We start from the raw sequence: 114,325 nt of genomic DNA, 5'->3' as shown, positions 1-114,325 counted from the left end.
CGCGAATTCGACCTGGCGTTCCCCGAGGACTATCACGGCAAGGACGTCGCTGGCAAGACCGCGAAGTTCACGATCACGATGCAGCAGATCGAGTGGCCGCACCTGCCGGAAATCGACGCTGAATTCGCCAAGTCGCTCGGCATCGCTGATGGCGACCTCGTGAAGATGCGCGCTGAAATCAAGGACAACCTTGAGCGCGAAGCCAAGCGTCGCACGCAAGCCATCGTCAAGAACCAGGTGATGGACGCACTGCTGAAGATCGCCGAACTCGAAGTGCCGAACGCACTGGTCGAGCAGGATCAGCAGCGTCTGGTTGAAATGGCGCGTGCGGATCTGGAGCAACGCGGCGTGCCCAACGCCAAGGACGCACCGATTCCGGCTGAAATGTTCAAGGAACAAGCCGAGCGTCGCGTCAAGCTGGGCCTCGTGCTGGCTGAACTCGTGAAGTCGAACAACCTCGAAGCGAAGCCGGAACAGATCCGCGCCGAAGTCGACGAATTCGCGAAAAGCTACGAAGACCCGAAGGAAGTCGTGCGCTGGTATTATTCGAACCAGCAGCGTCTGGCCGAAATGGAAGCGTACGTCGTCGAATCGAACGTCGTTGACTTCGTGATCGGCAAGGCCAAGGTGACGGACAAGCAAGTGAGCTTCGAAGAACTGGCAAGCGCAACGGCGCAGGCTTAAATCTGCCCGCTACGGCGTGCCGGCTGTCGGAGCGACCGACGGCCAGCACGCCGTTTTTGTATCCGCAGAATTTGGCCACACACGCGTCAGGGTTGATTTCTGCGCGGTCCGTCGCCATTCCGGTATTTCAGGTCCAATACGCTTTACCTGTGTTACCAGAACAACTCTTCCAGACAAGGATGCACCGCATGACCATTCGCGCTCAATCGCTGGACACGTTGACCTCCCACGCCTCGCGCGACCTCGAACCGCAGGCGCTCGGCCTCGTGCCGATCGTCGTCGAGACGAGCGGCCGCGGCGAGCGTTCGTATGACATCTACTCGCGTCTGCTGAAAGAGCGTGTGGTGTTCCTGGTCGGCGAAGTGAACGACCAGACCGCGAACCTCGTCGTCGCCCAGCTCCTGTTCCTCGAAAGCGAGAATCCGGACAAGGACATCAGTCTGTACATCAACAGCCCGGGCGGTTCGGTTTCGGCCGGCATGGCGATTTACGACACGATGCAGTTCATCAAGCCCAACGTTTCGACCCTTTGCATGGGCCTCGCGGCCTCGATGGGTGCGTTTCTGCTGGCAGCGGGTGAGAAGGGCAAGCGCTTCGCGCTGCCGAATTCGCGCGTGATGATTCACCAGCCGCTGGGCGGCGCTCGCGGCCAGGCTTCGGACATCGAAATCCAGGCACGCGAAATCCTGTACCTGAAGGAACGTCTGAACCAGCTGCTCTCGCACCATACTGGTCAGCCGGTCGAGCGCATCGCGCGCGACACCGACCGCGACAACTTCATGTCCGGCGACGACGCACAGGCTTACGGCCTCGTCGATCAGGTGCTCCACAAGCGTCCCTGATCCGGCACGCGTTTCCGGCGTCAAAAGGGGCGCCGGGAACGCGTTTGCGGCGTGACTTAACCCCGTGAAAAAAGGGATAGGCACGCCCGTGCGGACCATGTGAAATAATCGGCAAACGCGCTTCGCGGCCTGCGGCCCCAACGCCGTCACAGCAAGCGGTTCACGCACCCCCGGCCGGGCCAGGGGAAACGGCGTATCATGTGTAACAGAGTGTCCGGAGGCTCATCTATCCATGGCGGACAAAAAAGGTTCTAACAGCGAAAAGCTGTTGTATTGCTCGTTTTGCGGCAAAAGCCAGCATGAGGTCAAGAAACTGATCGCTGGTCCGTCGGTATTCATCTGCGATGAATGTATCGACCTGTGCAACGAGATCATTCGCGACGAAGCCGCTGGTGCGGGTATCGATGCGGCCCTGTCGCGCTCGGACCTGCCGAGCCCGCAGGAGATCCGCGACATCCTCGACCAGTACGTGATCGGCCAGGAGCGCGCGAAGAAGATTCTCGCAGTGGCGGTGTACAACCACTACAAGCGCCTGAAGCATCTCGACAAGAAGGACGAGGTCGAACTCTCCAAGAGCAACATCCTCTTGATCGGACCCACGGGTTCGGGCAAGACGCTGCTCGCGCAGACGCTCGCTCGTCTTCTTAACGTTCCGTTCGTGATCGCGGACGCCACCACGCTGACCGAAGCCGGTTACGTGGGCGAGGACGTCGAGAACATCATCCAGAAGCTGCTGCAGAACTGCAATTACGAAGTCGACAAGGCCCAGCGCGGCATCGTCTACATCGACGAAATCGACAAGATCAGCCGCAAGTCGGACAACCCGTCGATCACGCGCGACGTGTCGGGCGAAGGCGTACAGCAGGCGCTGCTCAAGCTCGTCGAAGGCACGATGGCGTCGGTACCCCCGCAGGGCGGCCGCAAGCATCCGAACCAGGATTTCATCCAGGTCGATACGACCAACATCCTGTTCATCTGCGGCGGCGCGTTCGACGGTCTTGAAAAGGTCATCACGGATCGCACGGAAAAAACCGGCATCGGCTTTGGCGCGAGCGTGAAGAGCAAGCAGGAACGCGACACGGGCGAAGTGCTGCGCGAGACGGAACCGGAAGATCTGATCAAGTTCGGCCTGATTCCCGAACTGATCGGCCGTCTGCCGGTGGTCGCCACGCTTGGCAAGCTCGATGAAACGGCGCTTATGAAGATTCTGGTCGAGCCGAAGAATGCGCTCGTCAAGCAGTATCACAAGCTCTTCAACATGGAGCGCGTGGAACTGGAAATCCGCCCGGCCGCGCTGCAGGCTGTCGCCCGCAAGGCGATCCGCCGCAAGACCGGGGCCCGTGGCCTGCGCTCGATCCTGGAACAGGCGTTGCTCGATGTGATGTACGAGCTGCCGGCCATGAAGGGCGTGAGCAAGGTCATCATCGACGACAACGTGATCGATGGCGACGGCAAGCCGCTATTGATCTACGAAGATGCGCCTAAGGTCGCTGGGTCGAACTGATGAGGGTGATCGGCTAAAGAGTTCCGGGAAAAAGCCGTTCATACACTGTGATGAACGGCTTTTTCGTTTATCTTGTGGTCGATGGCGCACCTTTTCTGGAGTCACTGAACTTTTCCCACACGCGCGAGGCTTGTAATCGGTTTTTCAGGCCTCACTTACCGAACAATTGATTCCACTCATGGGGAAATGAAATGTCAGGAACCCAACTCCTCCCGCCGGAACGCACCACGCTCCCGCTGCTGCCGCTGCGAGACGTTGTAGTTTTCCCGCATATGGTGATTCCCCTTTTCGTGGGCCGGCCTAAGTCGATCAAGGCCCTCGAAGCGGCAATGGAAGGCGGCAAGCACATCATGCTCGTCGCGCAGAAGACTGCCGCAAAGGATGAGCCGACCGAAAAAGACATGTACGAAGTGGGATGTATCGCCAACATCCTGCAGATGCTCAAGCTGCCCGACGGCACCGTGAAGGTGCTCGTGGAAGGCTTGCAGCGTGCGAAGACGCTCTCGATCGAAGAGCAGGAAACGCAATTCTCGTGCGAAGTGATGCCGCTAGAACCGGACCACGCCGATGGCGCGGAGACCGAAGCGCTGCGCCGTGCGATCGTTTCGCAGTTCGATCAGTACGTGAAGCTCAACAAGAAGATCCCGCCGGAGATCCTGACCTCGCTGTCGGGCATCGACGAAGCCGGTCGTCTTGCTGACACCATCGCCGCACACCTGCCGCTCAAACTCGACCAGAAGCAGCATATCCTGGAGATGTTCCCGGTCGTGGAGCGTCTGGAGCATCTGCTCGCCCAGCTCGAAGCCGAAATCGACATCCTTCAGGTCGAAAAGCGCATCCGTGGCCGCGTCAAGCGCCAGATGGAGAAGAGCCAGCGCGAGTACTACCTGAACGAACAGGTCAAGGCGATCCAGAAGGAACTGGGCGAAGGCGAAGAGGGTGCCGATCTCGAAGAACTCGAGAAGCGCATCAACGCCGCGCGCATGCCGAAGGAAGCCAAGAAGAAGGCCGACGCCGAGCTCAAGAAGCTCAAGCTGATGTCGCCGATGTCGGCGGAAGCCACCGTCGTGCGCAACTACATCGATACGCTGATCGGCCTGCCGTGGCGCAAGAAGAGCAAGGTCAACAACGACCTCTCGAATGCAGAAGCCGTGCTGGACGAAGACCACTTCGGTCTTGAGAAAGTGAAGGAACGCATTCTTGAGTATCTCGCGGTGCAACAGCGTGTGGACAAGGTCAAGGCGCCTATCCTCTGCCTCGTTGGGCCTCCGGGTGTCGGCAAGACCTCGCTCGGCCAGTCGATTGCGCGCGCAACGAACCGCAAGTTCGTGCGCATGGCGCTGGGCGGCGTGCGTGACGAGGCCGAAATCCGCGGCCACCGTCGTACGTACATCGGCTCGATGCCGGGCAAGATCCTGCAAAGCCTGACCAAGGTCGGCGTGCGCAATCCGCTCTTCCTGCTCGACGAAGTCGACAAGATGGGCATGGATTTCCGCGGCGATCCGTCGTCCGCGCTGCTCGAAGTGCTCGATCCGGAACAGAACCACACGTTCGCCGACCACTACATCGAAGTCGATTTCGATCTCTCCGATGTGATGTTCGTCGCTACGTCGAATTCGCTGAACATTCCGCCGCCGCTGCTCGACCGGATGGAAGTCATCCGTTTGTCGGGTTACACGGAAGACGAGAAGGTCAGCATCGCCCAGCGTTATCTCCTGCCCAAGCAGAAGAAGAACAACGGGCTGAAGCCGGGCGAGATCGAAGTGACCGAAGGCGCGATCCGCGACATCATTCGCTACTACACGCGTGAAGCGGGCGTGCGTTCGCTCGAACGCGAAGTGTCGAAGATCTGCCGCAAGGTCGTGAAGATGCTGCTGCTGAAGAAGGCCGACAAGGCCGTCACGGTGGACAGCGCGAATCTGGACACCTTCCTTGGCGTGCGCAAGTACGACTTCGGTCTGGCCGCGAAGGAAAACCAGATCGGTCAGGTCACGGGCCTCGCGTGGACGGAAGTTGGCGGCGATCTGCTGACGATCGAAGCGGCGGTCATGCCCGGCAAGGGCAATGTGATCCGCACGGGTTCGCTCGGCGACGTCATGAAGGAATCGGTCGAAGCGGCCCGCTCGGTGGTGCGTTCGCGTTCGCGCCGTCTGGGGATCAAGGACGAAGCGTTCGAGAAGCAGGACATCCACATCCACGTGCCGGAAGGCGCAACGCCGAAGGACGGTCCGTCCGCAGGCGGTGCGATGACGACGGCGCTGGTGTCGGTGCTCACCGGCATTCCGGTGCGTGCCGACGTGGCGATGACCGGCGAAATCACGCTGCGCGGCGAAGTGCTGCCGATCGGCGGGCTGAAGGAAAAACTGCTTGCAGCGCATCGCGGCGGTATCAAGCTCGTGCTGATTCCTGAAGAGAACGTCAAGGATCTCACCGAGATCCCCGACAACGTGAAGAACGCGATCGAGATCGTGCCGGTCCGCTGGATCGACAAGGTGCTGGAACTCGCGCTCGAACGTGTGCCGCAGCCGCTGCCGGAAGAAGAAGTGAAGGCTGAGGACGCGAAAGCGCCCGTGGTCGAATCGAAGGAACCGGCTGGTGCGACTGAAGTTGTGAAGCACTAAGTTCTCTTCAAACAGTAGTACCCCAAAAACCCGCGGCATGGTCCGCGGGTTTTTGTTTATGTGCGCGAGATTCGTTGACGTTGTACCAATCCGAAGACTTCCTCGAAAGCCCCGCCGAATCAGGCTGAACCCCGCTTGACACCGCTTATTCGGCTTCGTTAAATGAGCGGGCTCCGGCTTCTGGCCGTGGCTGCAACATCCGCATCATCCATAGCGTTACCACCACGATTGCCCAAAACACATTCTCGGGGGCTGGAATGAATAAAACGGATTTGATCGATCACATCGCGCAGCAGGCCGATATCTCAAAAGCAGCGGCCGGTCGCGCGCTCGACGCGGTGCTCAACGGCGTCAAAGGCACGCTGAAGAAGGGCGGTTCTGTCACGCTGGTGGGGTTCGGCACCTTTGCGGTTGGCAAGCGCGCGGCGCGCACGGGACGCAATCCGCGCACCGGTGACGCCATCAAAATCAAGGCTGCAAAAATTCCTAAATTCAGGCCTGGCAAAGCGCTCAAAGATGCGTTAAACTAGCGGGCTCGCTACCTGATGAGGGTGGCGCAGAAGTCTGAAGCTGGGTGCTTAGCTCAGTTGGTAGAGCGGCGCCCTTACAAGGCGTAGGTCGGGAGTTCGAGCCTCTCAGCACCCACCACAGTTTCAGATCGCCAGGTCGCGCGAAACATCGCCGCGATGGCTCCGGTAGCACAAAAGCAGCACACCGCACGGAGCGGTAGTTCAGTTGGTTAGAATACCGGCCTGTCACGCCGGGGGTCGCGGGTTCGAGTCCCGTCCGCTCCGCCAGGAATACTCCAGCAGCAAAGCAAGAAGGCGAACTCCGGTTCGCCTTTTTTGTTGTCTGCTGATGTAAGATCGGGCGTTCTGTTTTTTGGCGCCCCTCAACGCTCGGTCCCGCATGCTCGATTTTTTCCGCAATCACAAACGACTGATGATGCTGATGCTGATGCTGGTGATTCTGCCAGGTCTCGGCTTCGTCGGCATTCAAGGTTTCCGCGGCTTCTTTGACGAAAGCGCGAACGTCGCCAGCGTCAATGGTCACAAGATCACTCGCGTCGATTACGACGGCGCCGCGCGTCAGCAGATGGATCAGGCGCGCCAGATGATGGGTGCGCAGTTCGATGTCAGCATGTTCGACACGCCGCAGCATCGCAAGGACATCCTTGACGGTCTGATCCAGCAACGCGTGCTGGCCGATGAAGTGCAACGTCTGCATCTGACCGCTTCGGACGAAGCCGTGCGTCGCACGCTGCTCGCCGATCCGATTATCTCGTCGCTGAAGAACCCCGACGGCTCGATCGATCTCGACAAATACAAGCAGTTGCTCGCGATGCAGGGCATGACACCCGAGCAGTACGACGAGCGTGTGCGTTACAGCCTCGCGATGCAGCAGTTGCCCGCGGCGCTCGTGAACAGCGCGTTCACCTCGAAGTCGCTCGCGCAGCAACTCACTGGTCTGTCGGAGCAGACGCGTGAAGTGCAGGGCCTCGCATTCCGCGCCAGCGACTACGCGACGAAGGTCCAGCCGACTGACGCGCAACTGCAAGCCTATTACGACGCGCACAAGAACGAGTTCGCCACCCCCGCCACGGCGCAGATCCAGTATCTGGTGCTGTCGGCCGCGACGGTCGCCGCGACGGTCAACCCCAGCGATGCCGATCTCAAGAAGTACTACTACGACAACATCGCCCATTTCAAGTCGCAGGAAGAAGTGCGTGCGAGCCACATTCTGATCACGGTAGCGAAGGACGCGAGCGCGGCCGATCGTGCAGCCGCGAAGCAGAAGGCCGAGCAGATCCTCGCCGAAGTGAAGGCGCATCCGGATCAGTTCGCGCAACTCGCGCAGAAGGACTCGCAGGATCCGGGCTCGGCGGCAAAGGGCGGCGATCTCGGTTACTTCGGTCCCGGCATGATCGCAGGCGGTCAGGCGTTCGACGACGCGGTCTTCAAGCTGAAGAAGGACGAGATTAGCGACGTGATCCAGTCGGACTTTGGTTATCACATCGTCAAGGTCACGGACATCAAGCCGTCGGTCACGAAGCCGTTCGACGACGTGAAGGGCCAAATCCTCAACGACGTGAAGACGCAGCAAGCGGCCAAGGTGCTTGCCGATGCAACCGAAGGCTTTACCTCGACGGTCTACGAACAGGCCAAGACCCTGCAGCCGGCCGCCGACAAGTACAAGCTGACGATCCAGAGCGCCACGGTCACGCCGAAGCCGAACCCCGCGCTGCCGCCGGATAGCCCGCTTAACAACCAGAAGTTCCTGGACGCCGTGTTTGCGAACGACTCGGTTACGAGCCACAACAACACGCAGGCGATCGATGTCGGCAACAGCACGCTGATTTCAGCGCACGTGACGAGCTTCCAGCCGGCTACCGTGCCCGCGTTCGCTTCGGTCAAGGACGCGGTGCATCAGAAGGTGGTGACGCAACTGGCTGCCGATATGGCGCGCAAGGATGGCGAAGCGAAGCTCGCCGACCTGCAGAAGTCGAAGTCGACCGATGGTTTCTCGTCGGCGCTCAAGGTGTCGCGCAACGATGCACAGGGCCTGCCGCCGGGCGCGCTGTCCGCCGTGTTCAAGGCCGACGCGCAAAAGCTGCCCGCATACGTGGGCGTCGATCTCGGCAAGGACGGTTATGCGATCTACCGCGTAAACAGCGTGACGAACGGCCCGGCAGCCGACGGCGCGCGCCTCGCGCAGGCGCAGCAGCAGCTTGCCGGCGTGGCTGGCCAGTCGCAGACGCAGGCGTACCTGGATGCGCTGCGCGATCGCTCGAAGGTGAAGTATTACGGCACGCTTGGCGCGTCGAACCAGCAAGGCGACGGCGACGGCCAGTAAAGGCCGTTAAGCAAGGCCACCCGGCCGGAGTCAGGCCTGAAACGAAAACGCCCCGCTTGTAGCGGGGCGTTTTGCATTTGCGCGCTGCTTTGCATGTCGATCATGCGATGCAGCGCGTCAAATTCACTTCACATCACAGACAGGCGCTGATATCGCTCGTGGCATCGGCGCCGGCACCGCCGCCCGAGCGGAAGCCCACCCAGGTCTTCGCGTTGGCGTCCCAGGCTGGACGCACGGTCGCCGCAGCGCCGTTAGGCGGTTGCTGGCCCGGCACGTAGACGTCCACGGCCTGGTCGTTGGCCATTACGCTCTGCGAGACGACTTGTTGCTGCGACTTGTCGGCCCACTTCTTGGCGATGCACTGGGCAACGGCCGTCGGCGGTTGCTGGCTGGTGCCGACCGATTGAGCTCCGCTCGGCATCGGCTGATTGGCGCAGGCAGCGAGCGCTGCCGTTACGACAATAAGAGGTAAATATTTCACGTTTTATCCCTCCAGTCAGGGTCAATCTGAGATTGGGCGAAGCTTCTCGCCCGGCGCAAAAAAATGTGACCTGATGCACGACGCTCCCACACCAGACGCGCCGCCCGAACAGCAGGCAAGCGCCCCTGACAGCGGCAGGATACGCGCCAGCGCGCCGTAGCGCCTCTCGCGTGTCCTCGCGTTATCCGCTAGCGCTGCGCGCTGCCGCCAAGCAGGGGCTTGAGCGTCGGCCACACGTTGTCAAGGAGCAAAGGCTGTGCCTGCTGGGTGGGATGCATCTGGTCGGCCTGGAAGAGATCGGGCTTGTTTTCAAGTCCGGCGAGCAGAAACGGCACGAGCGGCACGTGCAGTTCTTTCGAGAGCTGGCCGTAGAGGCCGTGGAATTTCTGGGTGTAGTCGGGGCCGTAGTTGGGCGGCACGTACATGCCGACCAGCACCGGCTGCGCGTGAGCCTGGCGGATCTGGGCGACGATGGCGCGCAGATTGCTCTCGGTCGTGGCGAGCGGCACGCCGCGCAGGGCGTCGTTGGCGCCCAGTTCGACGATCACGACCGACGGCTTCATGCGCTGCATGACGAGCGGCAGACGCGCCAGGCCGCCGCTCGTGGTGTCGCCGCTGATGCTGGCATTCGCGACGCTATAATCGATTCGCTGGCTGGCAAGGCGCTGGCGCAGCAAGGCCACCCAGCCCGTGTCGCGCGGCAGGCCGTATTCGGCGGACAAACTGTCGCCCAGCACCGCGATGACGGGCTTTGCCGTCACCGCTGGAGCGGCAGGCGGCGTGGCCGCGGAAGCGGCATCGGGCGCCGCGCAGGACAAAGCGATCGCGCCCAGTAGCGCGAAAGCGGTTACGGCGGTCACGCTGCGCATGCGGCGTCCGGGAGCGTGGTTCCTGTCGGCTAATCTTTGCTTCATCATGTGCGAATGAATAGCGATCCAGTCATCGAAGTACGGGGTTTGAGCAAGCGCGTCACCGACGCGGCCGGCGAACTGACGATCCTCGACGGTATCGACATGAGCGTGCACGCGGGCAGCAGCGTGGCGATCGTCGGAGCGTCGGGTTCGGGCAAGTCGACCTTGCTGGGCCTGCTGGCCGGTTTGGACAGTGCGAGCGCCGGCTCGGTTCGTCTGCTTGGACATGAGCTTACCGGCATGGCGGAAGATCGTCGCGCTGCGTTGCGCAATGGTGCGGTGGGCTTCGTATTCCAGTCGTTCCAGTTGATGCCGCATCTGACGGCGCTGGAGAACGTCGCGCTGCCGCTTGAATTGCAGGGCGGCCTGAGTACGCGCGAGGCCTTCACGCGCGCCCGTGCGCTGCTGGAGCGCGTCGGTCTGGGGCAGCGCACCGGCCACTACCCCAAACTGCTGTCGGGCGGCGAGCAGCAGCGCGTGGCGCTCGCGCGCGCCTTCGTCACCCATCCATCTGTTCTGTTCGCCGACGAACCCACCGGCAGCCTCGACGCCGCCACGGGCCGCGCCGTCATCGACCTGATGTTCGAACTCAATCGCGCGAACGGCGCGACGCTCGTGCTCGTCACGCATGACATCGATCTCGCACGCCGTTGCGATACCGTGGTGACGATCGAAGCAGGCCGCCGCGTGCCGAATGCGCTTCATGTCGACGGCCCCGAAGACGCAAGCGACCGTATCGAAACGGCGCGCTAGACGTTTCGGCCAACGCTGCGCTGCAGGTAAAAACAAAGGCGTGTACGGCAAGCACCGTCCACGCCTTCGCACCATCAGCGCCTCGTCAAACGCGCACTAGCCCATCAACGCTTGAGCGCCGCCCGCGCCCGCGCGATCAGTGCGCTGGTGGACGAATCGTGCGCCTTGACGTCGCCGCTCGCCGCGGTGAGATCGGCTTCCACCACCTTGCCGAGGATCTTGCCCAGTTCCACGCCCCACTGGTCGAAAGGATTGATGTTCCACACCGACGCCTGCACCAGCACCTTGTGCTCGTAGAGCGCGATCAGCGCGCCCAGCGAACGCGCCGTGAGCGCATCGACCAGCAGCGTGGTGGTGGGGCGATTGCCGGGGAACATGATGTGCGGCACGAGTTCGGGCTTGTCCGGACCGGCGATTTTCTTCGCTTCTTCCTCGGTGCGGCCCAGCATCATCGCCTCGCTTTGCGCGAAACAGTTCGCGAGCAATTTCGGATGATGATCGGCGAGCGGATGTTCGGGCGTGAGCACGGCGATAAAGTCGATCGGCACGATCGTCGTGCCTTGGTGCAGCATCTGGAAGAACGCGTGCTGGCCGTTGGTGCCGGGCTCGCCCCAGGTGATCGCCGAAGTCGCGTAATCGACGAACTTGCCGTCCAGACGCGCCTGCTTGCCGTTGCTCTCCATTTCGAGCTGCTGCAGGTACGAGGGCAGGTAGTGCAATGCTTCGGAGTACGGTGCAACCAGATAGCTTTGCGAGCCGAAGAAGTTGCGATACCAGATGCCGATCATGCCGAGCAGCACCGGCAGGTTCTTCTCCAGCGGCGCGGTGCGGAAGTGCTCGTCCATATCGTGCGCACCCGCGAGCAGTTCGTCGAACTGCTGCGGCCCGATCGCGATCATGATCGACAGACCCACGGCCGACCACAACGAATAACGGCCGCCCACCCAGTCCCACATCTCGAACACGTTTTCTTTGGCGATGCCGAACTTGACCACTTCGGCCGGATTCGCCGATACGCCGACGAAGTGCTTCGCGAGCGCGTCTTCGGGGCAGCCGGCCTTGACGAACCAGTCGCGCATCGAGCGCGCGTTCGTCATGGTTTCCAGCGTGGTGAAGGTCTTGGAGACGATGATCGCGAGCGTTTCTTCGGGATCGATGTCTTCGATCACGCGCCACAGATCCGCGCCATCGACGTTCGATACGAAGTGTGAATCGAGTTCGGGCGTTTCCAGATGCTTGAGCGCATGCACGACCATCTTGGGCCCGAGATCCGAGCCGCCGATGCCGATGTTCACCACATGGCGGATGCGCTTGCCGGTGTAGCCGGTCCATGCGCCGCTGCGTACGGCGTCGGCGAATTTCGCCATTTTGGCTTTTTCGGCGAGGACCTGGGCGTGAAACGGCGCGTTCGGCTCGGTGGCGCGCAGCGCGGTGTGCAGGGCGGCGCGGCCTTCGGTCGGGTTGACGACTTCGCCCGCGAACATCGCGTCGCGGCGCTGTTCGACGCCGGCCTCGCGCGCGAGCTGCACGAGCAGCTTGAGCGTGGTGTCGTTGATGCGGTTCTTCGAGAAGTCGGCTGCAATACCGCCGCCGGCGTAGGTGTAGCGTTCGGCGCGGGTCGGTGCGGGATCGTTGGCGGGGGCGAACCAGTCGCGCATCTGTTCGTTGCGGATCTGTTCGTAATGCGTCTGTAGCGCGGACCAGGCAGGGAGCGGATTCGTCATGTTCGTCTAGCGAGGGAAAACGAATGAAGGGCGGCGGAGGGCGCCGGCCGGTCAGGCCAGCGCGCGCGTCACGCGCTGCGGGGGAACGCGCCGCCGGTGGGCGGCGCGCGAAAGATCAGTATAGCGGGCCTGGGCGAGGCTGCGCACGGGGTCGGCCAAGCTAACGGAACCGATTACACGTTAGCAAACGTCATGGCGCGATTTCTCTCACTATCTGGAGGATTGTGGTCGATTGCCGGGCCGCGATCAGGGTTTCGGCGCGTAAAACAGCCGGTTCATGAGACGTCGGACCATCGGCGCGAGTTCGCCTGCGGCGAGCCCGGCAGGACCATCGCCCTGGGCGACGAGCGTATCGGCGGCGAGGCCGTGCAGGTAGACGCCTGCGAGTGCCGCCTCGAAGGGCGGCAAGCGCTGGGCGAGCAGTGCGCCGATGATGCCGCCGAGCACATCGCCTGTGCCGCCGGTGGCGAGCGCCGCGTTGCCGGTCGGGTTGATCGCGAGGCGTGCGTCGGGCGCGGCGATCACCGTGCCGCTGCCCTTGAGTACCACCACTGCCTCGAAGCGGGAGGCGAGCGCTCGCGCCGAGGCCAGGCGGTCGCGCTGCAGCTCAGCCGTATCGACGCCAAGAAGACGCGCGGCTTCGAGCGGATGGGGCGTCAGCACGCAAGGCGCGCGGCGCGTGCGCGCATGTTCGCTGACGTGTGCGGCGAGAGCCGCGTCGCGCGCGACGAGATTGAGCGCATCGGCATCGAGCAGCACGGCGGCGTCGAGCCGCAGGATGCGCTCGACCAGTTGCCGCGCCGAGGCGCTGCTGCCCATGCCGCAGCCCGCCGCAACGGCGTCCATCGCATCGAGCGGGAGCTTGGCGGCGTCATGCAGCATCAGTTCGGGATGCGGCGCGTCATAGGGCGGCGCGTCGCTGCCCAGAAAGCCCACGTTGACCTTGCCCGCGCCCGACAGCAGCGCGGCGCGCGCCGCGAGGATCGGTGCGCCGCACATGCCGGTATCGCCGCCAATCACGGCCAGCGTGCCGAAGCTGCCCTTGTGGGTCGCGAAGTCGCGCGCGGGGAGGAACGGTGCGAACAACGCCGGTGCGTTAAGCCAGGCGATCTCCGCGCTATCGAGCGAGACCGCTGTATCGATACCGATCGGCGCCACGCTCACCGCGCCCGCGTAATCGCGTCCCACGCCCGTATAGAGACCGGGCTTCGCGCCGATGAAGGTGAGCGTGTGGCTCGCGCGCACGGCCGGGCCGCCGCCGACCACGTTGCCGGTATCGCTGTCCAGACCGCTGGGCACATCGAGCGCCAGCACGTGAGCGTCGCTGCGCCTGCGTGTCGAGAGGAGCCGGGCCAGTTCGGCAAACACCCCGTCGAGCGCACGCGCGAGTCCGATGCCGAACAGGCCGTCCACCAGCCAGCCGTATGCGTCGAACGACGCGGGTGGCGTCTGGGTGATCGGCACGCCGGCGGCGCGGGCTTCGGCGAGCGCCCAGCGCGCATCAGCGGGTTTCACTTCGACGGGCATGCAGACTTCGCAGGCGATGCCCGCGCGCTTTAGCGCGGCCGCGGCCACCAGCGCGTCGCCGCCGTTGTTGCCAGGACCGGCCGCGAACCACACGGGCTTGGTGCTGAGCGCAGAGGGCGCGTGCACGATCTGCTCGCGCAGAAAGTGGGCAGCGGCGGCCCCGGCGCGCGCCATCAGCGTATGGGCGGGCAGCGACGCCTGCGCGGCGTGTTCACGTTCGCGGAGCTGGGCGACCGTGAGCAAGGCCACTGCACGGTCATGTGGATTGACGAGGGTAGGGTGGGCGGGCGTGGCGTGGGTCATGGCGGCGGAGCGTGGCGACCTGCGGATAAACCGACAGCATAACCATACCCCGCAATCGCCATGAACTAGCCTGGCCACTAGCCTGGCGCCATGCAAACAACGGCGACAGCCTTTAGCTGCGCCCCGGCCAGAGGGCCTCGACCGTTTCGGCGGGCAATTCCGGCGCGGTGCCGGACACCTGGGCGGCGATCAGGCGCGCCGAGCCGAGCGCCAGCGCCCAGCCCGCCGGGCCGTGTCCCGCGTTGACGAACAAACGCGGACTGCCGACGTTGCCCACGGCGGGCAGCCCATCGGCGGACAGCAGCTTCATGCCTTCCCACGCCAGCGCCGCCGAGATGCGTGCGGCGCCCGGCGCCCAGTCGCGCGACGCTTCGCCGAGCAGGGCGAGCGCTTCTTCGGTGAGCGCCTCGGGCAGCGCCTGGTCGAGTTGCCCGGCGCGCTGGAGCACCGCGCCGCCCGCGATGCGCAGACGGTGATTCGTGCGCGTGACGACGATGCGCCGCGCCGCATCGACGAGCGTGGAGTTGGGCACGCATTCCTCGTGCGCGACCGGCGCGTTGAGCGTATGCATACGCACCGGGTAAAACGGCAGCTTGATGCCCAGCGGCGCGAGCAGCTTCGGCGTTTGCGCGCCCGCCGCGACCACCACGGCATCGGCGGAAATCACTTCGACGTCGCGGCGCTTGCCCGCTTCCTCGGGGCGCGGCGCAAGCTCGACGGCCGCGCGCTGGCTTTCAACGCGGATCGCGCTCACCGTGCGCCCGGTTTCGAACTGCACGCCGCCGAGCGTATCGAGCGTCTGCTTGAGCTGCTTGACGAACAGCGGGCAGTTGGCGACGCGCGCGTGATCGAAGCGCACCGCGCCCGCGAACGGCGGATCGGCGGGAATGGTGTGTTCGGCGGCCACGCACTCGTGGGGCGTCAGTACGTGATGCGGTGTTTCGAAGCGGCGCAGCAGTTCCAGCGCGGGCTGGTTGAGCGACCACTCGTCGGTGGCGCGCACCAGATAGAGCAGGCCTTCGCGCTGCTCGTATTCGAGCTGGAAACGGTTTTCGATATCGTCGAGTCCCGCCTGGGCCGATTCGATCAGCGGGCGCAGCAGCGCATAGCGCGCCTCGAACGCTTCGGAGCCGTGCAGCGTGGCGAGGCGCTTGACGAAGGCGCGCGCCTGGCCCGTGAAGCCGGTTCTGGAGATCACGCCGCCCGAGGACTGCCGGCCGTTGCGCAGGAAGGTGGGGCCGAACCAGACGTCGAGCGGCGTCGGCAACACGACGCCGCTATGGCCGTAGGTCGCGCCCTGCGCGACGGTGGCGTGGCGCTCGACCACGCAGACGCGATGGCCCGCCGCGCGCAACTGGTAGGCGGTGGCGACGCCGGCAATTCCGCCGCCAATGACGATGACATCCATGATGATTCGATCTGCAGGCAGGTGTCGCGCCGTTGGCCGAGGTGGCTGGGCGCCCTGCCGAAGAGGGTGAGACGTGCGGCGCGCGATGCGCTGCGCCGATCGGGTGAAACGCGCAATCATAGCAGCCATTCGCGCGTCGTAGCCATGCGGGCGGCAGCGCCGGCGCGCCTGCGAGCCGGCTTCCCGCGCCCTTTCGATTCGCTTCCCCGTTCTGGGTCAATCGCGAAAAAACGCCCGATGCAGCATGCATGACGGCCGCGTCCTTTTCTCGTATCGCGAAAAGACGTGCGCAGAGGCTGCGCGCGGTGTTGTCGAAGCGACCCCAAGGGCAGTCGGAGGGGGGCTTCCGGGTTATAATCGCGGTCTCCCTTCGCCTGACCGTCGCCATAGCCCCGCGCGACGCATCGCCACCTTGCGACGCAACCGCGCGAGGCGAAGCCGCGATGTAACTTCGACGCAACGCCCCAGTCCATGGCCCACTTCTCGTGTTTCCCCGGTGCTTCGGCCCTTTCCGACTTCCGTCAGACCCGCCTGCTCGACACGCTCCAGCGTATCGACGCCAATATCGTCGGCGTGCATGGCCAGTTTCTGCACTTCGTCAACTCGGCCACGCCGCTCAGCGCTGAAGACAGCGCAAAGATCGAGGCGCTGATGCACTACGGCGCACCGTTCGAGGCTCCCCAGGAGCGCGGCAGCGCGGTGACCTTCATGGTGGTGCCGCGCTTTGGCACGGTGTCGCCGTGGGCCTCCAAGGCCACCGACATCGCTCATCACTGCGGCCTCGACCAGGTGCGCCGCATCGAGCGCGGCGTCGAGTACACGGTGATCCTCAAGAGCGGCCTGCTCGGCGGCAAGAAGACGCTGTCCGACGACGCACACGGGCAGGTTGCCGCCGCGCTGCACGACCGCATGACGGAAAACGTCGCGCCCTCGCGCGACGCGGCGCTGCATCTGTTCGACGAACTGCCCGCGCGCCCGATGCAGACGGTGGACGTGCTGGGCCACGGCCGTGCCGCGCTGGAAACGGCCAACGGCGAACTGGGCCTCGCGCTCGCCGACGACGAAATCGATTACCTCGTCGAGAACTTTACGAAGCTGGGCCGCAATCCGACCGACGTCGAACTGATGATGTTCGCGCAGGCCAACAGCGAACACTGCCGCCACAAGATCTTCAACGCGAGCTGGACGATCGACGGTCAGGAGCAGGATCTGTCGCTGTTCGCGATGATCCGCAATACCGAAAAGATCAGTCCCCAAGGCACCATCGTCGCGTATTCGGACAACTCGTCGATCATGGCAGGGGCGGTCGCGGAGCGCTGGTTCCCGCGCAAGAGCAACGCCGACGGCACGCCGGGCGAAAAATATGGTCGCCACACCGAACTCACGCACACGCTGATGAAGGTGGAGACGCACAACCACCCGACCGCGATCTCGCCGTTCGCCGGCGCGGCCACGGGCTCGGGCGGCGAAATCCGCGACGAAGGCGCAACGGGCCGCGGCGCGCGTCCGAAGGCGGGTCTCACGGGCTTCACGGTGTCGAACCTCGATCTGCCCGAAGCGCGTGAAACGTGGGAAAACGCCCGCGACGCCGCCGTGCCGCTCGCGCACCGCAATCCCGCCGACCAGCACGGCACCTATGGCCGTCCGGACCGCATCGCTTCGCCGCTGCAGATCATGATCGACGGGCCGCTGGGCGGCGCCGCGTTCAACAACGAATTCGGCCGTCCGAACCTGGGCGGCTACTTCCGCGTCTACGAGCAGAACGTCGCGGGCACCGTGCGCGGCTACCACAAGCCGATCATGATCGCGGGGGGCCTGGGCAACATCAGCGACCAGCACACCCACAAGCACGACCTGCCCGCAGGCTCGCTGCTGATCCAGATCGGCGGCCCCGGCATGCGCATCGGCATGGGCGGCGGCGCGGCCAGTTCGATGGCGACCGGCACCAACACCGCTGAACTCGACTTCGACTCGGTCCAGCGCGGCAACCCGGAAATCGAGCGTCGCGCGCAGGAAGTCATCAACTCGTGCTGGCAGCTTGGCGAAGGCAATCCGATCCTGTCCATTCACGACGTGGGCGCGGGCGGTCTGTCGAACGCGTTCCCGGAACTCGTCGACGGCGCAAACAAGGGCGCGCGTTTCGAGCTGCGCAAGGTCCAGCTCGAAGAATCGGGCCTGTCGCCGCGTGAAATCTGGTCGAACGAATCGCAGGAACGTTACGTTCTGGCGATCGCTCCGGCCGATCTGCCCGCCTTCGAAGCGATCTGCGCACGCGAGCGCTGCCCGTTCGCGGTCGTGGGCGTGGCGACCGAAGAGCGCGAGCTCAAGCTGATCGACACCGACGAAAAGGCGCTCGCCGCCAACGGCGGCCACCAGCCCGTCGATATGCCGATGGACATCCTGCTCGGCAAGCCGCCGCGCATGCACCGCAACGTCGAACACGTCAGCACGGCGCTCGTGCCGGTCGACGTCACGGGCATCACGCTCGACGAAGTCACGAAGAGCGTGCTGCGTCATCCGACGGTCGGCAGCAAGTCGTTCCTGATCACCATCGGCGACCGCTCGGTGGGCGGCATGAACGTGCGCGACCAGATGGTCGGCCCGTGGCAGGTGCCGGTGGCCGACTGCGCGATCACCGCGCTCGACTACGCCGGTTTCAAGGGCGAAGCGATGACGATGGGCGAGCGCACGCCGCTGGCCGTCATCAACGCGCCCGCATCGGGCCGCATGGCCGTGGGCGAGGCGATCACCAACATCGCATCGGCGCCCATCGCTTCGCTCGACAAGCTCAAGCTGTCGGCGAACTGGATGGCCGCGTGCGGCGCACCGGGCGAAGACGCCGCGCTTTACGACACCGTGAAGGCGATCGGTATGGAACTGTGCCCGGCGCTGGGCATCGGCATTCCGGTCGGCAAGGATTCGCTGTCGATGCGCACGAAATGGAACGAAGAAGGCGTCGCGAAGGAAGTGGTCGCGCCGGTTTCACTGATCATTTCCGCGTTCGCGCCGGTCGAAGACGTGCGCCGTCACCTCACGCCGCAACTGCGTCGTATCGACGAAGCGGGCGAGAGCGTGCTGATCTCGATCGACCTGGGCCGTGGCAAGAACCGCATGGGCGGCTCGATCTTCGCCCAGGTTACCCAGCAGGTTGGCGATGAGGCGCCTGACGTCGACAGCGCCGAAGACCTCAAGCAGTTCTTCAACGCGATCCAGAAGCTCAATGCGAACGAGCAGGTGCTGGCGTACCACGACCGCTCGGACGGCGGCCTGTGGGCGACGGTCTGCGAAATGGCCTTCGCGGGTCACACCGGCGTGTCGCTGAACGTGGACATGCTCACGCTCGACGGCGAGCACGGCACGGATTTCGGCGACGCCAAGGACTGGGCGAAGCAGACCAGCGGCCGCCGCGACGACCGCACGCTGCGCGCACTGTTCTCGGAAGAACTGGGCGCCGTGATCCAGGTGCCGGCAACCCAGCGCGACGCCGTGATGGCCGTGCTGCGCGAGCACAACCTGTCGGTCTGCTCACATGTGATCGGCACGCTCAACAACCGCGACGCAATCGAAATCTATCGCGACGCCAAGCGCATCTATGAAGCGCCGCGCGCCGAACTGCAGCGCGTGTGGAGCGAAGTGAGCTGGCGCATCGCGCGTTTGCGCGACAACCCGGCCTGCGCCGACGCCGAATACGACGCGCTGCTCGACGCCGCCGATCCGGGCATGCAGCCGAAGTTGACGTTCGACCCGGCCGAAGACATCGCTGCACCGTTCGTGAGCACCGGCGCGCGTCCGCGCGTGGCGATCCTGCGCGAGCAGGGCGTGAACTCGCACCTCGAAACCGCCTACGCGTTCGATCGCGCCGGTTTCGACGCGCACGACGTCCACATGAGCGACCTGCTGGAAGGCCGCGTCACGCTGGCCGATTTCGCGGGCGGGGTGGCCTGCGGCGGCTTCTCGTATGGCGATGTGCTGGGCGCGGGCGAAGGCTGGGCCAAGACGATCCGCTTCAACGCGCAGCTCGCGGACATGTTCGCGGCGTTCTTCGCGCGTCAGGACACGTTTGCACTCGGCATCTGCAATGGCTGCCAGATGCTGTCGAGCCTCTCGTCGATGATTCCAGGCGCTGAGGCCTGGCCGAAGTTCACGCGCAACAAGTCGGAGCAGTTCGAAGCGCGCTTCTCGCTCGCCGAAGTGCAAAGCTCGCCGTCGATCTTCTTCGCTGGCATGGAAGGCTCGCGCATTCCGGTGGCGGTCGCGCACGGCGAAGGTTTCGCGGACTTCTCGCAGCAGGGCGATATCTCGAAGGTCGCGGTGGCGATGCGTTACGTCGATCACCGCGGTCAGGCGACCGAAAGCTATCCGTTCAACCCGAACGGCTCGCCGCAAGGCATCACCTCGGTCACGACCGCCGATGGCCGCTTCACCGTCCTGATGCCGCACATGGAGCGCGTGCACCGCACCGTGACGATGAGCTGGCACCCGGAAAGCTGGGGCGAAGCCAGCCCGTGGCTGCGCGCGTTCCAGAACGCACGCAAGTGGGTGGGCTAAGTACTGTCGGCGTCGCCTGAGAGGGCGGCGTGAGGCTGCATCCGGAAACCCCCGTCGGGTTCGCTACAGCGGACGTGACTGGGGTTTTTCTTTGGGCGTACGGCGAATAGCGGCTTTATTCGCCGCAGAATATGCGGTGAATAAATTGCACCTGCGGAGAATACAGGCCATAATCGCCGCATGAATAGCGGCGATTATCTCTACATCTGGCAAGCTGGCGACTGGCCGCAATGGCGCTTTGACATGACGGCGCTCGCGCAGCCTCTGGCGGAGGCCAGCCGTGCCCAGGGCTTGCTGCTGGGCCGGCTGTCCGATGTCGGCATGCGCCTGCGCGATCAGGCAAGCCTCGCGGCATTGACCGAGGACGTCCTTAAGACCAGCGAAATCGAGGGCGAACGCCTGAACGTGGCGTCGGTGCGCTCATCGATCGCGCGGCGATTGGGTGTGGATATCGGCGCATTGGCGCCGGTGGACCGCCACGTGGAAGGCGTGGTCGCGATGGTGCTGGACGCAACGGCCAACAATCGCCTTCCGGTCACGCGCGAGCGGCTCTTCGGCTGGCACGCGGCGCTGTTTCCGACCGGTTACGCAGGGCTTTCGCGCATCAACGTCGCCGCGTGGCGCGACGATGCCACCGGGCCAATGCAGGTGGTGTCGGGGCCGATCGGGCGGCAGCGCGTGCATTTCGAGGCGCCTCCTGCGCCAGTGCTCGAACCGCAGTTGCAGCGCTTTCTTGAATGGCTCAACCAGCCCGCGGCGATGCCGCCGCTTATCAAGGCAGGTCTCGGGCATTTGTGGTTCGTCACCCTGCATCCGTTCGACGACGGCAACGGCCGTATCGCACGGGCGATCGGCGATCTGCTGCTCGCGCGCGCCGACGGCAGCACGCAGCGCTTCTACAGCCTGTCGGCGCAGATCCAGCGCGAGCGCGAGGCCTACTATGAAATTCTCGAATGCACGCAGAAAGGCTCGATGGACGTGACGCTGTGGCTGGCGTGGTTTCTCGATACGCTGCATCGGGCCGTCGATCAGGCGCAGCTCACCCTCGACTCGGTTCTCGTCAAAGCGCGCTTCTGGCACCGGTGGGCCGACACGCCATTCAACGAACGGCAGGCGAAATTGCTCAACAAACTGCTCGATGGTTTCGACGGCAAGCTCACGAGCGGCAAATGGGCCGCTATCGCCAAATGCTCGTCCGACACCGCGTTGCGAGACATCAACGATCTCGTCGTGCGCGGCATGTTGCGCAAGGCCGAGGGGGGCGGGCGCAGCACGAGCTATGAACTGATGCCGCCAGAATGACAAAACCCCGCGCCTTTGCAGGCCGCGGGGTTTTGGCGAAGCGTGAAGCCTGGAGCGTGAAAAAAACCGCTTACTGGATCTTCGCTTGCGCGCGCAGCTGCTTTTCGAACGCGAGCAGCTTTTCCTGCTGGAGTTGCTGGACGATCTGCGGACGCACCTGCTCAAGCGGAGGCGGAGCGATCGCGCGGATGTCGTCGACGCGGATGATGTGCCAGCCGAACTGCGTGTGCACCGGCGTGTCGGTGATCTGGCCTTTTTGCAGCGAGGTGGCCGCCGCCGCGAATTCCGGCACATAAGCCTTCGGATCCGACCAGTCGAGGTCGCCGCCGTTCTTCGCCGAACCCGGGTCCTTCGAGTACTGCTTCGCGAGGTCTTCGAAGCTTGCGCCACCCTTGATCTTCGCGATCAGGTCCTTGGCCTGCTGCTCGTCGGCGACGAGGATGTGGTGCAGGTGGTATTCCTTGCCGCCGCCTGCGCCTTGCGTGACCTTGTCGTACATCGCCTTGACTTCGGCGTCGCTCGGCTGGTTGTTCTTGAGGAAGTCCTCGATCCACGCGTGCAGGATGACCTGCTGTTGCGCCATCGCCAGTTGCGCCTTCACGTCCGGACGATTCGGGATGCCCCGGCGCGCCGCTTCCTGCATCAGCACTTCGCGGTTGATCAGTTCCTCACGCACGGCCTTTTGCAGATCCGGCGTGTCTTGCTGGCCCTGGGCCACGACCTGGGCGACGAGCGCGTTGGCGCGCGACGTCGGAATCGGCGTGCCGTTCACCACGGCGACATTCTGCGCGAAGGCGGGAGTCGCCGCACACGCAGCCAGCAACACCCAGAGACGGGTTTTCTTCAAGGTCATCGACAAATCCTGACAGAACGAATCAAAAGTGGGGCGAATCAGTGGGGCTGGTGAGGCTTGCCAGCGAGGCTCACTTCGGCGGCAGCGCCGCGGCCTCTTCGGGCGTGAGCGCCGTGATCGCGAGCGCGTGAATGCCGCGCTGCATGGCCTCGGCCAGCGCATCATACACTAAGCGATGCCTTGCCACGCGGGCTTTCCCCATGAATGCGGCCGCAACGATCGTGACATGAAAGTGACCGCCCGCGGACGCTCCGGCGTGGCCCGCGTGCAGCGCGCTGTCGTCGCGCACGACGATCGAATCGACGGGTGCAAGTGCGGCCGTGAGGCGCGTTTCGATCAGCGCGAGACGTTCCGCTGCGCTGGCGTTGAGAAATACATCGCTCATTCTTCTTCCTTCATGTGACGCGACAGCCAGAGGCTCTGGCCGACGATGAACACGACCAGGATGCCGGTCGCGCCAAACAGCTTGAAGTCGACCCACGCATCCGTGGAGAAGTGGAAGGCGACGAACAGATTGAGAATGCCGAGCAGCGCGAAGAACACCGACCACACCAGGTTCAGTTGCGTCCACACGCGCTGGGGCAAGGAGATCTGCTTGCCCATCATCGCTTCGATGAGGTTCTTGCCGAACGCCACCTGCGAGACCAGCAGGACGACCGAGAACGCCCAGTAGAGTACCGTGGGCTTCCACTTGATGAAGGTTTCGTCGTGCAGGATCAGCGTCGCGCCGCCGAACACGACGACGATGCCGAGCGACAGCCACAGCATCGGATCGACCTTGCGGTGGCGAAAGGCCACCCAGGCGATCTGCACGAGCGTCGCGACGATGGCCACGGTCGTGGCCGTGTAGATGCCCCACACCTTGAAGGCGACGAAGAACAGGATGATCGGGAACAGATCAAACAGAAATTTCATTATCGGCCTGGAGTCCGCAAAAAGAGCCCTGAAAACGGGCGCGACGCGGTGATTCGGCATGCGCTCCCTCTTTTTTCCGAGGGGGAGCGCGGGCCTGCCCGCGTTACTTGGGCTCGAATTGTAGCGCAGCCGAATTGATGCAATACCGAAGGCCCGTCGGGGCCGGACCGTCTTCGAACACATGGCCCAGATGCGCGCCGCAATTCTTGCAGCGCACTTCGATGCGCAGCATGCCGTGCGAGCGGTCGGTGCGCTCCTCGATCACTTCGCCGTCGATCGGGCGGAAGTAGCTCGGCCAGCCGCAGCCGGAGTCGAATTTGGTATCCGATTCGAACAGCTTGGTGCCGCAACAGACGCAATCGTAGATGCCGCGTTCGTGGTGGTCCCAGTACTTGCCCGTAAAGGCGCGCTCGGTGGCGGCGTGGCGCGTGACCTGGTATTGCGTAGGATCGAGCTTCGCGCGCCATTCGGCGTCGCTCTTGTGGCCGGGGTAGGCGTCGGAGTTGTGGTCGTCCTGGCTCATGGCGGGTTCCTCGGGGTGGAAGGTCGTCTATATGGGGCCGTGCTTACGAAGAACAACTGACTTCGAGCGAACTGGCCCACGAGGGCGGCAGCGCCGCGTAACTTTCGTTTTCCGGCTGCTCGTCGAACGGGCGCTTGAGCACGTTCGCGAGGCGCTCGACTTCGCCGAAGTCCTTCTGCGCCGCGCGTTCGATCGCCGTCTGCGCGAGGTGATTGCGCAGCACGAACTTCGGGTTCACGCGGTTCATCGCGGCGGCGCGGGCGGCGTCGTCGCGCGTTTCATGCGCGAGGCGGGCGCGGTAATCCATGGCCCAGGCGTCGAACGCGGGGCGATCGAGGAACAGATCGCGCACCGTGGTGTCGCCTTGCGCATCGAGCTTCGAGACGCGCGCGAGGTTGCGGAAGGTTAGCGTGAAGTCGGCGCGGTTCGTGTTCATGATGTCGAACAGGCGATTGGCGAGCTGATCGTCGCCTTCGCGCGCCTGTTCGAGGCCCAGCTTCGCGCGCATGCGCGCTTCCAGCGCGGGCGCGAAATGCGACTTGAAGCGTTCGAGCACGGCTTGCGCGTCTGCCACGCAGCGCTCGCCGCGCACTTTTTCATCGGCGATCCCGTAGTGCGCGCCGAACAGCGGCAGCAGCGCTTGCGCCAGGCAGAACAGATTCCAGTAGCCGATCTGCGGCTGCATGCGGTACGCGTAACGGCCCTGCGAATCCGAATGGTTGCAGATGTGGTTCGCGTCGAATCCGTCGATAAAACCGAACGGGCCGTAGTCGATCGTAAGGCCGAGGATCGACATGTTGTCGGTGTTCATCACGCCGTGGCAGAAACCCACGGCCTGCCATTCCACCATCAGCGCCGCCGTGCTGCGCACCGCTTCGTCGAGCAGGGCGAGATACGGATCGTCTGCTTCGCGCAGTTGCGGATAAAAGCGGCCAATCACGTGATCAGCGAGCGCGCGCAGCGCCTCCACGTTGTCGTTCGAATAGAAGTGCTCGAAGTGGCCGAAGCGCACGAAACTGGGCGACACGCGCGTGACTACCGCGGCGGTTTCCAGCTCCTCGCGGCGCACCGGCTGGTCGGAGCCGGTCACGGCGAGCGCGCGCGTGGTCGGAATGCCGAGGTGATGCATCGCTTCCGAACACAGGAATTCGCGGATCGACGAGCGCAGCACCGCACGGCCGTCGCCCATGCGCGAATAGGGCGTGCGCCCCGCGCCCTTGAGCTGCACTTCGAGGCGCTTGCCCGCGTGTTCGACTTCGCCGAGCATCAGCGCGCGGCCGTCGCCAAGCTGGCCTGCCCACACGCCGAACTGATGCCCCGAATAGACCGCCGCGTACGACATGGCGGCAGGCGAGCGCTCACGCGTGAAGTTGCCGCTGAAAAACGCGGCGAATGCCGGATCCTTCACCGCCGTCGGATCGAGGCCGAGCAGCGCCGCCGTTTCCGGCGAATAACCGACCGTGCAGGGCGCGGGCAGCGGCGCGCCGGGCAGCTTCGTGTAGAAGGTCGCGCCGAGCCCGGCAAAGCTGGCGTCGCGCGAGGCGGTCAGCGCGCGTTCGAAATCGGCGAGCGGGCCGCTGGCCGGCAGGTTCGTGGCGGTCTGGGTCACTTGGGAATCGCTGGGGGAGGAATTCGGGCCTGGTGAAAACGACATGTTGAGCGCCTGTTGAATAGCCGATATTGTAAGTCCGCGCCCGCTGGCGTGCAGGAAGCCGCCGCGAGCAAAGTAAGACATTGCCTGGAACCTGAGACACAGGCGGTCGACGACCGCAGCACACAACACAACGAGCTTTCCAGACATCCGAGTCGAGGAGACCGCCGTCCATGACCACGCCGATCAAGCCCGCCGCATCGCTCATGGGCCAGATGATGGACGTGCCGCTGCTGGTGTCGTCGCTGATCGCGCATGCGGCGCGCCATCATGGCAATACCCAGATCGTGTCGCGGCGCATCGAGGGCGATATCCATCGCTATACGTATCGCGACTGCGAGGCGCGCTCGAAGCAACTCGCGCAGGCGCTGATCGCGCTGGGCGTCGAGCCCGGCGAGCGCGTGGCGACGCTGGCCTGGAACGGTTACCGGCACATGGAGGCGTATTTCGGCGTCACGGGTTTCGGCGCGGTGTGCCACACCATCAATCCGCGCCTGTTTCCCGAGCAGATCGCCTGGATCGTCAATCACGCCGAAGATCGCTACATCCTCTTCGATACCACTTTCGCCGCGCTGGTCGATACGCTCGCGCCGCAATGTCCGCAGGTGCGCGGCTGGATCGCACTGTGCGACGAGGCGCATCTACCGGCCATGCGCACGCCGGTGCTCAGTTACGAAACGCTGCTTGCGGCGCAGGACGGCGTCTACGAATGGCCGCTGCTCGACGAGCGCAGCGCCTCGAACCTCTGCTACACCTCCGGCACCACGGGGAATCCCAAGGGCGCGCTCTATACGCATCGCTCGTCCGTGCTGCATGCGTATGCGGCCTCGCTGCCCGATTCGATCGGTTTATCCGCGCGTGACGCCTTGCTGCCCGTCGTGCCGATGTTCCACGTCAACGCCTGGGGCATTCCGCACGCCGCGCCGCTCAACGGCACCAAGCTCGTGCTGCCCGGCAAGGATCTCGACGGCAAGTCGCTCTACGAACTGATGGAAGCCGAAGGCGTGACCTGTTCGGCGGGCGTGCCGACGGTCTGGCTCGGCCTGCTCACGTATATGCGCGACGCGGGCGTGAAGTTTTCGACGCTCAATCGCACGGTGATTGGCGGCTCGGCCTGTCCGCCGGCGATGATCCGCACGTATGAGGACGACTACGGCGTGCAGGTGATTCATGCGTGGGGCATGACGGAGATGTCGCCGCTCGGCACGCTTGCCAAGCTCAACTGGGAGCAGGCGCAGAGACCGCCGCAGGCGCAGCGCGCGCTGCTGGAAAAGCAGGGGCGCGTGATCTTTGGCGTCGATATGAAAATCGTCGGCGACGATGGGCGCGAGCTGCCGTGGGACGGCGTGGCGTTCGGCGATCTGCATGTGCGCGGGCTGTGGGTCATCGACCGGTATTTTCGCCAGGAAGGCGGTACACCTCTGGTCGACGGCTGGTTCCCGACGGGCGACGTCGCCACCATCGATCCGGACGGCTTCCTGCACATCACCGACCGCAGCAAGGACGTGATCAAGTCGGGCGGCGAATGGATCAGTTCGATCGACCTGGAAAACATCGCGGTGGCGCATCCGGCGATTGCCGAGGCCGCCTGCATCGCCTGCGCGCATCCGCGCTGGACCGAGCGGCCGCTGATCGTCGCCGTTAAAAAACCGGGCGCGCAAGTCACGCGCGAAGAACTGCTGGCCTTTTTCGACGGCAAGGTCGTGAAGTGGTGGCTGCCCGACGATGTGGTCTTTGTCGACGAACTGCCGCACACGGCCACGGGCAAGCTGCAAAAGCTCAAGCTGCGCGAGCAGTTCCGCGATCACATCCTGCCGACGGCGCTGGCCGCCGCTCAGGACTGCCCGATGGACCCGCTCGATGTGCCCAGGGGCGCGGGCGGCGGCGTGGCCGATCACAGCACCTCCGCCGTGATCCGCGACTGATTTCACGCGTGAACCCTTTCTCCGGCGCGGCCTTCGGGCTGCGTTTTTTTTGCCTATTTTTCGCCAGACGCGCCGCCTCGGTACAAACCCCGACGTCCCACCACAAGAAAAAAATGGAACGAGCGTGCGTTTTTCGGTATTCTGCCTGCTGACCGGGAATGTCGGACAATCAAGCCGGCGACGCACAACGCGGCCCGCATGTATGGAGGCAGGCAAATGGTAGTGGACAACGCGGCAGTGAATTACACGATTCGCGACGGCGTCGCCGTCATCACGCTCAACAATCCGCCCGTCAACGGCCTGGGTCTGTCGACCCGCACCGGCATCGTCGAGGGCCTGGCGCGCGCCAACAGCGATGCGGCGGTAACGGCCATCGTCATCACGGGTGCGGGCAAGGCCTTCTCGGGCGGCGCCGACATCACCGAATTCAACACGCCGAAGGCGACCCAGGAGCCCACGCTCCACACCGTCATCAAGGAAGTGGAAAAGAGCGTCAAGCCGGTCGTGGCCGCGATCCACAGCGTGGCGATGGGCGGCGGCCTGGAACTGGCGCTCGGCGCGCATTACCGTGTGGCGGCACCGGGCGCGCAGATCGCGCTGCCGGAAGTCAAGCTCGGCATCCTGCCGGGCGCGGGCGGCACGCAGCGTCTGCCGCGCGCCATCGGCCTCGAACCCGCGCTCAACATGATCGTGAGCGGCGCACCGGTGCCGAGCGAAAAGCTCGCCAAATCGGGCCTGTTCGACGCGATGATCGAGGGCGATCTGCTCACCGAAGCCGTCGCGTTCGCGCGCAAGGCCGCCGACAAGCAAGGCCCGCATCCGCTGGTGCGCAACCGCAAGATCGAGCATGCGAACGCCGAAGGTTTCCTGCAGTTCTCGCGCAACACCGTGGGCGCGATGTCGAAGAACTATCCCGCGCCGGTGAAGTGCATCGACGCCATCGCAGCGGGCGTGAAGGAGGGTTTCGAGAAGGGCCTCGCCTTTGAGCGCGACTGCTTCGTCGAACTGGTGCAGACGCCGGAATCGCGTGCACTGCGCCACGCGTTCTTCGGCGAGCGCGCCGCCAGCAAGATTCCCGATGTGCCGTCGAGCACGCCGGTGCGCGATATCCAGAAGGTCGCGGTGATCGGCGCGGGCACGATGGGCGGCGGCATCACCATGAACTTCCTCAACGCGGGCGTGCCGGTCACGCTGCTGGAAACGAAGCAGGAAGCGCTCGACCGCGGCCTCGCGACGATCCGCAAGAACTACGAAGCGCAGGTCAAGAAGGGCAAGCTCACGCAGGAGAAGGCGGAAGCGCGCATGGCGCTGATCAGCCCGACGCTCTCCTATGACGATCTCAAACAAGCCGATCTGATCATCGAAGCCGTGTTCGAAGAACTCGGCGTGAAGGAGCAGGTGTTCAAGCGTCTCGATGAAGTGGCGAAACAAGGCGCGATTCTGGCCTCGAACACCTCGACGCTCGACGTCGACAAGATCGCCGCTTTCACGAAGCGTCCGCAGGATGTGGTCGGGCTGCACTTCTTCAGCCCGGCCAACGTGATGAAGCTGCTCGAAGTCGTGCGCGGCAAGGACACGGCCAAGGACGTATTGGCCACGGTCATGCAGGTGGCGAAGAAGATCCGCAAGACGGCGGTGGTCTCGGGCGTGTGCGATGGCTTTATTGGCAACCGCATGATCGAACAGTACGTGCGCCAGGCGCTCTACATGCTCGAAGAAGGCGCGCTGCCCGCGCAGGTCGATCGGGCGATCGAGAAGTTTGGTTTTGCGATGGGACCGTTCCGCATGAGCGATCTCGCGGGCAACGACATCGGCTGGGCGATCCGCAAGCGCCGTTACCAGGAGAAGCCGGACCTCAAGTACTCGAAGATCGCCGATCGCCTCTGCGAGACGGGCCGCTTCGGCCAGAAGACCGGCGCGGGCTGGTACGACTACAAGGCGGGCGAGCGCAACGCGCTGCCGTCGAAGCTCGTCGACGACATGATCGTCGCGTACTCGAAGGAAGCGGGCGTGGAGCGCCGCAAGATCAGCGACGACGAAATCGTCGAACGCCTGGTGTTCGCGCTGGTGAACGAAGGCGCGAAGATCCTCGAAGAAGGCATTGCGTCGAAGGCTTCGGACATCGACATGGTCTATCTCACGGGCTACGGCTTCCCGCTGTGGCGCGGCGGCCCGATGCTCTACGCGGATACCGTGGGCCTGTACAACGTGGCGCGCTCGATTCGCCGCTACGCCGCGCAGCCGAACGGCGACGCGTGGGAGATCGCGCAGTCGCTGGCCGACAAGGCCGACAACGGCGGCACGTTCAACTAAGCGCTCAACTACGCATTCAACCAGGCGCACACACGAGCGCAAACATCGGACGGACATCATGAGAAGCGCAGACGACGTGCTCCTGTTGATCGACCTGCAATACGACTTCATGCCGGGCGGGGCGCTGGCCGTCGCGCAGGGCGATGAAGTCGTGCCGGTCGCCAACCGGCTTGCGCGGGGCTTCACGCATGTGGTGCTGACGCAGGACTGGCACCCGGCGCAGCACGTTTCGTTTGCCGCCAATCACGCGGGCCGCGCGCCTTTCGAGATGACCACGCTGCCGTACGGCGAGCAGGTGTTGTGGCCGACGCATTGCGTGCAGGACACGCACGGCGCGGCGCTGCACGGCGACCTCGACGTGCCGCATGCGCGCGCGCTGATCCGCAAGGGCCATCACGCGAACGTGGACAGCTATTCCGCGTTTCTCGAAGCCGACCGCACGACGCCCACGGGCCTCGCGGGCTATCTGCGCGAGACCGGCGCGAAGCGCGTCTATTGCTGCGGACTCGCGACCGATTATTGCGTCGCGTGGTCCGCGCTCGATGCGCGCGCCGCCGGTTTCGAGACCGTGCTGATCGACGACGCCTCGCGCGCCATCGATCTGAACGGCTCGCTCGCTGCCGCGTGGGCGCAACTGGAGGCTGCGGGCGTCAAGCGCGCGCAGTCCGCCGATGTGCTCGCGGGCCGGGTTTGACCGGGCCTGACCTGACCGGGTCTGATCGCTCACCGATAACCGTCCGAAACACCGTACCCCATTCGCAGCATCCATAAATTTGCTGGAGACACGCATGACTGACGCCGTAATCGTTTCGACCGCCCGCACGGGCCTCGCCAAATCGTGGAAGGGCGCTTTCAACATGACGCATGGCGCCACGCTGGGCGGCCATGTCACGCAGGCCGCCGTCGAGCGCGCGAAGATCGACCCCGCACGCGTCGAGGACGTGATCATGGGCTGCGCGAACCCCGAAGGCGCAACGGGCGCCAACATCGCGCGCCAGATCGCGCTGCGCGCGGGCCTGCCGGTTTCGGTGCCGGGCATGACCGTGAACCGCTTCTGTTCTTCTGGACTGCAAACCATTGCGCTGGCCGCGCAACGCGTGATCGCCGGTGAAGGCGACGTGTTCGTGGCAGGCGGCGTGGAATCGATCTCGTGCGTGCAGAACGAGATGAACCGCCACATGATGGCCGAAGGCTGGCTCAACCAGCACAAGCCGGAAATCTACTGGAGCATGCTGCAAACGGCCGAAACCGTCGCCAGGCGCTACGAGATTTCGAAGGAGCGCCAGGACGAGTACGGCGTGCAGTCGCAACTGCGCGCAGCGGCGGCGCAGGCCGCAGGACTGTTCAACGATGAAATCGTGCCGATGACCGTGCTTGCCGGTGTCGGCGACAAGGCCACGGGCCAGCTCATCACTAAGGAAGTGACGATTTCTGCCGACGAGGGCATTCGCGCCGATACCACGCTTGAAGGCGTGTCGAAGATCCGCACGGCGATTCCAGGCGGCGTCATCACCGCGGGCAACGCCAGCCAGTTCTCGGACGGCGCCAGCGCCTGCGTGGTGATGAACGCCAAGGTGGCGGAGCGCGAAGGGTTGCAGCCGCTGGGCATCTTCCGCGGCTTCGCGGTGGCCGGTTGCGAGCCCGATGAAATGGGCATCGGCCCGGTGTTCGCGGTGCCGAAGCTGCTCAAGCAGGCGGGCCTCAAAGTCGAGGATATCGACCTGTGGGAACTGAACGAAGCGTTCGCCGTGCAGGTGCTTTACTGCCGCGACAAGCTGGGCATTCCCGCCGATCGCCTCAACGTCAACGGCGGCGCGATTGCGGTAGGCCACCCGTATGGCGTGTCGGGCGCGCGTCTGACCGGTCACGCGCTGATCGAAGGCAAGCGCCGTGGCGCGAAACTTGTGGTCGTCACGATGTGTATCGGCGGCGGCCAGGGCGCGGCGGGGCTGTTCGAGGTCGTTTGAGCGCGGATCAGGCGGTGTCTGACTGTTGCGGGCGGGCGCGCAGCCACGCGAGCGCCCGCGACAGACGTCTCTTCAGCGTGATCCATGCGGCGCGCGCGGGCTTGGGCGGCTCCTGCAGCAGGAAGCGCGCGCCGGGTGTTTGCGCAGCGCTCACCGCGTAGCCATTTCGCTCATGTGCAACGTATTGCTCGCCTTCGTGCAGATGCAGCGTCTGTTCGGGCGCAAGCTGGCCGAGCGAGGCGAGCGCCGCATTGCGATACCTGATCAGCAGTTCGCCCTCCACCGCGACGATCGCCGCGCCACGGCGCAGTTCGAGCGTATGGATTGCGCCGCGCACGAGTGCGACGGTGCGTAAGGTGCCCATTTCGGAGCGTGTCGAGTCGTGCATGGTCGAGATCCGGTCGATGAAGCGAAGTCAGGCAGCCAGCTTAAAAGTGCGCGCTCGCCTGCAACAGCCGCAGGACGGCGGCAATCGTTGCGCTACAGCGCCCGCGCTGCGCGCGCTGTACCGGTGCAATCGGCCTTTGCGTGTATCTGTTGCGGTAGCGCGCGCGTCTGGCATCATCGATCGATGAACGACCGCTCCCAGCCCAATCAGCAGCCTCTTTACCGGCAACTGGCCGGCCAATACCGGCGAAGTATCGAAAGTGGCGTGCTGCGTGCGGGCGACCGCATGCCGTCGATGCGCGCTTTCATGCGCCAGCATGAGGTCAGTCTTGCCACCGCCACCGAAAGCTACCGCGTGCTCGAACGCGAGGCGCTGATCGAAGCGCGTCCGCGCGAAGGCTATTTCGTGCGCGCCGTCGCCAGCACATTGCCGGCGGCGCGCGAGCCTGAGTGGCAGTCTGACTGGCAGCCTGAGTGGCAGGAAGCACGACTGGCTCAAGCACAGTTCGTCGGCATCCACGCGAATATATCGGCGCTCGTCGCGCGCTGGCAGCAGGTGCCCGACGCGCTCAACCTGGGCGGCGTGACCGCCGCCGATGCGCTCTTTCCTGGCGAAGCACTGCAGAAGATCGCTGTGCGCACGTTGCGCCACCGCCCCGATCTGCTCACCGCGCCCGGCCACGAACGCGGCGATCCGCGCCTGCGCGCCGTGATCGCGCGCCGTGCGCTGACCGCCGGTTTTACCGTCCATCCGGACGAAATCGTCATGACCCACGGCGGCACCGAAGCCGTCAATCTCGCGCTGCGCGCGGTGACCCAGCCGGGCGACACCGTCGCGGTCGAATCGCCGTGTTTTTATGGCTTGCTGCAGGTGCTCGAAAGCCTGGGCCTGCGCGCGCTCGAAATTCCCGCGAGCCCCACGACGGGCCTGTCGGTCGAGGCGCTTGAATTCGCGTTGCGCCAGCAGGCGGGTGAGTCGCAAGTCAAGGCACTGGTGGTCGTGCCGCATATCCAGAATCCGCTTGGCTGCGTAATGCAGGATGCGCACAAGCAGCGCATCGTCGAGCTGTGCAGCGAAGCGGGCGTTGCCGTGATCGAGGACGATCCCTATCGCGAACTGGTGGAAAGCGACGCGCCGCCGCGCGCGCTCAAGTCCTGGGACACGCAGGGTGATGTGATCCATTGCACCTCGTTCAACAAGACGCTCGCGCCCGGCATGCGGGTGGGCTGGATGGCGGGCGGGCGCTGGCATTCGCGCATTGCGATGCTCAAGTTCGCGCAATCGCGCCTGAACGAGCCGCTTTCGCAGGCGGTGCTCGCCGAGTTTTTGCAGAGCCAGGCGCACGAGCGGCATCTGCGCCGCCTGCGCGAACGACTGGCGTTGCAGCGCGCGCGCATGGCGCAGGGGATCAGCGCATCATTCCCTGCAGGCACGCGCTTCACGCCGCCCCGTGGCGGCATGGCGTTCTGGATCGAGTTGCCGCCGGGCGTCGATTCGATGGCGCTGTTCGATGCCGCGCTGTCTGAGCGCATCCGCATCATGCCCGGCACGGTGTTCTCGAATTCAAACCGTTTCGACCGGTTTATCCGCGTGAGTTGTCCGGGGCCCGACCCGCAGAGCGCCGATGCCGCGCTCGCGCGTCTCGGCGCGATCGCACACCGATTAGCCGCGCAGAAGGGCTGAAGGCGTGGCTCTCGTGACGCATGACGCGCGGTTATCATGACGGCAGTTTCGCGCCAGCATGGCGCGCTCTGCGTTCAAGACAGAAAAGGTGATCAAGGTGATTCGTCATATCGTGATGTGGAAGCTCAAGGAATCGGCCGAAGGGGCAACGCGCGCCGAGAATGTCGCGAAGTTCCGCGCGCTGCTCGAAGGCTGCCGCGATCTGGTGCCGGGCACCCTGCATCTCGAAGTGGGCATCGCGGGCGCGGGCCTGGAGTCGACTTACGACCTCGTGCTGGTGTCCGATTTCGCCGATAAGACCGCGCTCGACGCCTACCAGGTGCATCCGGAACACCAGAAGGTGAAGGACTTCGCGAAGCTCGTGGTGGAGACGCGCCAGTGCGTCGATTACGTCGCGTGATTTGAGCCATGACTGTCGATACGAAACAAAGCGGCACGCGAGAGGCCACACAGCAGGCCACACAGCAGCCCACGATCGAAAGCCCGTTCGTCGATGAACTGGGCGCGAAGCTCGTGAGCGCGCGCGACGGCGCCAGCGAAGTGCTGCTGCCGCTCGCGCAGCGCCACATGAATACGTGGCAGGTCGCGCACGGCGGCGTGACCATGACGCTCGCCGATATCGCGCTGGCGATGGCCGCGCGCAGCGTGGCCGCCGATGGCGTGGGCGTCGTCACCGTCGAAATAAAGGTGAATTTCATGCAGCCTGGTCGCGGCGAGTTGCGTGCCTACGGCCGCGTGCTGCATCGCTCGACCACGATGGCCTATTGCGAAGGCGAGATCCGCGACAGCGAAGGCCATTTCGTCGCCAAGGCGCTCGGCACCTTCAAGTACATGCGGCGTCTCGCCGTGGGTCGCGATGTGGTGCGTCAGCGCCTGCGCAGCGACCCGGACGCGACGCCGGGCCCCAGCGACGGCTGAAGCTCGCCGCCGTTGCTTTTCTGATGTTTTCCCTCCGCGCGGTGCAAGCCGCGCTTTCATATAGTCAACCCGAACGCCATGACCCAGACCAATCGTCAGATCCTGCTCGCGTCGCGCCCTGAAGGCGTCGCCAGCGTCGATAACTTCCGTCTCGTCGAAACGCCGCTCGCGCCGCTCGCGCAGGGTCAGGTGCGCGTGCGCAATCACTGGCTCTCGCTCGACCCGTATATGCGCGGGCGCATGAACGACAGCAAGTCGTACGCGGTGCCGCAGCCGCTCGATTCGGTGATGATCGGCGGCACCACGGGCGAAGTGGTCGAGTCGCTCAATCCGAAGTTCAAGGTGGGCGACAAGGTGGTCGGCATGGCCGGCTGGCAGGAATTCGGCACCTCGGACGGCAGCGATCTGCATGTCGTCGATACGACGCATGTGCCGCTGTCCGCGTATCTCGGCCCGGTGGGCATGCCGGGCGTGACGGGCTGGTACGGCCTGAACCGCATCATCGCGCCGAAGGCGGGCGAGACGGTGGTGGTGAGCGCGGCGAGCGGCGCGGTGGGCAGCGTCGTCGGGCAACTAGCGAAGCGCGCCGGCTGCCGCGCCGTGGGTATCGCAGGCGGCGCGGAAAAATGCCGCTACGTGGTGGAGGAACTGGGCTTTGACGCCTGCGTCGACTACAAGGGCGGCAACCTCTATCAGGACCTCAAGGCCGCGACGCCCGACGGCGTGGACGGTTACTTCGAGAACGTGGGCGGCGCGGTGCTCGACGCCACGCTGGCGCGCATGAACGCATTCGGGCGCATCGCGTTGTGCGGCATGATCGCGGGTTATGACGGCGAGCCGGTGCCGCTCAAGTATCCGCAACTGATCCTCACGCAACGCTTGCTGGTGCAGGGCTTTATCGTCAGCGAGCATCTGGATGTGTGGCCGCAGGCGTTGACGGAGCTCGGCGCTCTGGTTGCGCAAAAGAAGCTGGCCTATCGCGAGACCGTGGCCGAAGGCCTCGAAAACGCGCCTGCCGCATTCCTCGGCATGCTCAAGGGGCAGAACTTCGGCAAGCAACTCGTCAAGCTGATCTGACGACAGAGGTAGAGAACCGGCCAGCCATGAGGTGCTGGCCTGTTTTTTGATGTGTGTGCAGTACTAACGAATTCAAAAGGAGACGCGATGTCCGATCCGTTCCAGTTCGAAGGCCGCGTGGCCGTCATCACCGGCGCCGCCAGCGGCTTTGGCCGCGCTTTCGCGCAGCAGGCCGCGGCGCTTGGCATGAAGCTCGTGCTCGCCGATGTCGATGCCGACGCGCTCGAAGGCGCGGTCGCGGCGATGCGCGAGCAGGGTGCGCAAGCCATTGGCGTACGCACCGATGTGCGCGACCCGGCGCAGGTCGACGCGCTCGCGAAGGCCACGCTCGACGCCTGGGGCAAGGTGCATCTGCTCTTCAACAATGCGGGTGTGGGCACCGGCGGCTTCGCTTGGGAAAGCAGCGCGAAGGACTGGGACTGGGTGTTCGGCGTCAACGTGATGGGCGTGGCCAACGGCGTGCGCAGTTTCACGCCTGCCATGCTCGCCCAGGGCGAGCGCGCGCATATCGTCAATACGGCGTCGGTGGCGGGGCTGCTGTCGCCGACCGCGATGGCCGTCTACAACGCGTCCAAGCACGCGGTGGTGTCGCTCACCGAAACGCTTTACCACGACCTCAAGAACGTCAGCGACAAGGTCGGCTGTTCGCTGCTGTGCCCGGCCTTCGTGCCGACCGGCATCGCCAACGCCGAGCGCAGCCGTCCCGATGATCTGCGCAACGACGCGCCGCCCACGCGCTCGCAGCAGGCCGCCGATCTGCAATTGCAGCGGGCCGTGCGCTCGGGCCGCCTGACGCCTGACGACGTGGCGAAGGCCACCTTCGACGCCGTGCGCGATGGTCGCTTTTATATCCTCACGCATCCGGGCATACTCGCGTCGGTCAAGCTGCGTCACGAGGACATCGAGACGCAGCGCAATCCCACCGATCCGCTCTCGCTCAAGCCCGAAGTCAAGGAGGCGCGCGCGCAGTAGCGCCCACGCAGTCCAGTCCAGACCGGAAGTCTCGCCGATGCCGCTCAACGCAAAGATCGCACTCGTGCTCGACCTGGTGGCCCGCGCGGGCCGCAAGCCGTATTACGAACTCACGCCGCAGGCGGCGCGCGCGGCCTATGAAAAGAGCGCATCGGTGCTGGAGATTCCCGCTGTGCCGATGCATTCGGTCGAGGATATCGAGGTGCCGGTGCGCGACGGTGCGAAGATCCGTGTGCGGATGTATCTGCCCGTCGAGCCGAATTGGGCGCGGCCGCTGCCCGCGCTGGTGTATTTTCATGGCGGCGGCTTCACGGTCGGCAGCGTGCAGACGCACGACGCGCTGTGCCGCGCCTTCGCGCACGAAGCGCGCTGCGCGGTCTTTTCCGTCGATTACCGGCTGGCGCCCGAGCACAAATTCCCGACTGCCGTAGAAGACGCTTTCGACGCCTATGCGTGGCTGCACGCGCATGCGTCGCAGTTCGCCATCGATCCGGCGCGCCTTGCGGTGGGCGGCGACAGCGCGGGCGGCACGCTCGCGACCGTGTGCGCCGTGCTCGCGCGCGATGCGGTTATCGCGCCGGTGTTCCAGCTGTTGATCTATCCCGGCACGGGCAGTCACCAGCAGACCGATTCGCACCAGCGTCTCGCCGAGGGTTATCTGCTGGATGCGCCAACGATACAGTGGTTCTTCAATCACTATGTGCGCGATGCTTCCGATCGCGACGACTGGCGTTTCTCGCCGCTCGACGGCACGCGTGGCGCGCCCGACTTTCATGGCGTCGCGCCCGCGTGGATTGCGGTGGCGGAGTTCGATCCGCTAGTGGATGAGGGCGTGGCGTATGCGCAGAAATTGCGCGCAGCGGGCAACGCCGTCACGCTGGTGCGCTATGACGGCATGATCCACGAGTTCTTCAAGCTGGGGGCTTTTGTCGAGGAAGCGCGGCAGGCGCACTCGCAGGCCGCGCGGGCGCTACGCGCGGCGTTTGATGCCGTGAAGTGATCGCGCGAAGTGATTGTGTGGCGACTGCTCAGGCGCGATCGAAGCTGCCCACCGTCGCGCTCACCGTGTAGTGTTCGCGACGCTCGAAGCCGCCCGGACGCTTGATGCGGTGCGAGCCGTCGTCGTCGCTGCGTTCGCAGACTTGCACGTCCAGTTGCTCGCCGCTCACGCGCACGCGTAACGCGGTCGTGCCGCGCGTGCCGTAGTCGGGCGTATCGATAAAAGCCGCCGACAACGCGCGCTCGCGTTCCAGCGGGATGCCGGTGGCGGGCAGTTGCGCATCCGGCGCGACGCGCGGATCGCGCATGATCTCGATCAGCGTATCGAGCGGCACGTCCGGGCCGTTCGCCACTTGCTGCGCGAGTTCGGCGCGCTTGTGCACGAGCTTGGGCCACGGCGTATCGAGGACCGCGTTCGAAATGCCGTGCGTGCCGTCGGGCAGCAGGGCGGGTGCTCGATCGGCGCGATTGCCTCGGTTGCAATACCACGCCAGTTCGCGCCGGGTCCAGTCACCGATGATCAGATTAAAGCCGTTATACAGATCGCCTGCGCGCGCCACTTCGTCGAGATAGGCGAGCGGCGTATCGGGCAGATCGGGCGCGCCCGTGAGCCAGCGCGACACCAGCGTGCCGCGCGTGGGCGCATCGGGGCGCATCTCATGCGGCGCGCGGTAGTTGGTGAGCGCGGCGAAGCGTCCGCCGCGCGTCATGCCGAGCCACGTGCCGCCGCCCACCAGATCGCGGCCCGCCAGCACCTCGGGCGCGTCCTTCCACCATTGCAGCGGTGCGGCGTTGCGGCGCAGGAATTCGTCGCGGTTGGCCGCGAGCGTGGAGAGCGCGCCATCGCTCGCGCGTGGCCGCCAGTCGAAAACGATCAGGCACATGGCGCGCGGTCTCGTTCGGGCGCAGCGTTGATTTGTGTCAAGGCTTCAGCGCCTCAAACCTCGGTGGGCAATGCGTAGGGCAGCGGCAGGATGCGCAGCGCGGGGCCGTCGGCGGCGCCCAAGTGCACGCTGCCCGATTCGAGCGCGGCAAGCTTGATCTCGGCCAGCAGATCGACGCCGCCTTCGGGCGAAGCCGCCGCGTTCACGACCATGCCGCAGGGCTGGCCCGGATCGTCGGAATGGAACAGTTCCGCGCCCGCGTGCGCCGCGTCCAGACCGGCCGCGACGCTTGCCAGCGCCGTGCGGCGCTTGATGGTGCCGCGATACTGGCTGCGCGCGACGATTTCCTGGCCCGGATAGCAACCTTTCTTGAAGTTCACGCCGCCCAGCACGTCGTAGTTGACCATTTGCGGCACGAACTGCTCGCTCACCGGCTGGGTGATGCGCGGCTCGCCCGCGCGGATGTCGAGCCAGTCCCACACGGCGGGCGACACCGCCTTGAGTTCGCCTTCGAGCGTGGCGAGCTTCGCTTCGACGGCTTCCTTCGGGCCGACCCACAGATAACGCAGGCGGCCTGCCGCATCGGGCATGCGGATCAGCGTGCCGGCGGGATCGTCCACCTTGACGTGCACGCCGTCGGGCAGGGCGTCGAACACGCGTGCGAGCGCACCGCGCACATCGCCGGCCAGGCCGACCACGAGGAGCCTGTCGGTGTCGTCGGTGAGTTTGGCCTTGGCGCGCAGCACGAACATCGACAGGCGCTTTTGCACGGCAGCCTGCACGTCCTTCGAAAGCAGCAGGCGGATCGTCTCGCCGGTTTTCCAGGTGAGGAACGAGGCGAGCAGGCGGCCCTTGGCCGAGCAGTAGCCGGCGAGGCGTGCGCCCGCGACGTCGAGATGCTGCACGTCGTTGGTCAGCTGGCCGTGCAGGAAGCTGGCTGCGTCGTCGCCGTTGGCGTCGATCACGCCGAACTGCGGCAGTTTCGCGTAGGCGCCGCCGTTGAGGACCGCATCGAAATCGGCCGTGGAAGGGGTGTCGGGGGTCGGTTGTGCTGCGAGCGGTGCGTTCATGGATTCGGGGAACAGTCAATCCTGACTTTAGCGAGGGCAAGCGGTTATTATATGAGGTCCCCCAAAGTCATGTTTCCATGTCCCTCCTTAACAAATGCCTTGCAGCGGGCGCAGCGCTCGTCGTGCTGGGCGCAGCCGCCGCGGGCGGCGTTGCATATTGGGCCACGCAGCCCATTTCGCTTGCCGTCCAGCAGCTCGACGTCACCATCAAACCGCACAGCACGGTGCGCAGCGTCACCACGCAGTTGCGGCGCGGCGGCGTGCCGGTCCAGCCCCAGCTATTCGAGCTGATGACGCGCGTGCTCGGCCTGCAAAGCCAGCTCAAATCCGGCAACTACGAGTTCAAGGCGGGCATCACGCCCTATCAAGTGCTGCAGAAGATGGCGCTTGGGGACGTCAACGAATATGTGGCGACCATCATCGAAGGCTGGACCTTCAAGCACATGCGCCAGGAACTCGACGCCAATCCGGCGCTGAGCCACGACACCGCCGCCATGACCGACGCGCAGCTGCTGGCCGCGATCGGTGCGCCGCCCGCGCCGCAGGGCAGCGGCGAAGGCCTGTTCTTCCCCGATACCTATCTGTTCGACAAGGGTTCGAGCGATCTGGACGTGTACCGCCGCGCCTACAAGCTGATGCAGACGCATCTGAACGAGGTGTGGGCCGCGCGCGCGCCGGGCCTGCCGCTGAAAACGCCTTACGAGGCGCTCACGCTGGCCTCGCTGGTCGAAAAGGAAACTGGCAAGGCGGGCGACCGCGCCCAGGTGGCGGCCGTGTTCACGAACCGGCTCAAGGTGGGCATGCCCTTGCAGACCGATCCTGCGGTGATCTACGGGATGGGCGAAAGCTATCTGGGGCGTCTGCACAAGCGCGATCTGCAGGTCGACACTCTTTACAATACGTACCTGCGCCTCGGGCTGCCGCCGACTCCAATCGCGCTGCCCGGCGCCGCCTCGCTGCAGGCGGCGCTCAATCCCGCCGCGACCGCCGCGCTGTATTTCGTGGCGCGCGGCGACGGCAGCAGCGTTTTTTCTGACAATCTCGTCGACCATAACAAGGCCGTCGACAAGTACATCCGGGGTAACTAAATGGCGCGGGGCCGATTCATCACCTTCGAGGGCATCGACGGCGCGGGCAAGACCACGCATCTGGCGTGGTTTCGCGAGCAGCTCGAACAGAAGCTCGCCGCCGCCGGCCGCACCGTGGTCATGACGCGCGAACCGGGCGGCACGCCAATGGGCGAGAAGCTGCGCGAGATCCTCCTCAACGAGCCGATGGACCTCGAAACCGAAGCGCTGCTGATGTTCGCCGCGCGCCGCGAGCACCTCGCGCGCGTGATCGAGCCGGCGCTCGTACGCGGCGACTGGGTGCTCTCCGACCGCTTCACCGACGCGACCTTCGCCTATCAGGGCGGCGGGCGCGGTTTGCCGCGCGACAAGCTCGAAACGCTGGAGCGCTGGGTGCAGGGCGGTTTTCAGCCGGATCTGACCGTGCTGTTCGATATCGACCCCGATACCGCGAGCGAGCGCCGCGGCGCGGCACGCGCGCCGGACCGCTTCGAGAGCGAAACCGACGCCTTCTTCACGCGCACGCGCGCTGAGTACCTGCGCCGCGCCGAAGAAGCGCCGTACCGCTTCGCGATCGTCGATTCGTCGCAGAGCATCGAAGAGATCCGTCGCAAGCTCGAACAGGTCATCGCCGCCTTCTGAGGTGCGATCCTAACTGGTTGAATGGACACATGATTTATCCCTGGCAAAGCGGAGATTGGGAACGCCTGCAGCAGTTGCGCAGCCACTGGCCGCACGCGCTGCTGCTGCACGGGCAGGCCGGCATCGGCAAGCTTGAATTCGCCCAGCATCTGGCGAAGGGGCTGCTGTGCGAGTCGCCGCAAGCCGACGGCCAGCCATGTGGCACCTGCCCGGCCTGCCACTGGTTCGCGCAGGGCAATCACCCCGATTACCGGGTGGTGGTGCCCGAAGCGCTGGCCAGTCTCGTCGGCCCCTCGGGCGGCGATGACGACGCCAAAGCCGATAAGGGCGATGGCGAGGAAGGCAAGAAGACGCGCACGCCCAGCAAGGAAATCCGCATCGAACAGGTGCGCGCGCTGCTGGACTTCACCAGCGTGGGTTCGCACCGTGGCGGCTCGCGCGTGGTGGTGCTCTATCCGGCCGAGGCGCTTAACGTCGCGGCGGCCAATGCGCTGCTGAAAACGTTAGAAGAGCCGCCCGCGAGCGTGGTGTTCGTGCTGGTTTCGGCGCGCATCGACCGCCTGTTGCCGACCATCATCAGCCGCTGCCGCCAATGGCCGATGGGCACGCCGTCGCCGCAACAAGCCCAGACGTGGCTGGCGCAGCAGGGCGTGGCCGATCCGGCGGGACTGCTGGCCGAAGCGGGCGGCGCGCCGCTTGCGGCGCTGGCGCTCGCGAGCGACGAAAACCGTACGCTGCGCGACTGGACGCTCGCCCAGCTCGCGGCCGGGCCGAACTGCGACGCCTTCGCCTGCGGCGAGACCTTGCAGAAGCTGCCGGTGCCGCTCGTGCTCGGCTGGTTGCAGCGCTGGGCCTACGATCTGCTCGCTGAACGCACGGCAGGACGTCCGCGCTACTACCCGCAGGCGGCGGATGCGCTGTCCCATTGCGCGGGCAAGGTCGACGCGCCCGCGCTGGCGCGCTATCTCAAGACCGTGACGCGCCAGCGCGCCGTCGAGAACCATCCGCTAAATGCGCGCCTCGTGTTCGAGGAGCTTTTTCTCGGCTATCGTGAAATGTTCGCCTGAGCCAGGGCTTCAGGCGCTCACTCCCGTTTTTCTACGCAGGACCGCTCATGTTTGTCGATTCGCATTGCCACATCAACTTCGAGGGCCTGGCCGAGCGCTTGCCCCAGGTGCTCGAAAACATGCGCGCGCAGGACGTGACGCACGCGCTGTGTGTCTCGGTCGATCTGGAGACGCTGCCTTCGGTGCTCGATATCGCGAGCCGCTTTGAGAACGTCTACGCATCGGTTGGCGTGCATCCGGACCACGAAGACGTGCAGGAGCCATCGGTGGCCGATCTCGTCGAACTGGCGAAGCATCCCAAGGTGGTGGCGATCGGCGAAACGGGGCTCGATTACTATCGCCTCGGCGAACGCACGATCGAAGACATGGAGTGGCAGCGCGAGCGCTTTCGCAATCACATCCGCGCCGCGCACGCGACAGGCAAGCCGCTCATCATCCACACGCGCGCCTCGTCCGAAGACACGCTGCGCATCATGGAAGAGGAGCGCGCCGGCGAGCCGGGCGGCGTGATGCACTGCTTCACAGAGCCGTGGGCCATCGCAGAACGCGCTATCGCGCAGAATTTTTACATTTCGCTGTCAGGAATTGTCACGTTCAAGAGCGCGACCGAAGTGCAGGACGTCGCGCGCCGCGTGCCGCTGGAGCGTTTGCTGATCGAAACGGATTCGCCTTATCTCGCGCCTGTGCCATTTCGGGGCAAACCGAATGAACCTGCGTACGTCAGCCATGTCGGAAGATTCATTGCCCAGCAACGCGGATTGCCGGACGCCGAACTCGGCGCTGTCACCACGCAGAACTTTTTCCGGCTGTTCAAGATTCCGGTTCCGGCCTGAGGCTTTCTCGCTCACCGGTTAAAACGCCGTCTGCCTGCTGGCAAATCCGTTTGTGATCAACTAGATATCGAATAACGTTAAGGCCTGACATGAATCTGAAACCGCTGAAGTCTTCCGTCGCAGCCGCACTCGTCGTCGCCATGGGCACCGCCTTCTTCGCGAGCGCACCGGCCTTTGCCGCGCCGATCGACTCGCTCGTGAAGGGCGTGAAGTTCGACGACGACAAGGGCGTCGCCAAGGACATCGCGAACGGCCAGGACCCCAACGCCACCGACGATCAAGGCATGCCGCTGCTGGTGCTGGCCGCGCGCGAAAAATCGGACAAGGTCGCGGCGCTGCTGCTCGACAACCCCAACACGAAGATCGACGCCGAAGACAAGGCCGGCGAGAACGCGCTGATGCTGGCTGCGCTCAACGGCGACGTCGACCTCGTCAAGCTGCTCATCACCAAGGGCGCGAACGTCAACAAGCAGGGCTGGACGCCGCTGCACTACGCCGCCGCGAACGGCAACGACGACGTGGCCAAACTGTTGATCGGCTATTCGGCCGATGTGAATGCACCGTCGCCCAACGGCACCACGCCGCTGATGATGGCCGCGCGCGGCGATCACATGAGCACCGCAAAGCTGCTGCTCGATCACGGCGCGAACCTGCAGGCCAAAAACCAGATCGGCATGACCGCGCTCGATTTCGCCAGGCAGTACAAGGCGCCGGACGCGATCAAGGATCTGTCGGCGCGCATGGGCCAGGCGGCGCAGTAACACCGCAAGAACTTGCCATAGATGGATCAGGCGGACGTGGGCTCGGGCTCACGGCCCGCGTATGAAAAGGACGACGCCAGCGGTTCGCCGCGCGGCAGTCCGGAAAAACAGTGCACAATAGCGGAATTGCCCGTCGCAGCCGAGGCCTCCACCGGCTCGCGCCAGTGACCGGCACGCGGCGCGGGGGCGCCGCCCCACACGACGAATCAAGGAGAACCATGCTGCGGGCTCTGTTCTGCGCCGGCGCGCTCATGTTGCCGCTCTCGGCTTTCGCATTCACCGCCAGCGACCTCAACCGCCTTTGCTCGAAAACCGACGTAGCCTCGCGTAGCGCCTGTGCGGCCTACATCGAAGGGGCAGCCGATGGCATTTTCAACACCATCGACGCAATCGGCGGCACAACCGGGCCGCGCGTCGGCCAGTATTTCTGTTTGCCGCCGGATGCACGCTCCGCGCAACTCACCGACGCGGTGCGCAAATACATCGCCGACAATCCCAACGTGGCCGGCTACAACGCCAGCACGGCGATTTCACTGGGTCTGGGCAAGGCGTTTCCCTGCAAGACGGGTAGCGGTAGCTAAAGCGGTTCTGATTCAACATTTCTCAACCGGCTGCGTACACGTGTGCGCAGCCGCGTCTCAATGCCGTTGAACCTACGGCCAATTCTTTAGTCGATTCCCAGGCGGTGCGCTTTAGCCGCCGCTGCATTCTGTAGCGTTTTTTACGCGTCTTCGCGTAGCGTGGCTTCGCTGCGTCCGATCTTTGCCGTCTACCGTCCGATGCCGCCCCATGGAGGAACTGGCCGCCGATGCCTGATCTCGATTCCGTTGCCGTTTCCGTTTCCGATTTTGTTTCGCGCCTGGCCGACGCGCCGTTGCAGAACTGGCTCGGCACGCTGATCGCGAGCGCGCTTGCGCTGGCCTTCGCGTTTTCGCTTCACTGGCTGGGCGCGCGCGTCGTGCGCCGCATCGCGCGGCCCTATCCGCACCTGAGCGTGTTCGTGCGCTATGTGCATCAGCCCGCGCGCGTGGTGCTCGGCGTTCTCGCGCTGGAGTTCGTCTGGTGGCAGGTTCCCGACACGCTGCGCTTTGTCTCGACCCTGCGCGAGTTGTGCGCCTTCGCGCTGGTCGGCGCCATCACCTGGCTGTCCGTGCGCTGCGCGGCGGCCATCGGCGAGGCCATCGTGGCCGCGCATCCGCTCGATATCGCCGATAACCTCCACGCACGCCGCATCCACACCCAGGCGCGCGTGCTGGCGCGCACGGTGATGGTGGTCATCGTCATCTTCGGCGTCGGCGCGGCGCTGATGACCTTCCCGAATGTGCGCCAGATAGGCGCGAGTCTGCTGGCTTCGGCCGGCGTGGCCGGACTGGTTGCCGGTATCGCGGCACGCCCCGTGCTAGGCAATCTGATCGCGGGCTTGCAGATTGCGATTTCGCAGCCCATCCGTCTGGACGATGTAGTCGTGATCCAGGGCGAGTGGGGGCGTATCGAAGAAATTACCGGCACTTATGTGTCGGTGCGCATCTGGGATCAGCGTCGTCTGATCGTGCCGTTGCAATGGTTTATCGAGAATCCGTTCACGAACTGGACACGCAGCAGTTCGCAGATCATTGGATCGGTGTTTTTGTGGCTCGACTTCCGCATGCCTCTTGCGCCGCTGCGCGAGGAACTGGCGCGCATTGTCGAGCACGCGCCCGAGTGGGACAGGCGCGTGCAGGTGTTGCAGGTCACCGATGCCAACGAGCGTGCGATGCAGTTGCGCGTGCTGGTGAGTTCGCTGGATTCGGGGCTGAACTGGGATCTGCGCTGCCGGGTGCGCGAAGGGCTGCTCGATTTCGTCAATGCGCGCTATCCGCAGTACTTGCCGAAGGCGCGTGCCGAGGTGGCGGCGCAGATCGACGGCGGCGTGTTCGAGCCATCCGCCGATGCGACGCAGGCAGCGCAGCGCCCGATGCCGCCATGGCGGCCGCCCGCGCAGCCTGCAGCGAGCACGGCGGCGCACACCGAAGCCGATCCCGTCGCGGGCAGCAGCCTGCGTGCGGGACAGGACCGCGCAACGGTAGAGACGGCAGAGGCTGCGCAGGAGGCACAGGCGGCGCGCTGGAGCACCGTCGGGCGCGCCCAGAACCTATAACAGAGGAAGCAGGCTAGATGAGACGAAAAGGAGTGCAACGATGGCCAGGCTGATAGTCGTCTCGAACCGTGTGGCGACGCCCACGGAGACCAAAGGCTCGGCAGGCGGGCTTGCCGTTGGCGTGTTTGGCGCGCTCAAGGACGCGGGCGGCGTGTGGTTTGGCTGGAGCGGCGACGTGGTGAGCGAAACCGTGGCGAACGCCGGTCCCACGCTCGTGCAGGAAGGCGCGGTCACCTTCGCGACGGCCGGCCTCACGAAGAAGGATTACGACCAGTACTACCGCGGCTTTTCGAACGCTACGCTGTGGCCGGTTTTCCACTACCGCAACGATCTCGCGCGCTACGAGCGCGACGAATACGCGGGTTACCGGCGGGTCAATGCCTGGCTCGCGCACAAGCTCATCAAGCTGATCGAGCCCGACGACATCATCTGGGTCCACGACTACCATCTGATCCCGTTCGCGGAAGCACTGCGCGCCGAAGGCGTGCGCAACCGCATCGGCTTCTTTCTGCATATTCCGTTTCCGTCGCCGCAGGTGTTGCAGACGATTCCGCCGCACGATGAGCTGGTGAAGTCGCTGTGCTGCTATGACCTGCTCGGGTTTCAGACGCGCAACGATCAGCAGGCGTTTCACGATTACATAGCGCGCGAGGCGCACGGCGTCGTGCGTGAGTTGGGCGAGAAGGGCAAGCAAGCCGAGCACGAAGGAGAAATCGAAGCCTACGGGCGCAAGCTGCGCACGGGCGTCTATCGGATCGGTGTGTTTCCCGACGAGATCGCCGAGCAGGCAGCGCGTTACGAAAGCCGCCAGCATGTGCTCGATCTCAAGCAGAGCCTCGAAGGGCGCAAGCTCATCATGAGCGTGGATCGCCTCGATTATTCGAAGGGGCTGGTCGAGCGCTTTCATGCCTTTGAGCAGTTGCTCGAACATTCGCCCGAATGGCGCGGCAAGGTCACGCTTGTCCAGATCGCACCGCCCACGCGTTCGGACGTGGCCAGCTACAAGGTGATCCGCGAAGAGCTGGAGCGCGAAGCGGGGCGCATCAACGGCCGCTACTCGGGACTCGACTACACGCCTATCCGCTATCTGAGTCAGCAGTACGACCGCTGGAAGCTGATGTCGCTGTTCCGCGAATCGCAGGTGGGCTATGTCACGCCGCTGCACGATGGCATGAACCTGGTCGCCAAGGAATACGTCGCCGCGCAGAATCCGGACGATCCGGGCGTGCTGGTGCTGTCGATTTTCGCGGGCGCGGCGGCTGAGCTCAGCGGCGCGCTGCTGGTCAATCCGCACGATGCGGCGGGTATGTCGGAGGCGCTGGAGCGCGCGCTGTCGATGCCGCTCGCCGAGCGCCAGGCGCGCTACGAAACCAATATGGAAGCGCTGCGGCACAACGATCTGGGCGTGTGGCGCGACCGCTTCCTGAGCGATCTGGCGAAGGTGCCACAGCAGCGCTGACGCACTCCGTCAGGCTCAAGCGGCGTCGCATTCGCGGGCGATCCAGAGACGATTGCGTATGATCCGGCGTTGATCCTCGCCTCTTCGACGCTTCATGCTGACCACGCTCGCCATCGCCAACTATCGCTCGCTGCGCGAGCTCATCGTGCCGCTCGGGCCGCTCAACGTCATCACCGGTCCGAACGGCAGCGGCAAGTCCAATCTCTATCGAGCATTGCGACTGCTCGCGCTCACCGCGCGCGGCGGCGTGATTCCGTCGCTGGCGCGCGAGGGCGGCCTGCAATCGACGCTGTGGGCCGGCCCCGAACGTTTCGCACGCGCGGTCGCGGCAGGCGAGCATGAAGTGCAGGGCACCGTGCGCAAGGACGCAGTGAGTCTCAAGCTCGGCTTCGCGGGCGAGACCTTTGGCTATGCGATTGATCTGGGCTTGCCGCCGCCCGCGTCCACTTCGCAGTTCTCGCGCGATCCCGTCATCAAGCGCGAGTGCATCTGGAGCGGGCCGGTGCTGCGTCCCTCTGCGCTGCTCGTCGATCGTCAGGGGCCGACGATCCGCATCCGCGACGACAAGGATTGGTCGACGCTTGCGCAGCCCGTGGCGAGTTTCGACAGCATGATGACCGAGTACGCCGACCCGCGTAGCGCGCCCGAGATGATCGCCGTGCGCGAGCAGATCCGCTCGTGGCGCTTCTACGATCATTTCCGCACCGATCAGCACGCGGGCGCGCGCCAGGTGCAGATCGGCACGCATTCGCCGGTGCTCGCCGACGACGGCGCGAATCTCGCCGCGGCGTTGCAGACGATACGCGAGATCGGCGACGGGGCGGCGCTGGATGCGGCGATCGGCGATGCGTTTCCCGGCGCGCGCGTCGAAATCGTCAATCACGAAGGGCGTTTCGAAGTGGCGCTACGCCAGGAAGGGCTGTTGCGAGCGTTGCGCGGCGCGGAACTGTCGGACGGCACCTTGCGCTATCTGCTGCTGGCCGCGGCGCTGCTCAGCCCGCGCCCGCCCGCGCTGCTGGTGCTCGACGAACCGGAAACCAGCCTGCATCCCGACTTGCTGCCGTCGCTCGCGCGTTTGATTGCGCGGGCCTCGACGCAATCGCAGGTGCTGGTGGTCTCGCACGCGGCGCGGCTGGTGGCGGCGCTCGAACGCGAGGCGGGTAGCCAGTCCATTATGCTGGAGCGGCGCCTGGGCGCGACGACTTTTGCCGATCCCGACGCGCTCGATATCCCGGCGTGGAAATGGCCGGCGCGCTGAAGCTGTATCCGCATGTAAGCCGATATGAAAAATTGCAAGAGCGGGGGCGTGCCGCGGGCGATTGCCGAATAATGGGTCTTTGCAACTTGCCGGAGCGGTCCTGCGCGGTCCTAAGCGATCCGGCGCGATCCGTCCCCGACGTCGCTCAGCCGCGGGTTTGCGCCATGTCTGATCGGTGACGGCGCGCTTACAATGATCTGAGTTTTCCCGCAGTGAACAGGCGCGCAATGTGCGCAAGCCCTGTGCGAAAGACTGGCTTGAAGCCGGTGTGCTTGACCCGTGGTTAACCCCGTGGCTGACCCGATCGCCAGACACGCCTGGCCGAACTCTGGAGACACCCGATGAGAATTGCGCAGATCGCTCCGCTGACCGAATCGGTTCCGCCCAAGCTCTATGGCGGCACGGAACGCGCCGTGTCGTACATCACCGAGGCGCTGGTCGATCTCGGCCACGACGTCACGCTGTTCGCGAGCGGGGATTCCGTGACGAGCGCGAAGCTCGAACCGGTCTGGCCGCGTGCGCTGCGGCTCGATCCCGCGATTCGCGACCGGGTCGCGCCGCATATGCTGCTGATGGAGATGGTGCGCCGCCAGGCCGATCAGTTCGACGTTCTGCACTTCCATATGGACTACTACTCGTTTTCGGTGTTCAAGCGCCAGGAAACGCCGTTTGTGACAACGCTGCATGGGCGCCTCGATCTGCCCGAGCAGCAGCCGGTGTTCGACACCTTCAACACCGCGCCCGTCATCTCGATCTCCAATGCGCAGCGCCAGCCAATCCCTCAGGCACGCTGGCTCAGCACGGTGTACCACGGCCTGCCGGAGAATCTCTACACGCCGCAGCCCGTCGAGCAACGCTATCTGGCCTTTCTTGGCCGCATTTCGCCGGAAAAACGCGTCGATACCGCGATCCGCATTGCGCAGCGCTGCGGCCTGCCGATCCGCATCGCCGCCAAGGTCGACGAAGCCGACCGGGAATATTTCGAACGCCAGATCAAGCCGCTGTTCTCGCTGCCGAACGTGGAATTCGTCGGCGAAATCAACGATAGCCAGAAGGCCGAATTCCTCTCCGGCGCGCATGCGCTGCTATTTCCGATCGACTGGCCCGAACCGTTCGGCCTCGTCATGATCGAGGCGATGGCCTGCGGCACGCCGGTGATCGCCTTCAATCGCGGCGCGGTGCCTGAAGTGGTGGACGACGGCGTGTCGGGTTTTATCGTCGAGGATGAGGTGGGCGCGCTGGCAGCCGTGAACCGGCTTGCACGTGTGCCGCGTGCGGGCGTGCGTCGCCGCTTCGAGGAGCGCTTCACGTCGCATCGCATGGCGCAGCAGTACGTGGAGGCCTATCAGGCGGTGATTCGCGCGAATAAACGCTCGCGCTTCAAGGTGATCGATACGTCCGCGACCTGAGCGCCAAAAGGGACGGGGTACAGGTGGCGCGGACGTAAGCGAACAGGAATCAGAGCTTCAGCTGCGTGATCTTGGTGGTGCCCAGCGAGAGATCGCCGATCAGGCCGCTGTTGGTGAGCACGAAGACTTCGACGGGCTTGACGGCGGTCGTGGTATCGATCGTGCCATTGGCGCCGACCTTCACAAGCGCGACCGAGGCGTCGCCGCCCACCGACCAGCCTTCCGACGTATGCAGCCGGTTGAGGGCGTCTTCGGTCATGAAGAGGTAGACCACGGCCTTCGACTGCATGCCGAGCGTGGCGCCCACCGACGCGCCGGTCGTGCTGTAGTAGCCCACCGTGCTGCCGCCCACGCGCAATGCACCGTCGCCGTGTTCGCCGCCAATGCCGATGCCGGCCTGAATCACATTCGGGAAGACGAGGATACCGTGAGCCTTGCCCACCAGTTCCCGCGCGCCGGGCACGGTCTGGTAGAGGCGCGACAGCGTGCCGTCGACACTGGCGTCGATCGCCTGGCGTCGCGACGCGTCGGTTTGCCCATTCGGTGGTGTGCTGCCGGTTGTGGAGCAGCCTGCGAGTGTCGCGCCGGCCAGCGCGATGGCGATAGAAGCCCTCAGGATGAAACGACGTCCTTGCATGTTGTTCTCCGTTCTGTGTTCCGGAAAGCCGAACCGCTGCGGCGCTGCCGATCACGGATCAGCCTCGTCGTTATAGCACAGCGATTCAAACGAGCTTTCGGAATGGGCACGGAATTCGCGCGGAGCCGCCGCGCCATGCCGGGCGCCGTATGGCCGGATTCAAGGTTCCGTAACGGCCTTGGGCGCGGGCGGGCGGCGCAGCGCCCGCCGCACCGCGCCGAGCAGCATGCCGAGCGCGAGCAGCGCCACCGCCGGCACCACCCAATAACCGACGAAGGCATGCCAGAGATAGCGCACGAGCGTCGCGCGGCGCTGTGCGTATTCGTCGCGGGCTTCCTGTTGGGCGGGGGCGTTTTCGGCGAGCACGGCGGCGGGACATCCCGCCGCGCGCGCCTGATCGGCTGTGCCCTGGCAATGCTGCGGCGCGCCGGCACTGCGCTCGGCATCAGTGAAACTCCACGAACTGAGCGCGCGCTGCAGATCCGCGCGGTTATAGGCCATCTCGTCCTGGGTCTCGCGCACCACGACGATCATCACAGGCACCAGCCAGAACACCATCACGAGCATCCAGCGGCGAAACCAGCGATTCTTGTGTCTCCATGCCATCTGCGCCTCCGTTCGATGCCAATGGCATCAACCAGGACCAGCCTGTCTGGGTTCTTTTGTGTCGGCCCGATGGCGATAGACGTTTGATGTAAGGAATGGGGCCGTTGGAGCCATCATAGGAGAAAAACCGCGTGTCGGCGCAGGCGCGCCTGGCCTATGCGGCGCCACAAAGCTGCGTCAGAAAAAACGACGCGCCGCAGCATAGGCCGGGGCGCGTCGTCTGGCGGCGATCTTCCAGTCTCGAACCGGCCAGGTTAATCAGGAATGCCTGGCGGCTGGGGAAGCGTGAAATCAGCTCTTGGTCGACAGGCAGGTCTTCATGAAAGCCTTGCGATCGTCGCCTTTCTTGTCGGCGGCTTGCGCGTTGCAGGCCTTCATGCGGTCTTGCTGTGACATCTTCGGAGCGGGTGCGCCGGCAGCGGACAGACATTGCTTCATGAAGGCCTTGCGGTCGTCGCCTTTCTTGTCGGCGGCCTGCGTGTTGCAGGTCTTCATCTTCGACTGCTGGCTATTCATGGCGGCGCCGGAAGCGGCGGCCGGAGCAGCGGTTTGGGCGAAAGCCGGTGCGGCGAATACACCGCCCAGTACGATTGCAGCAATGACGGATTGGATCTTCATCGTTCACTCCCATGGGATTTTCGACGTTGTCGGTAGTCGTGTGCGCAGGCCGCTTTTCAATCCAGACTTGCCCATCGCCGCAACCAATTATGGCAAAGCCACCCTCAAAACGGACCGGCGATGTCTTCGGTTGACGTAGGCTACGGCACAATGCGCTTCAACGGCGCGCCATGCGCAAGGAGACACACCATGCATTACCTCCTGATGTACGAACTCGCCGACGATTACCTCGATCGCCGCGCCGAACATCGCAGCGCGCATCTGGCGCTGGCGTGGGCCGCGGCGCAGCGCGGCGAACTGCTGCTCGCCGGTGCGATCGCGGATCCCGTCGACCATGCGCTGCTGCTATTCCAGGGCGACAGCCCGAACGCCGCAGAAGCCTTCGCGCGCGCCGATCCCTATGTCCAGGCGGGCCTCGTGAGGTCATGGCGCGTGCGGCCATGGCAGACCGTCGTGGGCGAGCACGCGTCGAATCCGGTGCGCTGAGTCAGGCGCGCGGCATCGCGTGCGCGTGCAACGGTTGGAACTGCGAATCTTGGTGAAACTCCTGGGACAACCCCTGGTGGGATCCCGGGTGCGAATCCAGGTGCGATCCCCTATGGCGATTCGCCTGAAGAGCCGCCATCGCTCGCGGCGCGATGCAGCAGGTCGCGCACGGTCTCATCGTCGACCTGATCGAAATCGGCGTAGAACTGACCGACGCTCATGAACGACAGGGGCATCTTCACGCAGACCAGATCGTCGACGATGCCCGCTAGCCGCTCGCGCGCGCCCGCCGGCGCCACCGGCAGCGCCGCGACGATGCGCGCGGGGCCGAGCGAGGCAAGCGCCAGAGCCGCCGCCTTGAGCGACGCGCCGGTGGCCATGCCGTCGTCGATCAGCAGCGCCACGCGGCCGGCCACCGGAATCGGCGCGCGCTCGCCGCGATAGCGCGCCTCGCGGCGTCCCAGTTCGATGCGCGCGAGGGCGAGGGCGCTCTGCAACTGCGGCTCGCTTACGCCTGCCTCGCGGATCAGCGCTTCATCGACATACTGCGCGCCGTTCGAGGACAGCGCGCCCATCGCCAGTTCGGGCTGCCAGGGTACGCCCAGCTTGCACACGGGCAGGACGTCGAGCGGGGCGCCCAGCGCCCGCGCCACTTCGAAGGCTACCGGCACGCCGCCGCGCGGCAGCGCCAGCACGGCCACGTCGCGGCGTGCGCCATAAGGCGCAACGAGCTGCGCGGCGAGCAGGCGTCCCGCATCGCGTCGGTCGGTGAAGGAGCGTTCCATGACGGTGTGGTCGTGATCCGGAGCGGCGTTTTCGGCGGCCCGCTGCAAACACGGGCGCGAAAATGATGCGCCCAGTGTGCCACGCACGGCCTGGGCGCGGCGCAAATATGGGATAAAAACGGCATTCGTGAATGACTGTCATTCAGGCCGGAGATCGCTCAGGTGCGGTGGCCAGATCGATTGCCGGTTGCATTAGCGCAAAGGCCGCAAACATCTTCCGCCTCGCCTTCATTTGCATACGCGGATTTCTCGTTTGGCGCGGCCCACGCGCGTGGTTAGCATGTTCCCCGTGCCTTTCACCGACGAGGTCCATGCCATGTCCGACACCGCCTGTTTCTCCCCCCGCGTCGTTGAACCCGCCGAAGCCGACGCCCCCGAAGGGCTCGGTCTTGCACTGGAGTTGCGCCTTGCGCGACCCATCGACGGCATTGCGGGGCAGGCGTTGCGCATTCATTTACGGCGCGGCGCGCGCATGGATCAGGCGGAGACGCTGCGCGACCTGCTGCACGAATTCGGCGTGGATATCGTCGTTGCCCCGACCGCCTGAGTTTTAGTCGAGCGAAGTCGCGAACAGCGCGTCGAGCAGATTGGACGACGAATCAGCCAGGCGCGTGAGCGACTCGACCATGCGCACCTGGCAATCCACCAGCGCAATCGCGCGAATGCGGCGCGATTCGCCGAATTCCGCGCCTGCGATCACGCCCGCGCCCACGCCTTGCGCGATGGCGGTCTGCAGCGCCTCGCGGCCATCCACGTAAAGCACGGGCTGCACCTGCAGCCCTTTGCGCACCAGTTCGGCTTCGAGCAACTGCTGCGTGACAGAGTGCGCCTCGCGGAAGATCATCGGTTCGCGCACCAGTTCCTCGTAGGTCATGCGGCGCTTTTTGGCCGCCGGACTGTCGGCGGGCACCACTGCCACCAGCGGCTCCTCGCGCAGCACGCGCGTCTGCAGGCGGCTATGCACCTGATGCGCCGCCGTGATCGCCGCATCCACCTCGCTCGACAGCACGCGCCGCATGCATTCGGTCGCATTGGCGATGCCGAGCTTCACCACCACGCCCGGAAAACGGCGCCGGAACGCGCCGACCAGCTTGATCGCCAGATCGGGCGCATCGGCCACCAGCGCCAGTTCGCCCGACTCCAGCGCGCCCGCCGACTCCAGCAGGCGCCGCGCATCGCGCTCGCAACCCACCATCTGGCGCGTCACCGCATAAAGCCTGCGGCCCAGTTCCGTCAGCTCGACGCCGCGTGGCGCGCGCTCGAACAGCTTGACGCCGAAATCGCTTTCCAGCCGCCGCACGTGATCGGACACCGCCGGCTGGGTAAGGGAGAGCGCCTGTGCGGCACGCGAAAAGCCGCCATGTTCGGCGACCGCGTGAAAGGCGCGCAACTGGGCATATTGCATGATGGGGATGCCTATAAGTTCAGCTGATATCGACATAGATTATATCGATTTTACCGATGATCGCTGTTCCAGTACCGTAGCGCCATCACGCTGAACACCGACTGGAGCAGCCGCATGACCCCGACCGCCGCACCCGCCGCAGATCCTTATCTGCTGACTCCTGGCCCGCTGACCACGGCCGCTTCGACGAAAGCCGCCATGCAGCGCGACTGGGGATCGTGGGACGCCGATTTCCGCGCCATGACGGCACGCCTGCGCGCCGCGCTGCTGGAGATCGCCGGCGCCACCGATCTCAATTACGACTGCGTGCCGCTGCAGGGCAGCGGCAGCTACTGCGTCGAAGCGATGCTGGGCAGCTTCGTGCCGCGCGACGGCCACGCCCTCGTGCTGGCCAACGGCGCGTACGGCAAGCGCATCGCCACCACGCTGCGCTATCTGGGCCGCGACCATACCGTGCACGACACGGGCGACTACCTGCCGCCACGCGCCGCCGATGTCGAACGCCTGCTGGCCGCGAACGCCGCCATCACGCACGTGGTCGTCGTCCACTGCGAAACCAGCTCGGGCATTCTCAATCCGGTTGGCGAAATCGCCGAGGTGGTGGCGCGCTCTGGCCGCCGTCTGCTGATCGATTCGATGAGCGCCTTCGGCGCGGTGCCGCTCGATATGCGCACGCTGCCGTGCGAAGCCTTCGTGTCGTCGGCGAACAAGTGCATTGAGGGCGTGCCGGGCTTTGGTTTCGTGATCGCGAAAAAGCGCGCGCTCGAAGCCGCCAGGGGGAACAGCCACTCGCTGGCGCTGGACCTGCACGATCAGTGGGACGTGATGAACCGCACCGGCCAATGGCGCTTCACGCCGCCCACGCACGCCGTGGCGGCTTTCCTGGAAGCGCTGCGCCTCTACGCCGAACAGGGCGGCCAGCCGGGGCGGCTGGCGCGCTACACGCGCAATCGCGATGTGATGGTGGCGGGCATGCAAACGCTCGGTTTCGAGCCGCTGCTAACCGATGTCTGGCGCTCGCCGATCATTGTCACGTTCTTTTCGCCTGCGCATGCGAACTTCAGCTTTACGCGCTTCTACGAACTGATGAAGGAGCAGGGTTTCATCATTTATCCGGGCAAGCTCACGAACGTCGAGAGCTTCCGCATCGGCTGCATCGGCGCACTCGACGAAGCGGTGATGCGTCGTGTGGTGGCGGCCTGCGCCACCGCCCTGCGCACCATGGGCGTGCCCGACGGCGCGCCGGAACACGCCTCGCTCGACGCCCGCGAGGCGCTTGCGGCCTGATGGTTTAACCCGGCTCAAGCCGATTCACGCGATCTACGCATCTCACGCATAACGCAGCGCAATTCGAAGGAAATACGCAAATGAAACACGTCAAGGCAGTGATCTTCGACTGGGCCGGCACGGTGGTGGACTTCGGCTCGCGTGCGCCGATGGGCGCCTTCGTCGAAACCTTCGAGGAGTTCGGCGTGCCGATCACGATCGACGAAGCGCGCGGCCCGATGGGTATGGCCAAGCGTCCGCATATCGCCGCGCTGATGGCCCTGCCGCGCGTGGCGCAAGCCTGGGAAGCGCGTCACGGCCACCTGCCGGGCGACGCCGATATCGACGCGGTCTACGACGTGTTCGTGCCGAAGAATGTCGCCGTGGCCGCGCAGTACAGCGACGTGATTCCGGGCGTCGCGGCCGTGACGAAGCAACTGCGCGCCGACGGCGTGCGCATCGGTTCCACCACGGGCTACACGCGCGAAATCATTGACCAGATCGTGCCGGGCGCGGCCGCGCAGGGCTTCGAGGCGGACAGCATCGTTTGCACCGGCGACACGCCCGAGGGTCGTCCGTCGCCGTACATGATCTATCGCACGCTGCCGCAGCTGGGCGTGTGGCGCGCCCGCGACGCAATCAAGGTGGACGACACCGAGGTCGGCATCGAAGAAGGCCTCAACGGCGGCACCTGGGCCGTGGGCGTTGCGGTGAGCGGCAACGCGTTCGGCATGTCGGAGGACGAAGTGCACGCGCTCGCGCCCGACGAATTCGCGCTGCGCCGCGCTGCGGCGGTCGAGCGGCTGCGCGCCGCCGGTGCGCACTACGTGATCGACAGCGTGGCCGACCTGCTGCCGGTGGTCACCGAGATCGAAACGCGTCTGGCACGCGGCGAGCGCCCCTGATGTAGCGCTGCTTGCGCGCTAATGGCTGGGTTCTGATGGACGGGCGGCGTGTGCCGCCCGTTCGTCGTTTGCGCCGTCTGCGTTACCATGAGCGCCCGCCAGATCCAGTCCGCTCATGAAGACGTTCCTGCTTTTCGCCGTTACCGCACTCGCCGAAATCGTCGGCTGCTATCTGCCGTACCGCTGGCTGCGCGAGGGCGCGAGCGCCTGGTGGCTGGTCCCGGCTGCGGCGTCGCTGGCGCTGTTCGCCTGGCTGCTGACGCTGCATCCGAGCGCGGCCGGGCGTACCTATGCCGCTTACGGCGGCGTCTACGTGTGCGTGGCGATCCTGTGGCTGTGGGGCGTCGAGGCGATCCGCCCGAGTCCCTGGGATTGGGCCGGCATCGCGTTCACGCTCGCCGGCATGGCGTTGATCGCGTTTCAGCCGCGCTGAGGCGGCCTGAAGTTGCCCCTAGCCGCCCCTAAGCCGCCCGAACCCCCGCCTTGTTCCGTCAACCGACCGTGTTGACGCCCGGAAATTTCGCGCGGAACGCGTGCGGCATCGGCACGACCTTCTTTGCCTCGTAATCGAAAAACACGAAACCCGATTTCGCCATGGCGATCAGCGCGCCGTCCGTGGGCCGCGTGATGCGGAAGATGATGTCGCCGCCGTACTTGTTGAAATCCATGATGCCGACTTCGAAGCACAACTGGTCGCGCGCGTAGGCTTCGGCACGGTAGGTGGTCGCCAGGTCCGTCACGATGATGCTGGTGTGCTCGTCCTTCATGTCCTCGATGCCGGCATCGAACAGAAAACGCGCGCGCGCTTCCGAGATCATCGAGATCATCGAATCGTTCGCGAGGTGGTTCGCCGAGTTGATGTCGGTGACGCGCACCGTGAGGTGGGTCGAGTAGTAATACTGGTCTTCGGGGAAGTGGAGCTCGATGCGGGCCATGGGGAATGCGGGGTTTTTGAGGCTGTCTCGGGTTTCGATGTGGTTGCTGCGGCGCGCATTCTGGTATTCGGGCGAATCGGCGGCTGATTCCGATCCCGCGCGTGCATGTGCGCATTTGCCGCAGGCAGTGCGCGATTGTAGCGGCTCGCGCATTTCCTGGCGTCCCCGTTCGCAGACCTGTTCGTCAGACTGATTGTCCGATCAGCGCATGCGCGGAGCCGTCGTTGACAGTTCGCGCGGGCAGGGCGCACGCTCGCCAGGAGCGTTGATCAGGCCCGCAACACGGGCTTCGGCAGCAGGCGCAAAAAATGCTGATCAGCCCTCGACCGCAACGCGCGCGATTGCGGCTAGCTCAATTCCAGCCCACGCGGGAGACCATATGTCAGGTGAAGAGGAGCGCGACGTCGGCAGCGCGGCAAGGCAGCACGCCATCCGCGCAGTCGTGGACGAGGCCGTCGCCGCGGTCGGGCAGAGCGTGCAGCAGCGCGCTCAGGAAGCCCAGGACGCCCAGGACGCTCATGATGCCGGCGCCGCGCGCAGCATGGCCGACCTCGTCAGCGCCTTCGACTGGTCCTCGACGCCGCTGGGCGCTTACGATAGCTGGCCCAACAGCCTCAAGAGCGTGGTGCGCCTGATGCTGGCCTCGCGCTACGCCATGTGGATGGCGTGGGGGCCGGATCTCACCTTCCTGTGCAACGACGCCTACCGCCCGACTCTTGGCGCGAAGCAGCAATTCCTCGGCTTGCCCTCGCGCGATGTGTGGACGGAAGTGTGGACGGAGGCGGATCCGCGCATCCAGCACGTCCTTAGCACCGGCGCGGCCACCTGGGACGAAAACCTGCTGCTTTTTTTGGAGCGCAACGGGTTCAAGGAAGAGACGTATCACACCTTTTCCTACGGCCCGTTGCACGGCGATAGCGGCGCGGTCGAAGGCATGCTGTGCGTGGTGACCGAAGATACGCGGCGCATTCTCTCCGATCGGTGGCTGGCGAGCGTCGCCCGGCTGTCCGGCGCGGCCCGCAGCGTACAGTCGGTGGCGGCCGCCTGTGACGAGATTGTCGCCGCGCTCGATAGCAACCGTCACGACCTGCCGTTCGTCTCGCTGTATCTGCTGGGCGCGGACGGCGCCTCCGCGCGCAAGGTCGCGTCCAGTCATCCCGACGCTGCACGGCATGCGAGCGCGATCGCGCTGCATGGATCGCACGCCGATCCTCTCGCCGCGGCATTCGCCGAGGCCGCCCGCACCGGCGCCACACTCGATGCGTACAGCGTCGAGGGCGTGCTGCCCGCTGCGTCGGTCTGGCCCGAGCCGACAACGCGCGCGGCGATCGTACCGCTGATGCGCGCCGGGGCCGCGGGCACGTCCGGCGAGTGCATCGGCTTTCTGGTCGCGGGCGTGAGTCCGCGCCTTGTCTTCGACGACGATTACCGTCGTTTCATCGACCTCGTCGCGGCGCAGGCCAGCAGTATCGTCGAAGCCGCGCGCGCTGCTGAAACCGAACGCCGGCGCGTCGAACAGCTTGCCGCGCTCGACCGCGCCAAGACCACCTTCTTCTCCAACGTCAGCCACGAACTGCGCACGCCGCTCATGCTGATGCTCTCGCCGCTCGACGACCTGGTTGCGGCCGACCGCGACCCCGCACGCCTGGCCTTGCTGCGTCTGGCGCGGCGCAGCGGTCATCGCCTGCTGCGGCTGGTGAATTCGCTGCTCGATTTCGCGCGCATCGAAGCCGGGCGCATCGAGGCCTGCTATGAGCCGACCGATCTCGCGCGCCTGACCCAGGACGTGGCCAGCACCTTCAGATCGGCGATCGAGCGCGGCGGCCTGACGTTTTATGTGCAGTGCCGCATGGACGAGCCGGTCTACGTCGACCGGCAGATGTGGGAAAAAATCGTCCTGAATCTGCTCTCGAATGCGTTCAAGTTCACGCTGAACGGGCGCATCGCCGTGCGTCTCGCGCGGCACGGCGCGCACGCGCAGTTGAGCGTCGAGGACAGCGGCGCAGGCATTCCGGAGCAGGCGATGCCGCGCCTGTTCGAGCGTTTTCATCGCGTAGAGGGAACGCACGGGCGCACGCAGGAGGGTTCGGGCATTGGCCTCGCGCTTGTGCACGAACTGGTCAAGCTGCATGGCGGAACGATCGAGGCCTGGAGCGTGCCGGGGCAAGGGTCGCGCTTCACGGTCAGTCTGCCGCTTGGCAGCGCGCATCTGGATGCGGCGCATCTGCGCCAGGGCGTGACGCGCAATGGCGGGATGCAGGTGGCCGCGGCCTTCGCCGCGGAGGCCGCGGGCTGGCTGGGCACGGAGCGCACCGCGCAGGCGCAGGGCCAGGTGCAAGCGCAGAGCCAGGCGCAGGGCCAAATGCTGCCCGCGCAAAAAGCCGCCAGCAGCGAAGCCGACGGCCTGCGCATGGAGCCCGCGGCGGGCGCGTTGGCGGCGGGCCTGCGCGATCGGCGTTTCGCTTCGACCTTCGGTGCACGCGTGCTGCTGGTCGATGACAACGCCGACATGCGCGCCTATGTCGGCACGCTGCTGGCGAGTGCCTATCAGGTCGATCTCGCCGCCGACGGCGTGCAGGCGCTCGACGTCGCGCGCCGCGAGCGGCCCGATCTGATCGTCTCCGATGTGATGATGCCGCGGCTCGACGGCTTCGGCCTGCTCGCCGAGGTGCGGGGCGATCCGGCCTTGCGCAACGTGCCGGTGATTTTGCTGTCGGCGCGGGCGGGCGAGGAAGCGCGCCTCGAAGGTCTCGATGCGGGCGCCGACGACTATCTCGTCAAGCCTTTTTCGGCGCGCGAACTCGCGGCGCGGGTGGGTGCGCTGCTCGAACGCATGCAGATCCGCCGCGCCAACGAGCAATTGCTCGAACTGGCGCTTTCGAGCATCCAGGATCAGTTTTTCCTGCTCGATCAGGATGCGCGTCTGACGCTGGTGAATCCGCGTTTTCTCGAACTGGCCGGCATGACGGGGGCTCAGGCGCTGGGCCGGCGTTTTGTCGATGTCTGCCCGCAGAGCGCCGCGAACGGCTTCGCCGCCGCCCTGAGCGAAGCGCTTGCGGCGCGCGAGGCGCGTCAGTTCGAGACGCGTTGCGCGGCCACGGGGCGCTGGTTCGACACGCGCATCTACCCGGCCGCCGAAGGCGCGGCGGTGCTGATGACCGACGTGACCGAGCGCAAGCAGGCCCAGGAAGCGATCCGCCTGCGCACCGCGCAATTCGAAACGCTCATGAACGAAGCGCCGCTGGGCGTTTATCTGGTCGATCGCGATCTACGCATCCGCGAGGTGAATCCAGCGGCGCGGCCGTTTTTTGGCGATGCGCCTGAACTGATCGGCGAGGATGTGGGTGTGGTGATGCATCGCGTCTGGAATGCGGCGTACGCGCAGGAAATCGTCGATATCTTCCGCCGCACGCTTGAAACCGGGCAGCCGTATCACACGCCGGAACGCATCGAGGCGCGGCGCGACCGCGAGGCGAGCGAATGCTACGAGTGGGAAGTGCATCGCACGCCGCTGCCCGACGATACGTTAGGTCTTGTCTGCTATTTCCGCGATATCTCGGCGCATGTGCGCGTGCGGCAGCAACTCGAAGAAGCCGATCATCAGAAGGACGCATTTCTGGCCACGCTCTCGCATGAGCTGCGCAACCCGCTTGCGCCGATTCGCAGTGCGGCGGCGATCCTCGCTTCGGCGTCGCTCACGCCCGGACAGCTTCAGTGGGCTGCGGACGTGATCCGGCGTCAGGTCACGCATATGTCGGGACTCCTTGACGATTTGCTCGACCTCGCGCGCATCACCTGCGGAAAACTCGAACTGCGGCGCGACGTGGTGAGTCTCGCGGGCGTGATCCAGACCGCGGTGGAGGCGTCGCGGCCTTTGCTGGAGCGCAAGCATCACGCGCTGATCGTGCATGCGCCGCTGCCCGACGTGCTGATCGACGCCGATGCGCTGCGCCTCGCTCAGGTCGTGTCGAACCTGCTCAACAACGCGGGCAAATACACCGATCCGGGCGGTCATATCGAGCTGACGGTTTCCGTCGACGGCGACACGATCGAGCTTGCGGTGAAAGACGATGGTATCGGCTTGCCGCCCGATGCCCACGAGCGCCTCTTTGCGATGTTCTCGCAGATCGACGCGCGCTCGCCGCGAGCGGAGGGTGGGCTGGGCATTGGTCTCGCGCTCTCGAAGGGCTTGGTGAGGCTGCACGGCGGCACGATTCACGCGCGCTCGGCTGGCGTCAATCTTGGCAGCGAGTTCCGCGTGAGTCTGCCGATCGTGGTGCCCACTCAACGTGCGCCGGATTCGGGCAACGCCGACGCTATCGCGGCGCCAGGCGCGCGCCGCGTGCTGGTGGTCGACGATAACCGCGATGCCGCCGAAAGCCTCGCGCTGCTGCTATCGATTTCCGGCCACGAGGTGCGCGTCGCCCATGCGGGCGAAGAAGCGCTCGCGCTTGCGGCGGTGTTCCGGCCGCAGACCGTGCTGCTCGACCTGGGCATGCCGGGCTTGAGCGGCTACGACGTGGCGCGCGCGCTGCGCGCCATGCCCGAATCGTCCGAGATGGTGGTGGTGGCGCTGACCGGTTGGGGGCAGGACGAGGACCGCAGGAAGACCATCGCGGCGGGCTTCGACTGGCACATCACCAAGCCCGCCGATCCCGAGCAGATCATCTCGCTGCTTACGCGCTCGCGCCGCGAGTTGCTGGGTGAGCGGGGTGAAGCGTTGGCCGCGGCGCGACGCGGCACTTGACGTGCATGTGGCGGGTATCTGACGCGCATTTAGCGCGCACCTAACGTATCGGCTGTGCGCACCGACTGGCGCGTTCAGGCGGCGCGTCCGAGGGCGGATCGCCTAGCGGCGCAGGCGGCGGCATTTCGCCATCGGGCACGGGCGGCGGCTGTTTGGGCTTGGGACTGCCGGGGTCTTCTTCCGTAGGCAGATGCGCGCGAATCACGGCGTGCGCGCCAACATTCCTGAGCGAGGCCAGCGGCATAAGCGTCTCCTGAGGTGAATGACGGCCAATGAGGGTGAGTGATGGCGAATAAGCATTCGTCCCTCAGCCGCAAGACGCGTGCCGCGCCAGCGCTTCGCTGCGAGGAACGCCGGTTGCGCCGTTCCTCGCGCATCAAGGCATGAACCCGCCGCCGTAAAACCACAAGCCGCGCACGTCGATGCATTTCTCCTTGCGCCGCACGCGTGGGTGCCGAACAACCGGTGTCTGCCTGTCATCGTGTACAGCTGCGCTTTCGTTCCTGCCGTGGGGAATCTGGGAGATCACATCGACTACTGTTTCGCGCAGCACGACTGGCCGGTGCAATGGCACGACGGTGTATTCGACTATCACCACTTTCATTCGACGGCGCACGAGGTGCTGGGCGTGATCGCGGGGGCGGCGGAGTTGATCGTCGGCGGACCGGGCGGGCGCACGCTGCGCATCGCGGCTGGCGACGTCTTGTTGCTGCCGGCGGGCACGGGGCACTGCCTCGTCTCGCGCGAGGACGCGTTTCAGGTGGCCGGCGCCTATCCCAAGGGCAGCAATGGGACATCCGGCGCGATGCGCTCACGGCTGACGAATTGCGCGCAATGGATGCCTTGCCGTTCCCGGCATGCGATCCGGTTTATGGCAAAAACGGGCCACTGATTGAGCGGTGGACGTCTCGGGCGTAGCTCGAAGTGTCGATCCGTCGATGGGAATGTGGCTTGCCGCAGCCTCTCAAAGCCATGCACATCGTCGATATCGGGGGGATACCGTCATGAACACTCGCGCTGAGTGTCAATCGTCTTGATCGTTACAGCGATCGGCGACCAGTTGCGCGATCTGGCGCTCGCCGATCACGCCGCTCCACGCGTTCACCCAGCGCATGGCGACTCGCTGTTCATCCGGCGCGTGGGCGTCGATCAAGCGGCTCATGGCCTTGTTGAGCCGATACATCGGGTAAGTCTTGCGTCGTGCTTCGGCCTGTGGCGCTGGATTCATGATGCGTCTCCCAGTATTGGAATGATCAGACGAATCTAACTTATCAGGCACATTTGCATCGCTCGACTTCGCAAATGGCCGCAGGAGATCAGGGGCTATTTCTTGACAGAACCGCAGTAATGCTACTCGCGATCAGCCTGCGTCGTCATGCGCTGTGCCGTATGGCGAATGGTGAAAGCCATTCCGCTACTAATGGACAATCGTCAGCCCACACGCACCGCGAGCCATGCCGCCGATTTCCATCGGCAAATGCGCAAGAGTCTCGAAGACGTGAAGACGCTGATGGGCGATACGCTAGTGCCACCCGACTATCACACGGCTTTTTTCAACAAGACGAACGAGCTGTTGCGCGAACTGGAGCGCAGGTTCATGCCGGACGTTTGAGGCAAACGGGCGCTTGTTTTCCAGCTTATTTTCCGGGCTCGCCGGCAGACTCGTCACAGCGCAGGCTCGCCACCGCTTCGCCGAACATCAGCCGCACCTGCGATCCCGCTCCCGCAGCGCTCTCGATATGGAACTGCGCGCCGATCATCCGCGCGCGCTCCTTCATGCCCTGCACGCCATAGGAGCCGCCGCGCGTGGCGAGCGCCGCGTCGAAGCCCACGCCGTTATCGCGCACCTCCAGTTCGAACCGGTCGACGGTGTGAAGGATCACGTCCACTCGCGAGGCGCGCGCGTGGCGGCTCACATTCGTCAGGGCCTCCTGGACGATGCGGAACACCGCGGTGGCGCGATCGTCGCTCAATAATGGCTCGGCGCCTTCCAGCCGGAACGTGCAGCGGATGCCGTTGTGTTTCGCGAAGTCCTGCACCAGCCACTCCAGCGCGGAAATCAGCCCGAAATTCAGCGCCGCCGGGCGCAGATGGCTCGCGACATTGCGCACGATATCGATGGTCCGCTCCACCAGATCGCCGATGTCGTGGCACTTGGGCGACCCGTCGCCGCCCTGGCTCAGACGCATCTTGAGCAGCGACACGTTGATCTTGATCGCGGTGAGCAACTGGCCCAGTTCGTCATGGATCGTCATGGCGATCTGCCGGCGTTCTTCCTCGCGGATCGATTCCTGGTGCGCCGAAAGCTGGCGCAACTGCTCGCGCGAATCGCGCAGCGCTCGCTCCGTTCGCATGCGTTCGCGCACTTCCTGTTCGAGCTGGTCGCGATGGCGCGTGAGGTCTTCCATGGCCTGCTTGCGCGAGGAGATATCGGTGAGCTGGCCTTCCAGCGCAGGCAGGCTCGACGACTCGCAATAGGTGCCGCGCGCGTTCAGCAGGCACCAGACCGTGGTGCCGTCGGCGCGCGTGAGCGGAATTTCCATCCCTGCGATTTCGCCATTCAGGCCCACCAGCGCGAACAACTGCTCGACCTGACTGGCGGAAAAGGGCGCGACGGCAGCGGTGACCATCGAGCGCCCATGCGCGGCGAGCGCAGCGTTGAGCGCCGCCACATCGGGAAAACCGAACAGCCGCGCCATCGCCGGATTCGCTTCGTGCAGTACGCCGTCGCGATCGAGCACGAAGATGCCTTCGAGTGCGTTCTCGACGATGCTGCGATATTTGCGCTCGCTTTCCTTGAGCGAGGCGGTGGAGTCGTGCAACCGCCCGGCCATCAGATTCACGCGCGCGGCCAGACGCCCGAGTTCGGCGCTCGATTCAATCACGCAGCGGCTCTCCAGATCGCCGCCGGCAATGCGGTCGACCATTTCTTCGAGTCGGCGGATCGGCTCGCGCACGAGATGGCGAATCAACAGGAAGGTGACGATATAGACGACCAGCAAGGCCAGCGCCAGCGCGCCCAGCACGACGGCGCGCGCGGCAGAAAAGCCGCTTTCCTCGACCGCGCGGGTGAACACCACGCGCACCTCGCCGATGCGCTCGCGGGGCGCGTTGCCAGGCGGCGTGAACTCGATCGGCTGCACGCGCACCACTTCCTCGTTGGGGCCTGGCGCGCTCGCGTTGCGCACATCGGCCAGCACGCCGTAATGGGTGGCCTTAACCGTGAGGCGCACGACTTCGGGGTTGGGCCTGAGCGTGTTCAACTGCCGGTCAATGGCGTCGCGATCGATATTCCAGAGCGGCTGGGCGAGCGACTGGCCCAGCAGATCGGCGATGCGGTTGGCGCGTTCATCGAGCTCCACGATGCGCCGCTCGCGCGCGTGCTGGAGCACGATGAGGGCGCTGCTGCTGGCTACCAGCGCGCCGAGCACCACGAGAGACAGCATCAGCTGCGCATGCAGGGTGCGCGGAAAGGCGCGACGCAACCACGTTCGCCACATCATGCGTTCCCGGCGGCAGCGCTGGGCGCTGCGTATATTGCGACGTTTTTTGCAGGGCTCATTACGGGCTTCACCGCAGTGTTCAGCGAGGTGTTCAACATCGACTGGAGATTGAAGTCATAAGCGCGCGAGCTTCCATGCCGTAGACGGGCTATGCGCGAAAACGCGCTGAAATCCGGCGTTTCGTGCCGCTCGAACACGATCTCGTTGTAGCGCGCCGCATCCTTGTCATGCAGCACCTTCAGGTAATCGAGGCGTTGGCGAGCGCCGCCGGCGAGCGCGAAATCCGCACCGTGGTGATAGTCGTGAATCAGCACCATCGCGCAGGCGCCGATGAACTGATCGCCCGCGACGATGGCCGCCAGATCGCCGCGCATCACCGATTCGACCGCTTCGGGCAACGCGCCGAAACCGCCCACGATTGCGCTCGAATGCCGATCGCGCACGGCGCTCAACGCACCGAGAGTCATCGAATCGTTGGCAGCCCAAAGGATATTGGCCTGCGGATAGCGAGCGAGCAGGACCAGCGCCTTGTCGCGGCCATCGGCGTAACTCCAGTCGCCATAGACGAGCTGGCAGGTTTGATCATGCGGCCGCCGCGCGAGGGCAGCCTGTGCTCCCGCCGCGCGTTCGTGCGAGACGGGCGTGGCCGGGTCGCCGGTGATGCCGATCACGCGTGCGGGCGCCTCGCCGCTGTGCTGGCCGAGATACTCCATGAGGCGGAAGCTGCCGCGCTGCGCATCGGCGGTAATCGTGCCGATCCAGTTGGGGATCGCGCCGCGTTCGTGGCCGGTGACGGCGCGCTGGGCATCGGTCAGATCATTGTGGATCAGCAGCACTTTGGCGGGCGAGCGCGCCAGCGTCTGCAGCATTGAAGGCGCGGTCATCTTTTCGTTGACGATCACGACGTAGTCGGGCGCGACGCGGCGCGCGACGATCGATTCGGCCTGGCGCAGCATCAGCAGGTGGTCGCGTTCCGCGTAGAGCACTTCGAGCTGCATGCCGAAGCGCTGCGCCGTCGCCGCCATGAAGCGCGAGACGTATTGCCAGTGCGGGCCGCTGGTTCCCTGCACGCTTTCGCCGGGGTTAAGAAAAACGATATGAGGCGCAGCGCGGCCAGCCGGCATGGCCCAGGCCGACAGCGAGGGCGCACACGTCGCGGCCAGACCTGCGCCCGCAGCGAGGCAGCGCGCCATCATCTGTCTTCTGTTCATGACCATTTCGGGCGAACCGGTTCGTTCATTTGCATTGCCCGCAAACGTGGCGACGGCGGCAGTGGCGGTATTGCGACCAGCAAGCCAGGCAGGCCGACGGATAGTCACGCAGCATACCGTGCCGTAAATCTGCACACAATGCGCATAGACCTGAGGGACGCAGTGGGCACCGGTTCGTTCGTTATCGCTAGAAACAGGAAGGAAACTGGAAGAAACAGAAAGAAGCAGAAAGAAATGGCGAGCGAAGAAGGGCGGGAAATCCGCCAATCGGCAACTGCAATAAGTGCCTTAACCTCGGCAGTCTGCCATTAAGGATTTCCTGACGCCGAATTCAGGAAGCTTCTACCCCGATTGCAGCAGGGGACGACTGTACTGCCATGCGCTCAAGCGCCATATTTCGCACCATGAACGGCGAGCAGCAGCAAGGTCGAGGGGAGAGGCAACGCGCGATGAGTCTATCGATGCAGGATCGCAAGGCGCAGGTCGAGCAGGCGGATACGCTCTGCCTGCGCCTCTTTGATACGTGGTGCGAATCACGCAGCCTCACGCCGCTGGCGTATCTGATGCACGGCTGGCCGCTGCGCAATACCAGCATGGAGCGGCTGCGGCGTTTGCAGGAAACACTCAAAGATTTGCGGGCGTATCACGAGGATCAACTGGATTGTGAAGCGCTGTCGATGCTCGACGCGCTGTTCGTCTGCCTCGATGCCGTGATCGACCGCTCGCAACCGCCGGTCGCGATGCGCCTGGCGGGTTGAAAGGCCATCAAGGCCTGAGAAAGCCAAAGACTGAATGTCGATCCGGATGGGCCAGGGCCGGCCACTTCCGGACGCAGAAGGCTGAGGTGTTGCCCGCCAGGGCGGCGTGGCAAGCCGTGCGTTATACGGCGAACGAGAGCGCAAACAAGAAAGCAATCACCATGGCGGGCACTCACGCGCATGACTCATACACTTCCGCGCACGATCGTGCTCGGCGGCGGCAAGACCGCCGATTTTTCTGCGATTACAGAAGCGCTTACACAACCTGGAGTGCGCCTGCTGAATGCCCGCGACGACGATGCGCAGGTGCTGGCGCTCGCCCGGGCGGCTCTGCCCGATCTGATCCTGCTGGATGCCAGCGCGACTGACGCCGCGCTCGGCCTGTGCCGTCGGCTCAAGAGCGACGATCTCACGCGCGAAATCCCGGTCATCGTCATCCTTTCGAGGCACACGCACGCGGGCTTGCGCGCAGCCTACGCAGCAGGGGCCGCCGATTATCTCCTGCAGCCCGTCTGCGCCGAAGAATTGAAGGCGCGCGTGCGCACGCAACTTGCACTGGGCGCGCTGCGGCGCGAGCACCTGGCCCAGCATGGCAAAGCCTCGATCGACGAGTCCAGCCCCGTCGCGCTCTGCGTGACCGCGATGCCGGGCGGCGAGCTGCTCTACGCGAATGCACCGCTGCGCCAGTTGCTTCGTCTCGACGAAGGGGCGGGCGCGCACGTGAACATCGTCGAGTTTTATGTCGACAGGAAGGTTCGTGAGCGACTGATCCGGCACCTCGCCTCGGAGGGCACGCTGCTCGACGCCGAAGTCGAAATGCGCCGCAGCGACGGCACGCAGTTCTGGGCGCTGGCCAATGCTCGCATCGCGACCTACGACGATGTGCCGGCAGCGTATGTCGGCCTCTACGATATTTCAACGCGCAAGCGCATCGAGCAGGACCTCGTGCGGGCGCGCGACCAGCAACGCGAATTGCTCGGCTATTTCGATTGCGTGGGCGAGGACGAACGCAAGCGCAGCGCGTTCCAGATTCAGGACGAAGTAGGGCAATTGCTCACTGCGCTGAAGATGGATGTCTCGCTGCTGCGCATGCGGCTGAGCGACGACCGCGACGCCATCAGCAAGACCGAGGATATGCGCGCGCTGGTCGAAAGCTCGATCCGCATGGTCCGCAGCGTGGCGAGTCATCTGCGGCCCGCTGCGCTAAACTTCGGCATCGTTTCCGCGCTCGAATGGCTCGCGGAAGATTTCAGCCGCCGTCACTCGATTACGTGCGCGCTGCAGGTCGAAGGCGATGAGCCCGACCTGTCCGACATGCGTGCAACGGCGCTGTACCGGATCGTCGAATCCGCACTGGACAACGTGGCGCGCCACGCGAGCGCGCAACGCGTGCGCATGCAACTCGCCACGCGCCACGATGCGCTCGACTTGTGCGTGCGCGACGATGGCCGCGGTTTCGATCCATCCGCCGCGACGGCCGCGAGCGCAAAGCACGCCTACGGTTTGCTCGGCATGACCGAGCGTGCGAAGCTGATCGACGGCACGCTGCAGATCGACAGCCGGCCGGGCGAGGGCACCACCATATCGATCCACATTCCGCTCGAAGGCGCGACTCACACATGATCAGGATTCTCATCGCGGATGACCACGCCATCGTGCGCGGCGGCCTCAAGCAGATCATCGCGACCACGCACGATATGGCCGTCACGGCCGAGGCAGCGCAAGGCTCGGAAGTCGTCGACAAACTGCGTAGCTGCGAAATCGATCTGTTGCTGCTGGACATGACCATGCCGGGCATCAGCGGCGTCGATCTGATCCGCCGCGTGCGCGCCGACCGGCCCACGCTGCCCGTGCTGGTGCTGAGCATCCACAATGAAGCTCAGGTGGCCTCGCGCGCCTTGCGCGCCGGCGCGACGGGCTATGTCACGAAAGACAGTGATCCGGATGTATTGCTGGCCGCCATCCGCAAGCTGGCTGAAGGAGGGCGGTTTATCGACCCCAAGCTTGTGGATGCGCTGGTGTTCGACAAGCACGCGGGCGACGAGCCACCGCACGAAGTGCTGTCCGATCGCGAGTTCCAGGTGCTTCAGATGCTGGCTGCGGGCCGCAGCATCAACGATATCGCCGATGCCTGCGCGCTGAGTGCCAAGACCATCAGCACGCACAAGATGCGGCTGATGCAGAAGCTCGGCCTGACCAATAATGCCGAAGTCATCCGTTACGCCATTCGCCACGGGCTGATTGCGGAGTAGACTGGTTCGCACGGTGCGCATGCGGTGAAAGCGCTGAAGGAAATCCTGACGCCTTAACCAGACTTTCCTGCGGGAACTATCCGCTGCCGCCGATAGAGAGGAACCTGACGCTTGCCTACGATGCTTTCAACGGCACGCACGGCAGGAGATCAGGGATGATGGTGCAGCAGTCGCTTCGAACAGCAGTCGGCAAATGGCTGGACCCGAAAGAAGGTCACACGGTGCGCGTCCTGACCGTGCGGCGTTGCCCGTTGGGCAGGATCGTGAGCGTATGCGTCGAAATTGACGCGCTGCACGGCAGCGGTCCGCGCGCTTTGTTCTTCTTTCGTCATGCCGACCGCGTATGGCGGGTGTTTCCACCGGAACGTGCAAGACCCGCCATGCGTGTCGACCGCCTGGAGACGTGAGCGGCGCGCAGGTCCCATCGTCGCAGGGATTCGAACAACACACCCAACAAGGAGCGACCCATGCGAGTTCAGCAAGTGGAGGCAGCGCAGGAAGGTCAAGAGGTCTTGTCGGTGTACGAAACCGAATTACGCGCCTGGATGAGTCAGTGGTTCGACCAGGCGATCTCGCGGGGCTATGTGCGCCCGCCGTTCATCCTGGACGATGCAAAGGCTCAGCGGCTCGAAGGTTTGTTTATTGCCGGGCTAACGCCTGGCGAGGGTGCGCAGGCGTTTTTCTGCACGGCGCATTGAAATGCGCTTTTTACGCCGGGTGTTCAACGCCAATCCGGCAACGCTTTGGAAAATGGCCGGCAAGTTTTGGGAGCTTGCCGGCCATTGATCGTTGCATAAAAGAGTCGCACCAGGTTCAGGCTGATTTTGGATTAAGGATTTTCTGAGGGGCTGTGCGACATCTGTAAGTGGCCAGCAAATTTAACTTCGATAATTTATGTTATGTAAAATAACAAATGGGCAGTTCGAGGGTGGCCCCTCGTCCAGCCGCCCCCTGCATCAACGGCTCCCAGAACGCCGTTTGCGCCTCGATCAGCCTTATTCCACCCGCTGGATCGCGGTGCGCAACGCAGCGCGCCGTCCACCGGCCTCCAGCGCCGCCGCGCACTGCGAGCAGCGCCCGAAGATCACCAGACTCGCACTCGTATAGCTGAACTCGCGCGCTGCCGCGATGGCCGCGTGCTGCGTTTCGAGTTCGCCGTCGTCGATGTCGCGGATCGCGCCGCAGTCGTTACAGACCAGATGCGAATGGCGCGTGCCGCGATTGAGTTCATAGACGACGCGCTGCTCGCCAATCCACGCATTGCTGATCAAGCCGGCCTCCAGCAACTGCGCCAGCGCGCGATACACGCTCGCCAGGCTGCATTGCTCGGTGTCCGGCGGCACGCGTCGGAACACCTGATCGGCGGTCATGTGTTCGGTCGGGAATTCGTGAAAAAGCTGCAGCACGGCCACGCGGCTAGACGTCGGACGCATGCGGGCTCGTTTCAGATCGGCGTAAATCGCTCTCATTACATCGGATACAGTTTCGGATTTAGACGACAGTCTCGTCGGCGCTTGCTTAAGGCTTGCTTAAGTCCCCGCGTCGCGCTGCGATTTGGCCGCCCCCGAACCTTTGAGCGAGATTTCCTTGCGATTAGCCTACGCGATGGTCGATCAGTCCGCGCCCGTCGCCGGTGCGCGCGGCGCGCAACGGGTCGTTATTGCGGCGCGGTCACGACCACGTACTGCACCTGCGCGCCGACGTACTGCGGCTGATACCAGGTTCCGCCGCACTGCTCATACGTTACGCCGCCGACGATGACCGTCGCGCATGCGGGCGGCAGCGTCGCGACCATCGACCCGACCACGGCCGCCGTCACGCCGACGCTCACGGCTGCCGCCACCGGATCGACATACCAGCCGCCGCCCCAGTAGCCAGGCGGTGGCGGCGGCGGTCCCGGAGGATGCGGGCCAGGGCCAGGCGGATGCGGTTGAGGATCCGGATTCGGCGGGTTGGGTCCAGGAGGATGCGGCTGCGGCCCCGGCTGAGGGACATGGTGCTGTTCGCCGCCGCCGTTGAAGCCCGGCCTCGTCAGCCCCTGGCCACCGCTGATATTCCCGCCCATCGGATGGATGCTCGTGCGCGCCATGCCGCGAAACGCGAACGCCTCGGCCGAGGCCAGCGTCACCGACACCGAGAGCGCCGCCGCAATCATCTTTTGCGCAGATAGTCCGGTCATCATTCGGCCTCCTCGAAGGGCGAACGATCAGCGGGTTTCAGGTCGATTTGCCGGGCCCCGGCGCGCGCGCGAAACACGAACGTCGAAGGCGCAAACACCGGGTTCAGTTTCCAGTGATACGTGACTTCGTGGCGCGGCCGCGAGGTCTGGCTCGTATCCGTGATGATCATCTTGCACGGTAGCGGGCGGCGTCCCGTTGCGATCCACAGCTCCCAGTCCGCGCCGCTTTGCCGGTATGCGTAGTGCGTGCAAGTGCGCGTATCGACCTTTTCCACGCCGATTACCTGCGCCGCGCTGATCGCCTGATCGTCCGGCTTGCCGTTGCCCCAGTAAAACAGGTCGGCGAGCGGCGTTTCGATGTGCCAGTTATCGGCCAGATCGTGGACCAGGCCGTCGAGCGTCGGCGGTGCGTCTTTGCGCGCGTAGAAGCCCTTTTGCTGGTTGTAAATCGTGAAGCGACGGCCGTCGTAAAGGATGCCGCGCACATTGCCGTTGCCGGTGATATCGGCGCGCAGACGATTGGGCCGCTTCACCTTGAGCACGGTATGGCGCAGCAGCGCCGCATTCTGGCCATTGTCGAGGACGACGTCGGTGGCGGTATCGGCGTCGACTTCAAACGCGCGCAGCGTGCGCAGATACGCCCCCATCGCGTCGAGCGCGTCGGTTGCGTGCGCATCGATCGCGCTCGACGCGCCGCCGTTGCCGCTACCGTTCGCGACGTCGGTGCCCAGATCGTTGAGCGGCGACGGCACGTTCGATTGCGCCGGCACATGCTCGCCGGACGCCACCTGATGCGCGCAGCCCGTGAGTACCAAAGCGCCAAGCAGCGCGGTGGAAAGCAAAACAGCGAGCTTCGTGCCGACGCATGCCGGCAACGTGGGCGCGGTGATTCCAGGGAAGACTTTTTTGTTCACGACGTCTCCTGACTGAAAGTTCGCCTGGTCCGGCCGTCGATCCTCGGTTGATGCCACCGCCCTGCACTTTGCCCATGAGCGATGGTGACGGCCGGCGTTGCGCGCGACGCTTCAGAAAGATAACGCGGTGCTCACGCGCACTTCGTAACTTCGAGCTTAGCAGCGTCCCGGCCGCTTCGCCGTACGAATGCGTTCATCGGGCCGGCCAGTCTTCCTCGCGGCGCGCGCAGCAACGATCTTTGCCGCACCGCTCCGTGAAACCCCTGGTCGGTTGGCGGATCTCCCCGCGTTACTATCGGCTCAAGAATTATAGAACGAAGTTCTATTAGATAGAACACGAAGAAAAACCCGAGACAGCGGATGCACTCGCGCGCCGCCACACCGTAGTTCGTGCTCAGGAGGAGCCACCATGTCCAGTTTGCCGTTCGGCGCGACCCACGCTTCGCCCCGCGACGATGCCGCGCGCGGCACCGCCGCGCAGATCAATGCGCGCATCGACCGTCTGCCCGCCACCCGTGCGGTCTGGGCGCTCGTGCTGCTGCTGTCGTTCGGCGGCTGGTTTGAGTTCTACGACCTCTTTTTCACGGCTTACGTGGGTCCGGGCCTCGTCAAAAGCGGGCTTTACTCGACCACCACGGCATCGTTCTTCGGCTTTTCGGGCTTGGGCGCGTTCGTGGCGGCGTCGTTCGCGGGCCTCTTTATCGGCACCTTCTGTTTCACGGGCCTCGCCGACCGTTATGGGCGGCGCACGATGTTCACGGCTTCGCTGCTGTGGTATTCGGCGGCCACCTTCATCATGGCGATGCAGGGTTCCGCACCGGCGATCAATCTGTGGCGTCTCATTGCCGGTATCGGCGTGGGGATCGAGCTCGTCACCATCGACACCTATGTGAGCGAACTCGTGCCCCGGCACATGCGGGGGCGTGCCTTCGCCTTCGTGCATCTGGTGCAGTACACCGCGGTGCCGTCGGTGGCGCTGCTGGCGTGGTGGTTCGTGCCGCGTACGCCGCTCGGTCTGGACGGCTGGCGCTGGGTGGTGATGTTCGGCGCATGCGGTGCGCTGATCGCCTGGGCGATTCGCCGCCGCGTGCCCGAAAGCCCGCGCTGGCTCGCGCAGCGCGGCCGCCACGAGGAAGCCGCCCGCATCCTCGACAAGCTCGAAGCCAAGGTTGCGGCGCAGTATGGCCGCGCGCTGCCCGCACCTTCACCCGAAGCAGCAAGCGCGGCTACGCAGCCGCAGGCCAAAGCCCGTTTTGCTGAGATCTGGCAGCCGCCTTACCGACGCCGCACGATCACCCTGCTCGTCTTCAACCTGTTCCAGGCGATCGGCTTCTACGGTTTCGCTTCGTGGGTGCCGACGCTGCTGGTCTCCAAGGGCGTGACGGTCACGCACGGGCTGTTCTATTCCTTCGTGATCGCCGCGTCGAACCCGTTCGGCCCGCTGATCGGCATGGCGATCGCCGACCGCATCGAGCGCAAGACGCTCATCGTGCTCGCGGCGCTCGGCATCGCGGTGTTCGGCACGCTGTTCGCTTTCCAGTCGTCGCCCGCGATGCTGATGGTGCTGGGCGTGCTCATCACGCTCTGCGGCACGCTGCTGTCGGTCGGCTACCACGCCTATCAGGTGGAGTTGTTTCCCACTCGCATGCGCGCCACGGCGGTGGGCTTCGTCTATTCGATGTCGCGGCTGTCCGCGATGTTCTCGGGCTTCATGATCGCGTTCGCGCTGCGCCACTTCGGTGTCCCAGGCGTTTTCGCGCTAATTACGGGCGCGATGGTGATGGTGATGGCGGCGATCGGCCTGTTCGGGCCGCGCACCAGAAACCGCTCGCTCGAATCCATTTCACAGTGATCTGGATCAGAGGAACAAGGGCGACGCCGTCATGACCTCGTCCGCGTGTGCCATTTGATTTCGATCCAGGACACCCCCTGCGAGCGGACAACCACGAACCGCGCTTCCTTTTCGCCCAGTACGATGGCGGTTTCATGAATGCGGCTGCAGACGCCGCTTCTTTTCACATCACATCAGATGGGAGTGACCGCCATGTCCGAATCGAAAACGAAGAAGGCATCGAAGCGTGCGCTGGCGCAGCCGGAAGAAAGGCTCGGCGACAAGGCGTACGAGAAGACGCTGCGCCACCTGCACGAGGAACTCGTGAAGATGCAGGAATGGGTCGTGAGGAGCGGCGCGAAGGTCTGCATCCTGTTCGAGGGGCGCGACGGCGCCGGCAAAGGCGGCACCATCAAGGCGATCACCGAGCGCGTGAATCCGCGCGTGTTTCGCGTGGTCACCACGCCTGCGCCCACCGAACGCGAAAAGAGCCAGATGTACTTTCAGCGCTACCTGCCGCATCTGCCCGCTGCGGGCGAAATCGTGATCTTCGACCGTAGCTGGTACAACCGCGCGGGCGTCGAGCGCGTCATGGGCTTTTGCACGCCGGAGCAGGTGCAGGAATTTCTGGCGACGGTGCCGCTGATCGAGCGCGCCATCGTGCACTCGGGGATCATCCTGCTGAAATACTGGCTCGACGTCAGTCCCGAAGAGCAGACCCGCCGCCTCGAAGCGCGCATCAGCGACGAACGCAAGATCTGGAAGCTCTCGCCGATGGATCTGGAGTCCTACCATCGCTGGTACGACTACTCGCGCGCCCGCGACGAGATGTTCGAGAAAACCGATACGAATTTCGCACCGTGGTTCTTCCTGCACTCGGACGACAAGCAGCGCGCGCGCCTGAATGTCATCGCTCACCTGCTAAGCCGCGTGCCCTACGAAGAAGTGCCGCGCGAGACCGTCAAGCTGCCGCGCCGCCAGAAGGCCGACGGCTATCGGGACCCCGACTACGCCTACAACCGCGTACCGCAGGTTTATTGAACCTTACCCCGTGAGCCTTACCCCGTTCGCGCCGGGTTGGCCTGCGCGACCGACGCGCGCATCGTCACGCTCACGTCGAAGCGGCGCTGGATTTCCCAGTCGGCGCCGTAGCACTGGTTGATGAGCCAGCGCACGGCATTGCGCGTGAGTTCGGCCGTGGGGATATGGACCGAAGTCAGCGCGGGCGCCATATAGGCCGCCGAATAATCATCGTCGTAGCCGATCACGGAGACATCGCGCGGCACCGAGATCCCCGCGTGCTGCAACCGCGCGAGCGCCGACATCGCCATCGTGTCGTTGGCGCAGAAGAGGCCCGTGAAGCGACGTTTCGAATCGAGCAGTTTGCCCGCCGCCGCATAGCCGCCTTCAGGCGAGAAGTCCGACATGACGAGCGGCACCTGCTCGCGCGCTATGCCGCGTCGCTCCAGTTCGGCGAAAAAACCATCGAGGCGCGCCCGGTTATCGGAAGAACTGGCCGTGCCGCCGATGACCGCGATCTCGCGATGGCCATGCTCGATGAGCGTGCGTGCCGCGAGTTCGCCGCCGTGAAAGTGATCGGCGCAAAAGGACGCTTCGGGCATCTGGTCGAAGGCGCGGTTCAGGAACGCCATGCGAGGATGCAGCGCGTGCAGCATGCGCAGATCGTCGTCGTGCAGGTCGTGGCTGATGACCACCACGCCGTCGCAGTCGCGGCCAATCAGAAAGCGCACCGCCTCGATGGCCTGCTCGCGCGGCGAGGCCTCGCCGCAACCCGTCGCCACCACGACGTGACGGCGCACAGCGCGAAGTTCGGTATCGGTTTCCTTGAGGATCGTGCCGTAGTACGAGCCGAAAAACGTCGGCACGAAGATGCCGATGATGCCGAGCGACTGCGTCGCCATCGCGCGGCCGATCGACGAAGGCCGGAAGTTCAGCTGTTCGATGGCGGCCTGCACGCGCGCGGCCGCCGCGGCCGATACCGGCCCCTTGCCCGAAATCGCCCGCGAGGCCGTGGACAGGCCCACGCCGGCGAGAGTTGCCACGTCTTTCAGGGTTGCCACGTCTGGTTCTTCCCTTGGTCTCGGTCTTGATTTTTTGGTGTATTGCGGTGACTTCAGAGCCGCTCGCCGCTCGCTTCGTCGAACAGCGACACATGCTGCGCATCGATCTCGATCGACACTGGCGCCCCGCTGGCGAGCGGCGCCTTGTCCTGATCGATCGACGCGATCTGGACGCCATGATAATCGAGCCAGAGCACCCGATGGTTGCCCATCGGCTCGACCAGCGTTACCGAGCCTGACAGGCGATCGTCCTGCGCCCCGCCCCGCCCGCGCGCGTGCACATCCTCGGGCCGTACGCCCAGCACGCAGGGCCGCGTGAGATCGGGCGCGCCCTTGAACGCGTAGTGCGTCACGTCGATGGCAAGGTCCAGCCCGCGGAACCACAGCTTGCCTTCGTCGGCGGCCAGCGTGCCGCGCAGCAGGTTCATGGGCGGCGTGCCGAGGAAGGTGGCCACGAACAGGTTGTCGGGCCGCGCATAGACTTCGGCGGGCGTGCCGAACTGCTGGATCACGCCGCCCTTCATGACGGCCATGCGGGTGGCGAGCGTCATCGCCTCCACCTGATCGTGCGTCACGTAGATCATCGTCGCGCCCAGTTGCTGATGCAGTTGCTTGAGCTCGCGGCGCAGCTCGGTGCGCAGCTTGGCGTCGAGGTTCGAGAGCGGTTCGTCGAACAGGAACACGTCGGCTTCGCGCACCAGCGCCCGGCCAATCGCCACGCGCTGACGCTGGCCGCCCGAGAGCTGCGCGGGCTTGCGTGCGAGCAGCGGGCCGAGTTGCAGCATGTCCGCCGCACGCTTCACGCGCCGCTCGATTTCCGGCTTGGGGGTGCCGTTGATGCGCAGCGCGAACGACATATTGCGCTCCACGTTCATGGTCGGGTAGAGCGCATAGGACTGGAACACCAGCGCCACGCCGCGATCCTTCGGGTCGGCCCAGGTCATGTCCTCGCCGCCGATCTCGATGCTGCCATCGGTCACGTCGATCAGGCCCGCGATGCTGTGCAACAAGGTGGACTTGCCGCAGCCCGAGGGGCCGAGCAGCACCACGAATTCACCGGCGCGCACGTCGAGGTCGAGGTCCTTGATCACGGTGTTCGCGCCAAGCTCGATACGCAGATTGCGCACCGCCACGTTTGCCAGCTTCGTCATCGTTCGTCTCTCGTTAAGCCTTGCATTTATCCCTTCACCGCGCCCGACGCGATGCCGCGCACGAACCAGCGCCCCGACACGAAATAGATCGCGAGCGGCACGAGCGAAGTGAGGATGGTCGCCGCCATGTTGACGTTGTAGAGCCGCTCGCCGGTGGTGGTATTGATGATGTTGTTGAGCTGCACGGTCATGGGCAGATTGCGGGTACCCGCGAACACGAGGCCGAGGATGTAGTCGTTCCAGATGCCCGTGACCTGCATGATGATCGCGACGACGATGATGGGCACCGACATCGGCAGCATCAGCTGCGCGAAGATGCGCCAGAAGCCGCCGCCGTCGATGCGCGCCGCCTTGAACAGCTCCTGCGGCAGCGACGCATAGTAGTTGCGAAACAGCAGCGTCATCACCGGCATGCCGAAGATCGTGTGGATCACCACGATGCCGGGCAGCGAGCTAAAGAGATGCACGCTCGCCAGCACGCGTACCAGCGGATAGACCATCACCTGCACCGGAATGAATGCGCCCATCAGCAGCACCGCGAACAGCACGCCCGCGCCGCGCGGCTTCCAGAACGACAGCGCATAGCCGTTCACCGCGCCCACCGCAATCGAAATGATCGTACTGGGCACGACGATGCGCACCGAATTCCAGAAGCCCACGCGGATGCCCGCGCATTCGAGCCCCGTGCACGCCGACGCCCAGGCGTCCTGCCACGGCGCGAGCGTGAAATGACGCGGCAGCGCCAGCAGATGGCCAAGGCGGATCTCCTCCATAGGCTTGACCGAGGTGACCAGCATCACGTAAAGCGGCAGCAGGAAAAACAGTGCGGCAATCATCAGGAATCCGTAGATACCGAGGCGCGCTGGTGTGAAGCGCGTGCGTCCGGGTTTCCCCTTCGCGCCGGGCGTTCGGTGCGCCTTGCGCGCAATGGCCTCTGATGAATCGGTCAATGGCGCGCTCATGCGCGTTCTCCTTTGCTGGCCATGCGGCTTCTCGCATAGAGCACAGGCGCAAGAATCGCCAGCACGGTAGCGAGCAACACGATCGAGGCGGCCGAAGCCAGCCCGATGTTCGCGCGATTGAACAGATAGTCCATGATGAATTTTCCGGGCACTTCGCTCGCGGTGCCGGGGCCGCCCTGGGTCATGGCGACAACGGCGTCGTAGAGCTTCACCACCATCACGAACAACAGCACGAAGGCCGTGGAGATCGACGTCTTGAGCATCGGCACGACGATACTGACGTAGACGCGCCAGCGCGGAATGCCATCGAGGCGCGCGGCCTTCCAGATTTCCTCGTCGATGCCGCGCAGGCCAGCGAGCAGCAGCGCCATGACGAGCCCGCCCGCCTGCCAGACCGTCGCGATCACGAGCGTGTAGATCGCGAAGCGTTGCGAAACGATCCAGTCGAAGCGCGCGTGTTCGAAACCCAGGTGACGTAGAACCGCCTGCACGCCCAGCTCCGGATTCAGGATCCATTGCCACACGAGGCCGGTCGCCACGAAAGACATCGCATAGGGATAGAGGAAGATCGTGCGCAGCGCGCCTTCCGCGCCCACGCGCTGATCGATGAAGATCGCCAGCAACAGGCCGATCACGAGACACGCAACGATAAAGCAGATGCCGTAGATCGCGAGGTTCTCCAGCGACACGATCCAGCGTTCGGTGTTGAAGAGGCGCACGTACTGCGTGGCGCCCGCGAACGTGTTGGTCGGCAGCGAGCGCGAATAGCTCATCGACACGCGGGCGGTCCACAGCATCGTGCCCAGATAGGCGAATACGACCGTGACAGCCATCGGCAGCAGTGCGATCCACGCGGCGAGCGAGATGCGCCGCCGCATGGGGCGCGTTGTACGCGCTTGCCGTTTAGACCGTTGTTTGGCTTCGTCCAGCTTGAGCGCGTACATGAGCCATCAACTCTTGATCGCGGAAGCGAACGCCTTTTGCGCGTCCTCCACCGACTGGTTCTTGTTCCAGAAGTTGGTGATGACGTCCTGGAGCGAGCCCTGCACATCGGGCGCAATGAGCATTTCCGGGTTCGGCAACTGGCGCGCCTTGTCCTTCATGATGTTCATGCCCTCCTTCGCGCAGATATCGAAGCCTGAGTTATCCACGTCGAGGCGAATCGGAATCGAGCCTTTTTTCTCGCTGAACGCGGCCTGCGGCTTGGGCGAGGTCATCACGGTCGCCAGCAGCTGCTGCGCTTTCACGGCCTGCGCATTGTCGGTCTTCGGGAAGACGAAAACGTCGCCCGCCACCATGTAAGGCGAATTCGCGAAACCCGGGAAGCAGCCGAAGTCCTTGCCCGCGACCTGCTTCGCGTTGGAAAACTCGCCCTTGGCCCAGTCGCCCATGATCTGCATGCCCGCCTTGCCCGAAATCACCAGCGCCGTCGCGTCGTTCCAGTTGCGCCCGGGCGAGCCCGCATCCACATAGTTGTGCAGGCGCTTGAAGGTCGCGAGCACATTCTTGAAGGCGGGCGAGTTGACGGCGTTGGCGTCGCGGTCGCGGTAGACCTTCATGTAGAGATTGCGGTCCATGTCGGCGAAGATCGCGTCGAAGGTGATCTTCTCCTGCCACGGCTGGCCGCCCAGCGCGAGCGGAATCACGCCGGCCGCCTTGAGCTTGTCGAGATCGGCGAACAGTTCGTTCATGTCCTTCGGTTCGGCGGTGATGCCCGCTTTCGCGAATACCGGCTTCGAATAGAAGAACCAGTCCTGCATGTGGATATCGACCGGTGCGGCGTAGAAGTGGCCGTTGACCTTGATCTGGCTGAGCACCGATTCGGGCAGGATGCCGTTCCAGTTTTCCTTCGCCGCGACCGCATCGACGTTATTCAGGAGTCCCTGGTCGATGAGATCGTGAAACTGCTTCGAGGTATTGAACTGCGCAGCGGTGGGCGGATCGCCGCCGACGATGCGGTTGATCGCCGTGGCGCGCGCCTGGTCAGCGCCCGCGATTGCGTTGTCGACCCACTGGCCGCCCGCCTGATCGTAGGCTTGCGCGAACTGCTTGATGGCGGCCGATTCGCCGCCCGAGGTCCACCAGTGAATCACGTTGGCCTTGAGCGGCGCGTCGGCGGCCTGCGTGACGTGGGCGGCGAGCGCTGCGGCCAATGCCAGCGCGGCGGCGATGCCGCGCAGGACAGGTGCGTTTTGCTTCATTACGTCTCCTCCGGTTGTGCCGGCTTTCTTTACAGGTAGATGAAGTCAAACAATCGCGCTGTAACGGGTGGCTGTGCGCGCGCGGTCCTGCGGTTTTTTACTTCCCCTGTTGACGCATTCTCGCGGCGCGCAGCCGGTGCAGCTAGTCGATTTCGTGGCCGGCGTTGCGGGCCTGGCGCTCGGCGATAAAGCGCGCGATCAGCTCGGCGCTGCGTTTTTTGGTGCGCTTTTGCGTGTCGTAGTCCACATGCACGACGCCAAAGCGCCGTTCGTAGCCAAACGCCCATTCGAAGTTGTCGAGCAGCGACCACACGAAATAGCCGCGCACATCGACGCCCTCCTTGATGGCCGCGTCGACGGCGGCCAGATGGCGCTTGAGAAACGCGATACGCTGCGTGTCCACGACTTCGCCGTCTTTCACACTGTCGTCCGACGCCATGCCGTTCTCGGTGATGTAGATCGGCGGCAGCTTGTCGTAGGTGTCATGGAAGCCCAGCAGCAGATCGCGCAGGCCGTCCGGATGGACTTCCCAACCCATCTGGGTGCGCTCGACGCCCGGCAGCGGCACTTCGGTATAGCCGTGCGCGCCATCGCTTTTCACATTGGTGCGGAAATAGTAGTTGATGCCGAGGAAGTCGAGCGGTGCGGCGATCGTCTCCATGTCGCCTTCGAGCACCAGCGGCTCGGTGCCTGGCCAGAGTTCGAACAGCTCGGCCGGATACTCGCCCTTGAGCAGCGGGTCGAGAACCCATGCGTTGTGCTGCACTTCGAAGCGGCGCGCGGCGGTGATATCGGCAGGCGTTTGCGAATGGGGCGTGCCCCGCCCGACATTCGCGACGATGCCCTTGGCCGACTTCGCGTCGTTGGCGCGCAAGACCTGCGTCGTCAAGCCATGGCCGAGCAGCAGATGATGCATCGCCTGGGTCGGATAGCGCGGGTGCGACAGGCCTGGTGCGTGATGGCCGTTGCCGTAACCCAGATACGCGGAGCACCACGGTTCGTTGAGCGTCATCCATGCATCGACGAGGCCGGGGAGCTCGCGGCTCATCAGATCGGCGTAATCGGCGAAACGGTAGGCCGTGTCGCGGTTGAGCCAGCCGCCGCGGTCTTCGAGGTGCTGCGGAAGATCCCAGTGATAGAGCGTCGCAAAGGTTTGAATGCCCTGCTCTTTCAGGCGTTCGAGCAGACGCTTGTAGAACGAGATGCCCTTTGGATTGGGGCGGCCCGACTTGTCCATCACGCGCGGCCAGGCGATCGAGAAGCGATAAGCCTCGAAATTGAGCTCCTTGAGCAGATCGAGGTCGGCAGACCAGCGATGGTAGTGATCGCAGGCCACCGCGCCCGTGTCGCCGGCCAGCACCTTGCCGGGCGTGGCGCTGAAGGTGTCCCAGATCGACGGCAGGCGGTCGTCCTCGGTCGCTGCGCCTTCGATCTGGTATGACGCAGTGGCCGCGCCCATCAGGAAGTCGCTGCGCCAGAGCGCGGAATCGGGCGACGGTGTGAAGGCGTCGTCTTCGATAATGGCCGTCGAGGCGGATTGCGGCGAAGCGGCTGGATCGTGTGTCAAGAAAGCTCCTGCGCGAGGTCTGGCCGGTTGGCGGCCGGTTGGCGGCCCGTCGCCACGTCTGTGCGGCGATGAAGTGGAAGCGCTTCCACAGCGCTTGAGCGCACGATATCAGCCGCGAATTCTCACCGGCAATCGGGGTTTTTCTGGAGCGTCCCTGTGCGGTTTGCGTGTAGTTTGCGGTCAAGTGAAAACGCCCGGCGCAGGAGCTTTCCTGCGCCGGGCGTTCGAATCGATGCGCAGGGGATTATGCGTCGGCGTGCGCGTCGAGTTCGGGATGCACGGCGGCAAGCGCCTCATGCAAGGTCGTGTAGATATTTTCCGCTCCCACCACGGGCGTGATGCCGTGGCGGTCCATATCCGCGCGCAGGTAGCGGTTGACGCGCCCGAAAATCACCTTCACGCCGCTGTTGCGTAGCGATTCACACAATTCGTTAACCGAACGACCTGCCGAATAATCGACATCGGTAATCGCCGCGGCGTCGATGACCAGCCAGCGTACCGGCGTCGGCGCGCCGTCGATCAGACGGCGGATATCATCGACAAAAAAGTGGTCGTTCGCGTAGAAAAGGTCTGCGCCAAAGCGGTAAACGATCAGCCCCGGCGACGTCATCTGACCGGGCTGTGCGGGCACCGGCATCCATCGGCCCTCTTCGTTTGGCATCAGCACCATCGTATGCGGGCGATAGCTGTGACGTACGTGGCGCAGCAACGACAGCGCAATGGCGATCAAAATGCCGTTTTCCACCCCGATCACGACCACGGAAATCGCCGTGGTCATTGCCAGACGGAATTCTCCGCGACTTTCGGCGCGAATATCGATCAGTTGTCCGATATGAACGAGGCCGACCGCAATCGTAAAGACGATCGCGGCCAGCACGCAGCGCGGCAGATACTGAAGCCAGTTGCTCAGGAACAGCAGCACGATCACCACCACAGCGGCGAAAATCAGCTGCGCGAACTGGCTTCGCGCGCCGGCCTGTTCGCCCATTGCGGTTTGCGTGGGACTGCCGTTGACGACGAACGCGCCGCTGAACGCCGCGGTTGCATTCGCCGCCGCCAGGCCCAGCAGATTGCGGTCTTCGTCCACGCGCTCGCCGTATTTTTCCGCGAAGGCGCGGCTCGTTGCGGCGCTCTGCGCGACGATGATGACGAAGCACGACGCCGCCACCTGCAGCAGGTCGATCATCTGAAACCAGCCCACCGCGGGAAACGCGATATGCGGCAGGCCACCCGCGACGGGCCCGGTAATCGCAATGCCATGACCCGCGAAATCGAAGCATGCGCTCGCCACGATGCCGCCCACCACCGCAAGCAGCGGCACCGGCCAGCCAGGGCGCAGACGCTTGAAAACAAGGATCGTCGCAACCACCACGGCCGCAATCGTCAGCGTCTGCCAGTGGATCGCATTGAACTGCAGCACGATCTGCTTGATCTGCAACACGGTGCGCCGCGAAGTGAACGGAATGCCCAGCATGTCGCCGAGCATCGCCACGCCCACCTGCACGCCCACGCCGGTCAGAAACCCCACCAGCACCGTGCGCGAGAGAAAGTCGGCAAGAAAGCCCAGCCTGAAGATGCGCGCGAGTATCAGCAGCACCGCGGTGAGCAGCGCCGTCATGCCGGCCAGCGCGACGTATTCCGCGCTGGAGGGCGACGCCATCGTCGAGAGCTTGCTGGCGAAGATCGTGGCTGTCGCCGAATCAGCGGCGACGACGAGGTGGCGTGAAGCGCCGAACAGAGCAAACGCAATCAGCGGCAAGAAACCCGTGTAAATCCCGGTGACGGCGGGCATGCCCGCAATGCGCGCATAGCCCAGCAACTGCGGGATATTCATCGAGGCGAGCATGACGCCCGCCTTCGCATCGCGCAACGCCCCTGCGCGGGTCAATGGCCGCACGCCCCGGAACAGATCAAGCGCCATGGTCGCGTCCTTTCGATTCTTGCATCCGCATCGACTCCCCTGTGAATCCTCGATGAAATTCGTCTATCCGAATAGCGTCGTATCTTAGCGCGGCCTCTTGCCACAGCGCCGCTGCGAAGGCCGGTGAAAGCTCGCAAAGCTCTGCGCGCCGACAATGAAAAAGGCCAGCACTCTGGCTGGCCTTGGACTGAAGCAGCGAGAACGTAAGCGCTACACCCTCACCGGCGGCGGCACGTAACGGCATTCATAACGCTTCCTGACCGTGCCGTTTTCATCGACGCTTTCGAGGTAGACGTCGAACTGCCAGAGCCGCGCCATGTGCCGCAGCACTTCGTCCGTGTCGCCTGAAAGATGGCGATTGTCGCTCATGAAGTGGCGCAGCGTGAGACTGCGGTCGCCGCGCGTATTCACCGACCAGACCTGGATGTTCGGCTCGCGATGATGCATGTCGTACTGACGCGAAAGCGCCTGGCGCACGTACTGATAGCCGCTGTCGTCGTGGATCGCCGAGACTTCGAGCGCATCGCGCATATCGTCGTCGAGCACCGAGAACAGACGCATTTCGCGGATCAGATGCGGCGACAAATACTGCGCGACGAAGCTCTCGTCCTTGAAGTTGCGCATCGCGTAATGCAGCGCCTTCAGCCACGGACTGCCGGCGAGCTCCGGGAACCACTTGCGGTCTTCGTCGGTGGGGTTTTCGCAGATGCGGCGAATGTCGCTCATCATCGAAAAGCCCAGCGCATACGGGTTGATGCCGCTGTAGTAGTGCTTGGTGACGGGCGGCTGATAGACCACATTGCTGTGCGAGTGCAGGAACTCCATCATGAAGCCGTCTTCGAGCTTGCCCTGCGCGTACAGCGTATTGAGGAGTGTGTAATGCCAGAACGTGGCCCAGCCCTCGTTCATCACCTGGGTCTGGCGCTGCGGATAGAAATACTGCCCCACCTTGCGCACGATGCGAATGACCTCGCGCTCCCACGGTTCGAGCAGCGGCGAGTTCTTTTCCGCGAAATACAGCAGGTTTTCCTGCGGCTCGGGCGGGAAACGCTCGTCGTATTCCTCGGCGATGGGCTGTTGCGCCTTCGGCAACGTGCGCCACAGTTCATTGACCTGCGATTGCAGATACGCCTCGCGTTCGCGGCGCATGGCGGCCTCGCGTTCGAGCGAGAGCTTTTGCGGCCGCTTGTAGCGATCGACGCCGTAATTCATGAGCGCATGGCACGAATCGAGCAACTCTTCCACACGGTCGAGCCCGAAGCGCTCCTCACACTCCGCGATGTAGTTCTTCGCGTAGACGAGGTAGTCGACGATCGCGTGGGCGTCCGTCCAGAGGCGGAACAGGTAGTTGCCCTTGAAAAACGAGTTATGGCCATAGGCCGCGTGCGCGATCACCAGCGCCTGCATCGTCATGGTGTTCTCTTCCATGAGATACGCGATGCAGGGATTGGAGTTGATGACGATTTCGTAAGCGAGACCCATCTGGCCCCGGCGATAGCTTTTCTCGGTGGAGAGAAAATGCTTGCCGAACGACCAATGGCGATAGTTGACCGGCATGCCCACGGAGGCATACGCGTCCATCATCTGCTCGGCGCTGATCAATTCGAGCTGGATCGGATATGTGTCCAGTTCGTATTGCTCTGCAACATGCGAGATGTGCGTGTCGTATTCCTCGATCAGATCGAAGGTCCAGTCGGACGGACACGGCAACGGCCGTCTGTCGGCTACGTTCATATGCACTTCCCTCTTCTCGGCAACTGGCTGGGCATCGCGGCCGGACAATGTCCGCTCGCCAGGGAGGGTGTGCGCCTCGGACCCCGGCGCCTGCGGGCGCGCAGATCCAGCGACATGTCCCCCCACTTCCGCAGCGGCTTCGTGACCGGTTTGCCGATCCGCCTGTTGCCCGGTCCCATCGCCGCCCTTTTTTCTGCGCTCCGGCTCGTAGCCGCGCGCCTCGTTGTGCAGGTGGCGTGTCGTCATGAATGCTCCACCTGCTTTTCGAACAGCTCCCGGAAAACCGGGTAGATATCCGCCGCGGTGTCGACCTTCTTCATCGCCAGCGCGGGCTCGGTGAGCGCAAGTTGAGCGTATTCCAGCCAGAGGTTCTGCTCTTCCGGCGTCACCTGAATATACGCAAAATAGCGCACCTTAGGCAGGATGTCATCCGCGAGCAGCTTGCGGCACTTCGGCGAATCGTCGGTCCAGTTGTCGCCGTCCGAAGCCTGCGCGCCATAAATGTTCCACTCGCTCGGCGAATATCGGTCCTCGATCACTTTCTTCATCAGTTCCAGCGCGCTCGACACGACCGTGCCGCCGCTTTCCGTCGAATGGAAGAAGGTGTCCTCGTCCACTTCCTCGGCGCGCGTATGGTGTCGGATGAAGACCACCTCGATCTTCTCGTAGTTGCGCTTGAGGAACAGATACAGAAGGATGAAGAAACGCTTGGACAGATCCTTGCGCTGCTCGTCCATCGACCCCGATACATCCATCAGACAGAACATCACCGCCTGACTGGATGGCTGCGGCTGCTTCACGCGATTCACGTAACGCAGGTCGAACGGGTCAATGAAGGGAATGCGCCAGATGCGGCCACGCAGGTGATGGATCTCTTCTTCGAGCGTCTTGATCTCGTCGCGACGATCCGAAGTATCGGACATCAGCGCTTCGAGCTGCTCTTCGAGCGCGTGCAGTTCGTTGACGAGCGGTGCGCCCAGTGCGATACGGCGGCCCAAGGCGCTGCGCAGCGAACGCACCACGTCGATGTTGTTCGGCGTGCCTTCGGCAGCCCAGCCCGCACGGATGCTCTTCCACGTGGGAACGGCCATCAGATGGGTTTTAACGAGGCGCGGCAGTTCGAGGTCGTCGAAGAAGTACTGCATGAACTCTTCGCGCGAGAGCTCGAACACGAAGTCGTCCTGACCTTCGCCCTCGTTGCTCGCCTGACTGCCGCCACCGCCCCCGCCGCCTTGCGGGCGCGGAATACGGTCGCCGCGAATGTAGTCCTCGTTGCCGGGATGGACCATTTCGCGCCGCCCGCCGGGCCCATGCCGGAATGAGGGCTCGGCAATGTCCTTGCGCGGAATGGTGATGCTCTGATTGCTTTGAATGTCCTTGATGCTGCGGTCACGCACCGCTTCCGAGACGGCGTGACGAATATAGTTCTTCACACGGCGCAGAAAGCGCTCGCGGTTTGCAATGCTCTTGTTCTTGCCGGCCAGCCTGCGGTCGATGATTTGATGAAGCACATCCAGTCTCCCGCTCCAGTTTCGATTGGGCGAGGTGCGCAGTCTGGGATGCCTTGCCTGCCGCGTTCACCCGCTCGCGGCTGCGTGGCCTGCGCCCTGCCGGAGCTTCCTTTTGCGCCGCCGCAACACGGGTGCGGCGGCGCAGCAGGAAGGTAAAGCCTCTGCGCTCATGACGACTTGCGCACACGCAGATACCAGTCGCAGAGCAACCGGACCTGTTTCGGCGTATAGCCCTTCGCCACCATGCGGTTGACGAAGTCTTCATGCTTGCGCTGCTCTTCCGCCGATCCTTTTGCATTGAACGAAATGACCGGCAAAAGTTCTTCCGTGTTCGAGAACATTTTCTTCTCGATCACCACGCGCAGCTTTTCGTAGCTGATCCACGCCGGGTTTTTACCAGCATTCGCAGCACGCGCACGCAGCACGAAGTTCACGATCTCGTTGCGGAAATCCTTCGGGTTGCTGATGCCCGCGGGCTTTTCGATCTTCTCAAGCTCGGCGTTCAAGGCCGCGCGGTCGAAGCTCTCGCCCGTGTCGTGATCGCGGAACTCCTGGTCCTGAATCCAGAAGTCGGCGTAGGTGACATAGCGATCGAAGATGTTCTGACCGTATTCCGAATACGATTCGAGGTAAGCGGTCTGGATCTCCTTGCCGATGAATTCGGCGTAACGCGACGCCAGCACATCCTTCACGAAGGACAGGTACTTCTGCTCGGTTTCCGGCGGGAACTGCTCGCGCTCGATCTGCTGTTCGAGCACGTACATCAGGTGCACCGGATTGGCCGCCACTTCAGTCGAATCGAAGTTGAACACGCGCGAGAGAATCTTGAAGGCAAAACGCGTGGACACGCCGTTCATGCCTTCGTCCACACCGGCGAAGTCGCGATACTCCTGATACGACTTGGCCTTTGGATCGGTGTCCTTGAGATTCTCGCCGTCGTAGACCTGCATCTTCGAAAAGAGGCTGGAATTCTCGGGTTCCTGCAGGCGCGTGAGCACCGACATCTGCGCCATCATCTTCAGCGTGCCCGGCGCGCAGACCGCATCGGCCAGCGACGAATTGCGCAGCAGCTTCTCGTAGATCTTCATCTCTTCCGAGTAGCGCAGGCAGTACGGCACCTTGACCACGAAAATACGGTCGAGCAGTGCTTCGTTGTTGCGGTTGTTGCGGAAGGCCTTCCATTCCGACTCGTTCGAGTGCGCCAGAATGATGCCGTTGAACGGAATCGCGCCGAAGCCTTCGGTGCCCTTGAAGTTGCCTTCCTGGGTTGCCGTGAGCAGAGGGTGCAAGACCTTGATCGGCGCCTTGAACATTTCGACGAATTCAAGCAGACCCTGATTCGCGAGACACAGGCCGCCGGAATAGCTGTAGGCGTCCGCGTCGTCCTGCGCATATTGCTCAAGCTTGCGGATATCGACCTTGCCGACCAGCGAGGAGATGTCCTGATTGTTCTCGTCGCCCGGTTCCGTCTTGGCGATACCGATCTGACGCAGAATCGAAGGATAGCGGCGCACCACGCGGAACTTGCGGATGTCACCGTTGTACTCGTGCAGACGCTTGACCGCCCACGGGCTCAGGATGCTCTTCAGGTAACGGCGTGGAATGCCGTATTGCTCTTCGAGGATGGGGCCGTCTTCGTCGTAGTCGAACAGACCCAGCGGCGACTCGTTCACGGGCGAGCCCTTGATCGAGTAGAACGGCACGCGTTCCATGAGCTGTTTGAGACGCTCGGCGATGGACGATTTACCGCCGCCCACAGGGCCGAGCAAGTAGAGAATCTGCTTCTTTTCTTCGAGCCCTTGCGCCGCATGGCGGAAGTACGCGACGACCTGCTCGATCACGTCCTCCATGCCATAGAACTCGCGGAAAGCGGGATACACCTTGATGACCTTGTTCGCAAAGATGCGCGAGGTGCGCGGATCGTTGCGGGTATCGATCTGTTCTGGTTCCCCGATTGCCGTCAGCATGCGTTCGCCAGCCGTGGCGTACGCGCTGGGATCTTCTTTGCAGAGCGCGAGATACTCCTCAAGCGAGAGTTCCTCTTCTCGCGTTTTTTCGAAGCGGGTCGCGAAGCTGCTGTAGATATCCATGCTACCTCCTCGCCAAGATCTGCGACCGATGTCGTGCGCGGCGCGCTAATCGGAAACGACATCGCTCGAATTCATCCTAAACCCTTTTGAATTTTTTTTCACACATAAATCGCGCCTGATTCAAGGGCCGATTTGAGTGCTTGGAGCTTACGACAACTACGTCTTACAATGATTTTCCCTGCCCCCGCAAGTTTCACGCCGCACGCTGTAACACATCGCGAACGACTTCGACGTTCCAGCAGCACCACCGCAGTGAAATCGCGTGCCGCCCCTCGCCGCCCACCCTCCTGCGTACTGCGCACGGCTTCTTTCCATCTTCATTCCAACAACGCATGGCCGCCCAAGCCGTGTACATGCCGCAACGATTTTTGCCGCCGCATTTGTAACAAGCTGGTTGCATCGTTCGTACAACCGCACATCGTCGAACCCGCGAGCATCGCAGTCTCATCGCCTGCGCATTTTTTCTCGTTTTACGCGTCGTATTTGCGCGCGTCGGTGACCTGCCGCGCATTTAATCCTGCATCTGCACAGACCTCCGCGATGCGTTGTTACACCCGCTTGTGCCCCTATCGGCAGTAGTGGCTTTCGCGTATGCCCCGGCTGCGTGCATGCGCAAAAAATGACGCGCATGACAGCTTCGTTGGATCCCGCAGACAAACAATCAGGCCAACGAAAAGCCCGCCAACGAAAAACGGCCATCGCACGATATGCGCGATGGCCGTTGGCAGGAGGTCGACGCATGCAAAGCCTGCGTCGCGCATCGTGTTACACGAACTCGATTTCGACTTCGCCGAAGCCGTCGATATGTCCGCGCAGCAGACCCGGGCCTTCGATGCGGTGAGCCCCTACGTAGGAACCCGTGGTGATGGTCCACTCGGGCTCGATGGTGATGCCCATCGCCGCGCAATGATTGACGAACCACACCAGCAGCTCGCGCGGATCGCCTGCGGGGTTCCCCGGCGCTTCCGGCACGAGAGAGACGCCATCGAAGCTCAGTTCGAGCTCGGGGGCGACGAAGTCGAGCGCGCGTGCGAGCGTGCCATAGGGCTGGGCGTGGCCGGTCACCAGTGCGCCGTTGTTCTGCGCGTCGGCGAGCTGCGCCAGCGGCGCGATATTGGGCCATTCGGCATAGCGGCTATCGACGATTTCGATGGCGGGCAACACCTGCCCCACCAGTGCCAGCACTTCGTCGCGCGCATAGGCGTCGGGACGAGGCGCGACGGGCTCGGCGAAGCGAAAGGCGATTTCCAGTTCCACCAGCACGCGGAAGAAATGCTGACGCTCGATGCGTGCGGGCGAGGCATGCACCAGCGTGGCCGGAATCGGCGCACCGGAAGCCGCGCCGCCAGGCGAGCGCGCGCCGATCTTCCAGGCGCCCGTGGCGGTGCCCAGGCCCGCGATCACGGCCTGCTGGATCGCATAGGCTGTGGCCGCGTCGGGCGGCAGGCTCTCGGGCGGCAGCGTCTCGATCAGGTGATGGTGGCGGCGCGCCGTCACGAGGCGTTGCACGAGATCGTCACGTGTCATGTCTGGGTCCTTGTTGTACGTTCGCATGCCGCCCGCCTGCTCGCGATCGGGCGAGGCGTGGCCGGCATGTTGTCGTCATGTCGCGTCGCGACGCTGCACCGCTGCGCCGCCCGATTACTGTCACGGCAAGGCGGCGCGCCCTCCCTGGCGCCCGTTCGTGACCGCATTGCCGCCCCTGTGAATCCTGCTTGCCCTGCGCCGTTGTGCCTTCGCGCCAGCGGTTTGCGCAGCCGCGCAGTCTGCCGCCACGGTGCTTGTGCGGCACCGGCGTCGCTCTCTCATACCCCGCAGGGCCGCATGTGCAGCGCAGTGTACCTTGCGTGCGTGGCCGCGCGCGTGACACGAACCACAATGTACCGTAACCCGTCGGCCACGGGGCGTGCGGGGTCCCGACGCGCTCCGCGCGAGCAAAAAAAAACCGCTGCAGTGCAGCGGCCTGCAGCGGCCTTCATTCGTGCGGCATGAAACGCCGGCATTCGTCTTAGGTTCCGGGGCCATGCGCCCGAATGATGAATCGATCGTCCATCCGGGCACCGATCTCGCAACGACCGATCAGAACGTTTCCCAGTCGTCGTTCGAGCCGGCGCCGACCGTAGCGGCAGCCGGGGCTGCCGCACGCGCCGCAGCCGGTGCCGGCGCCATTGCACGCGGCGCGCTGGACGCGGCGGCGGCTGGCGCAGGGCTGAGCGCAACCGGCTTCACGCCAGCGCGGACCAGCGGCTTTGCGCTGGCCTTGATGGGCGCGGCCGATGCCGTCGGCGCGAACGTCATGGCCGACGCGCCCTGGTCGTCCAGGTTGAACACCGCCACGGCGGCGCGCAGACGGCCCGCCTGGTCTTCCAGCGACTGCGCCGCGGCCGCAGCCTCTTCCACCAGCGCCGCATTCTGCTGCGTGACTTCGTCCATCTGCGTGACGGCGCGCGCGACTTGATCGATACCGCTCGACTGTTCCTGCGAAGCCGCCGCGATCTCGCCCATGATGTCGGTGACGCGCTGCACCGCGCCGATGATCTCCGTCATCGTGCGGCCCGCCTCGTCCACCAGCGCCGAACCCGCCTGCACGCGCTCGACCGACGTATCGATCAGCGCCTTGATCTCCTTCGCCGCCGCCGACGAACGCTGTGCGAGGCTGCGCACCTCGCCCGCCACCACGGCGAAACCACGCCCCTCTTCGCCCGCGCGGGCCGCTTCCACGGCCGCGTTGAGCGCCAGGATGTTGGTCTGGAACGCGATGCCTTCGATGATCGTGATGATGTCCGAGATCTTCGCCGAGCTCTGGTTGATGTCGCCCATGGTGCCGACAACCTGGCTCACCACGCTGCTCCCCTTGTTGGCGATTTCCGAGGCGTTGGCCGCAAGCTGGCTGGCCTGGCGAGCGTTTTCGGCGTTCTGCTTCACGGTGCCGGTGAGCTCTTCCATGCTCGACGCGGTTTGCTGGAGGGCCGAAGCCTGTTCTTCCGTACGCGAGGACAAATCGATATTGCCCGCCGCGATCTGGCGCGTGGCCGTGGCGATCGATTCGGCGCCTTCGCGCACCGAGCGGACCGTATCGGTCAGGCTGCGCTGCATGCGCGACACGCCGCCAAGCAGTTCGCCCATTTCGTCACGCGTACGCACCACAACGGGGCGGCGCAGATCGCCCGCGGCGATCGCCGTGAACGCGCCCAGCGCCTCGTTGAGCGGCTCCGAGATCGCGCGGCGCAGCGCGAGGAACGAGAACACCGAAGCGCCGATGCCGATCAACAGCGCCGCGAACACCGCGATGCGCAATTCGCTGAATGCCGATTGCGCCGAATCGAAGCCGTCCTGCGCCAGCGAGGTCTGCAGCTTGTCGAGCGCGAGATCGGCCTTCGAGAGCTGGTCGTAGGCGGCCTGCAGCGCTTTGGCGCCGTCGAGCACCTTGCTCTGGTCGCCAGCCGTGACGATGGCGGCGAAGTTGTCGGCGACCTGATGCAACGCGTCGCGACGGGCCGCGACGTCCTGCGCCAGTCGATCCTCTTCCTGACCGCGCGGCAGATCGCTGTACTTCTTCCAGTAGCCGTCGGAGATGCCGCGCATTTCGTGCGCGCGCGACAGCGTGGTCGCGGCGTCGGGCGTACCGATCTGGAAGGCCGCACGGTCGAGCGCGAGACGCTCGCGCGCGGCGTAGATTTCGGCCATGTTCACGGCGTGGCTGCTAGGCATCTGATTGGTGTAGGTATCGCGGTAGGCGTCGTTGGAGCGCGTGAGCCCCATCAGCCCCATCACGCTGATCACGACGATCAACGCCGCCAGAAAACCCATCGTGAGGCCGATGCGCGCCTTGATGCTGATGCCCTTGTTCATGACTCTCCCGTACATGCCGAAAGCGGTGGCTGCCGCTTCTAAAAAACGAATAACTGCGTTTAACCTGCTCTGAATTCGTTTACGGCAAACGTTTGAGCGACTTGAAATTGTTATATGGTATGAAGAAATCGGCGAGATGCACGCTGCAACAATTACAAATAGCTGTCTGTTACTTTCGATTGTTCGAGAACGTAGCAGACGCTTAACTGCGCAGCTCGGCGAGCGTCGGGATGGAGGGCTGCGCGCCCGCCCGCGTGACCGAGATCGACGCCGCGCGCAGTGCAAACGGGATCGCGGTTTCGGGCGCTTCGCCGGCGGCCAGTTGCGCGGCCAGCGCGCCGACGAAAGTGTCGCCTGCGGCGGTCGTGTCGATCGCCGCGACTTTGGGCGCCGGCCAATGGCGCGTTGCATCCGGCGCCTCGTCGAGCAACGCGCACACGCCCTGCGCCCCCAGCGTGATCAGCACATTGCGCGCGCCTGCCTCACGCAAGGCGCGAGCAGCGCGTGCGGCTTCAGCGGGCGTCGTTACGGGCAAGCCGGTCAGCGCGGCCGCTTCGAGCTCATTCGGCACGAGGTAATCGACGAGCGGCAACCACGCTTGCGGCAGCGGCCCGGTTGCCGGTGCGGGATTGAGGATCGTGATCTTGCCGGACTGGTGCGCCGTGGCGAGCGCTGCGTGAACGGCGTCGGGCGGCGTCTCCAGCTGACATACAACGACTTGCGCCGCTGCGAGCACCGCTTCGTGACGCGCCAGCGTGGCGGGCGTCACTTCGCCGTTGCTGCCCGCGACGATAACGATCGCGTTCTGGCTTGCATCGTCCACCACGATCAGCGCGACGCCGGTGGGCGCTGCGGGCGAGGTGTCGAGTGCGCCGCAGTCGATGCCTTCGGCCAGCAACCCGGCGCGCAGGCGCTCGCCATTGGCATCGTTGCCGACGCAGCCGATCATCGCCACCTGCGCGCCCAGTCGCGCTGCCGCCACGGCCTGGTTGCCGCCCTTGCCGCCCGCCACCTGCACGAACGCGCTGCCCGCGAGCGTTTCGCCCGCACGCGGCAGACGCGGCGCGCGGGCCACCAGATCCATGTTGAGACTGCCGACTACGGCGACGCGCGCTGGCGCCGCCGCATCCGGGTGATGAGCCGGCGTCGGGGCGCCGCCACGCTTCGCTTCGTTCGTCGCCACCTTGTGATCTCCTCTACGGTGTTGCGCCGACAAGCCGCGCGGCGGGCGCTGGCGGACTTCGAGGCGAAGCCCGTTGTCAGGCAGCCAGCGAGGCAGGCTCCGGTTCGGCGTCCTGCTCGGACTCTGCCTCAGTGTTGCCGCTCCACGGCGCAGTCGATTCGCGTTGCAGAAGCTGCGGCGTCATCACACGCCGTTGCACCTTCACGCTGGAGCGCTCGCGCTCCGCCGCGCCGATACGCTCGATCAGCGTGAGCGCCGCCATCTCGCCGAGCGCGCGCGCCGGCTGGCCGACGGTCGAGAGCGCGGGCCACGTGAAATGCCCCAGCTCGATATCGTCGAAGCCGATGATCGACACATCCGCGGGCACGCGCAGGCCGCGTTCGGCGGCGGCGCGCAGCGCGCCGATGCCCATCATGTCGTTGCCCGCGAAAATCGCGCTCGGGCGCACGGTGTCGAACAGCTGCGCCGCCGCGCGGTAACCGCCCGCGCCCGAAAAATCCGCCTCCACGATCGCGCCCGGCGCGATCGCGATGCCGCGTTCGGCCATCGCGCGCAGGAAGCCGTGCATCCGCATCGCACTCACCGCCGTCGTGACGGGTCCCGTGATGCAGCCGATATTCGAATGGCCCAGTTCGATCAGGTGGCGCGTCGCGAGCCACGCGCCGCGCTCGTGATCGATCTGCACGAGATCGGCGTCGAGGCCTTCGATGTTGCGGTCCACCACCACGATCGGCTCGCGCGTGGCGCCAAGCGTCGCGGCGAGCACGGCATCATCGCCGGCCGAGGCCACGATCAGCCCGTCGATACGCTTTTCCTGCAGCACGCGCAGATAGTTGCGCTGCTTGACGGGATCGTCGTCCGAATTGCAGAAGAAAACGCAGTAGCCTTTCTGCGCGCAGCCGTCCTCGACGCCGCGCGCGAGTTCGGCGAAATACGGGTTCGTGCCGTTGGGCACGACGAGCCCGATGGTCGCGGTCGAGCGCGCCTTGAGCGAGCGCGCCACGGCCGAGGGCACGTAGTTGAGGTCGCGGATCGCCTGCTCGACCTTGGCCCTCACCTCCGCGGAAACGGGCCGCGAATTGTTCACCACATGCGACACCGTCGTGAAAGACACCCCCGCCACGGCGGCCACATCTTTGATCGTCGCCATTTTTCTGTTGCTCCTGCTTCGTCCTGCACGTTTTTTACTGCTGCCGCCGTACACACGGCGATTGCTCCCGGCGTCCACGCTGGTGCTGCTGGTCTGCTCCGCGGACGCGCCCTCGTTACGTTCTTATTGCTGTGATTCCCGCGATGTTCGCGACGATCTGCCCGCTGCCGGTCCGCAAGCCTGCCATCGTCTGCTACGTCGCATTTACCGCTTTCCTGATGCGCTATTTCTAATGCGTTTGTTGCTCTTGTTCCTGCGCGTTCATCATTTGCCGGCGCTTCTGCGCTTGCTGCGCCGGTTGCTACGATACGTGTCGAGCACCACCGCCACCACGATCACCGCGCCGGTGATGATGCGTTTGGTCGGCTCGTTCGCGCCGATCTGCGCCAGCCCCGCCGCCAATACCGAAATAATCAACACGCCGAAGAACGTGCTGATCACCGATCCTCTGCCGCCCATCAGGCTGGTGCCTCCGATCACCACCGCCGCGATCACCTGCAGTTCGAGGCCGACGCCCGCGTTCGGATCGGCGGCTTCGAGACGCGACACCTGGAACAGCGCCGCCAGTCCCGACAGGGCGCCCATCAGCGCGAACACCAGAATCTTGTACGGGCGCGGATCGACGCCCGCGAGCCGCACGGCTTCCTCGTTGGTACCGATACCAATCAGGTAGCGGCCGAACACCGTGCGGGTGAGCACCAGCTGCGCGATCACCATGACCACGACGGCGATCAGGAACGCGGGCGAGATGCCGAACGCGATCGGATTCGACAGGAAGTCGAACGCATCGCCGATATAGGCGGTGCGCGAATTCGTCATCTGGTACGCGAGACCGCGCGCGGCCTCCAGCACACCCAGCGAAACGATGAACGACGGAATGCGCCAGCCCACCGTCACCGCGCCCGTGAGCGTGCCCGTCAGGGCCGCGGCCAGCAGGCCGAGCAGCGCCGAAGGCAACGGCCCGAGGCCCCACTTGAGCGCGGCCACGCTCACCACCGAAGCGCCGAGCGCAAGTACCGAGCCCACCGACAGATCGATGCCCGCGATGATCAGCACGAAGGTCATGCCCACCGACATCACAACGAGATCGGGAATCTGGTTCGCGATCGTGCTGAACGTATCGTAGGTCAGAAAGTGCGAACTCAGCAGCGAAAACAGGACGATCATCGCCACCAGCGCGAGCGCCAGCCCGAGATAGTTCGACAGGCCGAAACGCGTGCCCGCCGGCTTGCCGCTCGCGAGGCGCGCCACACCTGGCGCTTCGTTGGCGGGCGTCGGCGGCGTTGGTTGTTCGCGCAACGGTTGATTCGTCATGAAGCGCTTCCTCCTGGTCCTGCATGGGGTCCTGCCTGGGGTCCTGCTTCCAGTCCCTGCTCGCTACGCTGCCCGGCATTCTGTTGTAGATCGCCTGCCACCACGGTTTGCGGATCGGGCAGATCGGCGGCGTCGGCCAGCAGCGCGTCGTCGGCGCGATAGCCCGCGAACGCTGCACCGAGCAGCTTGTCCTGGGTCCACTCGCCGCGCGCGAATACCGCCGTCATCTTCCCCGCCGACATCACGCCGATGCGGTCGCAGATCAGCATCAGCTCGCGCAGATCGCTCGACACCACCACCAACGCGCGGCCTTCGCGGGCGAGCGCTCCCATGAGCGCGTAGATGTCGAACTTCGCACCCACGTCGATGCCGCGCGTGGGCTCGTCGAACAGCAGCACGCGCACGTCGTTCGACTCGCGACGCGCAAGCCAGCGTCCGATCACGACCTTCTGCTGGTTGCCGCCCGAGAGCTCGCCCACCGCCTGCCCCGGTCCCGCCGTGCGAATACGCATCGCGTCGATCTGTGCGCGAGCCAGCGCGTTTTCGCGCGCCGAATCCACCACGCCGTAGCGCGACACCGCGCCGATATTACCTAGCGACACGTTCGCGGCGATCGGCTGCGGCAGCAACAAGCCTTCGCCCTTGCGGTCCTCGGTGATCAGCGCAATGCCCAGCCGGACCGCATCCACTGGCGAGCCGATCTGCACAGGCTCGGGCGCCTCGCCCGGCACGCCCGCAAGCGAGACCGTGCCGCGATCCTTTACATCGGCGCCGTAAATCAGGCGCATCAACTCCGTGCGTCCCGCGCCTATCAGGCCCGAGACGCCAAAAATCTCACCCGCGCGCACCTCGAAGGAGACGTCGCGTACGACATTCGCGCGCCCGAGTCCATCGACCTTCAGCAGCGGCGCGCCGATGCGCCGCTCGCCCAGGTCGATCTGCTCGCCCAGTTCGCGTCCCACCATCAGCGCGACGATGCGATCGGGCGTGAGGTTCGCCATCGCGTCTTCGCGCACGAGGCGGCCGTCGCGCAGCACGGCCACGCGCTGGGCAATCCGCTCCAGCTCTTCGAGCCGGTGCGAGATGTAGACCAGCGCCACGCCGCGCGCCTTGAGCCGCGCGATCTGCTCGAACAGCAGCTCGACTTCGCGGCCCGTGAGCATTGCGGTCGGCTCGTCGAGGATCAGCACGCGCAGCGGCGCGCCCTCGGTGCCGATCAGGTTGCGGGCGATCTCCACCAGTTGCTGATGGCCGATGCCCAGCTCGCCGACCGGCGTGTCCGGGTCGATCGCGTCGAGCCCCACCTGCGCCATCGCCGCGCGCGCATCCTCGCGCAGACGCGTGCGATCGATCCAGCCGGTCCAGCCGAGCGCCCTGGCGCGCGGCAGATGATTCAGATACAGGTTCTCGGCGACCGAAAGCGTAGGCAGGAGGTTGAGCTCCTGCATGACCATGCGCACACCCAGCGCTTCTGCTTCCTTGCGGCTCGCAGGCGTGTAGGGGCGTCCCATCAGCGTCATGCTGCCGTGCGTGGGCAAGACCAGCCCGCCGACGATCTTCGACAGCGTGCTCTTGCCCGCGCCGTTCTCGCCCGTGAGCGCAAGCACCTCTCCCGCGCGCAGCGCGAGGCTCACGTCGGCGAGCACCGGCTGCTCGTAGGTCTTGCCGACGCCCGTCACCGTGAGCACCACGCCTTCGGCGGATGCGGGTGACTGTGCTTCGGGGGCAATTGCTTCCATCACGATCCTGTAGTCGCGCTGCCAGGGCCGCCTTCGGCGCTGTTGTACGATCCGCACAAAAAGGGCGCTGCCGGCGCGCGGTACGCGCTGGCCCGCCCTATTCACAAGCCGGCGCACGTCGTTCGGACGGTCCGCCGTTGGCGGCGCGGTCGTTCAACCTTGCTCACGCAGCCATCACGCTACGAATAACGGCGGCCCATCGCTTTTCTTGAGCGGTTTATTACACAAGTCTCACCCGAGTTCTGCGCGACTGACCTGCGCGAGCCCGTCCGCAAGGCGCCGGGCCAGCCAGCCCGGTTTGACGGTCCAGTGAAAACGAAGGCCGGAAGGCGTGCCGAACGATTCGGCATGCATACTTTGTGCCTTCCCGGCCTTTCACCATGCCCGCACGCGGGCTTGCTCCGCCGGCTTACTTCGTGACCAGCACGACCGGGGTTTCGACCACGCCCGAGAGATCGGCCTGCTTCTTGTGCTCCTTGATCGCCTTGAGCGCCGTGTCGATGCCGAACACGGCCTGCCTGGCGGCGTACTGGTCGGCGGTGGCGAGCACGCGGCCGTCCTTGAGCATCGGCTTGATGGCGTCGATGTTGTCGTAGCCGACCACGTAGACCTTGCCCTGTTTGCCCGCCGCGCGCACGGCCGACACCGCGCCGATCGCCATGTTGTCGTTACCGCACAGCAGCGCCTTCAGCTCGGGATACTCGTTGAGCATGGCCGAGGCCACGGCGTTGCCCTTGTCGATTTCCCACTCGCCCGACTGCGTGGAGACGATCTTCGCGCCGAGCGCGTCCATCGCGTCCTTGAAGCCGGCCGTGCGCTGCTGCGCGTTGGTTGTGGTCGACACGCCTTCGATGATGCCGACCTGATCGCCCGACTTGAGCTTTTTGGCGAGGTAGTCGCCGACCAGACGCGCGCCCTTCTTGTTATCTGGGCCGACGAAGGGCACGTTCAGGTTCTTCGACTTGAGCACGTCGGGATCGAGCCGGTTGTCGATATTGACCACGATGATGCCCGCATCCACGGCCTTCTTCACCACGGGCACGAGCGCCTTGGAATCGGCAGGCGCGAGCACGATGGCGTCCACCTTCGAGACGATCATCTGCTCGACGATCTGGATCTGCGCGGCGGTATCGGTTTCGTTCTTGATGCCGTTGGTGATCAGGTCGAACTCACCGGCGTTGTGCTTTTGATAGTCCTTCGCGCCGTTCTCCATGGTGAGGAAGAACTCGTTGGCGAGCGACTTCATGACGAGGGCGACCTTGGGCTTGTGGCCGGCGGCCTGGGCATGCGCCGAAAGCGGCAGTGCCGAAACAGCGAGAAGTGCAGCAGCGGTACAAAGAAAGCGACGGCGAATGCGGGAGTTCATCTTTGGAGTCTCCAGTTGTCTGGCCCGGGTGGGCCGCATTTCTGCTTATGCGCAAACGTTTTCGGGCGGCCCATTCTCCGGGGCCGCGTGCACGCGGTGTCAATTTACCGCGAGTTGCTGCATCGTGCTCAGCGCGTTGCGTTTGGGAATCGCTTTTGACGCGCTGCGATGCAGCATTTGATGAAGCACCTGCGGAGCTGCAGACTATCAGAGCCAGCCGCCGCGACGGAACAGGATGTACAGCACGATGTCGATGATCGCCATCACGGCGAGACAGACTTCATAGCCGTACTTGAAATGTAGCTCCGGAATGTGCTCGAAGTTCATCCCGTAGATACCCGCAATCATGGTCGGGACGGCGAACAATGCGGCAAAGGAACCGAGCCGCTTGGTCACCTCGTTTTCGGCCAGCGAGATCATGCCGAGATTCACCTGGATGGCCGTGACGATCATTTCGCGACGCGCGTCGATCATGTTGGAGATGCGCACCAGATGGTCGTACACGTCGCGGTAATAGGCCTGCATGCCCAGGCACACCTGCGGGATGCGGCCGCCCACCAGCTTGCCCACCGCATCGACGAGCGGCGTGATGTGATGCTGCAGGATCACGAGGCGGCGCTTGAGCGAGTACAGATCCTCGATGATGGCGCGCGACTGTGCGAGCGAGTGTTTCTCGAAAATGCGGTCTTCGAGCTCTTCGATCTCGCTGGAAAGCGCTTCGAGCACCGGCGCGTAGCGGTCGACCACGCTGTCCATCAGCGCATACAGCACGAAGCCGGAACCTTCCTTGAGCAGCTCCGGTTCGCGCTCGCAGCGCGCGCGCACCTCCTGGAAGCCCTGCTGGGCGCGATGGCGCACCGAGAGCACGAAATTCGGCCCGGCGAAGACGTTGACCTGGCCGGTAATGATCTCGCCGTCGCCGTCGATCTCGATCGTATGGAACACCGCGAACAGCGTGTCGCCGTACTCCTCGATCTTGGGGCGCTGCCGGCCGTTCATGACGTCTTCGATTGCCAGCGAGTGCAGATCGAACTCTTCCTTCATCGCGGCCATTTCGCCCGCGTCCGGATCCTTGAGCGCGACCCAGACGAAGCATTCGGGCTTCTGCAGATAGTCGCTGATGGCCTCGACCTGAATATCGGCCAGTTTCTTGCCGCTCTGATATGCAGCGCAATTGATGAGCATGTTCGGATTCGTCCCGGCGGCGCGCCGCAATGCCGCTGCGCCGCCTGTCCTGAAGTTGATTCGCTGACGTTGATTCGCTGACGTTGATTCTGAAAGCGGTCGCCAAGTGTAAGCGTTGCATCGACCTTCGCGCGCCGAGGCGGTTCCGCAAGGCGCATAGCAAACGCGGTGCCGGGTCGCCCAGAGACCGCCATTGAAAGCATCGTGAAAGTTGCGGGCGCGCAAAGCGCCGTGGCGAGCCTAAGGGAAGCGCCGCCGCCTATTGCGCGACGCGCCGGATGCCGATCCGATGATCCTTGTCGAACGTTACGCTCGCGCGATTCGTGTAGCGCGGATCGACCAGGAAACGCAATTCGATGACCGGATCGAACTGCGTCGTCACGCCAATGCGGTGGACGCCCGGCTTCAGGTAGAACGTGACGTGCTCGCCGTCCATGAGGTCGGTGACTTCTTCGCCGTCGATGTAGACGCGCGCGTCGCGAAATTTAACGATGACGTCGCGGATGCGCTCGCGCCGCACGTCCATGGCGACGAGGCCTTCGCCCGGCGCGGTGTAGCCGGGTTTCTGGATGCGGGATTCGGGTACCGGTTTGAACGGCACGGGCGGCGCGCGCTCTTCGGCGCAACCGCCCAGCGCCAATGCCAGCGCCATGGCGGCGGCCAGTGCCGCAACGGGCGCAACGCCCCACGAACGGTGACGCTCTTTGCATACGCGCAGCGGCATGGGCGCTCTCCCCTTTGTCGGCTCTCTGACGACTTGCGTCTGGCTTGTTTCAGATTACGTGCGGCGGACCTGAGAGCGCCCATCATAACCGCACGCGCGCTGCCCGCCGCGCCGGGCGGCGCACATTCCGGGCATGCCGGCGGCGATGGTATATGCTGCGGGAACTGGCGCAGGTTCGGGACGCTGTTCCGCACGCAATTGCGCCGCTTCATCCCGTCAAACCAGGGAGGACGCAAGTGATGTGGTATTTCACGTGGATACTCGGCATCGGCGTGGCGCTTGGCTTCGGCATCATCAACGTGATGTGGCTCGACGCCAACGGCAAGCTCCTCAACGGCGACAACGGCGCGCAACCCCCTGAATAAACCCTGGATCGGCGTACGTGACACGGCTGGTTTTCTTCTGCGGACACGCCGGCACCGGCAAGACTTCGCTTGCCAAACATCTGATTGGCCCGCTTGCCCGCGCGACGGGCGAGCCGTTCTGCCTGCTCGACAAGGACACGCTCTACGGACGTACCGGCGCCGCTACGCTCGCGGCGCTCGGTCAGGATCCGCATGACCGCGACAGTCCGCTCTTTCTCCATCATCTGCGCGATCCCGAATACCAGGGCATGCTCGACACCGCACGCGAAAATCTCGCGCTGGGTGTGAGCGTGCTCGCGGTCGGGCCGCTCTCGCGCGAAGTGCGCGAGCGGCGGCTGCTGGATCGGCAGTGGCTGGGCGTGGCTGAGGATGTGGCGCTCGCCGCCGTGTGGGTGTGCGCCGACGAGCAGACGGCGCAACAGCGCATCGTCGCGCGCGCGCATCCCGGCGACGACTGGAAACTCGCGCATTGGGACGAGTACCGGCAACGGCGCTTCGAACCCGAAGGCGCACAACGGGACGACCTGATCGTGTTCGATACGACCGCGCCCACGCAAGCCGATTACGACGCGTTGTTGCAACGGCTGGCGGGCGCTTCCTGAGTCGATTCGATCGCTCCCGGCAGCCTTCAGACCACGGCCACCGGCGCGAACGAATCCAGCGTGGCGCCTTCATACACCTGGCCGAAGCGGTTGGCGAGAAAGTCCGACAGCGCCACCTGCTCCTGGCGCACGAAACCCGCCTGCGGCAGCTTCTTTTCGCGGAACAGATCGAGCACGGCGCACATCGCGCCCGCCGTGGTGATCTGGATCGCGCTCATCGGCACGCCGCACACTGTCTTCGCGAAGATCTTGCGCGTGAAGACTTCCTGAACCAGCTGGCCGTGGCGCATGCCCGTGACGGTCATGAAGATCAGCACGACGTCCTGCTCCGTGGCGGGAATCGCGCGCCGCATGATCGACTTGAGCACATCGCGGTCGCCGGACAGACGCAGGTCTTCGAGCAGGAACTGCATCAGCGCGCGGTGGCCCGGATAGCGCACCGACTTGTAGTCGAGCGACTCCACGCGGCCCGCAAGCGTCTCGCACAAGGTGCCCAGACCGCCCGAGGTATTGAATGCTTCGTACTCCACGCCGTCGAGCGAAAAGTGCTCCAGACCTTCGAGCGGCTGGACCCATTGCGTGCGGCCATCGCGGATCGCTTCGCAGGGCTGGCAGTATTCGTTGATGAGGCCGTCCACGCTCCAGGTGAGGTTGTATTTGAGCGCGTTGGTGGGGAACTGCGGCAGCGCGCCCACGCGCATCTTCACTTCGCGGATCTCGGTGAAGCGGCTCGCGAGGGCATGGGCGGCGAGTCCGATAAAGCCTGGCGCGAGGCCACACTGCGGCATGAAGGCGTGATCCGCTCCATCGGCGAGCGCGCGGATGGCGTGGGTTGCGCGCACGTCCTCGGTCAGATCGAAGTAGTGAACGCCCGCGCCTTTCGCCGCCGATGCCACGTTCACCGCGAGGTAATACGGCAGCGCGTTGATAAGCACATCGTAGCCTTCGAGCGCACCGCGCAACGCGGCGGCGTCGCCAGAATCGACCCGGACGGTGGGGATGCCCTGCGCGGCGAGTGCTTCGAGCGCGCGCGCATCGCGGTCGAACGCGGCTACCTCGTAGTCGCCGGTTTCGCGCAGCATGTGTGCAATGGTGTGGCCGATCAGGCCGGCGCCTGCGATAGCGACTTTCATCTTGCATCTCCTTATTCGAGTTTTGTGGTCGGGGGCCTTGCCGCGCCCGCTCGGCTACAGTCTAGGGAGGTGCAAAATCAGATCATAGGCACAAAATGATGCGCTTCGACGTAGCTTTTCGTCATATTGACGATAGTTTTGGTCGAAATGACGAAAAGCTATAAAAATCGTGTTAACAGTGCCGCTCACAAGGCGCTGCTCAGGGTGTCACCGTGCCGCGATCGATCTTGCGCGCCAGCACGATCGAAGTGGTCGTGCGCTCGACGCCCTGCATGCCGCCGATCTGATCGAGCAGTTCGTTCAGCCGCTCGGGCGAATCGGCGCGTAACCACGCGACATAGTCGTATTCGCCGCTCACCGCGCAGAGCAATTGCACTTCGGGCATCTTGCCCAGCCGCTTCTGCACATCGGGACCGTGGCGCGGCGCGATGATGAGGCCGACCCACGCCTGCAGGCTCGCGTCGAGCACATCCTGACCGAGCCGCACGCCGTAGCCCGCGATCACCTGTGAACGTTCGAGCCGCGCGATGCGCGCGAGCACCGTGGTGCGCGCGACGTCCAGCTGGCGCGCGAGATTCGCCACGCTTTCGCGGGCGTTCTCCTGCAGCAGCGCAACGAGGCTGCGATCGAGGTCGTCGAGTTGGTCGAGGCGCGGCGGTCTCATCGTTGGGACGGCTCCTGAAGCATCAAGGCGGTGGAACGGGCGTCAAAAAGCGACGTGCCATTATCGCCTGTGCATCCCCCGTGCAAAGCGACGTGTTTCAGCTTATTTCTGGGCGTTTCGTTTGTAAGCAGTTGTGGCATCGCGGCCGTTTTGTCTTGATAACGTGGTACTAATAACGCCTGCAAGCCGTTTGTACCCACCTTGGTCTTGCGTCTGCCTTGCTACCAGATAGCTACGAATAGCCACAATCTCGCTACGAAATGAAGATTCAAGGAGCAACAATGAAGAAAGCTTTTGTCATCCTTGCCGCTACGCTCACGATGAGCGCCGCCTTCGCACAAGGCGCCGTCGCGCAGACCGCAGCTTCGTCCACGCCGATCGCCGCAGCCGCATCGAGCGCCGATGTACGCGCCGCGCAGCATCAGGAGCGCGTGGAAGAGCGCATCGCGTATCTGCATTCGGCGCTGAAGATCACCGCCGATCAAGAGCCGCAATGGAAGACGTTCGCCGATGTCATGCGCAGCAACGGCCAGACCATGGCCGATCTGTACAAGCAGCGCGTGGAAGGCGAAGCGCAACGTAACGCGCTCGACGACATGAAGCAGTACGCCCAGATCACCCAGGCGCACGCCGACGACATGCAAAAGCTCGTCACGGCCTTCGAACCGCTGTACACCAGCTTCTCGCCGGAACAGAAGAAGCTTGCGGATACCACCTTCCGTCACCCGGAACATGGTCCGAAGGGTCCGGCAGCGCAGCATCCGAAGCACAAGATGAAGCCGAAGGCCAAGGCCCCGGCCGCCGCGGCCAGCGACGCCGCTGCAGCCAGCGCTCCGGCAGCGCAGTAAAGTTCGGGAAAAAACGCGCGTCGCCTCGCGTGGCGCGCAATTTCAAGGTACGCTTGCGGACCGCACGATGGCCGGGCAGATTGCCCGGCCATCGTGCTTTTTGTCGTGCTGTTTTGTTTGGCCCTGGTATAGGCTGGAGTTAGCTGCAGCTTGAGCCTATATTTCAGGCAGTTTTCCTGCATCGAACCAAGTCGATGCGAATCGAAGCCTTTTGCGGCAGGTCCGCCACTCCCACCATGATCGAACTGACTCAACTCGACCTCGCCGTCGATTGCGCCGCACAACGTGTGGTCAAGGACGAAACCGTCACCGTCGAATTCGCCGCTGCACCGGGCGAGCTGATGAGCCTCGAAGGCCCGAACCGCTACGCACCCGGCGACGCCATCATCACCGGCGCCACCGGCGAGCGCTGGGTCGTGTCGCGCGAGCGTTTTGATCCGAAGTATCTGCCCGCCGACGCCGCACTCGCGCACGGCGCGCCTGGCACCTATCGCAACCGTCCGGGCGTGGTGCTCGCCAAGCGCATGGATGAGCCGTTCACGATCGTGCGCTCGGCGGGCGGCGACCGCCTGCACGGCGAGGCTGGCGACTGGGTCATGCAGTACGCGCCCGGCGATTTCGGCGTCGTGAAGGCTGCGCGTTTCGCGAAGGTGTATCGCCTGGCCGATTGATCCGCACTACGCACTCAAGCGCGTCTTTCAGGCGCGTCTTCGGCGTCTCAGGCGAATTCCTCGTCGAGATCGAGCGTGACGTCGCGCGGCGTTTCCTCGCCCTTCGCGTGCTGCTCTTCGAGCGAGCCGATCGTCGCTTCCACGTAGGCGTGCAGCACCGCAAAGCTGCGCGAACGCATGCGCGCTGGCAAGGCGCGATAGCGCGCCAGCGCGGCCGGCGCGATCGCTACCGTCAGCGTCATGCGGCGCGCGGCCGTGCCCATGCGCATCGCCACCCAATGCACGACCAGTTGCGGCGTGCCGTTTTCGGCAGCTTGCTCGGCAAAACGCGTCTGCTCGGGGAACAGATCGGCGATCACGCGCGCGAGCTGCTCGATATCGGCGCTCGCGCATTCAAACAGATAGTCTTCCATCGCGCGGTTGTGCCCGGAATCCGGGCTCTCAGGATAGGGTTTCGAGGTAGCGCCGAAGCGTACCCGAGGCTGCGTCGCCGCGCCAGTGCAAAGCTGGCGCGGGCGTTGCCCTCAGGCCGCGCGCGTCTGGCTGCGGCGCGGCCCGCAGGTCTTGAACAGCACGATGGCGGCGACGATCGCCAGCGACACATAGAGCGCGTCCACGGCGACGAGCGGCACGAGGCGCGCCTGGAACATCGCTGCGGGCACGTCGATTAGCGCGTGGACGAGAATCGCGATCGGCAGGATGGCTTTGCGGCCCGCCTGCACGCCGCGCCACATCAGCACCGAAAGCCCGATCTGGAACACCAGAGCCGCCGTGCGTTCGAGCGCGAACACGCCCGCATGCAGCGGCGAAAGCGTGGCGAGGATCAGATGCACGCGCAGCACCGAATCCATCGTCAGGTTGGTCAGATGCGTATCGAGGTCGCCACGATTGGCGAGTACCGCGAAAAAGATCCACTGCAGTTGCACCAGCACGCCGACGAACCACGCTTCCGCGCCGCCATGACCGATGCCGTAAGCGAGACCCGTGCTGTCCTTCGGCGGCGTGTTGGACAATCCGGGCAGGCGCCCGCCACGCCGCGCCAGCATGCGCATGGCGATATAGCGCCCGACTTCCTCGCACACGCCCGCAACGAGCGCGCCGTAGGCCACGAAGGCGATGGGATGGGTGAGCAGTTCCGCCGTCTGGGCGTTTTCGTGCAGCAGGAAGCCGTTGAGCGCGCGCTCGATGACGGTAGCAAACAGCGCAAAAATGGCGATCCCGGCGATGGTGTCGCGCCAGTCGAACTGGAAGGGCCGGCGCAAGCGGCGATAAAGCGAAATCGGCAAAAAGGCGACGAAAAGCGTCGCGAGCGAAAGGCAGACTAGCGTGACCGGATCTACGTGCATGGGGTTCCTTGTGACGTCCGGCGCGCGCACAAAATCATCCATGTTCATTCATGTCGCACGCCGCAGCCCGCATCATCGCAGAAAATAAGCCGATCGCGCAGCGGCGGCTGCGCGCGGCACGGCTCTATGTCGATGTCAACCCAGCGTGGAAGCGCGCACCACCAGCTCGCCGGCAAACGCCGCAGCGCGCGCGGCAGGCGCCGCCCCTTCGATGCGCTCGTGCAGGAATTCGACCGCGCGATAGCCGATTTCGCGCGTTGGCTGGCGGATCGTGGTGATGCCGGCCAGCTCGGCCCATTCGGGATCGTCGATGGCGATCAGTGCGACCTGCTGCTGCCAGTGCGCGCCCAGTTTCGCCTTCAGATGCAGCGCGAGACGCAGCGCCACCGGCGCATTGGCCGCGAACAGCGCGCAGCGGGCGCCGCGTTTGGCTGCATCGGCGAGATAGAGATCGAGCGCTGCAAGCGAGGCATCAACGCCCTCTTCCTCGCGCAGATCGAGCACATGCGTGCTGTGCGCGGCCTGCTCGCCCTGCGTGGCCGCGCGAAACGCCGCTTCGCGCTCGCGCCGCGAACTCACGTGTTCGAACGGCTGCACCACGAACACGAGGTCGTTGTAGCCGCGCTCGATCAGATGCCGCACGCCCTGGCGCACGGCCGCTGCATTGTCGAGACCGACCATATCGGCGTCGAGACCATCGACGGTGCGGTCGACCAGCACGGCGGGAATGCCGCCGCTGCCCACCGGCTTGAGCATCGATTCGCGCACGCCCAGCGCATTGACGATCACGCCTTCCACGCGATACGTCGTCAGCAACTGCAGGTAGCGACGCTCCATATCGACTTCATTGGCGGCGTGGCAGATGAGCGGCATATAGCCGAGCGCGTGGCAGGCCGCTTCCACGCCTTGCAGCACTTCGACCGAATACGGATTCGCCAGATCCGCGAGCAGCAGGCCGAGCAGCCGGTTGCGCCCGCGTTTGAGGCCGCGCGCCATCTGGTTGGGCCGGTAGTCGAGCCGTTCGATGGCCGCCTCGATACGCGCGCGCAGGTCCGGCGAGAGCACCGACAACTCGCCGTTCAGATAGCGCGAAATGCTGGTCTTGCCCGTGCCCGCTTCGCGCGCGACGTCGCTGATGGTCGCGCGGCGCGTGCCTTCTGCGCTCGGGCTGCTCGACTCCACCGTCATTTCGCCAGCACCTCGCGGTTGACGATGTTCGTGCGCAGCGTGCCCGCGAGCGCGGCAACGAGGTTTTCCGCCGCGTTGCGCGCCATTGCGTGACGCGTCTCGTGCGTGGCGGAGCCGATATGCGGCAGCGCCACCACGTTCGGCATGCGCAGCAGCGGCGAAGCCGGATCGACTGGTTCCCGCTCGAACACGTCGAGGCCCGCGCCGTGGATCGTGCCCGCTTCGAGCGCGGCGATCAGCGCCTTTTCGTCGACGGTCGCGCCGCGCGAGGCGTTGATGAGGATCGCGCTCTTCTTCATCTTCGCGAACTGCGGCGCGCCGATCATATGACGCGTGGCGTCAGTGAGCGGCACCTGCAGGCAGACGAAATCCGACACCGCGAGCAGTTCGTCGAGTTCGACCCGGCGTGCGCCGTATTCGCGCTCGGCGGTTTCGTTCGGGCTGCGGTTGGTGTAGAGCACCCGCATGTTGAAGCCGAGCGCCGCACGCCGCGCGACCGCGCCGCCGATGCGGCCCAGCCCGACGATGCCGAGCGTCTTGCCCTGCACGTCCACGCCGAAATGCGCGGGACCGATGCTCGCCTTCCACTCGCCGGCCTTGACCCACTCGGCCAGTTCGACCACGCGGCGGGCGCTGGCGAGAATCAGCGAGAACACGGTATCTGCCGTCGATTCGGTGAGCACGTCGGGCGTGTGCGCGAGCACGATGCCGCGCTGCGTGAGATCGGCCACGTCGAACTGGTCGAAGCCCACCGAGATAGTCGACAGCGCCTTGATGCGCGAGCCGTCGAGCATCGCCGGCGTGACCTTGACGCTCGCACCGATCGCACCGTCGGCATCCTTGAGCGCGGCGCTCAAGGCCTGCGTATCGCTTGCGTCGACGAAGACGACTTCGGCATGCTCGCGCAGATAGTCGGCGACATCGGCGGGCAAGGTCTTGTAGGCCACGATTTTCTGCTTCATAGGTGCGCGTTTTTCCGTTCGTTCGATTGCGTTATCAATTGCGTTGTCGATTGCACTATCGATTGCGTTATTTACCATGCGCGGGCGCGGCATAGCCAGCGGCGGCGTCGCGGCGCGGTTTCACGGCCAGCGTCAGGCCCACCGACACCAGCAGCGCCGCGCTCATGAACGCGTAGGATGCCGCAGGCGTGCCGGTCGCGCCATTCAGATAGCCGACCACGTACGAGCCCACGAACGAGCCGAGCGCGCCCATGCTGTTGATGAGGGCCATCGCACCGCCCGAGACGTTCTTCGGCAGCAGCTCCGGCACGATCGCGAAGAACGGGCCATACGGCGCGTACATTGCCGCGCCCGCGACCACCAGCAGCGCGTACGAGGTCCAGAAGTGGGTCGCGCCCACCGCGTACGAGCCCGCGAAAGCCATCGCGCCGATCAGCAGGAACGGCCACACGAAGGCGCGGCGGTTATTGAGCTTGTCCGAGGCCCACGACGCGCCGAGCATCGCGATGGTAGCAGCGAGATACGGCATGGCCGAGAGCCAGCCCGTCTCGACCATGCCCAGCGACGAGCCGTTCTTGACGATCGACGGCAGCCACAACACGAAGCCGTATACGCCGATACTCCAGCAGAAATACTGCGCGCACAGCAGGATCACGGCCGGCGAGCGGAACGCTTCGGCGTAGTTTTTCACGGGCTTGATGGCGGCCTGTTCGGCGCGCATCGCGGCGTCGAGTGCGCGCTTTTCGTCGTTGGAGAGCCATTTGACCTGCGCCGGTTTGTCGCGCACCAGCAGCCACCAGCACACCGCCCAGACCACGGCGGGCACGCCCTCGGCGATGAACATATGACGCCAGCCGTAGCTGTGCACGAGATAGCCCGACACCACCGACATCCACAACACCGTGACCGGATTGCCGAGGATCAGAAAAGTGTTGGCGCGCGAGCGCTCGGATCGGGTGAACCAGTTGCTGATGTAGATGAGCATCGCGGGCATCACGGCTGCCTCCACCACGCCCAGCACGAAGCGGATCACCATCAGCGAGGGAATATTGGTGACGACGCCGGTGAGCGAAGCGCAGCCGCCCCACAGCAGCAGGCTCACGAACACCAGCTTGCGCACGCTGCGTCGTTCCGCGTAGACCGCGCCGGGCAACTGGAAGAAAAAGTAACCGAGGAAGAACAGCGCGCCGATCAGCGAAGACAGTCCGGGGCTGATGCCCAGATCGCGATTGATGCCCGCCGCCGCAGCGAAGCCGTAGTTCGCGCGGTCGAGATAGGCGAGGCTGTACGTGATGAACACGATCGGCATGATCGCCCACCAGCGGCGCGGGGCAAGCGAGGTTGAGGTCATCGGTGTCTCCTGTCGGCGGCATGTTGGGCTTGCGGGGCCTGGTGCCGTTCCTTGCTGTTGGAATGTGGGGCTGCTGTACGGTCTGCTGCGCGTGATGCGTTGTGCGTTACGCGGGGGCTTGCGCGTGGCGTGGGTCGTGCGCTTCGAGCGCATCGAGTTGCGTACGCGTGGGCAGGCCTTCCGAATCGCCGATCACCTGCACCGCAAGCGCGCCGATGCGGTTGCCGCGCGCGACGGCCTGATGCAACGCACGGCCTTCGAGCAGCGCGCTCACCACGCCCACCGCGAAGCCATCGCCCGCGCCCACCGTATCGACGACCTTATCGACGCGCTGCGCCGGCACATGGCCGCGCTCGCCCGTGTTCGTCTCGAAGTACGCGCCCTGCGCGCCGAGCTTCACGATCACGCCGCGCGCGCCGCGTTCCAGATAGAAACGTGCGATCAGTTCGGGGTCGTCGGAGCCGGTGAGAATGCGGCCTTCGTTGACGCCCGGCAGAACCCAGTCGGCGAAACGCGCAAGCTCGTTGAGCGTCGCGACCATCTCCGCTTCGGAACCCCACAAGGTTGGGCGCAGATTCGGATCGAAGCTGATCGTGCGGCCCGCTTCGCGCATCTCGCGCGCGAGCATGAAAGCGAGTTCGCGCGAGGTCGCCGAAATGGCGGGCGCCACGCCGCTCAAATGCAGATGACGCGCGCCCAGCACATAGCCGCGCTTGTAATCGCTGATCGACAGATGGCTGGCCGCCGAGCCGCGACGGAAATATTCGACGGCGGGATCGCTGCCGTCATCGGTCTTCGACTTGAGCTGGAAGCCGGTGGGATAGCGTGTGTCGGTTTCGACGCATTGCGCGTCGATGCCTTCCTGGGCGAGCACGCCGCGCACGAAGCGGCCGAACGAATCGTCGCCCAACCGGCTCATCCAGCCCACCTTGAAGCCCAGCCGCGCGAGGCCGGTCGCCACGTTCAGTTCCGCGCCGGCCGCGCGCTTGATGAATCGCGCGACGTCGTGCAGCGCGCCGGTATCGGCGGCCACGAACATCGCCATGGCCTCGCCGTAGGTGATCACATCGAGTGAGTGCGTCATGGAATGCGTTCCTGCAAAAGATGAATTCGGGGGCGCGAGCCTGGACACGTTGCCCAGGTTATGCCGAGGCGAGCCACGCCACATTGCGCGCGGCGTCTTCCTGCATGCGCGCTTCGTCGAACGGAAATTCGATGCCGCGCGGCACGTCCGAAGGCAGGCGCGCCAGTGCGGCCCTGCACAGCGGATCGTCGGCGGCGGGAGCGCGGGCGAAGCGTCGCGCGCCCTCGCCTTGCACCGCCTTGCAGTGGATGTATTCGACGTTCGGCGCGAGCGCAACGGCGGCCATCAGCGGCGCTTCGCCGGTCCACTGCCAGTTGCCGATATCGAAGGTCATGCCGATCAGCTTGTCTTCGCCGCCTGCGCGCAGCGCGCGGAACAGCGCCGTGAATTGCGCGAGCTTGCCGCCCTGTTCGAGCTGGCCGTTTTCGACCACCACGCGCGGCGCGTTCGGGGCTGCATTGTCAGTGCCCTTCACGCCGAGTTCTTCGAGAACCGCCGCGAGCCGCGCCAGATGCGCCTCGCCCGCAAAGCCGCCGAGTTGCAACTTGACGAAGCGCGCGCCGAGCGCCCGGCCCGATTCGACAGCGAGGCGCAGTTCGGCTTCGTTTAGTGCGCCATCATCGGCGTAGAGCGTGTCGGGCGTCGACCACACCGGCCACAGATCCGCAGCCGCAATCGCTGTGCCGAGCGCGCGCAACGCGCCGCGTTGCGCATCGGCGTCGTGCATCAGTTCGCGCCGTACTTCGAACGCGCCCGCGCCGGCCGTCTTCGTCGCGCCCAACCACGCCGCATGGCCGTCACGCCAGATCGATCCCGCACCAAAGGCGCTTGCCACAATTGCTACTTCCGCCATCGTCGTCTTCCTGTTGCTGCCGGCTCCGTTTCGAGCAAGGTTCGGTGGTCGCTTGGAACCGGTTCCAAATCGCGGTGGAAAAAAAGCGCCTGAGCGCTTGATTTGTTCCGTTCGATTGATGGCCGGATGTTGCGCCGACCCGGCAGCCAGCGCCATTGTGGAAATCCCCTAATTTATGGCGGGAACCTTGTGCCAGCCGCGGTGTTATCAGTATGTGCGCCATTCTCGCCCGGCGTGTCCAGCAGGCAGAGTTCAAG

General features: G+C 64.7%; 102 protein-coding genes, 2 tRNA genes and 1 pseudogene (2 of these 105 only partly in view). 50 read left to right on the top strand and 55 right to left on the bottom strand.

The genetic code is table 11. From position 1 onward, the window contains the following. The 8 genes from tig to F4827_RS07740 all read left to right on the top strand — a co-directional run. Window positions 1–684: the 3' portion of a trigger factor gene (gene tig / locus F4827_RS07775; protein ID WP_183723368.1), read on the top strand. 663 nt of this gene lie to the left of the window's left edge; only the last 684 of its 1,347 coding nucleotides appear in the window; the start codon falls outside the window, past its left edge; it ends in the stop codon at window positions 682–684. A gap of 188 nt (window positions 685–872) precedes the next feature. Further along, the gene (gene clpP / locus F4827_RS07770; RefSeq protein WP_027814661.1) at window positions 873–1,526 is read left to right on the top strand and encodes an ATP-dependent Clp endopeptidase proteolytic subunit ClpP; all 654 of its coding nucleotides are present in this window, start codon (window positions 873–875) and stop codon (window positions 1,524–1,526) included. 232 nt (window positions 1,527–1,758) lie between these two features. Further along, entirely contained in the window at window positions 1,759–3,030 is a 1,272-nt protein-coding gene (gene clpX / locus F4827_RS07765; RefSeq protein ID WP_183723367.1) for an ATP-dependent Clp protease ATP-binding subunit ClpX, read from the top strand. A gap of 191 nt (window positions 3,031–3,221) precedes the next feature. Then, window positions 3,222–5,651 (top strand): endopeptidase La, encoded by a 2,430-nt coding sequence (lon, locus tag F4827_RS07760; protein WP_167068001.1) that lies wholly within the window; start codon window positions 3,222–3,224, stop codon window positions 5,649–5,651. Between the two features lie 257 nt (window positions 5,652–5,908). After that, complete coding sequence (locus tag F4827_RS07755; RefSeq protein WP_167068156.1) at window positions 5,909–6,181, top strand: HU family DNA-binding protein; 273 nt, start codon at window positions 5,909–5,911, stop codon at window positions 6,179–6,181. Window positions 6,182–6,223: 42 nt separating this feature from the next. Then, window positions 6,224–6,299, top strand: a tRNA-Val gene (locus F4827_RS07750). A 72-nt stretch (window positions 6,300–6,371) separates the two neighbouring features. Then, a tRNA-Asp gene (locus F4827_RS07745) sits at window positions 6,372–6,448 on the top strand. 112 nt (window positions 6,449–6,560) lie between these two features. Further along, a complete protein-coding gene (locus F4827_RS07740) occupies window positions 6,561–8,504 on the top strand; it encodes a SurA N-terminal domain-containing protein (protein ID WP_183723366.1) in 1,944 nt (647 codons plus the stop codon). Between the two features lie 133 nt (window positions 8,505–8,637). On the opposite strand, the gene F4827_RS07735 is transcribed toward F4827_RS07740, so the two are convergent. Continuing rightward, the gene (locus F4827_RS07735; RefSeq protein ID WP_183723365.1) at window positions 8,638–8,985 is read right to left on the bottom strand and encodes a hypothetical protein; all 348 of its coding nucleotides are present in this window, start codon (window positions 8,983–8,985) and stop codon (window positions 8,638–8,640) included. Window positions 8,986–9,173: 188 nt separating this feature from the next. Beyond that, window positions 9,174–9,854: an arylesterase gene (locus F4827_RS07730; RefSeq protein ID WP_183723364.1), complete on the bottom strand. Its 681-nt coding sequence runs from the start codon at window positions 9,852–9,854 to the stop codon at window positions 9,174–9,176. Between the two features lie 54 nt (window positions 9,855–9,908). Between F4827_RS07730 and F4827_RS07725 the strand changes: the two genes are divergently transcribed. Continuing rightward, a complete protein-coding gene (locus F4827_RS07725; protein ID WP_183723363.1) occupies window positions 9,909–10,649 on the top strand; it encodes an ABC transporter ATP-binding protein in 741 nt (246 codons plus the stop codon). 104 nt (window positions 10,650–10,753) lie between these two features. On the opposite strand, the gene pgi is transcribed toward F4827_RS07725, so the two are convergent. The 3 genes from pgi to F4827_RS07710 form a co-directional block, all read right to left on the bottom strand. After that, a complete protein-coding gene (pgi, locus tag F4827_RS07720) occupies window positions 10,754–12,373 on the bottom strand; it encodes a glucose-6-phosphate isomerase (RefSeq protein ID WP_183723362.1) in 1,620 nt (539 codons plus the stop codon). A gap of 246 nt (window positions 12,374–12,619) precedes the next feature. Continuing rightward, complete coding sequence (locus F4827_RS07715; protein WP_183723361.1) at window positions 12,620–14,203, bottom strand: NAD(P)H-hydrate dehydratase; 1,584 nt, start codon at window positions 14,201–14,203, stop codon at window positions 12,620–12,622. Between the two features lie 112 nt (window positions 14,204–14,315). Continuing rightward, window positions 14,316–15,611 carry an FAD-dependent oxidoreductase gene (locus tag F4827_RS07710; RefSeq protein WP_183723360.1) on the bottom strand — a complete coding sequence of 432 codons (1,296 nt, stop codon included), beginning with the start codon at window positions 15,609–15,611 and terminating at the stop codon, window positions 14,316–14,318. A 471-nt stretch (window positions 15,612–16,082) separates the two neighbouring features. Between F4827_RS07710 and purL the strand changes: the two genes are divergently transcribed. Continuing rightward, complete coding sequence (purL, locus tag F4827_RS07705) at window positions 16,083–20,159, top strand: phosphoribosylformylglycinamidine synthase (protein WP_183723359.1); 4,077 nt, start codon at window positions 16,083–16,085, stop codon at window positions 20,157–20,159. A 180-nt stretch (window positions 20,160–20,339) separates the two neighbouring features. Next, complete coding sequence (locus F4827_RS07700; protein WP_183723358.1) at window positions 20,340–21,461, top strand: Fic family protein; 1,122 nt, start codon at window positions 20,340–20,342, stop codon at window positions 21,459–21,461. A gap of 70 nt (window positions 21,462–21,531) precedes the next feature. On the opposite strand, the gene F4827_RS07695 is transcribed toward F4827_RS07700, so the two are convergent. From F4827_RS07695 to F4827_RS07675, 5 genes are all read right to left on the bottom strand, one after another. Then, entirely contained in the window at window positions 21,532–22,314 is a 783-nt protein-coding gene (locus F4827_RS07695; RefSeq protein ID WP_183723357.1) for a peptidylprolyl isomerase, read from the bottom strand. Between the two features lie 70 nt (window positions 22,315–22,384). Next, on the bottom strand, window positions 22,385–22,699 hold the full coding sequence (locus F4827_RS07690) for a BolA family transcriptional regulator (RefSeq protein ID WP_183723356.1): 315 nt from the start codon (window positions 22,697–22,699) through the stop codon (window positions 22,385–22,387). Beyond that, window positions 22,696–23,229 carry a septation protein A gene (locus F4827_RS07685; RefSeq protein ID WP_183723355.1) on the bottom strand — a complete coding sequence of 178 codons (534 nt, stop codon included), beginning with the start codon at window positions 23,227–23,229 and terminating at the stop codon, window positions 22,696–22,698. The genes F4827_RS07690 and F4827_RS07685 overlap by 4 nt, the downstream gene beginning before the upstream one ends. 103 nt (window positions 23,230–23,332) lie before the next feature. After that, window positions 23,333–23,752: a peptide-methionine (R)-S-oxide reductase MsrB gene (gene msrB / locus F4827_RS07680; protein WP_167068040.1), complete on the bottom strand. Its 420-nt coding sequence runs from the start codon at window positions 23,750–23,752 to the stop codon at window positions 23,333–23,335. A gap of 43 nt (window positions 23,753–23,795) precedes the next feature. Further along, window positions 23,796–25,406 (bottom strand): YdiU family protein, encoded by a 1,611-nt coding sequence (locus F4827_RS07675; RefSeq protein WP_183723354.1) that lies wholly within the window; start codon window positions 25,404–25,406, stop codon window positions 23,796–23,798. A 170-nt stretch (window positions 25,407–25,576) separates the two neighbouring features. Here F4827_RS07675 and F4827_RS07670 point away from each other — a divergent pair, with 170 nt between their 5' ends. The 4 genes from F4827_RS07670 to F4827_RS07655 all read left to right on the top strand — a co-directional run bounded on the left by F4827_RS07670 (window position 25,577) and on the right by F4827_RS07655 (window position 31,608). Then, window positions 25,577–27,328: a 3-(methylthio)propionyl-CoA ligase gene (locus tag F4827_RS07670; protein WP_183723353.1), complete on the top strand. Its 1,752-nt coding sequence runs from the start codon at window positions 25,577–25,579 to the stop codon at window positions 27,326–27,328. A gap of 216 nt (window positions 27,329–27,544) precedes the next feature. Continuing rightward, window positions 27,545–29,641, top strand: a complete 2,097-nt coding sequence (locus F4827_RS07665; protein WP_260175024.1) for a 3-hydroxyacyl-CoA dehydrogenase NAD-binding domain-containing protein — start codon at window positions 27,545–27,547, stop codon at window positions 29,639–29,641. Window positions 29,642–29,699: 58 nt separating this feature from the next. Next, window positions 29,700–30,335, top strand: coding sequence for a bifunctional nicotinamidase/pyrazinamidase (gene pncA, locus F4827_RS07660; RefSeq protein ID WP_183723351.1), 636 nt, complete (start codon window positions 29,700–29,702; stop codon window positions 30,333–30,335). A 94-nt stretch (window positions 30,336–30,429) separates the two neighbouring features. After that, window positions 30,430–31,608 carry an acetyl-CoA C-acyltransferase gene (locus F4827_RS07655; RefSeq protein ID WP_183723350.1) on the top strand — a complete coding sequence of 393 codons (1,179 nt, stop codon included), beginning with the start codon at window positions 30,430–30,432 and terminating at the stop codon, window positions 31,606–31,608. A 7-nt stretch (window positions 31,609–31,615) separates the two neighbouring features. Here the strand turns inward: F4827_RS07655 and F4827_RS07650 are convergent, their stop codons facing one another. Continuing rightward, a complete protein-coding gene (locus tag F4827_RS07650) occupies window positions 31,616–31,996 on the bottom strand; it encodes a hypothetical protein (RefSeq protein WP_183723349.1) in 381 nt (126 codons plus the stop codon). Between the two features lie 183 nt (window positions 31,997–32,179). On the opposite strand from F4827_RS07650, the gene F4827_RS07645 reads away from it, so the two are divergent. From F4827_RS07645 to F4827_RS07620, 6 genes are all read left to right on the top strand, one after another. Beyond that, complete coding sequence (locus F4827_RS07645) at window positions 32,180–33,679, top strand: PLP-dependent aminotransferase family protein (protein ID WP_183723348.1); 1,500 nt, start codon at window positions 32,180–32,182, stop codon at window positions 33,677–33,679. 97 nt (window positions 33,680–33,776) lie between these two features. Then, complete coding sequence (locus tag F4827_RS07640) at window positions 33,777–34,079, top strand: Dabb family protein (RefSeq protein WP_183723414.1); 303 nt, start codon at window positions 33,777–33,779, stop codon at window positions 34,077–34,079. An 8-nt stretch (window positions 34,080–34,087) separates the two neighbouring features. Further along, a complete protein-coding gene (locus F4827_RS07635; RefSeq protein WP_183723347.1) occupies window positions 34,088–34,597 on the top strand; it encodes a PaaI family thioesterase in 510 nt (169 codons plus the stop codon). Window positions 34,598–34,675: 78 nt separating this feature from the next. Continuing rightward, window positions 34,676–35,674 carry an NADP-dependent oxidoreductase gene (locus F4827_RS07630; RefSeq protein ID WP_183723346.1) on the top strand — a complete coding sequence of 333 codons (999 nt, stop codon included), beginning with the start codon at window positions 34,676–34,678 and terminating at the stop codon, window positions 35,672–35,674. A gap of 87 nt (window positions 35,675–35,761) precedes the next feature. Next, entirely contained in the window at window positions 35,762–36,646 is an 885-nt protein-coding gene (locus tag F4827_RS07625) for an SDR family oxidoreductase (RefSeq protein WP_183723345.1), read from the top strand. Window positions 36,647–36,683: 37 nt separating this feature from the next. Beyond that, entirely contained in the window at window positions 36,684–37,646 is a 963-nt protein-coding gene (locus tag F4827_RS07620) for an alpha/beta hydrolase (protein ID WP_183723344.1), read from the top strand. A gap of 28 nt (window positions 37,647–37,674) precedes the next feature. On the opposite strand, the gene F4827_RS07615 is transcribed toward F4827_RS07620, so the two are convergent. Together F4827_RS07615 and F4827_RS07610 are read right to left on the bottom strand one after the other, a co-directional pair. Continuing rightward, complete coding sequence (locus F4827_RS07615; RefSeq protein ID WP_183723343.1) at window positions 37,675–38,529, bottom strand: NRDE family protein; 855 nt, start codon at window positions 38,527–38,529, stop codon at window positions 37,675–37,677. 53 nt (window positions 38,530–38,582) lie between these two features. Further along, window positions 38,583–39,599, bottom strand: coding sequence for a folate-binding protein YgfZ (locus F4827_RS07610; RefSeq protein ID WP_183723342.1), 1,017 nt, complete (start codon window positions 39,597–39,599; stop codon window positions 38,583–38,585). A gap of 77 nt (window positions 39,600–39,676) precedes the next feature. Here F4827_RS07610 and mltG point away from each other — a divergent pair, with 77 nt between their 5' ends. From mltG to F4827_RS07560, 10 genes are all read left to right on the top strand, one after another. Next, a complete protein-coding gene (gene mltG / locus F4827_RS07605) occupies window positions 39,677–40,687 on the top strand; it encodes an endolytic transglycosylase MltG (RefSeq protein WP_183723341.1) in 1,011 nt (336 codons plus the stop codon). Next, the gene (gene tmk, locus F4827_RS07600) at window positions 40,688–41,308 is read left to right on the top strand and encodes a dTMP kinase (RefSeq protein ID WP_183723340.1); all 621 of its coding nucleotides are present in this window, start codon (window positions 40,688–40,690) and stop codon (window positions 41,306–41,308) included. Window positions 41,309–41,337: 29 nt separating this feature from the next. Next, window positions 41,338–42,375 (top strand): DNA polymerase III subunit delta', encoded by a 1,038-nt coding sequence (locus tag F4827_RS07595; RefSeq protein ID WP_183723339.1) that lies wholly within the window; start codon window positions 41,338–41,340, stop codon window positions 42,373–42,375. A gap of 47 nt (window positions 42,376–42,422) precedes the next feature. Further along, entirely contained in the window at window positions 42,423–43,208 is a 786-nt protein-coding gene (locus tag F4827_RS07590; RefSeq protein WP_183723338.1) for a TatD family hydrolase, read from the top strand. An 89-nt stretch (window positions 43,209–43,297) separates the two neighbouring features. After that, the gene (locus F4827_RS07585; protein WP_183723337.1) at window positions 43,298–43,969 is read left to right on the top strand and encodes an ankyrin repeat domain-containing protein; all 672 of its coding nucleotides are present in this window, start codon (window positions 43,298–43,300) and stop codon (window positions 43,967–43,969) included. A gap of 218 nt (window positions 43,970–44,187) precedes the next feature. Continuing rightward, window positions 44,188–44,550, top strand: coding sequence for a Rap1a/Tai family immunity protein (locus tag F4827_RS07580; protein ID WP_167068099.1), 363 nt, complete (start codon window positions 44,188–44,190; stop codon window positions 44,548–44,550). 227 nt (window positions 44,551–44,777) lie between these two features. After that, window positions 44,778–46,106: a mechanosensitive ion channel family protein gene (locus tag F4827_RS07575; RefSeq protein ID WP_183723336.1), complete on the top strand. Its 1,329-nt coding sequence runs from the start codon at window positions 44,778–44,780 to the stop codon at window positions 46,104–46,106. Between the two features lie 40 nt (window positions 46,107–46,146). Further along, a complete protein-coding gene (gene otsA / locus F4827_RS07570; RefSeq protein WP_183723335.1) occupies window positions 46,147–47,565 on the top strand; it encodes an alpha,alpha-trehalose-phosphate synthase (UDP-forming) in 1,419 nt (472 codons plus the stop codon). A gap of 94 nt (window positions 47,566–47,659) precedes the next feature. Beyond that, window positions 47,660–48,823 (top strand): AAA family ATPase, encoded by a 1,164-nt coding sequence (locus F4827_RS07565; RefSeq protein ID WP_183723334.1) that lies wholly within the window; start codon window positions 47,660–47,662, stop codon window positions 48,821–48,823. Between the two features lie 341 nt (window positions 48,824–49,164). Then, entirely contained in the window at window positions 49,165–50,232 is a 1,068-nt protein-coding gene (locus tag F4827_RS07560; RefSeq protein ID WP_183723333.1) for a glycosyltransferase family 4 protein, read from the top strand. A 49-nt stretch (window positions 50,233–50,281) separates the two neighbouring features. Here F4827_RS07560 and F4827_RS07555 read toward each other — a convergent pair whose 3' ends face one another. The 3 genes from F4827_RS07555 to F4827_RS07545 all read right to left on the bottom strand — a co-directional run bounded on the left by F4827_RS07555 (window position 50,282) and on the right by F4827_RS07545 (window position 52,093). Continuing rightward, window positions 50,282–50,869: a YSC84-related protein gene (locus F4827_RS07555; protein WP_183723332.1), complete on the bottom strand. Its 588-nt coding sequence runs from the start codon at window positions 50,867–50,869 to the stop codon at window positions 50,282–50,284. Between the two features lie 159 nt (window positions 50,870–51,028). After that, window positions 51,029–51,475, bottom strand: a complete 447-nt coding sequence (locus tag F4827_RS07550; protein WP_183723331.1) for a hypothetical protein — start codon at window positions 51,473–51,475, stop codon at window positions 51,029–51,031. 291 nt (window positions 51,476–51,766) lie between these two features. Beyond that, on the bottom strand, window positions 51,767–52,093 hold the full coding sequence (locus tag F4827_RS07545) for a PsiF family protein (RefSeq protein WP_167068120.1): 327 nt from the start codon (window positions 52,091–52,093) through the stop codon (window positions 51,767–51,769). A 189-nt stretch (window positions 52,094–52,282) separates the two neighbouring features. Between F4827_RS07545 and F4827_RS07540 the strand changes: the two genes are divergently transcribed. Then, window positions 52,283–52,579 (top strand): YciI-like protein, encoded by a 297-nt coding sequence (locus F4827_RS07540; protein ID WP_183723330.1) that lies wholly within the window; start codon window positions 52,283–52,285, stop codon window positions 52,577–52,579. 110 nt (window positions 52,580–52,689) lie between these two features. Here F4827_RS07540 and F4827_RS07535 read toward each other — a convergent pair whose 3' ends face one another. Further along, complete coding sequence (locus F4827_RS07535) at window positions 52,690–53,364, bottom strand: phosphoribosyltransferase (protein ID WP_183723329.1); 675 nt, start codon at window positions 53,362–53,364, stop codon at window positions 52,690–52,692. 316 nt (window positions 53,365–53,680) lie between these two features. Between F4827_RS07535 and F4827_RS07530 the strand changes: the two genes are divergently transcribed. Beyond that, entirely contained in the window at window positions 53,681–53,911 is a 231-nt protein-coding gene (locus tag F4827_RS07530) for a hypothetical protein (RefSeq protein WP_183723328.1), read from the top strand. Window positions 53,912–53,914: 3 nt separating this feature from the next. Here F4827_RS07530 and F4827_RS07525 read toward each other — a convergent pair whose 3' ends face one another. Next, complete coding sequence (locus F4827_RS07525; RefSeq protein WP_183723327.1) at window positions 53,915–54,769, bottom strand: LysR substrate-binding domain-containing protein; 855 nt, start codon at window positions 54,767–54,769, stop codon at window positions 53,915–53,917. 114 nt (window positions 54,770–54,883) lie between these two features. Here F4827_RS07525 and F4827_RS07520 point away from each other — a divergent pair, with 114 nt between their 5' ends. The 3 genes from F4827_RS07520 to F4827_RS07510 all read left to right on the top strand — a co-directional run bounded on the left by F4827_RS07520 (window position 54,884) and on the right by F4827_RS07510 (window position 57,373). Next, entirely contained in the window at window positions 54,884–56,056 is a 1,173-nt protein-coding gene (locus F4827_RS07520; protein WP_183723326.1) for a 2-aminoethylphosphonate--pyruvate transaminase, read from the top strand. 80 nt (window positions 56,057–56,136) lie between these two features. Beyond that, window positions 56,137–56,940 carry a phosphonoacetaldehyde hydrolase gene (gene phnX / locus F4827_RS07515; protein WP_183723325.1) on the top strand — a complete coding sequence of 268 codons (804 nt, stop codon included), beginning with the start codon at window positions 56,137–56,139 and terminating at the stop codon, window positions 56,938–56,940. Window positions 56,941–57,055: 115 nt separating this feature from the next. Further along, complete coding sequence (locus tag F4827_RS07510; protein WP_183723324.1) at window positions 57,056–57,373, top strand: YnfA family protein; 318 nt, start codon at window positions 57,056–57,058, stop codon at window positions 57,371–57,373. 58 nt (window positions 57,374–57,431) lie between these two features. Here F4827_RS07510 and F4827_RS07505 read toward each other — a convergent pair whose 3' ends face one another. Then, window positions 57,432–57,875 (bottom strand): thioesterase family protein, encoded by a 444-nt coding sequence (locus F4827_RS07505; RefSeq protein ID WP_183723323.1) that lies wholly within the window; start codon window positions 57,873–57,875, stop codon window positions 57,432–57,434. 379 nt (window positions 57,876–58,254) lie between these two features. On the opposite strand from F4827_RS07505, the gene F4827_RS07500 reads away from it, so the two are divergent. Next, a complete protein-coding gene (locus F4827_RS07500) occupies window positions 58,255–62,622 on the top strand; it encodes an ATP-binding protein (RefSeq protein WP_183723322.1) in 4,368 nt (1,455 codons plus the stop codon). A 40-nt stretch (window positions 62,623–62,662) separates the two neighbouring features. Here the strand turns inward: F4827_RS07500 and F4827_RS07495 are convergent, their stop codons facing one another. Beyond that, window positions 62,663–62,866, bottom strand: coding sequence for a hypothetical protein (locus F4827_RS07495; RefSeq protein WP_183723321.1), 204 nt, complete (start codon window positions 62,864–62,866; stop codon window positions 62,663–62,665). A 78-nt stretch (window positions 62,867–62,944) separates the two neighbouring features. Between F4827_RS07495 and F4827_RS07490 the strand changes: the two are divergent. Further along, window positions 62,945–63,540 (top strand): annotated as a pseudogene (locus F4827_RS07490) (cupin domain-containing protein). Between the two features lie 106 nt (window positions 63,541–63,646). Here the strand turns inward: F4827_RS07490 and F4827_RS07485 are convergent. After that, a complete protein-coding gene (locus F4827_RS07485; protein WP_183723320.1) occupies window positions 63,647–63,850 on the bottom strand; it encodes a hypothetical protein in 204 nt (67 codons plus the stop codon). Between the two features lie 168 nt (window positions 63,851–64,018). Between F4827_RS07485 and F4827_RS07480 the strand changes: the two genes are divergently transcribed. Next, entirely contained in the window at window positions 64,019–64,234 is a 216-nt protein-coding gene (locus F4827_RS07480; protein WP_183723319.1) for a hypothetical protein, read from the top strand. 25 nt (window positions 64,235–64,259) lie between these two features. On the opposite strand, the gene F4827_RS07475 is transcribed toward F4827_RS07480, so the two are convergent. Both F4827_RS07475 and F4827_RS07470 read right to left on the bottom strand, forming a co-directional pair. Further along, the gene (locus F4827_RS07475) at window positions 64,260–66,068 is read right to left on the bottom strand and encodes a PAS domain S-box protein (RefSeq protein ID WP_260184434.1); all 1,809 of its coding nucleotides are present in this window, start codon (window positions 66,066–66,068) and stop codon (window positions 64,260–64,262) included. 53 nt (window positions 66,069–66,121) lie between these two features. Beyond that, the gene (locus F4827_RS07470; RefSeq protein ID WP_260175022.1) at window positions 66,122–67,336 is read right to left on the bottom strand and encodes an ABC transporter substrate-binding protein; all 1,215 of its coding nucleotides are present in this window, start codon (window positions 67,334–67,336) and stop codon (window positions 66,122–66,124) included. A gap of 449 nt (window positions 67,337–67,785) precedes the next feature. Here F4827_RS07470 and F4827_RS07465 point away from each other — a divergent pair, with 449 nt between their 5' ends. The 5 genes from F4827_RS07465 to F4827_RS07445 all read left to right on the top strand — a co-directional run bounded on the left by F4827_RS07465 (window position 67,786) and on the right by F4827_RS07445 (window position 71,044). Next, window positions 67,786–68,094, top strand: coding sequence for a hypothetical protein (locus F4827_RS07465; RefSeq protein ID WP_183723317.1), 309 nt, complete (start codon window positions 67,786–67,788; stop codon window positions 68,092–68,094). A 180-nt stretch (window positions 68,095–68,274) separates the two neighbouring features. Next, window positions 68,275–69,717 carry an ATP-binding protein gene (locus tag F4827_RS07460; RefSeq protein WP_183723316.1) on the top strand — a complete coding sequence of 481 codons (1,443 nt, stop codon included), beginning with the start codon at window positions 68,275–68,277 and terminating at the stop codon, window positions 69,715–69,717. Further along, window positions 69,714–70,346 carry a response regulator transcription factor gene (locus F4827_RS07455; protein WP_183723313.1) on the top strand — a complete coding sequence of 211 codons (633 nt, stop codon included), beginning with the start codon at window positions 69,714–69,716 and terminating at the stop codon, window positions 70,344–70,346. The genes F4827_RS07460 and F4827_RS07455 overlap by 4 nt, the downstream gene beginning before the upstream one ends. Window positions 70,347–70,501: 155 nt before the next feature. Continuing rightward, window positions 70,502–70,753: a hypothetical protein gene (locus F4827_RS07450; protein WP_183723311.1), complete on the top strand. Its 252-nt coding sequence runs from the start codon at window positions 70,502–70,504 to the stop codon at window positions 70,751–70,753. 60 nt (window positions 70,754–70,813) lie between these two features. Then, complete coding sequence (locus tag F4827_RS07445; RefSeq protein ID WP_183723420.1) at window positions 70,814–71,044, top strand: hypothetical protein; 231 nt, start codon at window positions 70,814–70,816, stop codon at window positions 71,042–71,044. A 297-nt stretch (window positions 71,045–71,341) separates the two neighbouring features. Here the strand turns inward: F4827_RS07445 and F4827_RS07440 are convergent, their stop codons facing one another. The 3 genes from F4827_RS07440 to F4827_RS07430 form a co-directional block, all read right to left on the bottom strand. Next, on the bottom strand, window positions 71,342–71,779 hold the full coding sequence (locus F4827_RS07440; RefSeq protein WP_233177970.1) for a Fur family transcriptional regulator: 438 nt from the start codon (window positions 71,777–71,779) through the stop codon (window positions 71,342–71,344). Between the two features lie 224 nt (window positions 71,780–72,003). Then, window positions 72,004–72,525 (bottom strand): DUF6515 family protein, encoded by a 522-nt coding sequence (locus F4827_RS07435; protein ID WP_221303609.1) that lies wholly within the window; start codon window positions 72,523–72,525, stop codon window positions 72,004–72,006. Continuing rightward, window positions 72,525–73,439, bottom strand: coding sequence for a DUF2092 domain-containing protein (locus F4827_RS07430; protein WP_183723307.1), 915 nt, complete (start codon window positions 73,437–73,439; stop codon window positions 72,525–72,527). Before F4827_RS07430 ends, F4827_RS07435 begins: the two co-directional genes overlap by 1 nt. Window positions 73,440–73,848: 409 nt before the next feature. Between F4827_RS07430 and F4827_RS07425 the strand changes: the two genes are divergently transcribed. Together F4827_RS07425 and ppk2 are read left to right on the top strand one after the other, a co-directional pair. Then, on the top strand, window positions 73,849–75,291 hold the full coding sequence (locus F4827_RS07425; RefSeq protein ID WP_183723305.1) for an MFS transporter: 1,443 nt from the start codon (window positions 73,849–73,851) through the stop codon (window positions 75,289–75,291). A gap of 192 nt (window positions 75,292–75,483) precedes the next feature. After that, on the top strand, window positions 75,484–76,311 hold the full coding sequence (ppk2, locus tag F4827_RS07420) for a polyphosphate kinase 2 (protein WP_183723303.1): 828 nt from the start codon (window positions 75,484–75,486) through the stop codon (window positions 76,309–76,311). Window positions 76,312–76,328: 17 nt separating this feature from the next. Here the strand turns inward: ppk2 and F4827_RS07415 are convergent, their stop codons facing one another. The 19 genes from F4827_RS07415 to F4827_RS07325 all read right to left on the bottom strand — a co-directional run bounded on the left by F4827_RS07415 (window position 76,329) and on the right by F4827_RS07325 (window position 103,001). Further along, entirely contained in the window at window positions 76,329–77,351 is a 1,023-nt protein-coding gene (locus tag F4827_RS07415; protein ID WP_183723301.1) for a substrate-binding domain-containing protein, read from the bottom strand. A gap of 53 nt (window positions 77,352–77,404) precedes the next feature. After that, on the bottom strand, window positions 77,405–78,502 hold the full coding sequence (locus F4827_RS07410; RefSeq protein WP_183723299.1) for an ABC transporter ATP-binding protein: 1,098 nt from the start codon (window positions 78,500–78,502) through the stop codon (window positions 77,405–77,407). 26 nt (window positions 78,503–78,528) lie between these two features. After that, window positions 78,529–79,464, bottom strand: coding sequence for a carbohydrate ABC transporter permease (locus tag F4827_RS07405; protein ID WP_183723297.1), 936 nt, complete (start codon window positions 79,462–79,464; stop codon window positions 78,529–78,531). Then, a complete protein-coding gene (locus F4827_RS07400) occupies window positions 79,461–80,408 on the bottom strand; it encodes a carbohydrate ABC transporter permease (protein WP_183723295.1) in 948 nt (315 codons plus the stop codon). The genes F4827_RS07405 and F4827_RS07400 overlap by 4 nt, the downstream gene beginning before the upstream one ends. A 6-nt stretch (window positions 80,409–80,414) precedes the next feature. Continuing rightward, window positions 80,415–81,665 carry an ABC transporter substrate-binding protein gene (locus F4827_RS07395; protein WP_183723293.1) on the bottom strand — a complete coding sequence of 417 codons (1,251 nt, stop codon included), beginning with the start codon at window positions 81,663–81,665 and terminating at the stop codon, window positions 80,415–80,417. 142 nt (window positions 81,666–81,807) lie between these two features. Further along, the gene (locus F4827_RS07390; RefSeq protein ID WP_183723291.1) at window positions 81,808–83,232 is read right to left on the bottom strand and encodes a GH1 family beta-glucosidase; all 1,425 of its coding nucleotides are present in this window, start codon (window positions 83,230–83,232) and stop codon (window positions 81,808–81,810) included. A gap of 244 nt (window positions 83,233–83,476) precedes the next feature. Then, window positions 83,477–85,153 carry a SulP family inorganic anion transporter gene (locus F4827_RS07385; protein WP_183723289.1) on the bottom strand — a complete coding sequence of 559 codons (1,677 nt, stop codon included), beginning with the start codon at window positions 85,151–85,153 and terminating at the stop codon, window positions 83,477–83,479. 210 nt (window positions 85,154–85,363) lie between these two features. Further along, on the bottom strand, window positions 85,364–87,133 hold the full coding sequence (locus tag F4827_RS07380; protein WP_183723287.1) for a SpoVR family protein: 1,770 nt from the start codon (window positions 87,131–87,133) through the stop codon (window positions 85,364–85,366). Then, window positions 87,130–88,398 carry a YeaH/YhbH family protein gene (locus F4827_RS07375; protein WP_183723285.1) on the bottom strand — a complete coding sequence of 423 codons (1,269 nt, stop codon included), beginning with the start codon at window positions 88,396–88,398 and terminating at the stop codon, window positions 87,130–87,132. Before F4827_RS07375 ends, F4827_RS07380 begins: the two co-directional genes overlap by 4 nt. 167 nt (window positions 88,399–88,565) lie before the next feature. After that, window positions 88,566–90,488 (bottom strand): PrkA family serine protein kinase, encoded by a 1,923-nt coding sequence (locus tag F4827_RS07370; RefSeq protein ID WP_103703772.1) that lies wholly within the window; start codon window positions 90,486–90,488, stop codon window positions 88,566–88,568. A 765-nt stretch (window positions 90,489–91,253) separates the two neighbouring features. Then, window positions 91,254–92,015, bottom strand: coding sequence for a 2-keto-4-pentenoate hydratase (locus F4827_RS07365; RefSeq protein WP_183723283.1), 762 nt, complete (start codon window positions 92,013–92,015; stop codon window positions 91,254–91,256). A 552-nt stretch (window positions 92,016–92,567) separates the two neighbouring features. Continuing rightward, complete coding sequence (locus F4827_RS07360) at window positions 92,568–94,340, bottom strand: methyl-accepting chemotaxis protein (protein ID WP_183723281.1); 1,773 nt, start codon at window positions 94,338–94,340, stop codon at window positions 92,568–92,570. Window positions 94,341–94,542: 202 nt separating this feature from the next. After that, the gene (gene rbsK / locus F4827_RS07355; protein ID WP_311672797.1) at window positions 94,543–95,523 is read right to left on the bottom strand and encodes a ribokinase; all 981 of its coding nucleotides are present in this window, start codon (window positions 95,521–95,523) and stop codon (window positions 94,543–94,545) included. A 76-nt stretch (window positions 95,524–95,599) separates the two neighbouring features. After that, window positions 95,600–96,673 (bottom strand): LacI family DNA-binding transcriptional regulator, encoded by a 1,074-nt coding sequence (locus tag F4827_RS07350; protein ID WP_183723279.1) that lies wholly within the window; start codon window positions 96,671–96,673, stop codon window positions 95,600–95,602. Window positions 96,674–96,937: 264 nt separating this feature from the next. Further along, the gene (locus F4827_RS07345; protein WP_183723277.1) at window positions 96,938–97,987 is read right to left on the bottom strand and encodes an ABC transporter permease; all 1,050 of its coding nucleotides are present in this window, start codon (window positions 97,985–97,987) and stop codon (window positions 96,938–96,940) included. Further along, window positions 97,984–99,726: a sugar ABC transporter ATP-binding protein gene (locus tag F4827_RS07340; protein ID WP_183723274.1), complete on the bottom strand. Its 1,743-nt coding sequence runs from the start codon at window positions 99,724–99,726 to the stop codon at window positions 97,984–97,986. Before F4827_RS07340 ends, F4827_RS07345 begins: the two co-directional genes overlap by 4 nt. Before the next feature lie 409 nt (window positions 99,727–100,135). Then, the gene (locus F4827_RS07335; RefSeq protein WP_183723272.1) at window positions 100,136–101,092 is read right to left on the bottom strand and encodes a sugar ABC transporter substrate-binding protein; all 957 of its coding nucleotides are present in this window, start codon (window positions 101,090–101,092) and stop codon (window positions 100,136–100,138) included. 207 nt (window positions 101,093–101,299) lie between these two features. Further along, on the bottom strand, window positions 101,300–102,277 hold the full coding sequence (gene corA / locus F4827_RS07330; protein ID WP_183723271.1) for a magnesium/cobalt transporter CorA: 978 nt from the start codon (window positions 102,275–102,277) through the stop codon (window positions 101,300–101,302). A 259-nt stretch (window positions 102,278–102,536) separates the two neighbouring features. Beyond that, window positions 102,537–103,001, bottom strand: coding sequence for a hypothetical protein (locus tag F4827_RS07325; protein WP_183723269.1), 465 nt, complete (start codon window positions 102,999–103,001; stop codon window positions 102,537–102,539). A gap of 239 nt (window positions 103,002–103,240) precedes the next feature. Between F4827_RS07325 and cydX the strand changes: the two genes are divergently transcribed. Then, window positions 103,241–103,366 carry a cytochrome bd-I oxidase subunit CydX gene (cydX, locus tag F4827_RS07320; protein WP_167055624.1) on the top strand — a complete coding sequence of 42 codons (126 nt, stop codon included), beginning with the start codon at window positions 103,241–103,243 and terminating at the stop codon, window positions 103,364–103,366. Window positions 103,367–103,383: 17 nt separating this feature from the next. Next, on the top strand, window positions 103,384–103,968 hold the full coding sequence (locus tag F4827_RS07315; protein ID WP_183723267.1) for an ATP-binding protein: 585 nt from the start codon (window positions 103,384–103,386) through the stop codon (window positions 103,966–103,968). A 26-nt stretch (window positions 103,969–103,994) separates the two neighbouring features. Here F4827_RS07315 and F4827_RS07310 read toward each other — a convergent pair whose 3' ends face one another. Together F4827_RS07310 and F4827_RS07305 are read right to left on the bottom strand one after the other, a co-directional pair. Then, window positions 103,995–105,101: a saccharopine dehydrogenase family protein gene (locus F4827_RS07310; protein WP_183723265.1), complete on the bottom strand. Its 1,107-nt coding sequence runs from the start codon at window positions 105,099–105,101 to the stop codon at window positions 103,995–103,997. A 199-nt stretch (window positions 105,102–105,300) separates the two neighbouring features. Continuing rightward, window positions 105,301–105,765: an Lrp/AsnC family transcriptional regulator gene (locus tag F4827_RS07305; RefSeq protein WP_183723263.1), complete on the bottom strand. Its 465-nt coding sequence runs from the start codon at window positions 105,763–105,765 to the stop codon at window positions 105,301–105,303. A 281-nt stretch (window positions 105,766–106,046) separates the two neighbouring features. Here F4827_RS07305 and F4827_RS07300 point away from each other — a divergent pair, with 281 nt between their 5' ends. Beyond that, on the top strand, window positions 106,047–106,613 hold the full coding sequence (locus F4827_RS07300) for a Spy/CpxP family protein refolding chaperone (RefSeq protein ID WP_183723261.1): 567 nt from the start codon (window positions 106,047–106,049) through the stop codon (window positions 106,611–106,613). A gap of 236 nt (window positions 106,614–106,849) precedes the next feature. Next, complete coding sequence (locus F4827_RS07295; RefSeq protein ID WP_183723259.1) at window positions 106,850–107,284, top strand: PGDYG domain-containing protein; 435 nt, start codon at window positions 106,850–106,852, stop codon at window positions 107,282–107,284. A gap of 47 nt (window positions 107,285–107,331) precedes the next feature. Here the strand turns inward: F4827_RS07295 and F4827_RS07290 are convergent, their stop codons facing one another. The 8 genes from F4827_RS07290 to F4827_RS07255 form a co-directional block, all read right to left on the bottom strand. Continuing rightward, window positions 107,332–107,697 carry a DUF3022 domain-containing protein gene (locus tag F4827_RS07290; RefSeq protein WP_183723257.1) on the bottom strand — a complete coding sequence of 122 codons (366 nt, stop codon included), beginning with the start codon at window positions 107,695–107,697 and terminating at the stop codon, window positions 107,332–107,334. A gap of 111 nt (window positions 107,698–107,808) precedes the next feature. Beyond that, the gene (locus F4827_RS07285) at window positions 107,809–108,630 is read right to left on the bottom strand and encodes a YhfC family intramembrane metalloprotease (protein ID WP_183723255.1); all 822 of its coding nucleotides are present in this window, start codon (window positions 108,628–108,630) and stop codon (window positions 107,809–107,811) included. 135 nt (window positions 108,631–108,765) lie between these two features. Then, complete coding sequence (locus F4827_RS07280) at window positions 108,766–109,818, bottom strand: substrate-binding domain-containing protein (RefSeq protein WP_183723253.1); 1,053 nt, start codon at window positions 109,816–109,818, stop codon at window positions 108,766–108,768. Then, on the bottom strand, window positions 109,815–110,780 hold the full coding sequence (locus F4827_RS07275) for a D-glycerate dehydrogenase (RefSeq protein ID WP_183723251.1): 966 nt from the start codon (window positions 110,778–110,780) through the stop codon (window positions 109,815–109,817). The genes F4827_RS07280 and F4827_RS07275 overlap by 4 nt, the downstream gene beginning before the upstream one ends. 67 nt (window positions 110,781–110,847) lie before the next feature. Continuing rightward, window positions 110,848–112,131, bottom strand: coding sequence for an MFS transporter (locus F4827_RS07270; protein WP_183723249.1), 1,284 nt, complete (start codon window positions 112,129–112,131; stop codon window positions 110,848–110,850). Between the two features lie 106 nt (window positions 112,132–112,237). Then, window positions 112,238–113,215: a sugar kinase gene (locus F4827_RS07265; protein WP_183723247.1), complete on the bottom strand. Its 978-nt coding sequence runs from the start codon at window positions 113,213–113,215 to the stop codon at window positions 112,238–112,240. 58 nt (window positions 113,216–113,273) lie between these two features. Continuing rightward, complete coding sequence (locus F4827_RS07260; protein WP_183723245.1) at window positions 113,274–114,068, bottom strand: sugar phosphate isomerase/epimerase; 795 nt, start codon at window positions 114,066–114,068, stop codon at window positions 113,274–113,276. Window positions 114,069–114,241: 173 nt separating this feature from the next. Further along, a protein-coding gene (locus F4827_RS07255) for a LysR family transcriptional regulator (protein WP_183723243.1) crosses the window boundary here: on the bottom strand, window positions 114,242–114,325 show its 3' end. It continues 870 nt past the right edge of the window; only the last 84 of its 954 coding nucleotides appear in the window; the start codon falls outside the window, past its right edge; the stop codon is at window positions 114,242–114,244.

The sequence above is a fragment of the Paraburkholderia bannensis genome, from assembly GCF_014200455.1.
Lineage (GTDB): Bacteria > Pseudomonadota > Gammaproteobacteria > Burkholderiales > Burkholderiaceae > Paraburkholderia > Paraburkholderia bannensis_A.
This window is presented reverse-complemented; position numbering and strand designations above follow the sequence as displayed.

Excerpts from the sequence above, each read along its gene's own strand:
- clpP (WP_027814661.1), top strand. The coding sequence starts at position 873 with ATGACCATTCGCGCTCAATCGCTGGACACGTTGACCTCCCACGCCTCG.
- clpX (WP_183723367.1), top strand. The coding sequence starts at position 1,759 with ATGGCGGACAAAAAAGGTTCTAACAGCGAAAAGCTGTTGTATTGCTCG.
- lon (WP_167068001.1), top strand. The coding sequence starts at position 3,222 with ATGTCAGGAACCCAACTCCTCCCGCCGGAACGCACCACGCTCCCGCTG.
- F4827_RS07755 (WP_167068156.1), top strand. The coding sequence starts at position 5,909 with ATGAATAAAACGGATTTGATCGATCACATCGCGCAGCAGGCCGATATC.
- F4827_RS07740 (WP_183723366.1), top strand. The coding sequence starts at position 6,561 with ATGCTCGATTTTTTCCGCAATCACAAACGACTGATGATGCTGATGCTG.
- F4827_RS07730 (WP_183723364.1), bottom strand. The coding sequence starts at position 9,854 with ATGCGCAGCGTGACCGCCGTAACCGCTTTCGCGCTACTGGGCGCGATC.
- F4827_RS07725 (WP_183723363.1), top strand. The coding sequence starts at position 9,909 with ATGAATAGCGATCCAGTCATCGAAGTACGGGGTTTGAGCAAGCGCGTC.
- pgi (WP_183723362.1), bottom strand. The coding sequence starts at position 12,373 with ATGACGAATCCGCTCCCTGCCTGGTCCGCGCTACAGACGCATTACGAA.
- F4827_RS07715 (WP_183723361.1), bottom strand. The coding sequence starts at position 14,203 with ATGACCCACGCCACGCCCGCCCACCCTACCCTCGTCAATCCACATGAC.
- F4827_RS07710 (WP_183723360.1), bottom strand. The coding sequence starts at position 15,611 with ATGGATGTCATCGTCATTGGCGGCGGAATTGCCGGCGTCGCCACCGCC.
- purL (WP_183723359.1), top strand. The coding sequence starts at position 16,083 with ATGGCCCACTTCTCGTGTTTCCCCGGTGCTTCGGCCCTTTCCGACTTC.
- F4827_RS07700 (WP_183723358.1), top strand. The coding sequence starts at position 20,340 with ATGAATAGCGGCGATTATCTCTACATCTGGCAAGCTGGCGACTGGCCG.
- F4827_RS07695 (WP_183723357.1), bottom strand. The coding sequence starts at position 22,314 with ATGACCTTGAAGAAAACCCGTCTCTGGGTGTTGCTGGCTGCGTGTGCG.
- F4827_RS07690 (WP_183723356.1), bottom strand. The coding sequence starts at position 22,699 with ATGAGCGATGTATTTCTCAACGCCAGCGCAGCGGAACGTCTCGCGCTG.
- F4827_RS07685 (WP_183723355.1), bottom strand. The coding sequence starts at position 23,229 with ATGAAATTTCTGTTTGATCTGTTCCCGATCATCCTGTTCTTCGTCGCC.
- msrB (WP_167068040.1), bottom strand. The coding sequence starts at position 23,752 with ATGAGCCAGGACGACCACAACTCCGACGCCTACCCCGGCCACAAGAGC.
- F4827_RS07675 (WP_183723354.1), bottom strand. The coding sequence starts at position 25,406 with ATGTCGTTTTCACCAGGCCCGAATTCCTCCCCCAGCGATTCCCAAGTG.
- F4827_RS07670 (WP_183723353.1), top strand. The coding sequence starts at position 25,577 with ATGACCACGCCGATCAAGCCCGCCGCATCGCTCATGGGCCAGATGATG.
- F4827_RS07665 (WP_260175024.1), top strand. The coding sequence starts at position 27,545 with ATGGTAGTGGACAACGCGGCAGTGAATTACACGATTCGCGACGGCGTC.
- pncA (WP_183723351.1), top strand. The coding sequence starts at position 29,700 with ATGAGAAGCGCAGACGACGTGCTCCTGTTGATCGACCTGCAATACGAC.
- F4827_RS07655 (WP_183723350.1), top strand. The coding sequence starts at position 30,430 with ATGACTGACGCCGTAATCGTTTCGACCGCCCGCACGGGCCTCGCCAAA.
- F4827_RS07650 (WP_183723349.1), bottom strand. The coding sequence starts at position 31,996 with ATGCACGACTCGACACGCTCCGAAATGGGCACCTTACGCACCGTCGCA.
- F4827_RS07645 (WP_183723348.1), top strand. The coding sequence starts at position 32,180 with ATGAACGACCGCTCCCAGCCCAATCAGCAGCCTCTTTACCGGCAACTG.
- F4827_RS07635 (WP_183723347.1), top strand. The coding sequence starts at position 34,088 with ATGACTGTCGATACGAAACAAAGCGGCACGCGAGAGGCCACACAGCAG.
- F4827_RS07630 (WP_183723346.1), top strand. The coding sequence starts at position 34,676 with ATGACCCAGACCAATCGTCAGATCCTGCTCGCGTCGCGCCCTGAAGGC.
- F4827_RS07625 (WP_183723345.1), top strand. The coding sequence starts at position 35,762 with ATGTCCGATCCGTTCCAGTTCGAAGGCCGCGTGGCCGTCATCACCGGC.
- F4827_RS07620 (WP_183723344.1), top strand. The coding sequence starts at position 36,684 with ATGCCGCTCAACGCAAAGATCGCACTCGTGCTCGACCTGGTGGCCCGC.
- F4827_RS07615 (WP_183723343.1), bottom strand. The coding sequence starts at position 38,529 with ATGTGCCTGATCGTTTTCGACTGGCGGCCACGCGCGAGCGATGGCGCG.
- F4827_RS07610 (WP_183723342.1), bottom strand. The coding sequence starts at position 39,599 with ATGAACGCACCGCTCGCAGCACAACCGACCCCCGACACCCCTTCCACG.
- mltG (WP_183723341.1), top strand. The coding sequence starts at position 39,677 with ATGTCCCTCCTTAACAAATGCCTTGCAGCGGGCGCAGCGCTCGTCGTG.
- tmk (WP_183723340.1), top strand. The coding sequence starts at position 40,688 with ATGGCGCGGGGCCGATTCATCACCTTCGAGGGCATCGACGGCGCGGGC.
- F4827_RS07595 (WP_183723339.1), top strand. The coding sequence starts at position 41,338 with ATGATTTATCCCTGGCAAAGCGGAGATTGGGAACGCCTGCAGCAGTTG.
- F4827_RS07590 (WP_183723338.1), top strand. The coding sequence starts at position 42,423 with ATGTTTGTCGATTCGCATTGCCACATCAACTTCGAGGGCCTGGCCGAG.
- F4827_RS07585 (WP_183723337.1), top strand. The coding sequence starts at position 43,298 with ATGAATCTGAAACCGCTGAAGTCTTCCGTCGCAGCCGCACTCGTCGTC.
- F4827_RS07580 (WP_167068099.1), top strand. The coding sequence starts at position 44,188 with ATGCTGCGGGCTCTGTTCTGCGCCGGCGCGCTCATGTTGCCGCTCTCG.
- F4827_RS07575 (WP_183723336.1), top strand. The coding sequence starts at position 44,778 with ATGCCTGATCTCGATTCCGTTGCCGTTTCCGTTTCCGATTTTGTTTCG.
- otsA (WP_183723335.1), top strand. The coding sequence starts at position 46,147 with ATGGCCAGGCTGATAGTCGTCTCGAACCGTGTGGCGACGCCCACGGAG.
- F4827_RS07565 (WP_183723334.1), top strand. The coding sequence starts at position 47,660 with ATGCTGACCACGCTCGCCATCGCCAACTATCGCTCGCTGCGCGAGCTC.
- F4827_RS07560 (WP_183723333.1), top strand. The coding sequence starts at position 49,165 with ATGAGAATTGCGCAGATCGCTCCGCTGACCGAATCGGTTCCGCCCAAG.
- F4827_RS07555 (WP_183723332.1), bottom strand. The coding sequence starts at position 50,869 with ATGCAAGGACGTCGTTTCATCCTGAGGGCTTCTATCGCCATCGCGCTG.
- F4827_RS07550 (WP_183723331.1), bottom strand. The coding sequence starts at position 51,475 with ATGGCATGGAGACACAAGAATCGCTGGTTTCGCCGCTGGATGCTCGTG.
- F4827_RS07545 (WP_167068120.1), bottom strand. The coding sequence starts at position 52,093 with ATGAAGATCCAATCCGTCATTGCTGCAATCGTACTGGGCGGTGTATTC.
- F4827_RS07540 (WP_183723330.1), top strand. The coding sequence starts at position 52,283 with ATGCATTACCTCCTGATGTACGAACTCGCCGACGATTACCTCGATCGC.
- F4827_RS07535 (WP_183723329.1), bottom strand. The coding sequence starts at position 53,364 with ATGGAACGCTCCTTCACCGACCGACGCGATGCGGGACGCCTGCTCGCC.
- F4827_RS07530 (WP_183723328.1), top strand. The coding sequence starts at position 53,681 with ATGTCCGACACCGCCTGTTTCTCCCCCCGCGTCGTTGAACCCGCCGAA.
- F4827_RS07525 (WP_183723327.1), bottom strand. The coding sequence starts at position 54,769 with ATGCAATATGCCCAGTTGCGCGCCTTTCACGCGGTCGCCGAACATGGC.
- F4827_RS07520 (WP_183723326.1), top strand. The coding sequence starts at position 54,884 with ATGACCCCGACCGCCGCACCCGCCGCAGATCCTTATCTGCTGACTCCT.
- phnX (WP_183723325.1), top strand. The coding sequence starts at position 56,137 with ATGAAACACGTCAAGGCAGTGATCTTCGACTGGGCCGGCACGGTGGTG.
- F4827_RS07510 (WP_183723324.1), top strand. The coding sequence starts at position 57,056 with ATGAAGACGTTCCTGCTTTTCGCCGTTACCGCACTCGCCGAAATCGTC.
- F4827_RS07505 (WP_183723323.1), bottom strand. The coding sequence starts at position 57,875 with ATGGCCCGCATCGAGCTCCACTTCCCCGAAGACCAGTATTACTACTCG.
- F4827_RS07500 (WP_183723322.1), top strand. The coding sequence starts at position 58,255 with ATGTCAGGTGAAGAGGAGCGCGACGTCGGCAGCGCGGCAAGGCAGCAC.
- F4827_RS07495 (WP_183723321.1), bottom strand. The coding sequence starts at position 62,866 with ATGCCGCTGGCCTCGCTCAGGAATGTTGGCGCGCACGCCGTGATTCGC.
- F4827_RS07485 (WP_183723320.1), bottom strand. The coding sequence starts at position 63,850 with ATGAATCCAGCGCCACAGGCCGAAGCACGACGCAAGACTTACCCGATG.
- F4827_RS07480 (WP_183723319.1), top strand. The coding sequence starts at position 64,019 with ATGGTGAAAGCCATTCCGCTACTAATGGACAATCGTCAGCCCACACGC.
- F4827_RS07475 (WP_260184434.1), bottom strand. The coding sequence starts at position 66,068 with ATGCTGTCTCTCGTGGTGCTCGGCGCGCTGGTAGCCAGCAGCAGCGCC.
- F4827_RS07470 (WP_260175022.1), bottom strand. The coding sequence starts at position 67,336 with ATGAACAGAAGACAGATGATGGCGCGCTGCCTCGCTGCGGGCGCAGGT.
- F4827_RS07465 (WP_183723317.1), top strand. The coding sequence starts at position 67,786 with ATGAGTCTATCGATGCAGGATCGCAAGGCGCAGGTCGAGCAGGCGGAT.
- F4827_RS07460 (WP_183723316.1), top strand. The coding sequence starts at position 68,275 with ATGACTCATACACTTCCGCGCACGATCGTGCTCGGCGGCGGCAAGACC.
- F4827_RS07455 (WP_183723313.1), top strand. The coding sequence starts at position 69,714 with ATGATCAGGATTCTCATCGCGGATGACCACGCCATCGTGCGCGGCGGC.
- F4827_RS07450 (WP_183723311.1), top strand. The coding sequence starts at position 70,502 with ATGATGGTGCAGCAGTCGCTTCGAACAGCAGTCGGCAAATGGCTGGAC.
- F4827_RS07445 (WP_183723420.1), top strand. The coding sequence starts at position 70,814 with ATGCGAGTTCAGCAAGTGGAGGCAGCGCAGGAAGGTCAAGAGGTCTTG.
- F4827_RS07440 (WP_233177970.1), bottom strand. The coding sequence starts at position 71,779 with ATGCGTCCGACGTCTAGCCGCGTGGCCGTGCTGCAGCTTTTTCACGAA.
- F4827_RS07435 (WP_221303609.1), bottom strand. The coding sequence starts at position 72,525 with ATGACCGGACTATCTGCGCAAAAGATGATTGCGGCGGCGCTCTCGGTG.
- F4827_RS07425 (WP_183723305.1), top strand. The coding sequence starts at position 73,849 with ATGTCCAGTTTGCCGTTCGGCGCGACCCACGCTTCGCCCCGCGACGAT.
- ppk2 (WP_183723303.1), top strand. The coding sequence starts at position 75,484 with ATGTCCGAATCGAAAACGAAGAAGGCATCGAAGCGTGCGCTGGCGCAG.
- F4827_RS07410 (WP_183723299.1), bottom strand. The coding sequence starts at position 78,502 with ATGACGAAGCTGGCAAACGTGGCGGTGCGCAATCTGCGTATCGAGCTT.
- F4827_RS07405 (WP_183723297.1), bottom strand. The coding sequence starts at position 79,464 with ATGAGCGCGCCATTGACCGATTCATCAGAGGCCATTGCGCGCAAGGCG.
- F4827_RS07400 (WP_183723295.1), bottom strand. The coding sequence starts at position 80,408 with ATGTACGCGCTCAAGCTGGACGAAGCCAAACAACGGTCTAAACGGCAA.
- F4827_RS07395 (WP_183723293.1), bottom strand. The coding sequence starts at position 81,665 with ATGAAGCAAAACGCACCTGTCCTGCGCGGCATCGCCGCCGCGCTGGCA.
- F4827_RS07385 (WP_183723289.1), bottom strand. The coding sequence starts at position 85,153 with ATGGCGCTTGATCTGTTCCGGGGCGTGCGGCCATTGACCCGCGCAGGG.
- F4827_RS07380 (WP_183723287.1), bottom strand. The coding sequence starts at position 87,133 with ATGACGACACGCCACCTGCACAACGAGGCGCGCGGCTACGAGCCGGAG.
- F4827_RS07370 (WP_103703772.1), bottom strand. The coding sequence starts at position 90,488 with ATGGATATCTACAGCAGCTTCGCGACCCGCTTCGAAAAAACGCGAGAA.
- F4827_RS07365 (WP_183723283.1), bottom strand. The coding sequence starts at position 92,015 with ATGACACGTGACGATCTCGTGCAACGCCTCGTGACGGCGCGCCGCCAC.
- F4827_RS07360 (WP_183723281.1), bottom strand. The coding sequence starts at position 94,340 with ATGAACAAGGGCATCAGCATCAAGGCGCGCATCGGCCTCACGATGGGT.
- F4827_RS07350 (WP_183723279.1), bottom strand. The coding sequence starts at position 96,673 with ATGGCGACGATCAAAGATGTGGCCGCCGTGGCGGGGGTGTCTTTCACG.
- F4827_RS07345 (WP_183723277.1), bottom strand. The coding sequence starts at position 97,987 with ATGACGAATCAACCGTTGCGCGAACAACCAACGCCGCCGACGCCCGCC.
- F4827_RS07340 (WP_183723274.1), bottom strand. The coding sequence starts at position 99,726 with ATGGAAGCAATTGCCCCCGAAGCACAGTCACCCGCATCCGCCGAAGGC.
- F4827_RS07335 (WP_183723272.1), bottom strand. The coding sequence starts at position 101,092 with ATGAACTCCCGCATTCGCCGTCGCTTTCTTTGTACCGCTGCTGCACTT.
- corA (WP_183723271.1), bottom strand. The coding sequence starts at position 102,277 with ATGCTCATCAATTGCGCTGCATATCAGAGCGGCAAGAAACTGGCCGAT.
- F4827_RS07325 (WP_183723269.1), bottom strand. The coding sequence starts at position 103,001 with ATGCCGCTGCGCGTATGCAAAGAGCGTCACCGTTCGTGGGGCGTTGCG.
- cydX (WP_167055624.1), top strand. The coding sequence starts at position 103,241 with ATGTGGTATTTCACGTGGATACTCGGCATCGGCGTGGCGCTTGGCTTC.
- F4827_RS07310 (WP_183723265.1), bottom strand. The coding sequence starts at position 105,101 with ATGAAAGTCGCTATCGCAGGCGCCGGCCTGATCGGCCACACCATTGCA.
- F4827_RS07305 (WP_183723263.1), bottom strand. The coding sequence starts at position 105,765 with ATGAGACCGCCGCGCCTCGACCAACTCGACGACCTCGATCGCAGCCTC.
- F4827_RS07300 (WP_183723261.1), top strand. The coding sequence starts at position 106,047 with ATGAAGAAAGCTTTTGTCATCCTTGCCGCTACGCTCACGATGAGCGCC.
- F4827_RS07295 (WP_183723259.1), top strand. The coding sequence starts at position 106,850 with ATGATCGAACTGACTCAACTCGACCTCGCCGTCGATTGCGCCGCACAA.
- F4827_RS07290 (WP_183723257.1), bottom strand. The coding sequence starts at position 107,697 with ATGGAAGACTATCTGTTTGAATGCGCGAGCGCCGATATCGAGCAGCTC.
- F4827_RS07285 (WP_183723255.1), bottom strand. The coding sequence starts at position 108,630 with ATGCACGTAGATCCGGTCACGCTAGTCTGCCTTTCGCTCGCGACGCTT.
- F4827_RS07280 (WP_183723253.1), bottom strand. The coding sequence starts at position 109,818 with ATGACGGTGGAGTCGAGCAGCCCGAGCGCAGAAGGCACGCGCCGCGCG.
- F4827_RS07275 (WP_183723251.1), bottom strand. The coding sequence starts at position 110,780 with ATGAAGCAGAAAATCGTGGCCTACAAGACCTTGCCCGCCGATGTCGCC.
- F4827_RS07270 (WP_183723249.1), bottom strand. The coding sequence starts at position 112,131 with ATGACCTCAACCTCGCTTGCCCCGCGCCGCTGGTGGGCGATCATGCCG.
- F4827_RS07265 (WP_183723247.1), bottom strand. The coding sequence starts at position 113,215 with ATGACGCACTCACTCGATGTGATCACCTACGGCGAGGCCATGGCGATG.
- F4827_RS07260 (WP_183723245.1), bottom strand. The coding sequence starts at position 114,068 with ATGGCGGAAGTAGCAATTGTGGCAAGCGCCTTTGGTGCGGGATCGATC.